The organism is Amycolatopsis sp. NPDC048633, assembly GCF_040650695.1.
Classification (GTDB): Bacteria; Actinomycetota; Actinomycetes; order Mycobacteriales; family Pseudonocardiaceae; genus Amycolatopsis.
The window spans coordinates 1-108,664 of record NZ_JBEZHS010000013.1 but is presented as its reverse complement, the minus strand read 5'-3'; the positions used below and the strand labels follow the sequence as shown (position 1 = coordinate 108,664).

Here is a 108,664-nt window from a genome sequence, read left to right as displayed (position 1 = left end):
CGAGGCGGCAGCGATGGTGGTCCTGGCCTGCCTGCCTCGCCGTAGTCCCTGCAGGCCCTTCTGGCGCATCAGCCGCTCGACCGTGCAGCGAGCCACGCGGATTCCCGCACGGTTGAGTTGCGCATGCACTTTCCGCGCTCCGTAAACACCGTAATTCTCGCGGAACACACGCTCGATCTCAGCGAGCAGTTCGGCGTCCCGCACGGCACGTTTCGACGGCGTGCGCTTCTTGGCCGCCCAGAAGGTTCTCGGGGCGATCCGCACATCCGCATCGTTCAAGACTGCGCAGATCGACTCGACCCCGAGCTTCTTCCCCTCGACAACCCGCTCGCGGCGGCGAAAAACGCCGAGGCCGTCTTCAGGATCTCATTTGCCCGCCGCAACTCACGCACCTCGCGTTCCAGCTCGGCGATCCGTGCCGCATCATCGCTGGTGCGGCCGGGTGCCGTGCCGGCGTCGATCTCGGCCCGCTTGACCCACGTCCACAACGCCTCCGGGTGCACGTCCAACTGGCCCGCGACCCGGCGGATCGCCGCCATCCGCTGACCCTCGGCCGCGGTCGCGTCCAACGCCATCCGGGTCGCCCGCTCATGCAGCTCGTCGCTGCACTTCTTCGGTGCCGGCATGCTCTGCATCCTCCCTGAGATCAGAGCCTGCACAGAACCCGGGGCGCATCAACATTCAGTGGTTGTCCCTTTTGACTGAATGATCGGTTTGGCAAGCGGGTCGCGCCGGTGGGAAAATTACCCGCGACCAAAAGGTGGATCGGCCGTTCGGCGCAGTGACCGAAACATCACGCCCGGTCGGCGAGCCGATCTATTCCTTCTTTGGACTCTCACCCTTGCGGTGAAGACTTCGCATTTACGGAGATGCCCGCTCGCTCCTCACGACAGAGTATCGCTGGAGGGAGAAGCGCCGGAATCCGGTGCCGAAACAAACAGTGAGCTCCGAGGAGCGGTGATGTTGAACCGAAGAAAACTACTGGGGTGGGCGACGGCCGGAGGCGTGGTCGGTGGGGCGGCGCTGCTGCCCTCGGCCCTGACCCGGGAACCGATCGCCGCAGAACACGCCGGGCATGCCCCGGCCGCGGGCTCCGCGGCGGGCGGGGGCCGTCCGGCGGCGGGGCTGGGGGTTTGGTTCTCCCAGCGGCTGCCGATACCGCAGCAGCTGACGCCGATGCGGCGCGGCGACGGCGTCGACGTTTACAAGATCCCGATCAAGGCGGCGCAGCACGCCTTCCTGCCCGGCAAGCCGGGGCCGGTGCGCTCGTTCGGCGGCCAGTTCGTCGGGCCCACGATCCGCGCCAGGACCGGCACGCCGGTGGAGGTGACGTTCACCAACCAGCTGGACGTCCCGTCCAACGTGCACCTGCACGGCGGGCACAACGCCCAGGCCGACGACGGCTACCCGATGGACCTGCTCGACCCGGGGCAGAGCCGGACCTACCACTACCCGAACCGCCAGCAGGGCGCGACCCTCTGGTACCACGACCACGCCCACCACCTCGAGGCCGAGAACGTCTACCGGGGACTCCACGGCTTCTACATCCTCGACGACGAGGCGGAGCGCGGCCTGAACCTGCCTTCGGGGCAGTACGACGTGCCGATCATGCTCCGCGACATCCAGCTCGACGCCAACGGGGCCATGGTCTACCCGAACTTCCCCCCGGACCGCACCACCATCCTCGCCAACGGTGTGGTGAACCCGTACTTCCAGGTCGCGGCCCGCAAGTACCGGTTCCGGCTGCTCAACACCTCCAACGAGCGGCAGTTCCGCCTCACCCTGGGCGGCGTCCAGATGACGCAGATCGCCTCCGACGGCGGGCTCCTGCCTGCGCCGGTGCCGCGGTCGGAAGTCCTGCTCGGATCCGCGGAGCGGGTCGACATCGTGGTCGACTTCTCGCAGGTGCCCCTGGGTTCGCACCTGGTGCTCAAGGACATCTCGGGACCGCTGCTCCGGTTCGACGTGACGCGCCTCGCGCTCGACAGCAGCCGCGTGCCCGCCACGTTGCGGCCGTTGCCCGCGCCGGGGACGGCGACCGTCCAGCGGGAAATCACCATGCGGTTCGACGAGACGAACTTCACCGGCCTGGTCAACGAGCAGGTCTACGACCCCAACCGGGTGGACATCAAGGTCAAGCGCGGCGCCACCGAGATCTGGACCGTCCGCAACACCGACACCGTCTTCGGTGCGCCCCACTCGTTCCACCTGCACCTCGAGCAATTCCGCGTGCTCGACCGCAACGGCGGCCCGCCGGGACCGGACGACGTGGGCCGCAAGGACACGGTCTTCCTCGGTCCGGGTGAGTGGGTCCGGCTGCAGACCACCTTCACCGACTACGTCGGCCGGTACGTGTACCACTGTCACTTCCTCGACCACTCGACCCTCGGCATGATGGCGCAGATGGAGATCGTTCCCTGACGGGTGGGCACGTGGGGCAGGCGGGCGCGTCCGCCTGCCCCGGCTCCCGGCGGTTCGGCACTCGTTGGCCGCCACGCTCGGCACTCCGTAGGTTCGTCCCTGAACGAAGGAGGTCCGGATGAGCCATCCGGTGCGGTTCGCCGACGGAACCGGCGCGGTCCGCGTCGGCCTGCTCACCGGTGAGCAGCTGCGACCGCTCGCGGTGGCGTCGATGAGTGACCTGCTGCGGCGCCCCGTAGCCGAGATCCGCGAGCTGGCCGAGGCCGCCGGCGAGCCCGTGTCCACGGCCGGAACGCGGCTGCTACCGCCGCTGGACGGGCGGACGCATCTAGAAGAACGCAGCCGCCCGAGACTCATCGAGATCATCGCCAACCTGCGTGACCGCGTCGAAGAGGCGCGGATGAACGGCTGGCTAGGAGAAGTTCAAGGACTTCAGGTCAGCCTCGACGCGGCCACCCGCAAGCTCGTAAGCATGGACCGCACCCGTGACCGCCACACAAAGAGTTCGGTCGATCTGCCGATGCCAACAGTTACCGTCCGCGCCAATTCGTGAGCACCGTGCGCAGTGATCCCGGCGGCGAACTGGTCCATCGCGGTGCTGACGCCATTGCCTCAGCTGGGAGTGGAGCTGTGATTCTGCTACTGCTCCAGGAGAGCGTCGAGGTCGTCAGGACCGAACCCGGCGTCGAGGAGCACTTGGCGGTCGTCTTCGTCAAGCCAGCCCCCAACTGCGCGTTGACCGCAACCTCAGATGGGAGATACATGGCCAGCGAGTGTCGGTGAGTCAAGGGAACGTAGATGACCGGCGCGTTCTCGATTCCCGTCCCCCTACCCGTCTGCGTCAGGTCCTCGTTCGGGACGACGTGGACTGGGTGGTCGCATGTCGCAAGCGTCTTGCGCTCGAACACCGTCAGCAACCACGAACGATCGAGGAGAGATTGTGCGACTCGAGGCAGCATGTTGGCGAGGTGCTGCATGTGATGGTTTGCTCTGACCTCCGCCCGAATTGGATTCTTGAAGAAGCCAATCCACTCGCGGTTCACCGCTTCTTCGCCAACGGGCTCTCCCGCCGCGCTGAGCACTTCGCGCAGCCTTGTCCGCCCGCCGAGGATCACCTCCAGCAGCAGGGCATGTGACGCCATCTCATTCATCCTGTTGCGTACGCTGGTTCCGCGCAGGAGTTGCAGCGCGATCCACGCAGCCATTGGCTTTGGAGGTCTCCACCAGCACCCTTTGCAGGTCAGTGCTGACACCACCCGGACCAGGAGGGCACCCTAGTATTGGTGGGAGTTGACACCACCCTGGCGGGCGCGCAAGCGGAGCGAGTCCGAGCAGATTGAGCGGAGGGGGCGCATGTCGGCGACGAAGCTCCTGGTGCTCGGTATCGTGCACCTCTCCGGCGGCGCGCATGGCTACCAGGTGCGGTCCGAACTGCAGAGCCCTTGGCTACCGCTCGCCTGTCGCGTCGTGGCGGCCGTGATCGCAAGGGCGCGGTGGTCGCGCACCGAGGCCGTCGTCGGCACGCTGCTCAGGCGCTGAGACAAACCTCTCGAACGGAGAATGTGAGATGAACGAGATGGACTTTCGCGTGACATCAAACGATGGCACCACCATCGCCTACGACCGGAAGGGAAGCGGCCCGGCTGTCGTCCTGGTAGGCGGCGCGCTGGACGACGGAGCCGAGAACGCTCCCTTGGTACCTGCTCTCGCCGAGCACTTCACGGTCTACAACTATGCCCGTCGGGGACGCGGCGCGAGCGGCTTCACCAAGCCCTACGCCGTGGAAAGAGAGATCGAGGACCTGGATGCGTTGATCGCGGAGGCGGGTGGCTCGGCACACCTGTTCGGGGCGTCCTCTGGTGGCGCGCTGGCGCTGGAAGCCGCCGCGGCCGGGTCAGCCATCGACACGATCGCCGTGTGGGAGGTGCCCTACGCGGTCGGGGACGACATACGCCCGCGATTCGAGGAGTACGTCGCGGACACCCGACGCGCCTTCGACGCCGGGCGAGACGAGGAGGTTCTCGAACTGTTCATGCGCCTGTCCGGCGCTTCCGACGACAACATCGCGGCCAGGAAAGCGGCAGGCAAGCAGACGTCGCATTGGGCGGATTCGGTCGCCCTGGCGCCCACGCTGGTCCACGACAGCGTCTTCCACAACCGCTACCAATTGCCGACCGATCGACTGGCAACGGTCACCCAACCGGTCCTGGTCACCACCGGAGGACCGATCACGGTCCCCTACATGGCAGGCCTGCCCTCGGACTTCTTCGACCGCGTAGCCGACGAGCTCGCAGACCTACTACCCCACGCTCAACGGGAGACCCTCGACGGGCCGGATCACGTCGTCGACCCACAGACCATCGGCCCACTGTTGCTGCGGTTCTTCAGCAGCGAACACTGAGAGGCCCGCGAGGTGGTGCGGGAAGACCGATTAGGCACCGCGCAAGCAGATCTTCGTCGCGCCAGGGACACGGGGCGGACAGGTGGTGCCGAGGTTGATGTCGTCGGCGGCATCACAGGCCTGATCCTGGGCGTGCTCGTCACCAACGTCTTCGTCGCCACGCAAGGCCGGGCCGTCGTACTGACCTGGGCTTCAGTCCTGCGCGAGTTAGTCCAGAAAAAATTGTTGTGACTGAAGCCGAAGCGGTACAGCCGCGGCGGCTCCAGCCCGGCGTTGCGACACCAGCCCAGCAGATCGTCTTTGGTCAGAAGGGGATGCTGCATCAGCGGGTACTCGACCCGCCACGGCCGCCACCCGGCAGTGATCGCCGGAGCCCGGCGCTGCTCGCCGGGCTCAAGCTCGACGTAGAGGACGGTGTCGGCGGGCTCGGTATGCTCGGTCAGCCACCGCCGACAGGGCTTCTGCTTGAGCAGCTGCGAGCACGGAGCAATCCGGGCGTTGCCGAGATAGCTGCGCTGCACGAACAGCTCGAATGGTGTCCGGCCGTCGCAGACCCGGGTGATCGGGATCCCCAGCCGTATGGAGGCAGCGGCGTTGAACCGGTAGAGATCGCTGTCCTCGATTTTCGTGTCGGCAAACAGCAGAGTGATCGGGTCGTCGGGGTGATCCCGGCGGACGAGTTCGGTGACGGCCCAGGAGCCGATGCCGCCAGACCACTGGACCACGTGGCGCATGACAGGACCTCCTGCAGAGGAAGGGTCGCGGCGCCCCGGAGCGGTGCAACGACGCCCGGGACACCGCGGACCAGCTGAATGTCAGGGACGTCGGCTACCAGCGCGTCGCGCCGACCCGGCCGGCGATCTCGTCCAACTCGTGCTCAACGACGTCGGCGCTGGCGTGCTGCTGGAACAGCAGCCCGACGGTGGATGCGCCCGGCGCGCCGTGGGCGTGCACCAGAGCACAGGCGGTGAGGTGGTGGTCGCCGCGGCGCACGGCGCTGGCGGCGATCAACGTCGCCAGCCGAGCCCGAGCGTTGTGATCGGTGCTGCCGCGGAAGAGGGCCATCCACAGTTGCTCCATTCGCTGCGGGTCAAGATCGGCCGGCGGCAGCGACCCGCACCCGGGTCGACCGGGGCAGGAGCCGGACCATGCGGCGAACATACCGGCGAAGAAGGCAACCGAAGAGATCCGGGACGGGCCACCGGCGCCTTACCATCGAAGCCATGACGATCCAGCCTGCGCAGTGGGATGCGGTGCGAGCGGCCTTCGCGGAGGCCGGTGACCGGTTCGCGGACGCCGTGGAGAACGCGCCGGACCCGCACGCGAAGGCCGTCGGGGACTGGTCGGTGGTCGAAACCGCCGCGCACGTCGGCTGGATCGCGCTCGTCTACACGGCCATGGTGAAGGGCGACGGCGGCCCGCTGCCGCTGCCGGAGCTGGAAGAGCCGATGGCGTCGGCGAACATCGAGACCGTGTCGGCGATGAACGCCGTCGCGATGACCGCCTACCCCGAACGCGACCCGCACCGCCTGGCCGAACGGCTGCGCGCGGACATCGCGGAAGTGTTGCAGGTGAGCCGCGACTACGACCCGGAGAAGCCGATCTGGTGGCTCGGCGGCAGCCGCATCCCGGTCGCGGGCATGCTCGCGCACCTGGTCAACGAGCTCGAAATCCACGGCAGCGACATCGCCCGCGCGAGCGGGCAGCCGTGGCGGATCGACCCGGCGAACGAGGGCCGGTTCCTGGAGCTGTTCTTCGTCGGCATGGTCCGCAACGACGTCGGCAAGCTGCTCGACTACGCGACGCCGTCGCCGCGCCGGATCGCGGTGGAGTTCCGCTCGGACTACACCGCCCCGGTGGTGATGGTCCTGCAGCACGGCGGCGTGCGGGTGGAGGAACCCGACGGCACGGCCGACGCCCGGCTGACGTTCGACCCGGCCGTGCTGGTGCCGATGATGTTCGGCCGGATCTCCCCGCTGAAGGCGGTGGCGAGCGGCAAGGTCCGCGTCGGCGGCCGCCGGCCGTGGCGGCTGGCGGCGTTCCTGCGCACGGTGCACATGCCCTAAGACAGCACCCGGAAGGTCAGGTGCGTCGCGATCGGCGTCTCCTGGACGCCGGTGCGCTCCAGCCGCACGTGTTCGCCGACGGCCCCGTCGAACAGCCGCACCCCGGCGCCGAACAGCAGTGCGGACGACCGCGGTCACCCAGGTCCCGCCGTGGCGCCGGTCAAGGCCCCGTGCCTGCGGCCGGACGTCGATGTGTCGAGGTGTGGCCTTGACCGGTGTCGCGGGACCTGGTCGCGTGGTTGAGGCCGCACGACACCGCGAGGTCACGCGTGGCCGGGAGCCACGGCATCGGGTGCGGGTTCGCGATCGGCGGTCCATGCGAGGGCGGGGACCGGAGCGCGCTCAGACGGCGGCGAGGACCTTGTGCAGGGTCGCGGTGCGGTCGTGCTTGCCCAGCTCACCGGTCATCACCCGGGTCATGTTCCGTTCGGCGTGGCTGGCACCGCGGATGACGGCCTCGTGGTTGAGGTGGGTGTTGACGGCCTGCATCACACCCCACCCGGTGTTCTTCCACGGGCTGACCCGGCTGTCGCTGGTCCACAGCCAGGTCAGCGCCGAGCGCTTATTGACGGCGTTGGTCCGCCCCCGGCCCGGCTGCTCGGGGATGGGCGTGTGGGCGTCGAGGAAGGCATTCCAGGCCCGGTCGGTGACCGTGGTCTGGCACAGTTTCTTGACTTCGGCGGCGAAGTCGTCGGCGACGGTGTGCACGATCTGCAGGGCTTCGCGGGCGTTGAGGAGTTGCAGGTTGCTGTTGCGCTTGTGGACGACGGCGACTTCTTGGCCGTCTTCGCGCAGGCCCAGGTTCATGGTGTTGTCGCAGACGACGTTGGTGACGACCCGCTTGTAGCGGGACTTGAGGCTGCCGTGTGGCTGGAGCAGGCGAGCAGGTTGGGCCGGAACTCCACCCCTTCGGGGTGGAGATGTTGTCGGGGACTTCGACGCTGACCCAGGCTTGCTTGCGGTCGCGCAGCAGCCCGGCGGAGCCGATGGCGAGGCCGTCGTCGAACAGGGCGGCGACGTTGTCCAGCAGCCAGGTGCCGTACTGGTGGATGCCGTACTCGTCGGTGTGGATGGCGAGGATGTCGCCGGTTCGGAGGTGGTGACACCCAGGTGGGCCCAGCAGCTCGGCGTCAGCGTGCACGACGAATACGTGGACGCGGGCGAGTCGGCCCGGTCCGCGGATCGCGAGCAGCTCCAGAAGCTCCTCAAAGACATCAAGACCGTTCGGCCGGAGTGCGTGATCGTGCACAAGATCGACCGGCTGGCGCGCAACCGCGAAGACGACATCGCGATCAACCTCATGCTCCGCAAGCACGGCGTCAAGCTGATCTCCTGTACCGAGAACATCGACGACACGCCGAGCGGCCGGCTGTTGTATGGCCTCATGGCCGAGATCGCCCAGTTCTACTCGGGCAACCTCGCCCAGGAAGTCATGAAGGGCCTCGTACGCAAGGCTCAGGAGGGCGGCACACCGTTCCGTGCACCGCTCGGCTACCTGAACCGGCGCGAGACGCAGGGAAGCGTGGAGTTCTCGTGGGTACAGCTAGATCCCGAACGTGCCGAGATCATCCGTTGGTGCCTTGAGGAGTACTCAAAGGGCCAGTGGAGCGCCATCGACTTGACGCTCGCTGCCCAGGGCTAACCCGTACTACATGGGCGTGGTCAGCTACCAGGGCATTCACTATGAGGGCAAGCACAAGCCGCTCATCGAACCTGACACCTGGCTCGCCAACCAAGCGATCTTGGCTGCCCACAACCACGCTGGAGACAAGGAACGCGTGCACAACCACTATCTACGGTCCACTATCTACTGTTCAGCCTGCGGTGGACGGCTCATCTTCTCCCGCAACCGAGGCAAGAGCGGTGAAGCATACGACTACTTCATGTGCGTCAAGAAGAAGACCAAGTCCAACAACTGCGTTCGCCGGGCCATCCGAGCCGAACGCGTGGAAGATGCCGTGTCCCGCTTCTACGGCACGTTCCACATCGCGCCGCAGCACGCCGAGCAGATTCGCGCAGCGGTTCACGAGGAGCTGGCGGCGCAGCAAGCTGAGGCATCCCGCAGCCTGGAGCACGCGACCTCCCGCAAGCGCCAAGTTCAAGACGAGCGAGAGAAGCTTCTCCAGGCTCACTACGCCGGAGCAATCCCGCAAGACCTTCTTGCCACCGAGATGAGGCGCCTTACCCGCGAGCTTGCTGAGGCAGAGTCTGCAATCCAAGCTGCGCGAGTCAGTACGGCAGACATCGCCGAGACACTGCGTCGGGCCCTCGTGGCCGCCAGCCACTGCGAGCGGGCTTATCTCATTGCACCTGACCACGTGAAGCGGCAGATCAACCAAGGGTTCTTCGAGAAGCTGTACATCAACGAGGACGGCTCCGTTGAACACTCCGAACTGACGGAACCGTTCGCCGCCCTCGCCGACGTTGCTGCCACGACTATCACCACCCGGCTGGTCGACTTTGGCGATGCCGCCCAGACCGGGCGCGCCACTACGTCGGTGACACCACGTACACAAAACAACACGCCCGGCACGCGTATCGCGTCCGGGCGGTGTTTGAATAAAGACCTTCTGGTGGAGCTGAGGGGAATCGAACCCCTGACCTTCTCGATGCGAACGAGACGCGCTACCAACTGCGCTACAGCCCCTTGGTTGTGCTCGTAGAGCTTAGCAGTGCCCTACGAGCACACCGTGCAGGGGGGTCACTCTCCGACAGCCCGCCGATAAGGCCCGGTCCCGGGCTCGTCGAGCTCCTCGAAAGCCGGGTCTTCGTCGTCCAGATCCACGACCACCGCGCTCCGGCGAACCCGCGAAGTCGGCGACGGACGGCGCTCGACCACCTCGCGGCGGGCCGGCTCGACGACGTCCACGTCCTCGGCGTCCTCGACCGGCTCCTCTTCCTCGAAGGAGTCGATCTCCTCGCGCGGCGGCGCCGGGCGGCGAGGCGCGCGAGTGCTGTTGAAGCGAGCCAGGCGACGCTGCCGGATCTCCTCCTCGATCCGCACCTGGCGGCGCAGGTACACGAGGTAGCCGACGAGCACGACGTCGACCGCCGCGTGGCCCCACCAGACCAGCGGCATGACGAAGCCGGCGACGGCGGCCGTGATCACCGCGATCGCGAGCAGGATGACGACGATGCGCTGCCGGAAGCTGTACTTCGCGCGCGCCGCGATCTCCGCCGCTTCGGGGTCGAAGCCGCCGCGGCCCGGGCGGTAGCCGGCGCGCTCGCGCTCGGCCCGTTCCGCCCGCTCGGCGCGGGACGGCTGTGGGAGCGGCTCGGGCTCCTCGTCCTCGAAGTCGTCTTCGAGTTCGAGGTCTGCTTCCAGCTCCGCGAGGTCGTCCTCGACCGAAGGCCGGGACTTGACGGTTTCCTCGGACATGGCGAATTCCTCCCGGTCTTCGTTGCGTCCACTGCGCACGACCCTGGCCGCCAGCGCGGAGTCGGCCGTACGGGCCACCTGCTGCCGCCGACGCGCGACCATGGGCACGAGAACGACGAGCCATGCCGCCGCGAGCGCGACGATGATCACGGAGCTGGGCATCTCCCGTCACCTCCCCCGATCCTTCACCTGAAATCACGCTAGTCACAGGAGTAACAGATCGGACGGAGGCTCGCCGGGTTGGATCACGGAAATGCCTCACCGGATTAGGTGAATCTCACAGCATGTGGTAACGCGCTCACGGACCCGGGTGGGTAATGACCGTCAGGCGTAGTCGGCGCGGCCCGACGCGACCAGCCGTGACACCAGCCCGGCCCCGGTCTCCTCGCGCGTGACGGCGAAGCAGTAGTGGTCCCGCCAGGCGCCCGCGACGTCGAGGTAGCGCTCGAACAGGCCCTCCTGCCGGTAGCCCGCCTTGGTGAGAACCCGCAGGCTGGCGACGTTTTCCGGCCGCACGGTGGCCTCCAGCCGGTGCAGCCCGGCCAGCCCGAACGCGTGGTCGGTGACCAGGGCGACGGCCGCCGTCGCGACCCCGCCGCGGACCACGTCGGACGACACCCAGTAGCCGATCCAGGCCGACCGCAGCGACGCCCGGATGACGTTACCCACAGTGATCTGCCCCGCGAGCCGACCATCGAGGGTGATCGTGAACGGCAGGCACTGACCACGCCGCGCGAGCGAGCGCAACGCCGCCCACTGCGACGGCCATGACCAGAAGGCGTTGCGTTCGGGCCACGGGCCGACGCCGGTCGGCTCCCACATCTCGAGGTGCGCCCGGTCCCGGAGCCGGATCCGGCTCCACTCGCCGGCGTCGCGCAGCCGCACCGGCCGGATCGCGACCTCCCCGGCGGGCACCCGCAGCGGGCCGAGCCGGGCCGGCCAGCCCGGGTGCCGGCTTTCGACCGGGTAGGACACGCCCGACACGGAGTTCATCAGGCCCGTTGTGCCAGGAAGGTGACCTGGACCTGCTCGCCCGCGGGGACGTCGGTCAGCTCCTCCGGCACGTTGATCAGGCAGTTCGCCTCGGCCAGCGACGCGAGCAGGTGCGCCCCCGACTGGCCGAGCGGCTGGACCAGGTACTCACCGTTTGACTCGTCGCGCAGGAGCTGGCCGCGGAGGTAGCCGCGCCGGCCCTCGGTCGACGTGATCGGCGACAGCAGCCGCGCCCCGACGATCCGCCGGTGCGGGTTGCGCGTCCCGCGCGCCGCCCGGATCAGCGGCCGCACCAGCACCTCGAACACGACCAGCGCGCTCATCGGGTTGCCCGGGATGAGGAACGTCGGCACCGAGTCCGGCCCGAGCCTGCCGAACCCCTGCACCGAGCCCGGGTGCATCGCGACCCGCGTCATGTCGATCCGGCCGAGGTCGGACAGCGCCGCGTGGACCTCGTCGCCGCTGGAGCCCCCGGCGCCGCCCGCGACCACGACGATCTCCGACATCAGCAGCCGGGCCTCGACGATCTCCCGCAGCCGCTTCGGCTCGCTCGCCACGATGCCGACCCGGCTGACCTCGGCGCCCGCGTCCCGCGCGGCCGCGGCCAGCGCGTAGGAGTTGACGTCGTAGACCTGCCCGACCGACGGCGTCCGGTCGATGTCGACCAGCTCGTCGCCCACCGACACGATCGAGACCCGCGGCCGCGGGTAGACGAGGACCTTCGCCCGGCCGACCGCGGCGAGCAGGCCGACCTGCGCCGAGCCGATCGTGTCGCCGTTGCGCACCGCGACGTCGCCGATCTGAACGTCTTCACCGGCACGGCGCACGTATCCCGCCGACGGCACCGAGCGGTGCACGGTGACCCGGGCCTGGTGCCCGTCGGTGTAGGCCACGGGCACGACGGCGTCGGCCAGCGTCGGCAGCGGCGCGCCGGTGTCGACGCGCACCGCCTGGCCGGGCTGCAGCCGCCGCGGCTGGCGCGAGCCCGCCGCGATCTCGCCGACCACCGGCAGCTGCACCGGCTCCTGCCCGGCCGTGCGCACGTCGACGCTGCGCACCGCGTACCCGTCGACCGCCGCCTGGTCGAACCCGGGCAGCGCGTGCTCGGCGACCACCTCCTCGGCGCAGAGCAGCCCCTGGGCCTCGGAGATCGCCACGCGCACCGGCTGAGGCCGGACGGCGGCGTCCAAGGTCATCGAGATCTGCGCGTCGACCGAGCGCAGCTCGGTCTCGTCCCCGGCCACTTCGGGCGGTGCCGCGTCGAGGGATTCCGTCATGGGCGTTCTGTCCCGATCCGTTCCGTCAGCCACGCCCGTAAAGATGGACCGTACTCGGGCGTTTCAAGCGCGAAATCGACCGCGGCGCGCAGGAAACCACCCGGATTCCCCAGGTCGTGACGTCCGCCACGGTGCACGACGACGTGAACCGGGTGTCCTTCGGTGATCAGCAGCGCGACCGCGTCGGTCAGCTGCAGCTCGCCACCGCTGCCCGGGGTGATCCGCTTCAGCGCGTCGAAGATCGCCCGATCGAGCAGGTAGCGCCCGGCCGCGGCGTAGGTCGACGGCGCGTCCTCCGGCTTCGGCTTCTCGACCATCCCGTGCACGCGCTTGACGTCTTCGTCGTCGGTGTCGGTGACGTCGAAGACGCCGTACGGCGAGATCTCGGCCTTGGGGATGTCGAACGCGCAGAGCACGCTGCCGCCGTACTGCGCCCGTACCGCGCTCATCCGCTCGAGCACGCCGGTGGGCAGCACGAGGTCGTCCGGGAGCAGCACCGCGACGGCCTCGTCGTCCGGGTTCAGGTTCGGCTCGGCCTGGGCGACGGCGTGGCCGAGGCCGAGCGCCTGCTCCTGGATCGCGGTCTCGACGGCGAGCAGGGCGGGCCCGCGCCGGACCTTGTCGAGCAGCTCCGTCTTGCCCTTGTCCTCGAGGTTCCGCTCCAGCTCAGGCTGGGTTTCGAAGTACTTGACGACCGCTTCCTTGCCCGGCGAGGTGACGATGATCAGGCGTTCCGCCCCCGCGGCGGCGGCCTCGGCCGCGACCAGCTCGATCCCCGGTGTGTCCACAACCGGCAGCAGTTCCTTCGGCACGGCCTTCGTCGCCGGCAGGAAGCGCGTCCCGAGGCCGGCAGCCGGCACGATGGCGGTTCTGAACGTCTGGGTGGTTGCGGCGCCCGTCATGGGCGCAGAGCCTAACGTGAGGTCATGCACGCGCTGGGCAATGAGCACCTGAGCAAGGCGGAGTGGCGCACCCGGCTGACGCGCGCGCGAGCGGACCAGACCGCCGAATCGCATGCCCAGGAGGCGTCGGCGCTGGTCAGCGCGGTGTCGAAGGTCACATCCCGCACGGTGTGCGCGTACCTGCCGTTCGGCACCGAACCGGGCACGACGGCGCTCGTCGACGCGCTCGCGGCCGGCGGCGCGCGGGTGCTGCTGCCGGTCATCCTGCCGGAGCCGGGTCCTCTCGACTGGGCCGAGTACACCGGCGAGGCCGATCTCGTGCCCAGCCGGTTCCGCGGGATCCGCGAACCCGGCGGAAAACGCCTGGGTACCGACGCCGTGGGGGCGGCCGGGCTGGTCCTGGTGCCCGCGCTGGCCGTCGACCACCGGGGCGTCCGGCTCGGTAGGGGTGCCGGCCACTACGATCGCTCGCTGGTGTTCGCCGCGGCCGGTGTGACGCTGCTGGCCGTCGTCCGGGACGAAGAGCTGGTCGAACGGCTGCCCGGGGAGCCCCACGACGTGCGCATGAGCGGGGTCCTGACCCCTGCTCGCGGTGTGCTCGACCTGCCGCTGTGAGCAAGCAGGAATTGCTTTCGGGGAATGTTTTCCAGCACAATCGAGTTGGCACTCTGGTCGGATGAGTGCCAGCAAAGGAGCCCTCAGTGCCTACGTACCAGTACGCCTGCAAAGAATGCGACCACCGGTTCGAAGCCGTGCAGTCGTTCTCGGACCCCAGCCTGACCGTGTGCCCGCAGTGCTCCGGCACGTTGCGCAAGGTGTTCAGCTCGGTCGGCGTGGTCTTCAAGGGCAGCGGGTTCTACCGCACCGACTCGCGGGAGTCGAGCAAGTCGAGCACCACCGCGACGCCGGCGAAGACCGAGACCAAGACCGAGTCGAAGTCGGAGTCCAAGTCCGAAACGAGCTCGACATCCTCCTCCTCGGGTACGACGAAAACGACCGCCGCGGCCTCCTGACGCCCGGAGTTGTCCACAACACCCCGGTTGTCCACAGATGCCGGACGCGGCCCTTCCGGCGGCCCGCCCGGCTTCCCTAACGTCGATCTCGTGCGGCACACCGCCGCACCGGATCCGACCGAGGGGGCACCGTGGACGTGGCGGCGAAGTTCCGCACTCCTGATCTGACCCGGCTGCAGGGCCGGCGGACGCGGCTCATCCGCCGCTGGCTCGCCGCCGGCCTGCTGCTGGCCGGCGCGCTGCTGTTCGCACATCCCGGCTCCGCGCGGGGAGCGCCGACGACTCCGACCGTCGTCGCGGCGCACGACCTTCCTTCCGGCACGGCTTTGCGCGCTCTCGACGTCCGGCTGGCCGACCTCCCTGATTCCGCGCGTCCCGCGGGTGTGCTGAGCACGCTGGACGGCGTCGACGGCCGCCTGCTGGCGGGCGCCGTCCGTGCCGGCGAACCCCTGACCGACGTCCGCTTGGCGACGACCCTCCCCGGCTCGGGTGATCCCGCGACGGCGACGGTGCCGGTGCGCCTGGCCGACGCCGGCGTCGCCGAGTTGCTGGAGCCCGGCCGGCGCGTCGACGTCGTCGCGGCGCCGGAACCGGGCGTGCCCGCGTCCGTGCTGGCCGGCGGGGCGACGGTGGTGGCGGTCGGGCACAAGGAGGCGTCCGCGGCGAAGGGACCGTTGGTGCTGCTCCGGCTCCCGGACGCGATCGCGACGAGGGTGGCGGCGATTTCACTGGAGCGTCCGGTAACGGTTACTCTCCGCTAGCCCACCCCCTGTTCGTGAGGAGAGCAAGTTGTTCAAGGGTTTCAAGGACTTCCTGATGCGCGGCAACGTCGTCGACCTCGCCGTCGCGGTGGTCATCGGCGCGGCGTTCACGTCGATCGTCACGGCGTTCACCACCGGCCTCATCAAGCCGCTGATCAGCACGATCGGCGGCACGGACGCCGCGAAGGGCCTCGGCTACCAGATCTTCGACAACAACGAGGCCACGTTCCTGGACTTCGGCGGCGTGATCAACGCGGCGATCAACTTCGTGCTGGTCGCGGCGGTGGTCTACTTCGTGATCGTGCTGCCGGTGAAGCACGTGCAGGAGCGCCGCAAGCGTGGCCAGGAGCCCGGCCCGTCGGAGCCGACCGACGTCGAGCTGCTGATCGAGATCCGCGACCTGCTGCGCGCCCAGGCCCAGCGCGACAACGGCCGCGGCTGAGTGGCGTCAGCGATCGTGGTGCGGCGGCCGGTTCTCCCGGTACCAGTCATCCGGGAGCCCGGTACGCCGCTCGGGGTCGCGCTCGTCGGAGGTCGTCTCGGGCAGGACGTCCCCGAAGATCTCATCGACCCGGCGGCGTTGCTCGCTGCTGGCCTTGGGATCGCGCTGCTGACCGGACATGCCCCCAGTCTCCCACGTGCTGATTGACAACTTCAGAGTGAACGTCGAAGGCGGCGGCGCGCCCGCACCTCGTCGCGCCATCCGCGGATCTGGTCGTCGTCGTGCAGGAACCCGGTGTCCGGCCAACCGGGGAGGTCGATGCCCCCGAGCAGCTCGAGCGCCCACAACTGATCCGCGCCGAGATCGACCCGACCGGCGAAGTCGTCCGCGAGCCACCGCATGGCCCAGCGATCGGCCGCGTCGCGGCTGACCCGTCCGGAGAGAACACCGTCGAACCAGGCCTCGATCTCGCCGAGGTCCGGTCCGTTCACGACGTCCCGCCCTCGACGAGGGCGTCGAGCCGCTCCCCCTGCTCCCGGCTCAGCCGGACCTCGGCCGCGGCGACGTTCTCCTCCAGGTGCGCGATCCGGCCCGTCCCCGGAATCGGCAGGATCACCGGCGAACGCGCCAGCAGCCAGGCGAGGGCGACCTGCGCGGCGGTGGCACCCAGCTCGGCGGCAACACCGGCGAGTTCACGACTGGCCGTCGCCGGAGCCACCGGCCGCCAGGGCAGGAACGCGATACCCGCCTCGGCACAAACCCGCAGCACCGGCTCGTGCTCCCGGTCGAGCACGCTGTACCGGTTCTGCACGCTGACGATCTCGGCGAGCTCCCGGGCGCGGGTCAGCTCGTCGACGGTCACCTCGGACAGCCCGATCCGCCCGACCTTCCCGGCGACCTGGAGCTCCCGCAGCGTGCCGAGCTGGTCGGCGAGCGGCGTCTCCGGGTCGATGCGGTGCAGCTGGAGCAGTTCGATCCGCTCCACCCGAAGCCGGCGCAGCGCTTGCTCCACCTGCTCGCGCAAGATCGAGGGCCGGGCGTCGAGCCGCCACTCACCGCCGGGTCCGGTGCGCGCGACCCCCACCTTCGTGGTGATCACCAGCTCGTCCGGGTAGGGGTACAACGCCGAGGCGAGCAGCTCCTCGTTGGCTCCGCCACCGTAGAGGTGGGCGGTGTCGATCAGCGTGACGCCCAGCTCGACGGCCCGCCGCGCGACCGCGATCGCCTGGTCTCGCGCGGAGTCCACCGGCAGGTGCATCGCCCCGAAGCCGAGGCGGCGCACCTCCAGGTCTCCGCCGATCCGGAAGTTCGAAGGGATCAGACCTCTTCGAGGCCCGAAAGCTCGTCGATCACGTGCGGCACGAGCGAGGTCAGCGTCGCCATCCCGTCGCGCACCGCGGAGCGCGACCCGGCGAGGTTGACGACCAGCGTGCTCCCCGACACCCCGGCGAGCCCGCGCGAGATCCCGGCGTCCACCGCCCCGGCCGCCAATCCGGAGGCCCGGATGGCCTCGCTGATGCCCGGAATCGGCCGGTCGAGCACTCCGGCGGTGGCGTCCGGCGTGCGGTCACGCGGCAGCACGCCGGTGCCGCCGACCGTGATCACCAGGTCGGCGCCGCCGATCACGGCGGTGTTGAGCGCGTTGCGAATACCCGCGGTCTCGGCCTCGACGACCACGACACCGTCGACGATGAAACCCGCTTCTTCGAGCAGTTCCGTGACCAGCGGGCCAGTGGTGTCCTCGTGCTCGCCGTGCGCCACGCGATCGTCCACGATGACCACGAGGGCCCGGCCCAGCCGTTGTGCACTCCGTTCCATGGCGCCCACCGTAGTCGGTTTCGGCCACCCGGCGGCGGGAGGTGCCGGGTGAGTTCTGACGATTCCGTGACGTGCCCGCGCACGGCCGGGCACGCCGGTCCACGGCCCCCTAGCGTGACCGGTGTGCGCGTACTGGTCACCGGCGGAGCCGGGTTCATCGGGTCTCACATCGCCGATCTGCTGGCGGACGGGGGCGACGAGGTCGTCGTGCTCGACAACCTCCTCCCCACGGCCCACGGCTCCCGCACGCCACCGGCGTACACCGGCCGGCACCGGTTCCTGCGCGGCGACGTCACCGACGCCGAGATCGTCGCCGAACTGCTGGACGGCGTCGACGCGGTCTGCCACCAGGCGGCGGTGGTCGGGCACGGCGTCGACCCGTCGGACGCGCCGTCGTACGCCCTGCACAACGACTACGGCACGGCGGTCCTGCTGGCCGGGATGCACGCGGCCGGCGTGCGGAAGCTGGTGCTGGCGTCGTCGATGGTCGTCTACGGCGAAGGCCGGTACGCGTGCCCGGACCACGACGTCGTCCCGCCGTCGCCGCGGCGCGCGTCCGATGTGGACGCCGGCCGGTTCGAGCCGCGGTGCCCGGCCTGCGGCACCGGGCTCAGCTGGCGGCTGGTGCCCGAGGACGCGCCGCTGAACCCCCGCAGCACGTACGCGGCGACGAAGCTCGCGCAGGAGCACCTGGCCGGCGCGTGGGCGCGCCAGACGGGCGGCAGCGTGTGGGCGATGCGCTACCACAACGTCTACGGCCCGCGGATGCCGCAGAACACGCCGTACGCCGGGGTGGCGTCGCTGTTCCGCTCGGCGCTGGTGCGCGGCGAAGCACCGCTGGTGCTGGAGGACGGTCGCCAGCAGCGCGACTTCGTACACGTCCACGACGTCGCCAGGGCGAACGTCCTGGCTCTTCGGACAGCCGGCCCAGAGGGCGGCATCACGCCGCTCAACGTCTGCTCCGGCACCCCGCACACGGTCGGCGAACTGGCGGCGGAACTGGCGCGCGCCTGCGCCGGGCCCGCGCCGAAGGTGGCCGGCGGCGCCCGCCCGGCCGACGTCCGCCACGTCGTCGCCGACCCGGCCCGCGCCCGCGACCTGCTGGGCTTCACCGCGGAGATCGGCTTCGAAAAGGGAATCGCCGACTTCGCGACGGCGGAACTGCGCGCCCCGGTCTGACGTCAGCCCGTGAACGCCTGCGCGACGGCGAGGCTGTCTTCGTAGACGTGGTAGCGGGTGATCACCCCGCCGTCGACGGTCAGGTGGAGTGCGCAGCGGGCGGTGTACGGCCGCCCGGTGGCCTTCACCGGCTGACGGATGTCCCCGAGCACCACCGCGTCCCGGCCGTCGACCAGGACCCTCGGCGTCATCCCGCCGCGCGCCCCGGGGACGTGGAAGTCGTTCAGCGCGCGGAAGTGGTCGGCGACGTCGGCACGCGTAGACCGCGGCCGGATCCACGGCACCGCGGGGTGTCCCTCCGCGGGCCAGTCGAGCTGCCAGTCGACGACGTCGGCGAACAGTTCGGCGAGCCGGGCCGGATCCCCTCCGGCCAGCCGGCCGAGGAACTCGGTCACCACCGCCCGGGTGCCCGCCTCCGCACCGGTGAACTGGTAGTCGTGCCGGATCCGGCCGTCCGGGCCGAGAACGACGAAGACGGTGCCGCTCCACACCGGTACGCCGCCCGTCGCGGGAACCATGTGGGTGGTGAACGTGACCGCGTCGTGGTGGGCCACGACGTCGTCCGCCGCGACGAAGACGAACGCTCCCGTCGCCACGAACTGGTTGTGAGCGCCGGTGATCCGGGCTTGGAGGGCGGCTTGCCCTCGATGTTCGGCGGTTTCGGTGTACTCCACCCCGTCCTCGGCCCACAGCTCGGTGACGGCCTGGCGCCGGGCCGCCGGGTCCGGCTCGTTCCACACGGACACGTAGCGGCTGATCAGGGTGCCGGTGTCGGTTGTGATCGTCATGGCCGGACGCTAACCCGGGTTCCCTGACACCTTCTGTCAGTGGATCCCGGCAGACTCGCGAGCATGCGCGCGACCCGGCTCGTGTCCCTGCTGTTGCTGCTGCAGTCGAGGGACCGGATGACCGCCCAGGAACTGGCGGACGCCCTGGAGGTGTCGGTCCGGACGATCTACCGCGACGTCGACTCGCTCGGCGCCGCGGGCGTGCCGGTGTACGGGGAGCCCGGTCACGACGGTGGCTACCGGCTGCTCGACGGCTACCGGACCCGGCTGACCGGGCTCACCGCGGGCGAAGCCGAAGCGCTGTTCCTGACCGGGCTCCCGGCGGCGGCCGCCCAGCTGGGCCTGACCGCCGCGACGACCACCGCGCAGCTCAAGCTCATGGCCGCGCTGCCCGCCGAACTGCGCGACCGCGCCGGCCGCGCCGCCGGGCGGTTCCACCTCGACCTGCCACCGTGGTACCTCGGCACCGAGCGGACGCCGCACCTGGCGCCGATCGCGGACGCCACCTGGAACCAGCACGCCGTGAAGATCCGCTACCTGCGCTGGGCGGAGCCGCACGAGATCACGCGCACCGTGCAGCCGCACGGGCTGGTCCTGAAGGCGGGCAACTGGTACCTCGTGGCCCGCGGCGAGGGACGGTTCCGCACCTACCGGATCTCGCGGATCCTCGAGGTGGACGTCCTCCCCCAGCCGTTCGACCGCGCCGAAGGGTTCGACCTGGCCGGCCACTGGGAGACCTACCTCGACCACTTCGACCGGCGTCGGCACCGGGACACCGCGGTCCTCCGGGTCACCCGTCGCGGTCTCGACCGCCTGCCGCAGCTGCTGGAACCGGCGGCCGTCGCCGCCCGGAAGATCACGGCCGGGCCGGACGCGGCGGGCCGGACCGAGATCGAGATCCCCATCGAATCGATCGAGGCAGCCGTGCCCGAACTCCTCAAGTTCGGCGCCGACGTCGAAGTCGTCGCACCGGAGGCGCTCCGGGCGGAGGTCGTCCGGACGCTGCGCGCGATGAACCGCGCCTACGGCGTCTAGGCGCTGTCCTGTGAGTCTGCTCGAAGACCGCGAGCGAGACTTGCAGGACAGTGCCTAGGACATCGCCAGCGGCAACCGGACCTCGAACCGGCACCCGGGCCCGTGGTTGTGGACGCCGATCTTCCCGCGGTGGGCCTCCACGAGCCCCTTGGTGATGGCCAGGCCGAGCCCGCCCCCGCTGGTCGTCCCGCCGCGCTCGGGCGTGCGGGCCTGCGTCCCGCGGAAGGCGACGTCGAAGACCCGGCTGATCTCGTCGTCGGGGATGCCGCCGCAGGAGTCGTCGACGGCGAGAAGGGCTTCGTCGCCGTCGACGCCGATCTGCACCGCGACCGTCCCGTCGGGCGGGGTGTGCCGGATGGCGTTGGACACCAGGTTGCGCACGATCCGGGCCAGTTCCGGGTCGCTCCCGGTGACGACCGGCCAGGTCGACGCGTTGGCGAGCACGCGGACGCGCTTGCGCTCGGCGACCGGCGACTGGGCGGCGACGGCGTCGCTGACGACGTCGCGCAGCGGCACCGCGGACATCGTGAGGTCGAGGGCGCCGGCGGTGATGCGCGAGAGCTCGAACAGGTCGCCGACCATCGCGGACAGCCGTCTGGTCTCGCCGCCGATCCGCTGGGCGTAGTCGGCGACCTCGTCGCGTTCGGACACCACGCCGTCGGCCAGTGCCTCGGCCATCGCCTGGATGCCGGCCAAGGGGCTGCGCAGGTCGTGGCTGATCCACGCGACCAGCTCGCGCCGCGACGCCTCGGCCGCGCGCTCGCGATTGCGTGCCTCGCGCTCCCACACGCTGCGCCGCGCGATGGCCCGGCCGAGGATGATCGCCGCCGGCACGGTGACCACGGCGACGAGCAGGCAGACCAGCAGCATCGTGGTCAGCGCCGGGGTGAACATGAACCCGCTGACGCCCAGGACGCCGACCAGCGTCGAGAGCACCGGGATCAGCACCAGCACGGTCAGCGTGGTGGCCAAGGAGCCGCGACGGAGGAAGTAGAGCACGACTCCGCCGAGCGCGGCGATCGGCAAGGAGAAGAGCAACGCCAACGGCAGGATGTGCCAGAGGTGCGTCAGCGTCTCCGCGAAGGACTCGCCGGGTTCGATCATGGCTGCTCCCGGTCATAGCGATAGCCGACACCCCACACCGTCGCCACCCGAGTCGGCTTGGCCGGGTCACGTTCGATCTTCTCGCGCAACCGTCGCACATGGACGGTCACGGTCGACTGGTCGCCGAAGTCCCAGCCCCACACCTTCTCGAGCAGGTCCGCGCGCGAGTAGGCGAATCCCGGGTGGGCCAGGAAAAACGCGAGCAGGTCGAACTCCCGGGAAGTCAACGGCAGTTCGCGGCCGGCGAGCGTCGCGGTGCGCGCGGTCATCTGCAGGCGCAGGTCGCCGTCCGCCAGCTCGGCGGCGGCCGGTTGCGGACGCGGCATCCGCGCGCGGCGCAGCACCGAGGCGACGCGGAGGGCGAGTTCCTTGGGGCTGAAGGGTTTCGTGACGTAGTCGTCGGCGCCGAGCTGGAGCCCGGCGATCCGGTTCTCCTCCTCGCCGAGGGCGGTGAGCATGACGATCGGCACCTGGCTGACCTGGCGCAGCCGCTTGCACACCTCGAGCCCGTTGATCCCCGGCATCATGACGTCGAGGACGACCAGATCCGGCTCGTGGGCGGCGAACTGGGCCAGCCCCTCGGCGCCGTCACCGGCCTGGTCGACGGTGAACCCGGCCACCTCGAGGTAGCGGCGCACGACATCGCGGACCGTCTCGTCGTCGTCGACCACGAGCACGCGCCCGGCCTGATCGTTCATCACGTCTCCCTCACCAGCCGGTCAGCAGCAGATGGTTGACCACCAGCGCCGTCACGGCTTGAGCGGCGAGCCACCAGCGTCGCCCGGGCCGCGGCAGCAGGGCCGTCATCGGCAGCAACCACACCCCGAACGGTAGCCAGATCCGTTCGGTCTCGGCCTTCGACAGGCCCGAGACGTCGGCGAACACGATGGTGACCAGGGCGGCGACGCCGAGGAGCAGCACCGGGTCGGAAAGCAGGCCACGACCCGCTCCGGCGAGCCCCCGCCGGACGGCGGCCACCACGGCGGGACCGAGCGCGACGACCACCGCCGCCAGGTCGGCCCAGACCCAGTACGAGTAGGGCCGGACCAGCGCGACGCCCTGGTAGTAACGCTCGACGACCAGGTGGTAGCCGTCGAGCCACCAGAAGCCCGCCCACGCGAAGACGCCGACGACCGCCAGCGCCGCCGCGACGGCCAGGGCGGCGGCCCGCCACTGCCGGCCGAGGACGGCCACGGCCAGCGCGAGCAGGCCCAGCAGCACCAGGCCGTACGAAAGGAAGATCCCGAAGCCGAGCAGCACGCCGGCCGCCAGCCCGGCCGGGACGGCGTACCGGCGGCCGTGGGTGAATCCCTTGGCGGACAACGCGAGCAGCGCCAGCCCGGTGGCGGTCGCCCCGGCGAACAGGCCGTCCGCCGACACGCCGATCCACACCGCGCCGGGCGTCAGGACGGCGAAGGGCAGCACCGCGCGAGCCGCGTCAGGCCGGCCGAGCAGGGCGACCGTGGCGGGCACGGCCACCGCGACCAGGCTGCCGACGAGCACGACGGCCGTCGCGGCCCACGCGCCGCCGTGCAGGCCGAGGCGGTCCAGCCAGACGAAGACGAGCGTCGCGCCCGGCGGGTGCCCGGACACGTGCGTCGTCCACGAGTCCGGCCGGAAGTCGAGGATGCGGGAGGAGAACTCGCGCAGCATCCGCGGGATGTCGGCGATGCCGGGCACCTCGTGGAGGTACTCCTGCGGGATGGTCAGCCGGCCGGCGAACCCGCGCGCCCAGCCGTCGACCATGGCCAGCGAGAAGATCCAGGCGAGAGAAGCCGAATAGCCGACGGCGAGCGCCCGGCGCCACGGCAGCCGGGCGGCCAGCGTGGGGCCGTGGAGCACCACCGCGACGGCGATGAGCACGGCGAACACCGAGCCGGGGCCGACGTGCGGCAGCCAGTCGGCGAACAACGGCGGCGACGACACGAAGATGACGACGCCGGAATGCGGCCGGTTGTAGTACGAGCCGACCGCGGCGGCCGCGGCCACGAGCACCGCGGCCGCCGCGACGGCGAGGAGATCGGCCCGGTGGGCGCGGCGCCCGGGCCGATCAGGCGCCGAGAGTTCGGGTTCGCGGGCAGGCGGCTCGGCGAGCCGCGCTGCCGGGTTCGGCTCGCTCATCGCTGTCCACCTTAAGTCCGCGTGCCCGGATCCGCGTGGCGGCGGAGGCAGCCGTAACGACCCGGTAAGAACTCGTCACTCGTCATGATTCAGTAAGGAGCACAAGGGTTCTCCACAGTCCATCCTGGACTTACGGTCGGCGCCGTGACTGACTCAGGAGTGGACGTCGTCCTCCCTTGCCTCGATGAAGCGGGCGCCCTGCCCGGCGTACTGGCCGGGCTGCCCCCGGGCTACCGCGCGATCGTGGTCGACAACGGTTCGGCCGACGGCTCGCCCGAAGTGGCGGCCTCGCTCGGCGCGAAGGTCGTCCACGAGCCGCGCCGCGGGTACGGCGCGGCCGTGCACACGGGACTGGAGGCCGCCACCGCGGACATCGTGTGCTTCGCCGACGCCGACGGGTCCCTGGACCTCGGCGACCTGCCGCGGCTGGTGACCGCCGTCGAAGGCGGCGCCGACCTGGCCGTGGGGCGGCGGGTGCCGACCGGACCCGGGGTGTGGCCGTGGCACGCGCGAGCCGGCAACGTCGTGCTGGCGCACCTGCTCCGCCGCCGCAGGCTGCCGGTGCGGGACATCGCGCCGCTGCGGGCCGCGGACCGGCGGGCGCTGCTCGGCCTCGGCGTCACCGACCGCGCGTTCGGCTACCCGCTCGAGCTGCTGATCAAGGCCCAGCGCGCCGGGTGGCGGGTGCGCGAGTTCGACGTCCGTTACGGCGAGCGCGCCAAGGGAACGAAGTCGAAGGTGTCCGGCTCGGTGCGGGGCACGCTGCGCGCGGTCCGCGACTTCGGGCGGGTGCTGGCGCGATGACAGCCCGGTTCGTCCTGCTGGTCGTGGCCAAAGCGCCGGTGCCGGGGCTCGCCAAGACCCGGCTCAGCCCGCCGGCGACGCCGGCGCAGGCGGCGCAGATCGCCGCGGCCGCGCTGCTCGACACGCTCGACGTCGTGTGCGCGGTGCCCGGTGCCGCGCCCGTCGTCGCGATGACCGGCGACCTCGGCGCCGCCGCCCTGGCCACCGAAATCGGCCTGGCGCTGCGCCGCGTCACCATGATCTCGCAGCGGGGCTGGGACTTCGGCGCCCGGCTGGCGAACGCCCACGCGGACGCCGCCGCGGTGCACGCGGGCCTCCCGATCCTGCAGATCGGCATGGACACCCCGCAGGTCACGCCGGAGTCGCTCGCCGCGGCGGCCGCGCCGGTCGTGCACGACGGGCACGACTCGGTGCTCGGCCCGGCCGAGGACGGCGGCTGGTGGGCGCTGGGCCTGGCCGACCCGCGGCACGCGCAGGTCTTGGCTGGTGTCCCGATGTCGCGCGACGACACGGGCGAACGCACGGCGCGTGCGCTCGCCGCGTGCGGACTGCGGCCCCGGCCGGCCGCGCGACTGTCCGATGTGGACACCATGGCGGACGCTCGCGCGGTGGCGGCGGCGTGCCCGGACGGCCGGTTCGCCCGCGCCGTCGCAGCGGTCCGGGGGCGGGCGGTCGCATGAGGACGGCACTCATCGGCAACGAGTTCGACCGCGGCCTGCTGGGCCACCAGTGCTGGCTCGAACTGGCCGACGGCGAGCGGGTCGAGCTGCCGGTCGAGCGGTGGACCGCGCCGTCCGAGGGCGACGAGGTTCTGCTCGACGCCTGCGCCGGCCCGACCCTCGACATCGGCTGCGGTCCGGGCCGGTTCACCGCGGCCCTGGCCGGGCGCGGAGTCGTCGCGCTGGGCGTGGACAGCTCTCGCACGGCCGTCCGGCTGACGCGCCGTCGCGGCGGGAGTGCGTTGCACCGCAACGTGTTCGACCACGTGCCCGGCGGAGGACGATGGCGGCACGCCCTGCTCGCCGACGGCAACATCGGTATCGGCGGCGACCCGGTGGTCCTGCTGCGGCGCGCGGCGCAGCTGATCGCCGGCGACGGTGACGTCCTCGTCGAGCTGGAGCCGCCCGGCCGCGGGCTGCGGCACGAGCGCGTCCGGCTGCGGCCCGGGCACGCCGACAGTGCCTGGTTCACCTGGGCGTGGGTCGGCGTGGACGCGATCGCCGAAGTGGCCGTGCGCGCCGGGTTGCGCGTCGGCTGGACCACCCGCCACGGCCACCGCTGGTTCGCGCGATTGGAGCGGGCGTGAAACTGCCGATCCCGAAGGAAGAACACTTCAAGGCGCCGGCGCACGACGAGCGCGTGACGTCGAAGATCGGCCTGGCGCTGGCGGTCACGTTCACGACCTGCTTCGTGACCGGCCTGATCAGCCACCTGATCCAGCACCCGCCGGAGTGGTTCTTCTGGCCCAGCCGTCCGGTCGGGCTCTACCGCGTCACGCAGGGGTTGCACGTGATCTCCGGCGTGGCGTCGATCCCGCTGCTGCTGGCGAAGCTGTGGAGCGTCTACCCGAAGCTGTTCGGCCGGCCGCTCGTCCGCTCGCTGCCGCACGCCCTGGAACGCCTCTCGATCCTGGTCCTCTCGGGTGCGGCGTTCTTCGAGCTGACGACCGGGCTGCTGAACGTCGCGCAGAACTACCCGTGGGGCTTCTACTTCCCGCAGGTGCACTACGCGGTCGCGTGGCTGGCGATCGGGTCGATCCTGGTGCACGTCGCGGTGAAGCTGCCGGTCATCCGGCGGGCGCTGAGCCGCGGAACACCCGCTGAGGAGCCGCCGGCCGCCGGGCTGTCCCGGCGCGGGTTCCTGCGCACCACCGGGCTCGCGACGGGCGTCGCCGTCGTCGCCACCGCCGGCGCGACGGTCCCGTTCCTGCGCGGCGTTTCGGGCCTCGCCTGGAAGACGAGCAAAGGCACGCAGAACCTCCCGGTGAACCGGACGGCGGCGGCCGCGGGCATCACGTGGTCGACGGCGTGGCGGCTCTCGGTGGTGACCCCGCGCGGCACGACGAAGTTCTCGCTCGACGAGCTGCGCGCACTGCCGCAGACGACGGCCGAGCTGCCGATCGCGTGCGTCGAGGGCTGGAGCCAGTCGGCGACCTGGCGCGGGATTTCCCTGCCGGCGCTGCTGAAAGCCGTCGGCGCGGCACCGGGCACGGCCGTGCGAGTGTCCTCTTCGGAGCGTTCCGGGCTGTACGGCGTCAGCGTCCTGCCCGGCGAGCACACGGCCGACGAGCTGACGCTGCTCGCGCTGGAGCTGAACGGCGAGGTGCTCGACCTCGACCACGGCTTCCCGTGCCGGATCATCGCCCCGAACCGGCCCGGCGTGCTGCAGACGAAGTGGGTCACGAAGCTGGAGGCGCTGTGAAGACCGCTCGCGCTCTGCTCGCCCTGCCGGGCCTCGCGGCGCTGGCGTGGGGCGTGGTGCTGTTCGTCGAATACGCGTTCCCGCTGCGGCCGGACGTGATCGGCACGGTGAGCTGGATCGTCGCGGGCCCACTCCTCAACGACGGCGTCGTCGTCCCGCTGACAGCGGTGCTCGGCATCATCCTGGCCCGCGTCCTCCCGCACCCGTGGCGGGTTCCGGTGGTCACGGGCACGGTCATCACCGGAGTCCTGCTGATCCTGGCGTTCCCGCTGCTCTGGCGCCCGTACGGAACCCCGCCGATGCCCGGCCTCCACGACGGAAACCCGGCCCTGGGCCTGGCCCTGACGCTGGCCGCGGTCTGGCTCCTGGTGGTCCTGACCGCCCTGCTCCGCCGTGTCGTCCCGCCAAACACACGTGATGCCCCTCCAATCACGCGAGAAGCCCGCCCAATCACGCGAGATGCCCCTCCGGACACGCGAACCGACCCTCCAGGAACGCCAGCCGACCCTCCAGGTACGCGAACCGACCGTCCCGGTACCTGAACCTGAACCGGCCACGAATACGGCCACGCGCGACCGGCATGGAGTGCCCGGTCGCGCGTGGCCTTGCGGGTCCGGCCCCGAGATGCGGGGGTCGAGCCAGTGCTGGTCTCGGCCGCACCACGGCGGCCGAGCGTCGGATGCGGATCAGTTGGCCGGGACGGGCTGGCCGCCGAGCGTCACCTCGACCGTGCGGCCGTCGGAGAGGGTGAACGTCGCCTTCTCCTCCGGGGCGCGGGTGCGGATCGCGGCGACCAGCGTGTCGGACTTGTCGATGTTCCGGTCGTCGATCTTCGTCACGATGTCGCCCGCCTTGAGACCGGCCTTCTCCGCCGGGCTGCCCGCGGTGATGGCGCCGAGCTTCGCGCCGCCCTGCGGGGCGTCCGTGACCTGCGCGCCGATGTAGGTCTGCACGGCCTGGCCGGTCTTGATGATCGTGTCCGCGGTGCGGCGGGCCTGGTCGATCGGGATGGCGAACCCGATGCCGACGTTACCGCTCTCGGAGCCCCCCTGGCCCTGGCCGGACGCCGACTGCGGGCTGTAGATCGCCGAGTTGATGCCGATGACCTGGCCGGACATGTTGGACAGCGGACCACCCGAGTTGCCCGGGTTGATCGCCGCGTCGGTCTGGACGGCGTCCATCACCGTCTCCTGGCCGCCCTGCCCGCCGCCGGCGCGCACCGGCCGGTGCAGCGAGCTGACGATGCCCGAGGTGACCGTGCCGGCCAGCTCGAACGGCGAGCCGATGGCGACGACCGACTGGCCGACCTTCAGGTCGTCGGACCGGCCGATCTCCACCGGCGTCAGGTTGTTGACGCCGTCGACCTTGACCACCGCGATGTCGGTGGTCGGGTCGCGGCCGACGACCTTGGCGACGGACTTCCTGCCGTCCTGGAACACCGCCTGGATCTGACCGCCGTTCGCGGCGACCTCGACGACGTGGTTGTTGGTCAGGATGTAGCCGTCGGTGCTGATGACGAACCCGGAGCCCTCGCCGGCCCCCTGCTGCCCGCTCACCTGCAGCTCGACGACGCTCGGCGACAGCTTCTGCGCGACCGCCTCGACCGAGCCGGCGGGCGCGTTGCCGGTCTGCTGGGCCGGCTTCGGCGCGTCGAGCGCGTTGCTCGCCGGACCGTTGGACGTGCCGCCGGTGAAGTACCCGACCGCCCCGCCCGCGATGCCGCCGACGAGCAGCGCGACCAGCGCGACGCCGGCGAGCAGCTTCCCGCCGGAGCGCTTCGGCTGCGCGGGCGGCGCCGGCGGCACGCCGTAGACGGACGTGCCGGGCTGCGCGTACGGGTTGGGGTTCGGCGGCGGGTAGACGCTCTGCTGGGTCTGGCCGGACGCGGTCCCCTGCGCGGACCAGGGGTTCGAGCTCGGCGCCCCGTAGGACGGGTCGGCCCCGGTCACCGCGTGGTAGGACGGCTCCGGCGTCGGGTACTGCGGCGTACCACCGGACTCGGGCGTGGCGGCCTGGTCGCCGTACGGGCTCCCCGCCCAACCGCCCTGAGCGGCCTGCTGGCCGGTCTCGGGGTGCCGCGGCGCCGCGGGGTCGTGCGCGCTGGAGTCGTTCTCGGTCATGCCCTCACCTTGCGCGATGGTCCTGAGAGGTTCCTGAGTCGAACCTGTGCATCGGAGATGAGTATGGCCGGATCAGCCCGCCGCGCGGAGCCGTTCGGCGATTTGCTCCGGCGTCGCGTCGTTGACCCACACCGCCATGCCCGATTCGGACCCCGCCAGGTACTTCAGCTTGTCCTTGGCGCGCAACACGGAGAACAGTTCCAGGTGGAGCCAGCCGAGCTCGCGGTCGCGGCGCACCGGCGCCTGGTGCCACGCCGCGATGTAGGGCAGCGGCCGGTCGTACAGCGCGTCGCACCGGCGCAGGACGTCCAGGTAGACGTCGGCGAAGTCGTCGCGCTCGGCGTCGGTCAGGGCGGGGATGTCCGGCACCTGCCGGTGCGGCACGACGTGGACCTCGATCGGCCACCGGGCCGCCGGCGGCACGTACGCCGTCCAGTGCTCGCCGGACGCCACCACGCGCGCACCGGACTTCTGCTCGGCGGCCAGCACGTCGCCGAGCACCGGGCGGCCGTGTTCGGCCTGGTAGGCGCGGGCGACGTCGAGCATCCGCTCGGTCTTCGGCGTGACGAACGGGTAGCCGTAGATCTGCCCGTGCGGGTGCGACAGCGTGACGCCGATTTCCTCGCCACGGTTCTCGAACGGGAAGACCTGCTCCACACCGGGCACTTCGGACAGCGCGGCGGTGCGGTCGGACCACGCGTCGACGACGGCGCGCACCTGCTTCGCGCTCAGCCGCGAGAAGGCGCCGTCATGGTCGCTCGTGAAGCAGACGACCTCACAGCGCCCGCGGCCGGGCCGCACGGGCACCAGACCAAGACCATCCACAGTGGACGGCTCGCCGATGACGTCCTCGGCGAAGGAGGGAAACCGGTTCTCGAAGACGACGACGTCGTAGTCGCTTTCGGGGATTTCGCTCGGCTTGCCGGGCTTGCTCGGACACAGCGGACAGAGGTCCGCGGGCGGCTTGTAGGTCCGCGTCTGCCGGTGCGCGGCCATCGCGACCCACTCGCCGGTCAGCGGGTCCAGCCGGATCTCCGACGCGGCCGCGACCGGCGGCAGGTCGCGGGTGTCCTCGGCGACGCGGTCGGGGGCGCCGGGCTGGTCGAAGTAGATGATCTCCCGGCCGTCGGCCAGGTGTCGTACGGTGCGCTTCACGCTTCTTCGGCCTCGACTGTCTCCGCCGTCTCGGCGATCATGAGTTCCGTTGCCCTTTCGGCGAGTATTTCCTTGGCCTCGTTGGTGATTCCGTCATCCGTGACGACGACGTCGGCCTCGTCCAGGTCGGCGATCGTGGAGATCCCGACGGTGCCCCACTTGGTGTGGTCGGCGAGCACGACGAGCTTGCGCCCGGCCTCGACCAGCGCACGGTCGGTCTCGCTCTCGGTGAGGTTCGGCGTCGTGAACCCGGGCCCGTCGGCCATCCCGTGCACGCCGAGGAAGACGACGTCCAGATGCAGCGACCGCAGGCTGTGCACGGCGACCGGCCCGACCAGCGCGTCCGACGGCGTCCGCACCCCGCCGGTGAGCACGACGGTGCGCTCCGGCTGCGTCGACCCGCGAAGCACGTCGGCGACCTGGATCGAGTTGGTCACGATGGTGAGCCCCGGGATGGCGTCGAGCGCGCGGGCGAGCGTCCAGGTGGTCGTGCCGGCGGAGATGCCGATCGCGGTGCCGGGCCGCACGAGTGTCGCGGCGAGCTCGGCGATGGCCTCCTTCTGCGCGCGCTGGCGCACGGACTTCGCCTCGAAGCCGGGTTCGTCGGTGCTCTTGCCGACGATCGAAGTGGCGCCGCCGTAGACCTTCTCGACGAGCCCACGCCCGGCGAGGACGTCGAGATCGCGACGCACCGTCATGTCGGAGACACCCAGCCTGGTCACGAGATCACTGACCCGGACCGCCCCGGTCCGGCGTGCCTCTTCCAGGATCACCGCCTGTCGCTGACGCGCCAGCACCCGCTCAACTCCGTCCCCGTCACACCCCAACCACACAAAATCCTACACGATTCAACACGGTATCCGCAGGGGCGACGTGGGTGAACTTTCGAAAGACCAGGTCACAGCAGGATCGGCCGAACCACGCCCCAGGCGAACAACACCACCGCGGGCGATCCGAGCGCAACCCGCCACGCGCGCGGCAGCTCATCCGCGGTGACGAGCGAAGCCAGCGCGTAAGAAGCGGCGACCACGGCGGCGAACGGCGGGAACGGCCACGTCCCCGCGTCGATCACCGTGGTGATCAGCGCCAGGACCACGAAAGGCCCGGCCAGGGCGACGGGCCAGGCCGGGCGGAGGCGAGCCAGCGCCATGAGCACATACGCCAGCAGCGCCCCGCCGACCAGCACGAGGGGTACGACGAGCAGCCCGACGAGAAAGCACGCCGAGCCGGTGCACAGGTCCAGGTCCGGCAGCGCCCTCAGGGCCAGCGTCGCGAGCAGCCCGCTCGCCGCCGCGACGAGGCAACGACGGACGAGCGACATGCGTCGATCCTGGCCGACTTCGCCGGCGGCGTCTCGCGAACGGCTCAGCCGGGCGCCCCCGGCAACCGGATCGTCATCAACGCGCCGCCCTCGGGCGCCTGCGAGGCGTACACCGCGCCGCCGTGCCGCTCGGCCGCGTGCTTCACGATCGCCAGGCCGAGGCCGGAACCGGGCAGCGTCCGGGCCTCCGGCGAGCGGTAGAAGCGGTCGAACACCTTGGGCAGATCCTCCTCGGCGATGCCCGGGCCGGCGTCGGCCACCTCGACCACGGCGGTGCCGTCGCCGAGCGGGTACAGCCGCACCCAGACCGTCGCGTCCGGCGGCGAGAACTTCACCGCGTTGTCCAGCAGGTTCAGCACCGCGCGTTCGATCGAGCTGTTGTCGCCGGTGAGCACCCACGGCTGCAGCGAGACGTCGAAGTTGATCTCGCCCGCGCGCCGCCGCGCCCGGTCGAGCGCCCGCTCGACGACGTCCAGCAGGTCGACGCGCTCGAAGCGCTCGCGCGGCTCGTCCTGGCGCGCGAGCTCGACGAGGTCGCCGATGAGCTGCGTCAGCTCGTCGAGCTGGCCGCTGATGTCCGCGACGATGTCGATCCGGTCCTCGTTCGGCAGCGGCGGCGCGCCCGGCTTGCTCGCGGCAAGCAGCAGCTCGAGGTTGGTGCGCAGCGACGTCAGCGGCGTCCGCAGCTCGTGTCCCGCGTCCGCGACCAGCTGGCGCTGGCGTTCCTGCGAGTCCGCGACGGTGCCGAGCATGGTGTTGAAGGTCTGGGTGAGGCGCGCCAGCTCGTCGTCACCGCTGACCGGGATGGGCCGCAGGTCGCCTGTCTTGGCGACGCGCTCCGCGGCCGAGGTCAGCCGGTCGACGGGCCGCAGACCGGTCCGCGCGACGGCGGTGCCCGCGGCCGCGGCGACCAGGATGCCGGCGCCGCCGATGAGGAACAGCACCAGCGCGAGCTCGTTCAGCGTGCGTTTCGTCGGGCTCATCGACTGGGCGAGCACGATGGCCTCGCCGTGGCCGGACGGCAGGGCGACCACGCGGCTGTCGGTGCGCAGGTCCGTCCGCATCGACTCCGGCGAATCGCCGTTGGCGACGTCCAGCTCCCGCTGGTCGAACGGCGGCGGCGAGCTCGACAGCGGGTAGGTCATCACGGCGTGCTGGATGTCGGGCGCGGCGGCGAGCTGCCCGATCTGCAGGTCGGCACTGGCGAGGAACGCGCCCGGCACCTGCCGCAGCTCGGTCCCCACCTGCGGGGAGTCGACCGCGGCCTGTGCCCGCGCCATCAGGCCGTCGTCCAGCTGCTGGTAGAGGTTGCTGCGCACGACCATGAACGCGCCGATCGACACCAGCGCGACGGCGCCGGCGACACAGGCCGCGGCGAGCAGCGTCACTCGGCCGCGGAGCGAGAACCGGCGCGTCCCCCAGCGCGTGCCGCGGGGGTCGCCGGGTTCGGTCACGGCGGGGTTTCCCTCAGGACGTACCCCACCCCCCGCACCGTGTGGATCAGCCTCGGCTCCCCCTCGGCCTCCGTCTTGCGGCGCAAGTAGCCGACGTAGACCTCCAGCGCGTTGCCGGACGTCGGGAAGTCGTAACCCCATACTTCCTCCAGGATCCGGCCCCGCGTGAGGACGTGCTTCGGGTAGGAAAGGAACAGTTCCAGCAGTGCGAACTCGGTCCGGGTCAGGCTGATCTCGCGGCCGCCGCGGCGAACCTCGCGCGTGCCAGGGTCGAGTGTCAGGTCCGCGAAGGACAGCATCTCCGAGGCCTGGCCGTTCTGGGCCTCCGGGCTGGCGCGGCGCAGCAGCGCCCGGAGCCGGGCGAGCAGCTCTTCCAGTGCGAACGGCTTCGGCAGGTAGTCGTCGGCGCCGGCGTCCAGCCCGGACACCCGGTCGGAGACGGTGTCGCGCGCGGTGAGCACGAGGATCGGCAGGTCGTCGCCGGTGCTGCGCAGGCGGCGGGCCACCTCGAGGCCGTCGAGCCGGGGCATCATGACGTCCAGGACCATGGCGTCCGGCCGGTCGGCGATGATCGCTTCCAGGGCCTGCGCACCGTCGCTGGCCAGCTGGACCTGGTAGCCGTTGAACTCCAGGGACCGCCGAAGCGACTCACGGACGGCGCGGTCGTCGTCCACCACAAGGATGCGCATGGCGATAGTTTTACTCAGCGTGCTGAGACTCGCCTAAGAACACACACAGAACTGACAAAGAGAATCTCTCACTCCGGCGCTCGCACGACCGGCGCGTTCCAGTGCCGCCAGAGCGCGACCATCCTGATCGTGACCACGCCGGCGGCCGCGACCACGGTGACCGGCCCCTCCGGCAGTCGCACAGCGTGACCGACGACGACGAGCACCGAGCCGGCCAGCGCGGCCACGGCGTAGATCTCCTTCCGCAGGACCATGGGGATTTCCCGGAGCAGGAGATCGCGCACGGCACCGCCGCCGATGCCGGTGGTCATGCCGATCAGGCACGCGGCGTAGACGGTCGCGCCGGCGTTCAGCGCGATGGTCGTCCCGGCGGTGGCGAAGACGCCGAGCCCGAGCGCGTCGGCGAGCAGCACGCCCCGCCGCAGCCGCGCGACCTGCGGGTGGAAGGCGAAGACGACCAGGGCGGTCACCGCGCAGACGGCGAGGTAGGGCCAGTTCCGCAGCGTCGTGGGCGGGTGGATGCCGAGCAGGACGTCCCGGATGACGCCGCCCCCGAGCGCGGTGGTGAGCCCGACGACGACCACACCGAAGACGTCGAGCCGGGCCCGCACGGCGGCGAGCGCCCCGGACGCCGCGAAGGCGACGAGCCCGAGGAACTCCAGCGCCGTGAGCAGCATCTACTGGTCGAGCAGGCCACCGCGGTAGGCCAGCAGGGCGGCCTGCACGCGGTTCGCCGCCCCGATCTTGGAGAGCACGGCGGAGACGTACCCCTTGACGGTGGCCTCGGACAGGTGAAGCCGCCCGCCGATCTCGGCGTTGGAGAGGCCCTGCCCGATGAGCGCGACGACCTCACGTTCGCGTTCGGACAGTGAGGCGAGCAGCTTCCGGGCGGGCTGAGCAGCGCGTTGTTCGTCCCGGTGGGACTGAACCATCCGCGCGGCGACGCCCGGGTCGAGGACCGCCCCACCTCGCGCCAGGTCCCGAACCGCCCGCAGCAGGGCCGCGGGGTCGATGTCCTTGAGGAGGAAGCCGTTGGCGCCGAGCCGCAGCGCGAGGCTGACGTACTCGTCGATGTCGAAGGTGGTCAGCATGGCCACAGTGGGCGGATCGGGGAGCGCGAGGATGGCCCGCAGCGCCCGGATGCCATCGTCGGGAGCCCGCATCTTGATGTCGAGCAGGGCAACGTCGGGGTGGTACCGCCGGGCGACTTCCACTGCGGATCTGCCGTCGGAGGCCTCGCCCACGATCTCGATGTCCTGAGCCCCGGACATCATCGCGCGCAACCCCGAGCGCACCAGTTCCTCGTCGTCGGCGAACATGAGCTTGATCAACGAAGCCCTCCGCAACAGCCAGTAGGAGGCGGCTCCCCGCGTCCCGTTAACGAAGGTTACCTACTGTTGTTCAGCAGTTCGAAACCAGACACGACCAGGTGACCGACTGGTCCGTCCAGGTCAGGTGCGGTGGGCCGTCCGGCTGGGTGTATCCAGACGGTCGGCTGCGGGTAAGAACCACTCACCTGGGTGACGACGTAGGTCGGGCTACGCCATCCGTGCCCCTGCTGCTGAGTCGTGCTTCGGCAGGCTAAGCTTGCGTCGGCAGTAGCAGGCCCTCGTAGCTCAGGGGATAGAGCACCGCTCTCCTAAAGCGGGTGTCGCAGGTTCGAATCCTGCCGGGGGCACAAAGCCCCTGGTCGGTGAGATGACCAGGGGCTTCGGACTAGGCCAACCCTTGCTTAACCCTCATCTTTGGGAAGCTCGATCTTCGGGCGCTCAGCCAGCGCCGGACCGACGTCCTCGCCCACAACGCCCCGTTCCATGTAGTCCTCTTGCGTTGTACTGATGCGCTCGTGGCCGAGGTAGTCGGCGATCTCGCGAGCGGTCAGCCCAGCGTCATCGAGAACGCCGGCGACGTAGTGCCGGAAGTCGTGCGGGTGCAGGCCCTTGTACGGCGTCTTCTCAACGACCATCCGGAACCGAGCCCGGGTGTTGTCCGGATCCCGCAAGGTGCCGGTCGCCGACGGGAACACCCACGGCGTCTCAGCCTCCGCCCGACGACGTTTGAGGATGTCCATCACCCAGCCAGGCGGCCGGATCGTGCGCATGCCGGCACGGCTCTTGGTGTGGTCCTGCACGAACAGGCCGCGCCCGGTCACCCGAATCGCGGTCCCGTGGAACCGGATCGTCCCGGCGTCGAAGTTGACCGAGGTATCCCAGTCGAGCGCGAGCAGTTCGCCGATGCGGCAGCCGAGCCCGGAAAGCACGTCGACCATGTCAACCAGGTCCCACCGCTTCGAGTCCTCGCCCGCGTGGAACACACCGAGAATCGGGCCGATGGTCTTCGCGTTGACCATGCGTTCCTTCTTGCGTTTCTTGGCGCCCAAACTCTCGATCTCACGGACCGGGTTCTTGTCGAGCGCGTCGTGCCGGACGACCAGAGCGAAGATGCCGGACAGCACGACTTTGACATGCGACGCAGCACCACGGCCGTTGCGATCCCGCGTCTCAGTGATCAGGCGATTCACTGTCGAGACACGGATGTCTCGGACCCGAAGATGTCCCATAGGCGTTGCCAGGTATCGGTTCCACGTGTCGCGATATTCCCGCTTGGTACGCGCGGCCTTGCTTGATTCATCGATCGACTTCAACCACATGTCCGCCGCGACGGCCACCTTGGTCTCAGCCTTGATCTCGCCATCACCGGACCGTCGCGCCCGGTCACGCAGGGCTTCAAGCAGGTTATTGATCGCCTTGGCCTTCGTCGTGCCGACCCGTTCCACCGGACGCGTGACGCCGTCGTAGTCCTTGTAATTCGCCACAGCTCGCGATCCGCCGTGTGGCAGTTCGTACGTGCGGATCTTGCCCCAGGTTCCCAGCGGGAGCGATGGCCTGCCCATCAGACCACCCCCTGCTGTTCGACCCACGAGTCGACGTCCTCGGAGCGGTAGCGGACGTACTTGCCGATGCGGCGGCCGGCCGGACCGTAGCCCTTGGTACGCCATTGGTAGAGGGTGTTCTTCGGAATGCCGAGGTAGTCGGCGACGTCTTCGACGCTGAGCAGCTTGCTATTCATGGTCGTTTTCCTTGCTGTATTTGAGTTTTCGGTCGTCTCGGATGCGTTCGGCGATGCCTGCGGCGAGTTCGCGTTCGGCGTCGTCGCGGTAACCAGCGCCGTCGAAGCACCAGTCGTTGACCACGGCGATGGTGTCGGCGCGGTCGTCGAGGCCCAGGCGTTCGAGGGTTTCGGCGAGCCGGAACGCCTGGCGGTCCCCTCGGATGGCCTTGAACGTCGTGGAGTAGGCCAGCGACTTGGTGAGGAAGTGGCCCCGGAAGGCGAGCATGTGCGCCCACCGGCGGAGCTTCAGGTCCTCATAGGCGAACAGGTCCCCGAGGTCCCAGGCGGTTTGGATGATCCGGCGGTGGTGCGGGGTCACCTGCAGGTGGTCGATGTCGAGCTGGGAGCGGATCGGCCGGTCGGCGGCTTCGCTCTTGCCGGTCCCTTTGGTGGCGTACTTCGCGATGTACGCGGCGAGCCGGGCCTCGGAGATCTGGCCGGCATCGTCTTCCAGCTCAGCCGACGCGGCCGGTTCGATGCGGCGGACGTCGACCTGAGTCCCCCAGGTGAGCGGCAGCTCCGTGCCGTCCGGGTAGCAGGTGCGCACGAGCACAGCTCCAGCAGCCGCGTAGACGGCGTCTTCGAGCAAGTCCGGGTGCGCCCACCGGGGAGCCGGTGACACCGCCCCATCGGGACCGTCGAGGCGGACCACGGCGTGGAAGTGCACGAGCCCGCGCCGCTGGTATTCGGCGACCTTGCCGTAGGAGAGCCGGGCTTGTTCGGCGAACTCGCGGGCCTTGAGCCCGGCCCGTTTGGCGAGCTCCCGCCGCAGGCGCATCGTGAACCGCTGCCACAGGACCCCGGCGTGGGCCTGCCAGAGCACCGACCCGACGTAGTCGTAGGTCTCGGGGTCGAGCGGGGCACCGAGGCGGGTGTCGTCGTCGTGGTGGTACTCCCCGCAGCCGCACGGCCGCCGCTTCCCGTTACGGGTGATGTGGGCGGTGTGGACGGGCCCGAAGGACGGGGCGGTAAGGGTGACGAACGCGCGCGGCCGGTCGCCCACGGAGGTCGGGATGCCTTTGTGACCGCCGATGAGTCCGGCGCGGATGAGGTGGAAGGCATCGGCGGCGTAGCGGTCGGAGCAGGCCGGGCAGACCCCGGAGCGCCGGTTGCCGCACGGGGCGAAGATGTCCCCGCCGTGGTGATGCAGCACGGCGCCGGTGGCGGCGTCCTGGAGCTGGTGTGCGCCGGAGAGGCGGATGGGGCGGGCGCAGCCGTTGACGGCGCGGACCTTGGCGCGCCAGTCCTGGTAGTCGCGGGCCTTCACGCGGGCGGCGAGGCGGTCTTCCAACGTCAGCATGTTGGAGCCTTTCGGTTGGCGGGCATGAAAAACGGCGCGGGAGCCGGTTGGTGGCCGGGCTCCCGCGCCGTGGGCGTGTGTGTGGGGAGTGATTCAGGCGGTCGTGAGGTCTTGCAGGATCTGCGCGGCCATCGGCTCCGGGACGCGGACGACACGGCGGATCTCCTCGATGGTCAGCTCCCGCCCTTCGTTGCGGGCGGTTTCGGCGGCGGTGTTGATCCGGCTGGTCAGCTCGGCGGGGAGCTTGAGCCGAGGTCGGTCAGCAGTGGCCACCGCGACCGGTGCCGGTTTTGCGACAACGTCGGTCCGGGACGCGGTCACGGTGACCGAGCCGGACTCGGTGGCGGGTTCCGGGTCCTCGGGGGCCGGGGTGCGGCGCATGAGGAGCTTGACGACCACGAGGAACCCGAGTGCCGGCATCGCGGCCACGAGCCACCCGGCCGGGGTCGGTTCGGCGAGCGCGACTTGGGCGGCCATCTGCACCCCGAACCCGGCCACGAGCACCGCCACCGGGAACGTGAGCTTGCGGGACCCTCCGGTGCGGTGGTCGCGCTGGATCTCGAACCCGGCGACGATGACGATGCCCTCGATCACCACCGCGTCGGCCCAGGCGATCCAGCCGAGCTGCCCGTGGTGCACAGCCCAGTCGTGAGTGTGGGTGAACCCGGCCGCCGCGCCGATCGTGCCGAGGACGACGGCGACCAGTGTTCGGATGACGTCCACCAGCCGACGAGTCCTGTTCGTACTGTCCGCAGTGGACATGATGTTCTCCTCTCAGAACGGAGTGAGGTTGGACCAGCGTTGGAGCATGTCCCGGCCGCGTCGAGTCAGTCGCAGCGGTAGGACGGGTTTGCGGACCACGCCGTGCAGGCACGAGATCGCTTCCCTGGCCGGGCTGCGGTCGACGTAGCCGATGGACACCAGGTGCATGACGACGTCGTCCTCTTGCGCGGCCCGGCAGTGGCCCTCGCCGTCGAGGACCATCACGCGGTCGGTGTCGTCCAGGAGCCCGAACTTGCCGTCCCGGACGTCCGTGAGCACGTCTTTGGCCACCAGCGGGTTGCCGGGCGAGCCGAGCGGCTTGCGGCGTCCCCGAGCCGGAGGACACGCGCGACCGGCCGCCGGTGCGGGGGCCGAAGTGGGACTGCCGAACAGACCGAGCTGTCCAGAGTCGGCGCGGCGGCTCATCGGACGCGCTCCCGCCCGACGTCGCCGAACTCCCGGTTGCGGAACTCGGTGATCCCGAGCACCAGGCCGAGCCCGACGCAGGCGAACACGGCGGCCACGATCCAGAACAGCACCGAGGCGCCCTGTCCGAGGTAGATCAGCCACAGCACGAGCGCGGCCGGGACGCCGTACTTGGCGTAGAGCCAGACTCGCCACACATAGAAGCCGAGACGCCACATGGTCAGTCCTCCTTGGTCGGTCGGTGGGTCGGGCAGAACACGAGCTGTTCGGACGTCCAGCGCCAGCCGGGCTCGTGGGTGAGGTACTGGCCCAGCTCGTGCCAGTCGCCGAAGCACATCCGGTCGTCGTTGGGGTACTCGCCGCAGACGACGCAGCGGGCGTAGTAGGCGACGCTGTACTCCGCGATGAGGACCTTGTCGCCCGGTCCCCGCAGCACGCTCGCCCACGTTTCGGCGTCCTCGCGGGAGGAATACAGGCGATCGCTGAGCCGCTGCAGCCCGGTCTCGAAGGTAACCTTCTCGATCGCGAAGTGCGGCGCGTGGACCACGGCCGGGTAGTTGACCGTGGTCATCACGCCACCACCGACAGCCCCGGCATCGGCCGGCCGGAGCGGATGAAGGCGATCAGTTCGTCGATCTCCCGGTCATCGACGTAGGCGGCGCGGACGCGTTGCGGGACGCGGGTGCGTTGCCGGATCACGTAGCCGATACCGGCAGTGTCCGGGACATTCGGGATCTCGTCCGCCAGCGCGCCCCGCAGCCGGGCACCGTCCCCGAGGACCATGTCCACGTGCGACTGAGCCGTGACCCGCAAGCACACCCGAGTCGGGAACAGCTCCCGCACCGGCACCGTGTCCTTGGTCGGTTCCTGCACCAACGCCGTCATGAAATGCCCCGTGGCACGGCCCTGCGAGCCGACGATGGCGAGCTGCTTGCGCAACGTGCGGGCGATCGAGCCGTCGCCGTAGGCCAGCAGCGCCCCGATCTCGTCGATGATCAGCAGGTTCAGCGGCGTCTCGGCCGAGACCTCGATCTTGCGGCGGCCCGTGGCGGCGAAGGACTGCTGCACTGTGCGTAGGTCCGCGATGTACTCGTCGACCAGTGCCGCGCAGGTCTCCTCGGTGTCGGCGTAGCGGTAGGCGGCGTGGGCGTCGCCGAACTTGCGGAACTCCAGTTGCTTCGGGTCGCAGATCCACAACCGGACCAGCCCGTCGCGGATCAGCGGAGCCAGCCCGCGCAGCTCGGAGAGGACGATCGAGTTCTTGCCTGCGCCGGTCGCGCCCGCGATGAACAGGTGCGAACGCAGCCGCAGCCGCCAGTCCGTGCCGTACTCGGTGTCCCCGACATAGATGTCATCCAGGTCGACCGACTCGGCCGTGTCCGGCATCTCCGGAGCCGGGATGGTCTCGGTGAACGGCTCCGAGCGTTCGATGATCAGCGCGACGAAGCCGGGCTTCGGGTGCTCGAACGCGATCCGCTGCACCCTCAGCGTGTCCGCCAGTCGTTCGAGGTTCTCCTCGATCGAGCGGCGAGCCTGCCCACGCGCCAACGCCAGCGTGACCACGTCCACGGACGGGGAGTAGGACCGCAGCCGGGTGATGCGCGGGAAGAGGTCCTCGCCGGTCTTGCGGTCGGTGACGTACATGTCGCAGGCCCGCAGCGCGCGGGTGAAGCGCGGCCCGACGTAGACCGACCAGCGGCGGCGCCAGGCTCGAAGCCGCGGGGCGGCGTAGTGGTCGAAGGTGTCCGGGTGCGCTCGGTACCAGCAGAGCAAGGCGCCGGCCGTTCCGCCCGTGATGCCGCCGGTGGCGGTCCAGCCGAGCTCGAGACCGGCCCCGAGGATGGCGCCCGGTCCGGCGGTGGCGCCGGGGTGGCGGACGAGCCACTTGAGCGCCTTGACTTCGGTCCCGGTCTGGCGGGACGACTTGGGGGTGTTCATGGCTTGGTGGTCCTCTCGAACAGCACGAGACCGGCCCCGCGTCCCGTGGTGGGAGGTGGCGGGGCCGGTCTCGTGCGAAACGGATCATGTGTGGTTGGTCAGAGGGTGATGGCCGCGCGGGCGTCGGTCAGCTCGGTGGTGAGCGTGCCCATCGCGCGGGCCGCGCGGGCGTGTGCGGCCTTGAAGCCGTTGCGGTTCAACGGCATGCCCTTCATCGACTCGCGAAGCTGCAGGAGCGCTGTGTCGAGGTCGTCGACGACCCGGTCGACCTGGTGCGCCATGATCAGAACCTCCAGTCCCGCGAGACCAGCTCGGCCTCGTGCTTCTTGCCGAGCGTCCGTAGGCGGTCGAGTTCGTCGAACGCCTTGGTGCGGAACGCTTTCAGTTCGTCTTGGCTGGCGATGGTCCAGGACTCGGACATGGCCTTGTCGTCGTAGCGGTCGATGAGCTTGTCGACCTCGCCGAGGACTTCGGCCACCATGTCCAAGGTGTTCACGAACGTGGCGTAACGCTGCTGCGCACGCCGGTTCAGCGTCTTGAGCTGCATCTCAGCTCCACCTCTCCGGGTTGTGCTCCAGCGACCACGCCAAGCCGGACAGGTCACCGACCAGCGCGCGGATCGACCGACCGGCCTGCACCTTCGCCTCATCCGGCACGTCAGCGCTCCGGAACTTGTGGAATGCGATGGTCAAGCCGTCGATCATGTCTCGGATGTCGTGCTGCATTTGCCGCTTACCCTTCGCGTGTCGTGGCGACCAGTTCGGCCGCCGAGGTGAGGTCTGCCGTGAGGAAGCGCACCGCGTTTCCGACCGCGACCTTGATGTCCTTGTCCGGTTCGGTGGCGGCGAACGCGCGGTACGCCTCGTGTGCCGCCGTGATGATCGCCAGGATTTCCGGCATGTCAGCCCCCGTTCCGGATCACGTGTCGAGCGTGTTCGATGCCTTCGCAGAACCCCGCCTGCCAGGACAGGTCATCGGTCGTCTCCGCCAGCGCGGCGGCCCGTTCCTGCTCCAGCCGAGCCGCAAGCATCCGGATCACCACGCCGACCTTCACCGGGCGGCTCACCGGTGATCCCACCCGTCGAGGCCCAGTTCCCGTTCCCAGGACCGGGCGTGCACCCACAGATCCGAATCCGCCGGCGGATCCTGTGCGTAGACCTCCGCGAGCGTCAAGGCGGTGATCGCGTCGTTTCGGTCCAGGAACCGGCCCGGCAACAACGTCACCGTCCAACCGTCCGGCGTGACCTCCGCCTGGTGGTCGGTCACATCCGAGGTCATCCACTTCTCCGCCGTGATCCAGATGCCCATCACCGGCCCGCCTTCCACGCCAGCGCCAGCCCGGAGACCAACGCCAGCACCCCGAACACCGGGGCCGCCACGATCAGCAGCCCGACCAGCACGAGCCACACCAAGTACGTGAACACCGCTTTCTCCTCCCTTACATGTGCCACTGGCGGCCGCACACGGTGCACGTGGCAACTCGTGTCGGTGACAGCCAGAAACTTGCCGAACAGACGTGGTTGGTCTCAGGAACCCCGCTTCGGGCCGTGCGGGTCGTACGACGACAACCCACCCCGAACCGCGTTCAATGCGCCACCCATCCGCCTACTCCTTCCGCTCGAAACTCCGTGGTAGAACCCCAGGACCCCCGGACGAACAGTCCGGCCGGGAATCGAGGCGCGCCACCACAAACAGCGCGGTTTTAGGCATGGATCGGCCCACTCTGTATTTGTCAAAGAACGAGAAGTGCCCTTGCCCGACTCGAAACGGGCCGCCAACCGACTTGGGAAGGGCTCCAGGGTGGTGATCACGCGACGGCCGGGGAGGTAGCCGCGCGAACCGGTCACCCACCGGTCATGAGGTCAGGCTCAGGCGGCGCGCTGCGCAGCACCCGACCCGACAGGCTTCAAACCGAGAGCCTTGAACCACAGACCCGAACCAGAGATCCGGCCGTCATCGCCGGTCGTCTGCCACGTGTTCAACACCGGGTTGATCAACTCGACGTAGGAGCCCTCCTCGAACCCCTCCCCCGGGTCCGACGCGAGCGTCACCTTGATTTCCTCGCCCTTGCCCGGCCGTCGCCCCTCCACCGGACGCGGCTTCGCGAACAGCATGACCACGAACGCCTGGTTGCCCTCGCGGTCCACCGCCGGGGTCAGCTCCCCCTTAACCTCGCGCATCTTCATGGTCGGCGCTTCGGTGACCATGAATCGGTAGCCCGAGCTGACGAACGGGATGTCCTGCATGTCTGCCTCCCAAGGTCTCCAATAGAACTATCTCTATAAAACCACCGGCGACGCCATGTGTCAATAGAACTATCTCTATCAGGTCGCCGTAGCGGTAGACTGGCGGTAGAGATAGCGTTATCGACCTGCGAAGGGACGTCGTGTGACCATCGGATACAGAGACCTCGCCGCCGTCCTACGGGAGGCGATCAAGGGCGGGGAGTACGCGCCAGAGACCACGCTGCCGAAGCAGAACGAACTCGCGACGCAGTACGACGTCAACGTCAACACGGTGCGCAAGGCGATCGGTGTTCTTGAGGCCGAGGGCCTGGTAACTCCGGTGCGGCGCAAGGGCACCGTCGTCCGCAGTCGGCCCGCCCTCAAGCGACTTGGCATGGAGAGGTACGCCAAGAGCAAGTGGAAGTTCGGGCTCGTGGCGTTCGCGGCGGACCGTGAAGCGTCCGGGGCAACCTGGAACCGCTCGGACCAGACCAACCGCGTCACGCTGGTCGAGGCCGACACGGAGATCGCCCAGGCCCTCGGCGTCGAGGTGGGGAGCCCGGTCTACGAGCGGGCCCGACTGGTCAAGCAGGATGGCCGGCCGACTCACAACCTGGCGAGCTACTACCGGCCGGACGACGTCGAGAACACGCCGATCGTCGATCCGAAGCCCGGCAACGCCTCACCTGGAGGCGGGTTCGCGGTCCTCACCATGCAGGGACTCGAACCCGACACCATGACGGAGACGATCTCAGCTCGGATGCCGACGCCTGAGGAAATCGACGAACTGGAGCTCCCCGCTGGCGAGCCGGTGATGATCCTCCATCGGACCACCAGGACCGCCGACGGGACCGCCGTCGAGTTCGCCCGTGGCGTCCATGCCGCGTCGCGGTTCGCCTGGACCTACACGTTCAAGATCCCCGAGTAGCCCCAACCCGAGGAGACGCCCGTGCCGACGTCGACCATCCCCGACGACCTTCGCGAAGACGTCGAGACGCTGTGGAACTTCCATCGCATCGACGACCCGCTCAGGCCTGTCGACGTCGCGATCGGACTCGGGAGCCACGATCCGAGTGTTGCCGTCTATGCAGCTCAGCTCTACACCAAGGGCCTGTTCCCCTTGGTCGCGTTCACAGGAGCCAATGCGCCGACGACCGTCGAGCGGTTTCCCCGAGGCGAGGCCGTGCACTACCGCGAGATCGCGATCGATGCAGGCGTCCCTGACAGCGCAATCCTGGTCGAACCGAAGGCGACGAACACCGCCGAGAACTTCGAGTTCACACGCGAGCTGCTCCAGGAGCATGGCACGCCGGTTGCTACGGCCTTGATCTTGAGTCGCCCCTATCAGCAGCGCAGGGCGTACGCCACGGCCAAGAAGCTATGGCCCGAGGTCGACTTCCTTTGCTCCGCGATCCAGCAGCCTCTAACTGACTACGTCGAGAGCATCGGCGACCACAAGCGCGTGATCGACATGCTCGTTGGAGACACCCAGCGGCTGACCGTCTACGCAGATGCCGGGTACGCCATCCCGCAGGAGATCCCTGCCGACGTTACAGGCGCCTACGACCGGCTGATCACCGCTGGCTACGACAGCCGCCTGATCCCCACCGCTTAGTACGTGTTCAGAGTTTCTTTTCTTGTTCAAGGCGGCCCCTCCGGGGCCGCGCCGCTATCGGCCGGCACGCGCGGGGCCCGCCTCCGGCACCCACGCGACCGGCCGGCGGCTGCACCGGGGACCGCAGCTCAAGAAGAAGAGAATGTCCTCGCCGGACGGGCAGGTCTCCGAGATGGCCGAGTCGAGCGCGACGGTTGCGTCCGTGTGCGGCCGAACGGCATCTCGACGACCTCCCGGAGGGCTATCACGCCGCGTCAAGGGGGCAGCCGAGCAGGTCGGCGGCGGTCAGACGGTAAGCGCCCCCTTGACACAGCGTGATCGGGCTGAGCCAGGTCGACGAGATGCCGAAAGGCCACCCACTTGCATAGATGGCAGGAATTAACTTCCTATTGGGGCTTTTCCACCGATCTTTCGCCAGTGCTCAAGCACCTCTTCCTTAATCGGCAACGCCAGCAACTCGGCTCGTTCCTGCTCCGCCCTCGCAATCGCAGACTCTGCGCTTTCGGCAACAAGCTCATCAAGGCGAGCGGTATCGGCTGTCCATCCAGGCATGATGTTCTCCATCATCGCACCCGTTGACACACGAAGCTTCTCCTGAGCGGCAGCGGAGGCCGCGTGAGCACGCCTGATGTCGCCTGGATGATCCAGAACACTGACTTCTCCCGCATCCAGGATCACCCCAATCGAACAGGGCAGGCCACTCCGCAACGCCAACCCCACGATGGCGTCATCTGCGCGGCGTTCGCTCAGCTCCCAGTTCAGTCCACCTAAGTCCAACTTCCTCTTCCGCGCGCCCTCAAGCACCATCCGCGCAGGCAGATCAATCCACTTCATCCCGAGATCGGGCAACAGTAAGTACAGCATCTGATCAACTTAGTAGCATCCTCTACCGAAGGGGAAGCGGACGCGCGGACCAACCACCAGGAGATCACGGTAAGTAATCATCCCAGGAGTGCGCGCTAGCCGCCCCTGAACCAGTAGGCGACGGACCACACTCGGCACATCACACCAGCAGACGACGGCCACCGTCCATAATCAAGAGCTGCGATTTCCCACACGCCAAATAAGACAAGTTCGCAGATCTGAAAGCACCAAGAAAGCTCAGGGAGTCGAGAATTCACGCCCCACTGAGCCTGACGGACGAGCCGCGCCCGCATAGGTCGACAAGGAATTCATATTATCATGATTCTCTAAAAAGGCGGCTCATCCGCAAAACCTACTTCTTCGGACGCATCGCTTTCCTCGTCAGGTTCCACGTTCAAGTTTCCAGGAAGCCACTCAAGGGTTTTCGCACTTGCAGAGCCCGCCCAGATTCGCGCTCCAACCTCAGGAAGCCTCAGGACAAGCAGCTTTCCACCAGGAAGAGCGGTAATAAGCTTTAGTCGGTCTCGCCAAACCAGCACATCATCATCCGTGATCACTATCCATGCATCTAAGAATTCATGCCACCACTTCTTGGCATGATCTTTTATAGCCTGCTGCACCAGGGCGCGCTGAGTACCGTCGAGCCCTTCAGTCAATACAATTAGAGCCCTACTTGCCATCTTCGCTCCCCCCTGAGTCCAGTTCGGCAGCTGCAGCCTGCTCAACATCCAACCGCGCCGCAGGTTCCGAAACCGAAATGTTCACCCCGCGTTCAATTACGCCCTCAACCTGAACAACCCTCTCGCCAGACTGGTCATCACCAAGGGTTACCCGGCTTATCTCCGCATACTCCCGACCAGATATCTGACCAAGCATTAGGTTTGCAGGCTTTTTGATATTGATGAATGCAACCACTCCTATAACGCTGATAACAATCATGAATCCTACCCCTAAAATCCATGGAATCAGCCAGGTGGCGACATCATTTATCGCAAGCGTTGTAACCGACGCCAAAACTCCGGCAAACACAACCGATATAATCGTTGCATAAAACCCCAGAACAGTGCGCGGATTTACCGTATGCCGCTGCGCAACCATCCTTGTCAACTCGTTCTTCAACGAGCCCCACCTCCCCGCGCACAGCCACCCTCCGGAAATCTTGCATCATACCCCGCCCAACCGACCGATAACGAGCAACCCTCCCCGCCTAAAGTCAACCTGCTTAACACTCTCATCGGACACCGACCAACAACACCAAGGACGGCCATCAACGCCCATTTGCTAACGTTAAGACCGCAGGCGCAGGGGTATAATGATCATCGGCCGCCGACATCAACCAAGATCTAATTCTACTATCAAGCCAAGAGACCCAGAGACGCATCCATGCCACACCACACCAGCACGGGACGACCAATGCGAACCGATGGCAGCACACATCGCCCGGGCCGGCTACTGCTACCAGCAGATCGCCAGGCGGCGGACAATGTTGATCTCTGTCGGCGATCAGTGGAGGGCATATTCACAAGAGTGGGTGTTGCAACCCAGCCCTCGAGGGGCGAGCTCCACCCGTGTCACATCCATGCCACACCGCACTACCGAGGAACACCCAACGATGGCCAACGACGCCCCGGACTTGCCCTGGTCAACGGACATCTCGACGCCCAGCCCGCAGGTCTGATGACCACCGAATCAGAGCAAGGGGCCATCGGGTCAGGTGTTCGGCGTTCTGTCGTGACCGAACACCCCGCCCGTCGCCCACGCTTTACCCTCGCCAATGGTTGCGAGATAACCACAAATGACCACAGGTACAGGCTCGCCGTAGCCGAAAGATCGCCAGGTGGCGGACCATGTCGATCACTATCGACGATCAACGGCAGGCATGATCCACAAAAGCGGGTGTCGCAGGTTCGAATCCTGCCGGGGGCACATTCAAGCTCTGGCGAGGCGAAGCGCCACGCCGAGCATTACCCCGGACCCCACGACGAACACCAGGGTCACCGCACCGAGCAGCACCGTTTCGCCCCGGCGATCTGCGTTGCGCAGGCGGTGGTTCGCGGCCAGTGCGACCACGGCCGCGACGATGGGCAGCGTCCACGACCAATGGGGATAGCGGAACACACCCCAAATAGCGAAACCAGCGAAGGCCAGGCCGAGGAGCCAAACGCCGAAATACGCCTTACGGAGGATGGCGTCGGTATCGAACAACGGGTCAGCCATCGAGCCAGTCCACCTCGGAGAAGTCCTCGTCGTCGACGGAGTCTTGGCGCCCTCGGTGGGACGGAGCGGGCTTCTCGTCGGATGCCAGCTGTGACAACGCATTCCGCCCGGCTTCCGCCTGCGCGTCCTTCTCGGACTCCGACAAATTGCCGTACCACTCGGCGAAACCGGCTGTGCTTCCGCCGAGCACGTCGGCGTATAGGGACGAGCGCAGTACCCCGCGCGGCGTTACGTTGCCGGCCAAGAGCTCTCGTGCCAGTTCGGCCGCCGCCGGGTTGGTCGTGTTGGCCGCCAGCTTGGTCAAGAGCACCTGACGGGCGCGATTCTTCACCGGGTCCGGGGAGAATTCCTGGGACATGCTCAAGCCCCCGGGTGGTTGTAGCCGGCGGGCAGGGGGTGGGCTTCGAAGCTTCCGCCGGAGCCGATGACGTCGAGGACGCCGCCGTGGATGACGCGGACCGTGTTCTGCACGTTCATCAGCAGGTTGGTCATCTGTTTCCAGCCGTCGACCACGTTCTTGCACTCCAGCGCGGCCAGGCTCCAGAGAACGGCCGGGCCGACGACCGTTTCGGCGAGAACACCGCCCGCGGCCAACTCGACAGCGCCCCAGAAGATGCTGTCGAAGATGTCCTGGATGATGTCGTTGATCGTTTCCGAGAACTCCCACACTCCCTGAGCCGCTTCACGGTACTTGTCGCGCAAAGCTCCGAGGCCCGCCGCGTAGCCGTTCACCGTGTCGGCCAGCCCGCTGAAGTACTGGAAGGCTTCGTTGGCAGCGTTGCCGGTCCAGCTCGTCAAGAGGGTGGTGATGTTCGTCTTCAGGTCCTGGGCGAGATCCGCGCAGAAGAAGGACAAGGAGTTCAGGGCATCCGACGCCTTCGCGAACTGCTCCCAATCGCCTGCCACCCAGTTCGAGAACTCCTCGACGGGGTTCACTTGGATCGTCGCGTCCAGGAACTGCTGCGTCCAATAGCCCGCGCTGATCAGGTTTCCCAGGTCGTTGACGAGCTGGATGGGATTGGTGAAGTCGGCGGCCTGCGGAGGCTTCAGCCGTTCTGCCGGAAAAGCGATCTGCTGGACGGCCTGGGTGCTGGTATCCGCGGGCAGCCCCGGCACCGACGGCATCTGCGGCGGGCGTCCGGGGTCGGGATATGTCTGATCCAGCCGCTCGGCCGAGCGTCCGTCGACGCGGTCGTACATCTGCCAGGTGCGATCGAGTTCGGCGCTGCTCGCCTCACACACCTCTGTCAGCGCCGTCAGCGCGTTGACGATTTCGCCCTTGGCCTGTTCGTGGCTGCCGACCAGTTCGGCGATCAACCCGGGTTGCGCACCGATCTGCAGGTTCGCCTGCACGAAGCCCTCCGCGGTCTTCGCGTCGTCGTGGTGGTTCCGCAGGATGCCGCCGTACAGGCCGATCTGGAAGGTGTCCACTGTGAACGCCATCGACAACTCCCCTCCGTAGTCGTTCGAATGCAGGCAGTATGACATTCAAACGGCGCGGCGGCTCCTCACCGAGGAGGTGCACCAGACCTGGTGGCCGCGCCGACCAGCAGCGCATCGGTCGCACCAGGGTCAGCGGATCAGTACAGCTACCCTTTCCGCATGCTCGGCCTGGACAAGTTCGACCTCGAAGAAATCGGGACGGCCCTGCAGGACCAGACCGACTTCGAGTACTTCCACCTGGTCGACCCTCGGACCGGTGAGATGGGGTTTTGGACCACGGACGGCGGGATCGACGGCGAGCACCCGGTCGACCTGGACGAGCTGGATCTGATCGCGATTGAGCCACTGCCGTCCTACGTCTGGTACCGGGACATGGCGGACTTCGCCGAAGGTATCGGTGACGAGCGGGCCCGCCGGCGGCTGGCGAGGGCCATCCAAGGCAAGGGCGCCTTTCGCCGCTTCAAGGACGAGTTGTACGAGGAACACCCGAAGCTTCTTCCCGCCTGGCACGCGTTCAGCGATGTCCGGGCCCGACGCCGTGCAGTCGAATGGCTTGCCGACAAGGCACTCGTCGACCGCGACGCCGCCGCCGGGTTCGCCGCCGAACTTCCCGATCCCGACTTGCCATGAGTGCACCGATCAGAGGCCGGACCGCTCGAATCGCTCCAGCAGGCTCGGCTTGCGACGGTGTTCGGCACGTAGGCCGGCGAAGCGCTCGGCGAATGTCGCGCTTTCACTGGTTCGAGCGCTGACGGCCTTGAGGTCTGCGAGCAGCACGACCGCGTCGTCATAGCCGGCGGGCCGCTTGGACTCGATCAAAGCGGCGACCTCGCGCCACGCGTTCTCCTCGTCCGCGGCCAGTGCTTCGAGTCGCAGCTCCCGCGCCTCGGCACGCGCCCGTTCCTTCAGCAACGCTTCCGCCGCGGCACGAGCGGTGGCCACTCCCTCCCGCTCGGTCCGCTTGGTCGTCGCTGCCTGCAGCAGTTCGCCCACCGTGCGGGTACCAGCGGCGGGGATGTCGGCGAACTGGCGGCGAAAGCGCCGGCGCACCTCCGCCGCCACGTGTGGGTCACCGGTCACCGACCGCACGAGCAGCGCGTCTTTTCCCCGCTGCGGCAACCCCTTGACGAACTCGGCGAGCTCGCCGACATCGCCCGGCCGGCCACTGGCTTGGGCGGCGATGGCCAGCAGGTCGTCGTCGATCCGGAGAAACTCTGCCAGCGCGCGCAGCGTGTCGGTCAGGCGGTTCAGTCCCGGCGGCACGGGTGGTTCGAGTTCTTCTTCGTCGAGTTCGGTTTGAGCGGCGAGCAGCCAGCAAAGATAGAGCGCACGGTGGTCGCCGGCGGCGAGATCCACGCGGACCGGGATCAGCTCGCCGAGGCGAGTCTCGTCGGACTCGTCCCAATCTCCGCCGTCCTCGTCGTCGGAGTAGAGGCTGAGGATGACGTGCGCGCCGTGCTGCCAAGCGCTCGCCGAGTCGGCGGGGCAGTAGCGCTGGGCTGTTTCGAGGTCGAGAAGCTGTTCCGGAAGCTTGATCATGAGGCTGCGAATGCCCCAGTTGGCGACATACAGATGGGCGTCGAAGTAGCGCTCCATCATGGTCATCGGGTTACCGCCGAAACTGCCCCAGTGGTACTCGTTCGTGAACCTCGTCGCGGTGATGTCCGCGCGCGTCGACAGAGCCCGCAGTTCCGCCTGCTGGTCGTCGTCGAGTTCGTGGTCGACGGCCAGGAACTCGTAGTACTGGTACTCGCTCACTGTCCCGACTTTGCCAGATGATCTGACGACTCCCACCGCGCTCCGTATGCCAGGCCGGGCATGAGGCCGCGGAATCGCAGGTGCACCTCCCCTGACGAATCCATCTGCGATGGACGGCCGCGGTAGCCCGGGTCCGACACGTCCCGCTGGAACGCGCCGTTCAACACCCAGACTTCCGGAGGGGGCACCCGGCCGAACCGGACCCGCAGGTCGAACTCGTCGCACGGCTGGCGAGGCACCGTCACCATGTACGGCCGCAGCGACGGCGGCTGGAACAGGATCCCCACCTCCCACGACTCGCCACGGGACATCGGACGAGGTAGCTCCAGCCCATATCCCCAGCGCGAGGACGTCTCCATCCCCCGGTCCACCAAAGTCCCTCCATAGAGAACCGTGGCCGAGGGGCGTCCCGCCGGGAGGGACACCGCCAGCTCGAGCGACTGAAGACCCTCCTGATCGGCCACGATCCGACGCCGCTCGAGGATCAAAGGCGGGTCCACTACACAAGCGATAGCCAGCGACGACGTGTGCCACTGGTCCCCAGAAGCAGCCGGCGACGACGAAGGCGATGAAGCCAGCTCCGCCAGCAGGTCGATCGCCTCGTCCACGCGGCGGCGGACCGTCCGGGGGTCGCGGTCCAAACGGTGAGCTGCCCAGCGGACCCGGTCCTGGTAGAGCGGCTGGCGGGCCTCCGCGCAAATCGCGAAGGCCGCCAGCGCCGCCACCCGCAGGTCCTCAGGGAGGTCCGCCGCCAGGCCGGTCAAGCGGTCCGACACCTTCTCCCGGATCGCCACCATCCCGTCGCCGTCGGCCACCGAACAGGCCGATCTCAGAAGAGGGCCGATCCGATCCTCGACTCGGCCCGCCAACCCTCGGCCCTTGCGCAGCGTCTTCAACTCCCGGACCAGCTCGGAACGCTCCACGGTCCTTCTCCTTCAGTGCGTTTCCATGGTCAGCACCCCCTTCAGGACAGAGTGCGGCCGGGCGGTGGACCGGAAGTGGACAGAACGTGCATCACCGAGGCGATCAGCGCCGTCCCCAGGCGGACGCCGTCGCGGCTCAGGTACGTGCGGAACGTGCCGATGCGGCCCAGTGCCTCTTCGTCCGCGTCGCCGACTCCGAAGGCCACGACCCGTGGGCGGCGCACCCAAGCCGGATCGCACAGGGACGAGAACGCCGCCGGCCAGGTCACCGGGTCCGTCGGCTGGCCGTCGGACAGGAAGAACACCAGGGGCCGGTGGACCCGCACCCGGTGCGCATCCAAAAGTCGGAAGTCCTCCTCGATGGCCGAGCGCAGGCAGGTGAACACCGGCCCGAAGTTGGTGCCCGCGCACGGCCCCGGCGGAGGCAGCTCCGCGACCTCCCCCGCGAGGTAGAGCCCGTGCATCACCTTCGGCTCCTCCCCGAAGCCGATCACGCTGCACAGCACCCGGTCGGCGATCGACGCGTCCGCGTGCACCGCCCCGCGGAACTCGCGTAGTCCCTTGTTCAACTCCCCTATGTGGTCGGCCATCGAAAGCGATACGTCGCATGCCACGTAACACGGCAACACGTCGGACCCCATACCGGTTTCTCCTTCACCCCTGATACGACCGGCGGAGTCTGGCAACCCGGCGTGTATCGAACGTGCAAGAAATGCGGATTACCGAAACTCCAACGGCCGATTGCGCGACACCAATCGGGGACAGCAAGCTGACGCCGGGGAGGCCGCGTGGAGTTTCGGATGCTCGGCCCGCTGGAGGCGTGGCACAACGGCGCCCCGGTGCAGCTGGGTGACCAGCAGCAACGGTTCGTCCTCGTCGTGCTGCTCCTGAACGCGAACAAGCCGGTCTCGAGCCCCCGGCTCGCCGAGATCGTCTGGGCCGACCGCGAAGCCAAGCCCACCCTGATCCGCGGTTACATCAAGCGGCTGCGCGACGTCGGCGTCGGCATCGAGACGACCCCGACCGGCTACCTCCTGCGGCTCGGCGACGACCAGCTGGACACCATCCGGTTCGGCCGGCTGCGCGCCGAGGCCGGCCGGACCGACGACGCGCGTCGGAAGATCGAGCTGCTGCGGGAGGCCGTCGGCCTGTGGCGCGGGCGGTTCCTCGAGGACATCGACATCGACCGCGTCGGCGGGCCCGAGGTCGTACTCCCGGAGGAGAGCCTGCCCGACGCCGTCGGCGACCTCGCCGAACTGGAGCTGGACACCGGCGACCACCGCTCGGCGCGCGACCGGCTGCGCCCGTTCGTCCGGTCCGACCCGGCCGGCCAGAAGCACGCCGAACTCCTGATGCGCGCCCTGATCGCCGGCGGCGACCGGGTCGGCGCGCTGCGCGTCTTCAACAGCACCCGCGACGCCCTCGCCGAGCTGCGCATGGAACCGGGGCCGGTGCTGCGCAACCTCGCCGCGCGCGCCGAACACGGGGAACCGCCCAGCTCACTGCCGTCGCGGCCCGGTGGGTTCACCGGCCGCGCCACCGAAATCGCCACGATCGAGACGGCCGCCGCGAAGGGACGTCGTGCCGTCTGGGTGAGCGGCGCGCCGGGCGTCGGCAAGACCGGCCTGGCCGTCGAAGCGGCGCACCGCCTGCGTGACCGCTTCCCCGACGGCCAGCTCCTCGCCCGCCTGAACGGGTTCACCCCCGGCGTCTCCGAGACCAGCGTCGGCGACGCGCTCACCGAGCTGCTGGTCGAGCTCGGCGTGCCGGCCGAACAGATCCCGGCCACCGTGGGCCGGAAGGCCACGCTCTACCAGACGACGTTGTGGGGCACGCGCACGCTGGTCGTGCTGGACAACGCCGCGTCGCCGGAGCAGATCCGGCCGCTGCTGCCCGAGGCCGACGGCTGCCTCGCCGTCGTCACCAGCCGGCGGATGGGCGACGCGGACACCGGGGAGAACCTCCGGCTTTCGCCGTTGGCGCCGGAAGAAGCGGCCGAGCTGTTCCACGCGCTGACCGACCCGCCGCGGGTGCGCGGCCGGGCGGCCGAGGTGGCGCTGATCGTCAAGCGGTGCGGCTTCCTGCCGATGCCGGTCCGGGTGGCGGCCGCGCTCTTCCGGCGGCACGACCGGTGGCCGCTGGAGCACCTGCTGCACCTGCTCGAAGAGAACGGGCCGTGGGGCACGGACGACGCCGACGGCACCGCCGCCGTCCGCGTGTCCTACCAGCAGCTCGGCGCGGCGCAGCGCGCAATGTTCCGGCTGCTCGGCAGCCTTCCCGGGCCGGACGTCGACGTCGTGGGCGGCGCCGCGCTGGCCGGCTGTGACGTCGCCGAGGCCCGGCTGCTGCTCGACGACCTGCACGAAGTCAGCCTGCTGGAGGAGGCCGCGCCGGAGCGGTACCAGATGCTGGACCCGCTCAAGGAGTTCGCCGCCGCCGATCCGGCGCCCGGCCGCGCGCTGGTGCGGCTGCTCGACTTCTACCTCGTCACGCTGGCGGCCGCGGTCGGCGCCGCATACCCCTTCGACCGGGCGCAGCTGCCCGCCTCCGACCGGTCCTGCGCGGTGACTCCGGACTTCGCCGACGCCGGCGCGGGACTGCGGTGGATCGCCGCCGAGCGCGACAACCTCGTCGCCGCGATCCACTACGCCGCCCGGCACGACCTGCCCGAGCACACGTGGCGGCTGGCCGTGCTGCTGTGGCGGTACTTCAACACGACCAACCAGTTCGAGGACTGGATCGGCACCCTCGAGCTGGCGTGGAAGACCGTGTCCGCCACCCCGGGCAACGACTACGGCCAGGCGCACGTGCTGCTGCGGCTGGCCACCGCGCACGACCGGCGCGGGCAGCTCGCGGAGGCGCTGGAGCTGGCCGCCCAGGCGCTGCCGAAATGGCGTCGCCTCGGTGACACGCGGGGCGAAGCGGCGACGTTGTGCGCGCTCGCGATCCCGACGATGGAGCTGGGCAAGCACGAGCAGGCGATCGCCCACCTCGAAGTCGCGCTGGCGAAGTACGAGCAGAGCGAGGACCGGCGAGGCGAGGCCCACGCGCTGAGCATGCTCGGCTACCTCAACGAGCTGCACGGCAACCTCGACGTCGCGCTCGGCCAGCACTCGGCGGCCGCGCGGATGCTGCGCGAAATCGGTCACGTCCAGGGTGTGGCGCACGCGCTCAACAACCTCGGGTCCGTGCAGGAGAACCTGGGACTGCTTCCGGAGGCGCTGACCAGTTACACGGAGGCGCACGCGCACGCCGCCGAGATCGGGGACCACTGCGTCGAGGCTTACGCGCTGAACAACATCGGCAACGTGCACCGGCAACAGGGCCGGTACCCCCAGGCCGTGCGCTACCACGACAAGGCTCGTGAGGTGGCGGCGAACGTACCGGATGCCGACCTGCGCACCCAGCTCTACCTCGACCGCGGCGCGACCGCGCTCGCCCAAGGCGCGCGGCGGGACGCTTTGACGGCGTGCAAAGCAGCTTTGGACCTGGCTGACGGCAGCGGAAACCGCGCCTACCGGGCCCGCGCTCATCGCGGTGTCGCCGAAACGCTGCACGCGATGGGCGAGCACTCCGGGGCGGTGACGCACTGGGACGCCGCCGAAGCCGAATTCGACGCGCTCGATTTACCGGAAGCCGGTGAAGTGCGTGACGAACGGGCTTCCTGGGAATGCGCCTGCGCGTCGCGATGACGCATTCCGGGCCGGCCGGGGCACGGCCGGCCCGGCGCACATCAACCGTGCCAGGGGTTGCCGTCGGTGCCCGCGGGCGGCGGGCTGGTGGTCGTGACCGGCGGCGGCGGGGTACCACCGTCACCGTCGGCGAACGCCGTGGTGGAACCGATCAGCGGCGCCGCCGCGACGATGCAGAGCGCGAGCACGGGCCCACCAAATTTGGCCAGCTTCTTGGGCATGGACATGACGAATCCTCCAAGGGAATGGTGGTTTTTCAGGGATTCCGGAGGATTTCCGGGCCCTGCAACCAGGATTCGTCACGCGGGATCGGACAACAAGGCGTTTCCTGTTGCCTGAGCGAATAGGAAACAGTCAACTCTTGGGAAACAGAAATGCGCCGGCGAGCAGCACCACGCCGGCCACGACGAGCGCGGTGGACGTCGTCGTCGCGCTCAGCAGGGCACCCAGGATCGCGACGCCGAGGACGGCGCCCGTCTGGCGGGATGCGTTCAATGCTCCGCCCGCGATGCCCGCCAGCTCGGGTGGGGCTGAGCCGACCACCGACGTCAGCAGTGAGGGGATTGCCAAGGACACTCCGAAACCCAGCAGTGCCAACGCCACCACCGACAACGCCGGTGCCGACGACAACGCCTGGAGGAGCGTTCCCGATGCCATCAGCACGAAGCCCGATACCGCCGGGATGCGCGGGCCGATGCGGGCCACCAAACGGCCCGTGAAGATCGGGTTGAACGCCGTCGGGATCGTCAGTGGCAGGAAGGCCAGGCCCGTAGATGACGGCGAATAACCTCGCGTCTCCTGGAAGTACAGCGACAGCACGAACAACACGCCCGACAAGCCGAAGTTCACGATCGCGCCCGCCAGGAGGCCGCGGGACAGCAGGCGTCGCGGGAGCATTGCGTCCGGGCGACGCTGCGACACGACGAACACCGCGGCCGCGACCACAGACACCAGCAGGAGCCAAAAAGCACTCTCGACCAGCGCGTACGTCAATGTCGACAAAGCGACTACCGCCGAGATCTGGCCGACCAGATCGACCCGGCCCGGCTTGGGCGGCGTCGCCGGGGCCGAGCGGGACAGTGCCAGGGCCACCGCCGCCACCGGAACGTTCACCAAGAAGATCGCGCGCCAGCCGAAGGTCTGCGTCAGGAGGCCGCCCAGGAGCGGGCCGGCCACCAGGCCCGTTCCGCTCACCGCCGCCCACACCCCCATCGCCTTCGCGCGGGCGGCCGCCGACGGGTAGGCCGTCGCGATCAGGGATAGCGATGACGGCACCAGCAGCGCGCCCGCCACTCCGAGCAGTGCGCGGAACGTGATCAGCACAGCCGGGGAGAACGCGAAAGCCGACAACAAGGACAACACCGCGAACGAAGTCAGCCCCGCGAAGAACACCCGGCGGGCGCCGAAGCGGTCCGACCAGGCGCCGGCCGTCAAGAGGAAGGCCGCGAACGTCAGCGTGTAGCCGTTCGAAATCCATTGCTGGTCGGACAAAGAAGAGGAAAGGGACGGGAGCGCGACAGTCACGATCGTCGTGTCCAGCATGACCAGGAAGTAGCCCAGCGAGAGGCCGGTGAGGAGTCTTGCCACACCGGCAACTCTGGACGCTCCGTGACATCGACGGAAGCAGGGAGTTACGATGGCAGGTATCGGGAACGCCGATGGGGGCCTTCATGGAACTGCGTCACCTGCGCACCTTCCGCGTCGTCGCGCGGACGCTCAACTTCACCCATGCCGCCGCCGAGCTGCACTACGCGCAGTCCAGTGTCACCGAACAGATCCAGGCCCTGGAAGCCGAACTCGGGTCGCAGCTCTTCGACCGCGCCACCCGGAAGCTCACCGCCGCCGGGGAACGGCTCGTCGGCTACGCGGATCAGGTGCTCGAACTCGTCGAGGAAGCCAAGGCCGCCGTCGACGAAGAACGCGGCGAACCCGAGGGCGAACTCACCATCGGCGCCCTCGAAACCCTGTGCACCCACTGGGTTCCGCCGATCCTCGGCGCTTACCGGACGCGGTGGCCGCGCGTGCGGATGTCCTTGCAAGAAGGGGGCCGCGGCGAGCTGTACCGCGGCGTCCGGGAGTCCGAAATGGACGTTTGCTTCACCTTCGGCACGCCGCCGGACGATCCCGCGTTCGCCAGCCGGACACTGAAAGCCGAGCCGCTCGTCGTCATCGCGCCGCCCGGGCATCCGTTGGCGCACAAGGAAGAAATCCGGACTGACGACCTCCGCGGCGTCGGGTTCCTCGCCACCCCCAAGGGCTGCGGCTTCCGCGAGATGCTGGACCGGATCGACGGACCCGTCGTCGACACCGAGGTCGGCAGCCTCGCCGCCCTCGGGCGGTGCGTGGCCGCCGGGATGGGGTGCGGGATCGTGCCCGCGATGGTCGACCACCCCGGCGCGGTCGCCGTCCCCCTCGCCGGGCAGACGACCGAGGTCACCATGACCTGGCGGCGGCGCGACGAGCACAAGCCGAGCGTCGCCGCGCTGCTCGCCACCGCCAGGGGAGACGTCAGGGTTTGAGCACCGCGAGCCCGTCGGCCACCACGACACCGTCGTGCAGGACAGTGCGGTCGCGGCCGCGGTCCATCACCGCGCTCGTCGGCGTTTCGCCGTCCACCAGGACCAGGTCCGCGCGGTCGCCCACGGCCAGGCCCGGCCGGTCGTCGAGCCCGGCCAGCCGGGGGACGTCGTGGCTCATGATCGACGCGCCGCCCATCGTCGCGACCGCCAGCGCGAGCTCCACGTGCGAGTCACGGCGGAACCCGCGGGTGAAGGCCAGCTGCCACGTCCGGTCCAGCAGGTCGCAGTTGCCGTACGGGCTCCAGTAATCGCGCTGCCCGTCCTCGCCCAGACCGATCCGGACGCCGGCGGAAACCAGGTCCAACAAGGACAACTGACCGGCGGCGGACGGCGCCACCGTGGTCATCGCGATGTCCAGCTCGGCGAAGTCGTCGATCACCCGGCGGCTCACCGACTCGGAGATCGAGCCCAGGTCGTACGCGTGGGACATCGTCACCTTGCCCCGCATGTCCAGCGCGCGGACGCGCTCGAGCACCAGGTCCGTGGAGAACAGGCCGAGGTGCCCCGGCTCGTGCAGGTGGATGTCGATCTCCGCCTGGTGCTTCTCCGCCAGGCCGAACACCGCGTCCAGGTGCCCCTTGGGGTCCTTGTCCAGCGTGCACGGATCGATGCCGCCGATCACCGTCGCGCCGGAGCGCATCGCCGCGTCGAGGACGTCCAGTGTGCCCGGTTCCCGCAGGATGCCGGCCTGGGCGAACGCCATGACATGCACCTCGGCCTGCGCCGCGAACTTCTCGCGCGCGGCCAGCACGGCGTCGAGCTTCTCCAGCCCGCAGTCGACGTCGACCTGCGCGTAGCTGCGGACTCGCGTGGTGCCGTGGGCGATCATCCGCTCGAGGGTCCCCGCGACCCGCGAAGGCAGCGGGACCTCGGCCGTGCGCCAGTTCTCCCGGTCGTTCGTCATCATCGCCACCACCCCGGGACCGCCCGTGTGCGGCCGGAACGGCAGCCCGATCCGCGTTGAATCGAGGTGCACGTGGACGTCGCTGAAGGCCGGGAACAGCAGCCGGCCACGGCCCTCGACCGTGGCAACCGAGGCAGCCGGATCGTGCGGGCGGACCGCCGCGATCCGGTCGCCGGCCAGCTCGACGTCGCTGCGCTCGCCGCCCCAGGGGCGGACGTCTCGGATCACCACAGGAGCCACGGTAGTCACTTGCCGAGCGCTTCCACGCCGGCCTGCGCGAACGACTCGTCCTGCGCACCGGACGGCGCGCCGGCGACCCCGACCGCGGCGATCGGGGCGGTCCCCGCGGTCACCGGGACCGCGCCGGCCAGGAACAGGGTGCCGTCGATGTCCTTCAACGTCGGGGCCTGCTGCAGGCGGCCGACCAGCTCGGACGTCTTCGCGTTCCAGGACACCGCCGTGAACGCCTTCTGCTGGGCCGAGCTGTAGGACTGCGGGCCCGCGCCGTCGCCGCGCAGGGTCAGCATCGTGTTCCCGTCGCGGTCCACGACGGCGACCGACACGCGCTGGCCGGCCTTGCCGGCGGCGTCCAGCGCGGCCTGGGCGGCCTTCTGCGCGGCGGCGATCGACAGGTGCGACGTCTGGATGACGCCCCTGGGCGGGGCCGGGGCCGCGGTGGCCGACACGGCGCCGACGGTCGTGGCGCCGACAGCGGCGAGGCCGGCGACGGCGGCGGCGATCCGGGTACGGGTCGAGATCATGGTGTGCTCCTCGGGTTCGGAAGTGCGATGACTCCAGCTTCAGCCCGCCGCGAGGTCGATCCGGTCGTCGTCCCGGCTGACAACCTGGTCATCCGATCGGCTGATGCGCGGCCGTTCAGCCGGGCTGACGCTGGTGTCGGACCGGAAGGGAGCGAGCATGGAGACCATGACGGCCGATTCCGACGCGCGGTGGCTCGCCGCGGTCATGCACTCGGCGTTCGTCCTGCTGGTGCTCGCTTCGGCGGTCCGGTTCCTGACGCGGCACGACGGCAACCCGCTGCAACCCTGGGTGATCGTGTTCACCGCGGCGCTCGTCCTCGCGTACGGCGTGGGCCTGGTCTTCCGGCCGGGCAACCTGCTCTGGCTGACCGTCGTCCTGGCGCTCTGGATCGTCCTGGTGGTGCTCGCCCCCAGCTTCGCCTGGTCGGCCATCCCCCTGCTGGTCATCGGCCTGCGGACGCTGCCGACCGGGCAGGCTCTCGCCCTGGTCGGCGTGATCACGGCGCTGGTGGTCGTCTCGCAGAACCGGCTGGCCGACGGCTTCGACCCGAACCTCACCATCGTGCCGATCGCGATCGCGGCGGTCACGGCCGCGGTCATCACCTTCATGCGGCGGCAAGCCGAACGGCTGCGGGAGTCCGAGCGCCGCGCGGGCGTGCTGGCCGAGCGGCACCGCGTGTCCCGGGAGCTCCACGACGCCCTCGCGCAGGGCCTGTCCAGCCAGGCGATGCTGCTGCAGGCCGCCGACCAGGCCTGGGAGCAGCCCGAACTGGCCCGCGAACACCTCCGCGCCGCGCAGCGCGTCGGCGCCGGGAACCTGTCGGAGGCACGCCGGCTCGTGCAGGACCTCGCCCCCGCCGACCTTGCCGACGCGACGCTCGAAGAGGCGTTGCGCGCCGTGGCCGGCCGGGCCGGGCTACCGGTCGACGTCCGCATCGACGGCGACGAGCGGCCGCTGCCGGAGCGCGTCCAGTCCGCTGTGGTCCGGATCGCCCAGGGCGCGCTGGCCAACGCTCGTGAGCACGCCGAGGCGGGCAACGTCGTGCTCACGCTCACCTACCTTGACGACCAGGTCGTGCTGGACGTCGCCGACGACGGGCGAGGCTTTCTCGAATCGGCTCCCGAGGGCGAACGCGGTCACGGGCTACCCGCCATGCGGGTCCGCGCCCAGCAGCTCGGTGGCAGGCTGACCGTGGAGTCCGCCCCTGGCCAAGGCACCGTGATTTCGGCCGCGATCCCCCTGGAGGCCTTGTGAGCATCGGTGACAACCAGGGCTCCGCCCTGGGCCGGGGGCTCCGCCACCCGGAACCCCCGAAGAGCATTCGCGTCTTGGTTTGTGACGACCACGCCGTCGTCCGCGCCGGACTGCACGCCCTCCTGTCCGGCGCGGACGGCATCGAGGTCGTCGCCGAGGCGGCGACCGGGGAGGAAGCTGTCGCGACCGCCACCGCCGTGCACCCGGACGTCGTCCTGATGGACATCCAGCTCGGCGCCGGCATCGACGGGATCGAAGCCACCCGACGGATCCGGAGCACCCCCAGCGCGCCCCGGATCCTCGTCCTGACGACCTACGACACCGACGCGGACATCAGCCGCGCGATCGCCGCCGGTGCCACCGGCTACCTGCTGAAAGCCGGCTCCGCCACCGAGCTGTACGCGGCGATCGAGGCCGCCGCGGACGGGCGCACCGCGGTGTCCCCGCCGGTCGCCGACCGGATGATGGCGCAGCTGCGCGCCCCGCGGCCCACGCTGACCGGCCGCGAACGCGACATCCTCCGCCAGCTCGCCCAGGGGCTGGGCAACAAGGAGATCGCCCGCGCGCTGTTCATCAGCGAAGCGACGGTCAAGACCCACCTGAGCCGGATCTACGCGAAGCTCGAGGTGGACACCCGGGCCGGCGCGGTCGCGGTGGCCAAGGAGCAGCGGCTGCTCGACTAGACATTGTCCAATGTGGACATATGTTCGTCCGAGAGCTCCGAGGTGAACGCCGGTGCGATCGACTCGTAGCGCTCTTACGTGCGCGGGCCGATCAGGGGGATCACTCCCTTCGTCCCGCACCTCGATCGGGACGCGAAAGACGTCGTCCGGCAGGCGTGGGAACGCGACGTCAAGGTGGTCGACCTCGCCGACAACGCTGCCCGGTTACTGCGCGAAGCGGCCGGTTGAGGTCTTCTCAAACGCCCATCGAGGTGGAAAGCTGCTCACCGAACCGAGGGCCTGACCGAAGGTCCGCTTTTGACAACGTTGTCATCTCCTGGGAGGTGCGCCCATGTGGTCGCAGAGCAGACGGTTGGCCGCCGCGGTGGCCGCGGGGGTGGTGGTCGTCGGCCTGGCGCCCGCCGCGGCGCAGGCCGCGCCGGCCCCAGCGGATCCGGTGAGCCTGGTCAACCCCTTCGTCGGCACGCAGAACTTCGGCAACACGTTCCCCGGCGCGAGCGCACCCTTCGGAATGGTGCAGGTCAGCCCGGACACCGGCGGCCAGGGCGGCTACGACTACCTGCAGAACGCGATCTACGGCTTCAGCCAGACGCACCTGTCCGGCGTCGGCTGCGGCGTGATGGGCGAGCTGCCGATCATGCCGACCACCGGCGCTGTCGACAACGTTGACAAAGACGCCTACAAGTCCGAGTACAGCCACGACGACGAGCACGCCGAGCCGGGCTACTACCGCGTCGGCCTCAAGAAGTACGACATCAACGCCGAGCTGACGGCGACGGCGCGCACCGGCTGGCAGCGCTACGCGTTCCCCTCGACCGGCCAGGCGAACGTCCTGTTCAACACCGGCCAGGCCAACCAGTCCGTCAAGGACTCCGAGATCCACGTCGTCGGCGACCGGACGCTCGAAGGCCGCGTCCGCGCCGGCGGGTTCTGCGCCGGGCACGACGAGCACACCGTCTACTTCACGGCCACCTTCGACCGGCCGTTCAGCTCCTACGGCACCTGGCGCGGCTCGACGCGCACCGACGGCAGCCGCGACGCCGCGGGCACCGGCGGCAACGGCGCCTGGGCGAGCTTCGACGCGAGCACCGACCGCGACGTCGTGCTCAAGGTCGGCCTGTCCTACACCGGGCTCGACGGCGCGCGGAAGAACCTCACCGCCGAGACGAACGACAGCTACGACTTCGACGCCACCCGCGCCGCGCTGCACCAGCAGTGGGCCGACCGGCTCGGCGCCGTGAAGATCGCCGGCGGCACGACCGAGCGGCAGACGGCGTTCTACACCGCTCTCTACCACTCGCAGTTGCACCCGAACCTGGCCGGCGACACCGACGGCGCGTACACCGGCTTCGACGCCAAGGTGCACACGGCGAGCGGTTACACGCCGTACCAGAACTTCTCGCTCTGGGACACCTACCGGCCGCAGAACCAGCTGCTCGAAATGCTCGAACCGCAGGTCGCGCGAGACGTCGCGTTGTCGGTCGTCGCCATCGGCCGGGACGGCGGGTGGCTGCCACGCTGGGCGTTGGCCGAGAGTGAAACGAACATCATGACCGGCGACCCGGTGACGCCGTTCCTCGTCGAAGCGTGGTCGAAGGGGCTGCTCGCCGAGCACGAAGAAGAGGCGTACGCGCTGCTCAAGAAGAACGCGACGAGCACGCCGCCCGCCGATTCGCCGTACAACGGACGTTCCGGCGTCAACTACTACAACGACCGCGGGTACATCCCGAGCGGACTGGAGCTCGGCAAGGACTGCGCGGCCAAGGGCGGCGACAACGACTGCGAGCACCCCGCGTCCGCGACGATGGAGTACTCGGCGGCCGACGCGGCACTCGCGATGATGGCGAAGGGGTTGAACCACCAGGCCGACGCGCGGATGTTCGCCGATCGCGGCCAGCGGTACAAGAACCTCTGGGACTCCTCGACGCAGCAGTTCCGGCCGCGCACCACCGAGGGCACCTTCCTCACGCCGTACAACCCGGTCGACGCCGACCACCAGTTCCACGAAGGCGGCGCCTACCAGTACCAGTGGCTCGTGCCGCAGGACCCGGCCGGGCTCGTCTCGCTGATGGGCGGCAAGCCCGCGACGCAGAAGCGGCTCGACTCCTTCTTCGCCTACGACAAGCTGCTCACCGACCCGGCGGGGACCGCGCGCAACGACTGGATCGCCAGCCCGTACGACTACTACGGCAAGCCGACGTACAACCCGAACAACGAGCCCGACCTGCTCGCGCCGTACATGTACAACTGGGTCGGCGCGCCGGCGAAGACCGCGACCGTCGTCCGCGCGGCGATGACGCTGTTCACCACCGGCCCGGACGGCATGACCGGCAACGACGACCTCGGCACGATGTCAGCCTGGTACGTCTTCTCCTCGCTCGGGCTGTACCCGACGATGAGCGGCGCGAACTTCCTCGCGCTGTCGAGCCCGCAGTTCGAGTCGGCGACCGTCCGGATCGGACAGTACGGCCGTTCGCAGGGCGGCACGCTGACCGTGAACGCGCCGGGGGCGAGCGACACCAACCGGTACGTCCAGAGCGTGTCGCTCAACGGCCGGGACGTCCGGCAGACGTCCCTGGACTGGTCCGCGATCGCGCACGGCGGGACGCTTTCGCACAAACTCGGGTCGAAGCCCTCTTCGTGGGGCACCTCGGCCGCCGCGGAGCCGCCGTCGGTGAACAACGCTGTCGGTGACCTGCGGCGGCACGTCGACGCGTCGCTGCGGCAGACGTCCGTCGTGATTCCGGCGGGCGCGGCGCAGCAGGTGCACCTCGACCTGAACGTCGTCGCGCAGAACCCGCTGCTGCAGCCGGTGACGATCTCCGCGACCGCGCCGGCCGGGTGGAAGACCAAGGTCCAGCCGGTCGACCTGATCTGGTCCGGACGGCTGCCGGTGCAGAAGACCGTGCCGATCACGGTGACCGTGCCTGCTGGGACTGCCGCCGGGACGTACCCGGTGCAGGTCAAGGTGGCCGGGCTGGGCGCGAACACGGTGACCCGGTCGGTGTCGATCGAGGTGCGGACGCCGTCGGCGTGCGTTTCGTCCGGGACGCAGTGCGCGGTCGACCTCGGCCGCGACTACAACCACGACGGCACGGCGACGGTCGCGGCGTCGACGGAGGGCAACTTCGACGGCGGCGGCTGGAGCTACGACGCTTCGCTGCTGCCGGCCGCCGGGCCGGTGACCTGGGACGGCGTCACGTACGCGGCACCGGACGCTTCGGGGACCGCGGCGAACTTCGTCGAGGCGCGAGGGCAGTCGCTGCTGCTCCCGGCGGGTGCGCACGGTTCGCTGAGGCTCGTCGGGTCGTCGCACAACGGACCGGTGACAACGACGCTGACGGCGCACTACACGGACGGCACGAGCGCCGACCTCGCCGCAACGTTCGGCGACTGGGCCGGCTCGGGTTCGCCGATCGTGCTCGACATGCCGCACCGCATCAAGGCGGGCAGCGGCGTCGACGGTCCTTCGGTGCGGTTGTTCGGAGTCTCGGCCGCGCTGGACGGCGGTAAGACGCTGCAGTCGGTGAGCCTGCCGAACGACCCGCGGGTCGAGATCTACGCGCTCACCCTGGCGTGATGGTCCGGTTCGCCGGGTCCGTCCCGGCGAACCGCTCCACCAGGTCAGGGAAGCCGAACACCGTGATCCGCGCGATGCCGCCCTTGCCGGGGGTCAGCACCGCCAGGCCGAACGGCTCGCCGCGGAAGTGGGTCACCGCCGCGGGCTGGCCGTTCGCTCGGGTCGGCGTCATGGACCACTCGCCCGGCTCGCCCATTACGTGTCGCAGGAATGCGACACAAGTCCGCTTTCCGGCGAACCACGTCCGCGACGGGACCGGCTCGATCACCGCGTCGTCGCGCAGGACGCTCTCGAGCGCCGCCAAGTCCGAGTTCATGAACGCGCTCATGTAGCGGTCGAGGAGTTCGCGCTGCTCGGGCTCGGTGACGAGGTCGGCCTCCGGAGCGTCGTGGAGGGTCGCGCGGGCGCGCTGGAGGGTGCTCTTCACCGCCGCGACGCTCGTGCCCAGCATCTCCGCGACCTCGGCCGCCGGGAGGGCCAGCACCTCCCGCAGGATCAGCACCGCGCGTTGCCGCGGTGGCAGCAGCTGCAGCCCGGCGATCAACGCGAGCCGGACGCCGTCGCGGGCCACGGCGATCGCCGCCGGGTCGTCCTCGTCGGACGTGACCAGGGCGTCCGGGATCGGCCGCGGCCACAGGTCGGCGGGGTCGGCCTGGACCGGCGGGGCGTCCGGATCGGTCGCGGGCGCGCCGAGCCCGGACGGCAGCGGCCGCCGTCCCCGTTGCTCCAGGGCGGTGAGGCAGGCGTTCGTCGCGATCCGGTAGAGCCAGGAGCGAAGGGACGCGCGGCCTTCGAAGCGGTCGTACGCCCGCCACGCGCGCAGGTACGTCTCCTGGACGACGTCCTCGGCCTCGTCGGGCGTGCCGAGCATGCGGTAGCAGTGGGCCAGCAGCTCACGCCGGTAGGCCTCGAAATCCATGGTCACCCTCTTGCTGACCGGCGAAAGCGGCGAAAGGAATCGGTCAGGACGGCCGGACTTCCGGTTGCGGCGCCCGGTCGTGTTTCCGGAACTCGACCCACCGGCGGCTGACGTCGGCCCACAGCTCCTGTTGCTCGGAGTAGAAGCGATCGAGCTCGTCCCGCCGCAGCTCCGCGGCAGGGGTGGTGACCAGGTAGTAGTCCATGTCGTCCCGCAGCCGATTCATGCGGTACTGCGTTTCCTCCATGAGCAGCCAGCGCGAGCGCCAGGTGAAGAAGGTTTCCAGCCCGGCCAGCAGCGTGACCGCCGCGACCAGCGGCAGGGCGATCGACGCCCTCGCCGGAATCTCCGGGATGCCGAGCACGACGGTCGACAACGCGGTGAGCACCAGCGTGGCAACCCGCACCCGCGAAGCGGGCCTCTTGAACCGCTTCTTCCGGGAGTCGATCCAGTCGATGTCCGCGGAGACCAGATCGCGAAAACCGAGGAAGGCATCCCGGAGCGAGAGATCGGGCTGCCGCCCGACCAGCTCCAGGTAGCCTCGCTCGGACGTGAGTTCGGTCTGCGACGAGGTCCGGCGTCGGGGCCACATCGGGCCAGGTTGGCGGAGTCCCGCCCCCCGCGGCAAGCGTCAGGCGACGATGCGGGGCTCGGAAGCCAGCCTCGACAGCGCGTGCGTGAGCCGGCGCGCCGCGACCGCCCACTCCTCCAGCGCACTACCCCGGCCCAGCGCCGCCGTCCTCAACGACCGGCGCAACTCCGGGTCCGCATACCAGCGGTGCAGCGCGTCAGCCAGGGAAAACGGGTTGTTCGGCTCGACCAGCAGCCCCGGCATCTCGCCGTCCGCGTCGACGCCCAGTGCTTCGTAGACCCCGCCGACCTCGGTGGCCAGTACCGGGATGCCGCGGGCCAGCGCCTGCGCCACGAACATGCCGGACGTCGCCGCGCGGGCCGGGATGACCAGCAGATCCGTCGCGTTGTACGCGGCTCCCAGGTCGACCGCGTCGCCCGCGAGCGTGATGCGGCCGCCGAGGCCGAGGCGCTCGATCGACCAGCCGAGCTCGTCGACGTACCCCGGGTCCACGTCCAGCGAGCCCGTCATGACGCAGGACAGCGCCAAGTGGTCGACCTCGCCGAGGGCCTGGACCAGCAGGTCCTGGCCGTTGCGGCGGGTCACGTCGCCGACGCACAGCAGTCGGGAGACGCCGTCGGCTCCCGCCGCGAGCGGGGCCGCGTCGGTGCCGGGCTTGGCGACGTAGACGCGGCCGGGGTCCAGGTCGTGGCGGTCGATCAGCAGCCGGGCCAGCCACGGGCTGGTCGCGACGACCATGCCGGCCATCCGCAGCGTCTCGCGCTCACACGCGTCCAGCTCCGCCGCGTGCGCCGGGTCGAGGCCCGGCTCGTCGGCGAGGGCCTGGTGGACCAGCACCGCCAGCCGCAGCCGACGCGAGTGCGGGACGACGATCTCGGGTACGCCCGAGGCGATCACGCCGTCGAGCAGCACCACCGTCCGGTCCGGCAGCGCGGCCAGGGATCTGGCCAGGCGACGGCGAGCCGTCGCGTCGGGCTCCGGCCAGTCGCCGGCGACCGGCAGCTCCAGCACCGGCTGGCCGACGGCGGGCAGGTTCTGGCACATCCGCTTGTCGTACGTGTCACTTCCCGGCGGCGCGGCCGGGAGGATGAACACCATCGGGTCGGCGGGCCTCATCGCGAGCGCCGGAGCAGGGCGGCGGAAAGGGACACGGCTACCTCCAGCGCGGTCGACGACGGTGACGCCTCATCTGTCACACGCGGCTGGTGGCGAGTCGGTTCAGCTCTGTGTGTCGATCATCCAGACGCCGCCCACCTGGACCATCGTGAAGGTGTCGTTTTCGGCGTTCCCGCCGTCGTAGGTGACGTGCGCCGTGACCTTGTTCGGCCCGGCCTCCTTGACGTTGCTCACCTGCACCGCCTTGTACCGCGACCAGAAGCTCCGGTACGTCTCGTACGTCTGGCCGCGCGACGACTTGAAGTGGTCGGTCAGGAGCGTCCACGCCTTCGCCGGGTTGCCCGGCAACAGCCCGTAGTAGCCCTCGACCGCCTGGGCTGCGGTCGTCGTGGCCGACACCGGCGAAACCGGCGGCGAGCTGGGCGGCGCCGAGGTCGCCGGGGTCGTCGAGGGCGCCGGGGTAGGTGACGCCGAGGGTGAAGGTGTCACGGACGCCGAGGCCGACGTCTGGGGCGCGGCCGGCGGGGCGGCGTTGTCCTGCGGCGCCTTCTGCCGCACGACCAGCAGGATCGCGACGACGACCGCGACGCACAGCAGCGCCGCGCCCGCCCCGACGGCGATCATGCCCTTGCGCGCGCCCGGTGACACGGTGGCGACCTCACCGGGCGGCGGGACGGCGACCGTGGCCGGCATGGTCGGCACGGCCGCCACCGCGGCGGCCTCGGCATCCGGCAGCGTCGCCGCGAGGACCGACTCACCCGGCTCCGCGTCCGGCAGCAACGCCCGCAGCTCCCGCTCGACCTCGTCCATCGACGGCCGCTCGGCCGGGTCGCTCGCGAGCATCCGCAGCAGCAGCGGGGTCAGCCGCTCCGCCTTGGTGGGCGGTTCGATCTCTCCGCTGGACGCCTTGTAGAGCAAGGCGATCGGGTTGTCCGCCTTGCCGTACGGCGGCTGGCCCTCGACGGCGGCGTACAGCGTGGCGCCGAGCGAGAAGACGTCGGCGGCGAAGTCCGCGTCCTCGCCGCGGGCCACCTCGGGCGCCAGGTACGCGGGCGTGCCGGCGATCTCCCCGGTGGCCGTCAGCTTGACGTCACCGATCGCGCGGGAGATGCCGAAGTCGGTGATCTTCGCCGTGCCGTCGTCGGAGACCAGGATGTTCGCCGGCTTCACGTCGCGGTGCACGATCCCGGCGCGGTGCGCGCCGGCCAGCGCCGAGCTGATCTGCGCGCCGATGCGGATGGCGTCGTCGACCGAGGTCGGTTCCTCACCGATCAGGACGGCGAAGCTCTTCGACGCCAGGTACTCCATGACCAGCCACGGCCGGTCCTCTTCTTCGAGGACGGCGAACACGGTGATCGCGTGGGAATGCTGCAACCGGGCGGCGATCCGCGCCTCGCGCATCGCGCGGTTCTTCGCTTCCTCGGTGCGGGTCTCGTCGTGGTCGTGCGGCAGCAGGAGTTCCTTGATCGCCACCGTGCGGTCGAGCCGTTCGTCCTGCGCGCGCCACACCGTGCCCATCGCGCCGCCGCCGATCGGCTCGATCAGCCGGTACCGATCGCGGATCCGGCGACTTTCCACGAGCATCCACCATTCTCCGTACGTGCTGACGAGATCCGGCCAGCATGCCAGGATCATCCGCCGGCCGGTACCAACGTAACCGAAAACCTCGGACGGGCAGCGCAATCGCGCGCTGTGGCGCTGCCCACCGGGTACCCGGAATCCTAACGAACAACCCCGTGGGCCCGATCAAGTGCGTCCAGAATCTCTTTGCGCAGCCCGGCACCGACGGCGATCGTCGACGACGAACCGACCGTGTGCTCGCTGCCGTCGCGGTCCAGGACGGCCCCGCCCGCCTCGCGCACGAGCAGCACACCGGCCATGGTGTCCCACGGGTTGTTGGACAGGATCAGTGCGGCGTCGAGCTTTCCGTCCGCCACCCACGCGAGGTCGATCGCCGCGGTGCCGAGCATCCGGATCTTCTGCGCCCGCGCGCCGAGGTCCGACAGCAGCCGCAGGCGCGTCTCGTTCTTCTCCTCGGCGAGCCGGCCGATCGCGAAGTCGCCGACGGCGATCATGGCGTCCGACATCTCCGTTGCGGCAGATGCGCTGACGCGCTCTCCGTTCGCGAAGGTGCCTTCGCCGCGCGCGGCGGTGTACGTGACGCCCAGGTACGGCAAGGCGATCGCCGCGACCGTGCTGTGCTCGCCGTCGACCAGCGCCAGGGAAATCCCGCAGAGCGGAATCCCGCGGGCGAAGTTCGCGGTGCCGTCGATCGGGTCGAGGGCCCACCAGCGGCCGCCGCCGTCGCCGCTGCGGCCACGCTCCTCGCCGAGGACGCCGATCTCCGGCGTCTCGGCCGTGAGGAACTCCCGCAGCGCGTCCTCGACCGCCGTGTCGACGTCGGTCACCAGGTCGCGATCACCTTTCGCCGAAACGGAAAAAGTCGGGCGCGACCGGACGATCTCCGTCGCCTTCGCCACGGCTTCGCGCGCGACGTCGAGTAGTGCGGCATGCTCGCTCATGACTTCCAACCTAGTGAAGGGACGTGCTCATGACCGACCTCTTCCCGCTCGCCACCAGTGTCGACGAGCAGCAGCGGGGCGCGGAGGTCGCGGTGCTGCCGATCGGCAGCTTCGAGCAGCACGGCGCGCACCTGCCCCTGGCGACCGACACGATCATCGCGGCGACCCTCGCTCGCGCGATCGCCGACGCTCACCCCGTACTCCATCTGCCACCGATCACGATCTCCTGCTCCCACGAGCACGCGGCGTGGGCCGGTACGGTGAGCATCTCGGCCCGCACGCTCCACGCCGTGGTCACCGACGTCGCCGCCTCGCTGAGCGCGTCCGGCGTCGGCCGGCTGGTGCTGGTCAACGGGCACGGCGGCAACTACGTACTGTCCAATGTGGTCCAGGAAGCCGCCGGCGCGATGGCGCTGTTCCCCGGCGTCGCGGACTGGCAGGCGGCGCACACGGCGGCCGGCCTGCGCACGTCGCTGGACGACGACATGCACGCCGGCGAGCTGGAGACGTCGGTCCTCCTGCACGCGCACCCGCACCTGGTGCGGCCCGGCCACGAGACGGCCGACCACGTCACCGACCGGGACCACCTGCTGACGCTGGGCCTGCGGGCGTACACGGAGTCGGGGGTGGTCGGCCAGCCTTCGCTGGCGAGCGCCGCGAAGGGGCACGTCGTGCTGGACACGCTGGTCCAGCGCTTCGCCGGCGTTCTCGAGGTCTTAGGCGCCTGAGAACGCCTGTCCCAGGTGCGGGAGCAGGTGGTCCATCCGCTCGGCCTTCGTCCGGAGGTACCGCAGGCTCTCCGGATTCGGCGGAACCAGCAGTGGAACCTGTTCGCTGATCCGGATTCCGTAGCGGGTGAGCTGTTCGACCTTCTGCGGGTTGTTCGACAGCAGCCGCACCGACCGGACCCCCAGGTCCTGCAGGATGGCGGCCGCCGCGTGGTAGTCGCGGGCGTCGACCGGCAGGCCGAGCGCCACGTTCGCGTCGACCGTGTCGAGGCCCTCGTCCTGCAGCCGCATCGCCTTGAGCTTCGCGAGCAGGCCGATGCCGCGGCCCTCGTGGCCCTGGACGTAGACCAGCACGCCGGAGCCCTCTTCGACGATCCGATCGAGGGCCGCCGCCAGCTGTTCGCCGCACTCGCAGTGCGTCGAGGCGAAGACGTCGCCGGTGAGGCATTCGCTGTGCACGCGGGTCAGGGTCCCCAGCTCGGCGATCTCGCCGTAGACCAGCGCGACCTGCTCGGTGCCGCTGCGGTCGAGGTAGCCGACCGCGCGGAAGAGGCCGTGCCGGGTCGGCAGCCGGGTCTCGACCACCCGCTCGACCACGGGCCGGTGCGGCAGGTCTCCGACGACTTCGCTTGCGGTCATGATCTGATCCCCATCTCCGATTCGATCCCGGTGCCCGCCGCCGTGCGCGGAGCGGACCGGACACCGGTGTGCGGAGCGCGGGTCACGCGGAACCCGGCGACGCTCCGGACGAGCAGGACACCGGCGCCGGGCAGGCTCGCGACCAGCGTGAGCACGCCGTAGACGACGGCGACGGTGACACCTTGGGCGGCTCCCAGACCGGCCGCGCCGAAGAGCAGGGCGCAGACGCCCTCGCGCGGGCCGAAGCCGCCGACGTTGAGCGGGAGGCCCATCGCGAGCAGCGCGAGGACCATCAGCGGCACGAGCTGCCCGACCGGCGCGTCGACCCCGGCGACGCGGGCGGCGACGACGAACAGCGCCAGGTGCCCGGCCAGCGTCGCGACCGACAGGAAGCCCACGCCGGGCCAGGTCTCGCGGGTGAACAGGCCGAGCCGCAGGTCGGCGAGGGTGACGGCGAAGCCGCGCCGCACCTTCGACGGGCTGTGGATCCAGCGTCCGCCGAACCGCCGGCCGGCGACGAGCCCGGCGACGGCGGCCAGCACGACGACCACTCCCGTGATCGTCACGACCTCGCGGAACGCGCCGGGCACGACGTCCGGTGACACCAGCACGACGGTGACCGCGGACGCGATCAGCACGAGCTGGCCGGCGGTGCGCTCCAGGACGACGGCGCGCACGCCGCGCGGCACGTCGCCGGAGTCGCGGCCGTGCTGCACCGCGCGGTGGACGTCGCCGAGGACGCCCGCGGGCAGCACGCCGTTGAGGAACAGCGCGCGGTAGTAGTCGGCGACCGCGGTGCGCAGGGAAAGCCGCAGGCCGAGCCGAGTGGCGACGATCTGCCAGCGGCCCGCGCTGAACAGCGTCGTCGCGAAGCCGATGACCAGGGCGGCGAGCACGCCGGGCGCGCTGATCCGGCCGAGGCCGTCGAGGAACGCGTCGCTGCCGAGCTGCCAGACGAGGACGCCGAGGATGGCGAAGGCGCCGAGGATCCGCAGCCAGGCCAGTGCGCGCTTCACGCCGCCACCTCCCGGCTCGGCGGCAGGACCAGCAGGTCGCCGTGGTGGATCACCGCGTGCAGCTCGCCGGCCTGGGCCATCTCGATCCGCCGCTGCAGGTAGACGTCGGCGGCCGGGCGCAGCTCGGGCAGCTGCTCGACGGCGGCGCCGACCCACCCCTCCAGCCACTGCCGCTGCAGTTCGGCCTGATCGGGTCCGAGCCGCCAGGCGCTCTCGGCGCGGACGACCGAGGCGCCGAGCCGGCCGAACGCGGTCGCGGCGACGTCCACCGCGGTGGGGCCGAGGAGCCGCCGGCCGCCGGTGAGCCGGCGCTGGTGGGCGTTGAACGAAGAGGAGAGGCTGGAGTCGAGCGGGTCGGCGGGCGAGAGCTCCACCCGGCCGGTGACCGAGAGCATCAGCAGCGCCGCGCAGCCCGCTTCGACGATGGCCGTGGCGAGCGCCGCGACCTCGTCCTTGGTCAGCAGGTCGAGCAGCGCGGACGCGGTGACCAGCGACGTCCCGGCGAGGTCGGCGGCGCGCAGCGCGGTGACGTCCCGCTGCTCGGCGACGACGTCGACGGGGCTGCCGTCCAGCGCGGTGGCCGGCAGCGAGGCGCGGGCGTGGGTGAGCAGCTCGGCGTCCTCGTCGTGCAGGATCCAGCGCTGCGTGCCGGGCAGGCGCGCGGCCAGCCAGCGGCCGAGCGAGCCGGTGCCGCAGCCGAGGTCGCGGATGACCAGGTCGCCTTCCGGCAGGTTCTCGCGCAGCGTGTCGACGAGTTCGGTGGCGCGGGCCGCGGCGTCGGCGGGTTCCCGCAGGTACAGCCAGTCCGGCGCGAACGCGGTCATGCCGCCGCCTCCTGCCGCTGCAGGACTTCGGCGATCCGGCGGGCGGTGTCGTCCCAGCCGGTCAGGGCTTCGCGGCGCAGCTGGGCCGAGGCGCGCAGCCGCGTCCGCAGGTCGGACTCGGTGAGCCAGCGGCGCAGGGCGGCGCCGAGCGCTTCGACGTCGTCGCCGGGCACGAGCATCCCCGGGACCGAGCCGTCCGGCGCGACGCCGACGGTGTCGGGCAGCGCGTCGACGTCGGTGGTCAGCACCGGCACGCCGCGGGCGAGGGCCTCGGTGACGACCATGCCGAAGGTCTCGGCGCGCGAGGGCAGCACGAGGAGGTCGGCGGAGTGGTAGGTCGCGGCCAGCGCCGCACCCGTGCGGGGGCCGGTGAGCGTGAAGCGGGCGCCGAGCCGGTGCTCGCGCAGCCGCTCGACGTACTTCGTCTCGCGCCGGATCCCGCCGACGCACTCGCAGGTCCAGCGCAGGTCGGCGACGGTTTCCAGGGCCTGGGCGAGCACGCCCTGGCCCTTGCGCGGGGTCACGTTGGCCACGCAGACCAGGCGGGACATGCCGTCGGTGCCGATGGCGGGCGGCGCCGGGTCGACGCCGGGCGGCACGGCGTGCACGCGGTGCGGGGCGAGACCGTGGTGGCTCACCAGCCGGCGCGCGGCCCACTCGCTGGTCGCGACGACCGAGCTCGCGGCCCGCAGCGTCTCGCGCTCGAGCGCGTCGAGCTCGGCGGCCAGCGCGGGCGGCAGGCCGGTCTCGTCGGCCAGCGGCAGGTGCACGAGCACCGAGAGCGACAGCCGGCGCGCCTGCGGGACGATCACCTCGGGCACGCCGCACGCGACCAGGCCGTCGAGCAGTACCGCGGACCCGGTGGGCAGCGCGGAGAGGAGGTGGCCCAGGACCGCGCGGGCCTCGGTGTCCGGGCGCGGCCAGGTGCCGGAGACGGCGATCTCGTGGACGTCGAGGCCGGTCTCGGCGAGCCGATCGCACATCCGGCGGTCGTAGGTGTTGCCGCCGGAGGGGACGGACGCGTCGTCGACGTCCCCGGGCAGCACGACGTAAAGGCTGTTCACAGCGCACGCTCGTAACTCGCCCAGGCGACGTGCGATTCCTTCAGCGAGACGGCGATGCCTTCGAGGCCACGCGCGCCTTCGCCGAGACGTCCGGCGTGGACGGCGTCGGCGAGGCGGTCGGCGATGACCTTCGCGAGGTACTCGGTGGAGGTGTTGATGCCCTTGAACACCGGCTCGTCGTCGAGGTTGCGGTAGTTCAGGTCGCTCAGCACCGCCCCGAGCTCTTCCGTGGCCTTGCCGATGTCGACGACGATGTTGTCCTCGTCGAGGTCGGTCCGGCGGAAGGTGGCATCCACCACGAAGGTCGCGCCGTGCAGGCGTTGCGCGGGTCCGAAGACTTCTCCGCGGAAGCTGTGGGCGACCATCACGTGGTCACGGACGGTGATGCTGAACACCAAGACCTCCGATGCGTTCGGGTGGACGTGGTCACTGCGGCTGATACATGACACGGAGGCAGAGGGCGGAAAGTTCATTCGCGGAGAGCCGGGGTAGCACGGACGGAAGATCTTCAAACATGCACTCGCCGCTGACCAGCGCTTCGAAGGCCGGATCGGCCAGCAGCTCGAGGGCGAGGCCGAGCCGCTGGGCGTAGTCGCGGTCGGGCCGCGCGACCGTCCCGACCTGGCTGCTGCGGATCGTGAGCCGTCGCGAATGGAAGTTTTCGCCGAGCGGCACGCTCACCCGGCGGTCGCCGTACCAGGACAGCTCGACGACCTCGCCTTCCGGCGCGAGGAGCTCGAGGGCTTTCGCGAGTCCTTGTTCGGACGCGCTGGCGTGCACGACGAGGTCGCAGTCGGGGTTTGCTTCCTCGGGAGTCGAGAAGTCGACGCCGAGGGCTTTCGCGATGTCGGCCTTGCCGGGATCGACGTCGATCAGCTGAACCCGAGTGGCCGGGAAACCCTGGAGCAGTTTCGCGACGCTGCAGCCGACCATGCCGGCGCCGATCACCGCGATCCGGTCGCCGAGCTTCGGCTTCGCGTCCCAGACGGCGTTGACCGCGGTCTCGACGGTGCCGGCGAGGATCGCGCGGCCGGGCGGGACGTCGTCCGGCACCGGCGTCACGGCGCTCGCGGGGACGACGTACGCGGTCTGGTGCGGGTAGAGGCAGAAGACGGTCCGGCCGTTGAGGTCGGCCGGGCCCTGCTCGACGACGCCGACGTTGAGGTAGCCGTACTTGACCGGGCCGGGGAACTCGCCCTCCTGGAACGGCGCGCGCATGACGTCGTGCTGGCTCGCCGGGACACCGCCGCGGAAGACCAGGGTTTCGGTGCCGCGGGAGACGCCGGAGAAGAGCGTGCGGACGAGGACTTCGCCGTGTTCCGGCTCACGAAGTGTCACAGACCGGAGCGCGCCCTCGTCGGGGCTTTGAACCCAGAAAGCCTGTTCCACGTGTTCTCCTCTGCAGGCGACCGGAGGCTGGTGTCGCCGCCACCCTATGAGCACCCGTGCCGATTCGCGGAGTAAACGATGATCAAGAACGGACTCTTCCTACGCTCGGCGGTCCCGGCGTGGGCACTCGCCGCAGGGGCCGGTTTCCTTTCCCCGATCGCCTGGACGACCGGGGCTGTGTACGGCCTCGCGCTGGTGCTGCTGACGGGCTGGGGCCTGCGGCAGAGCGGCCGCGGGAAGTTCGGCCCGGCGGACTGGATCACGTTCGCCCGGGCGGTGCTGGTGGGCTGCGCGGCCGAGCTGATCGCCGACGGCGGCCACCCGCTCTGGCTGCTGGTCGGGCTGGTCGCGGTGGCACTGGCCATGGACGGTTTCGACGGCCAGGTCGCCCGCCGCACGGGCACGGCGTCCGAGTTCGGCGCGCGGTTCGACATGGAGGTCGACGCGTTCCTGATCCTGCTGCTGTGCATCCAGGTGTCCCGCACGCTGGGGCTGTGGGTGCTGGCGATCGGCCTGATGCGGTACGCGTTCGTGGCGGCTTCGTGGGCACTGCCCTGGTTGACGGCGCCGCTGTACCCGAGCATGGCCCGCAAGACCGTGGCCGCGGTGCAGGGCGTGGTGCTGGTGGTGGCCGTTTCCGGGCTGCTGCCGTGGACGGTTTCGTTCGGTTTCGTGGTGGCCGCGCTGGCGTCGCTGGTGTGGTCGTTCGGCCGCGACACGGTGTGGCTGGCCCGCCACCGCGTGGCGACGTCGGAGCCGGGCCGGATCGTGGAGATCACCCGCGCGACGCTGCGGCGCCCGCACGGCACGGTCTTGCGCGGCCACAACCAGGCGGCTTAGCCCCGGCCCAAGCTAGCTGGACTCGCGAGCCGCCCGGGCTCGGCGTTTGCCCTCGTGCATCGCCACCACCCGGGCGATCGGGATCGTGTGCCCCTCCGCCACCAGGTCCGCCGGCAGCACGAACGGCGAGGGCATCTCCTCGGTCCACGCGTCGGCGCCGTCGCCCAGCAGACCGGGTGCCGTGTGCACCGTGAAGTCGCCCGGCTTGACGCCGTCCAGGTCGGCCCAGCGGACCGGGAACGACACCGGCGCGCCCGGGCGGTGGCGGGGGCTGTACACCGACACCACCGTCGCGCCGCCCGCCCGGGTCGAATCCAGGAACACCTTGCCCTCGCGGCGGTCCTTGACGAACTCCGTCGTCCCCAGCGACGGGTCGATGCGCTCGGCGCGGGCCGCGACCGCCCGCGTCGCCGCCGCGATGTCCTCCGTCGACTGGCCCGGCGCCAGCGGCACGAAGACGTGGACGCCCTTGGAGCCGCTCGTCTTCACCGCGCCGTCGAGCCCGTCCGCGCGCAGCGCTTCGCGAACCAGCTTCGCGGCCCCGATGGCCAAGGTGAACGGCCCGTCGGCGGGCGGGTCGAGGTCGAGGATCAGATGGGTCGGGCCTTGCGACGGGTCGCCGCGGTAGAGCGACGTGTGGAACTCGATCGCCCGCTGGTTGCCGAACCAGATCAGCGTGCGGAGGTCGTTGCACAGCGCGTACGAGACGTCCCGCTTGGACGTCTCGGCCCACACCGAGACCCGCTCGACCCACTCCGGGGTGTACTTCGGCAGGTTCTTCTGCATGAACGGGCCCTGCCCGCGCAGCACCCGCAGCACCGTCAGCAGCCGGTCGCGCAGCTCCGGGAGCATCCGGTCGGCGACGGCTTCGAGGTAGTCCAGCCACTCCCGCTTGGTCACCCCGGCTTCGGGGAAGACCTCCTGGTCGAGACTGCTCAGCTTGACGCCGTGCCGTACCTCGTCGCTGCTCATCGGCCCACCTTCGCGCCCGCGCGCGACGCGGTCAACTCTCAGAAGGGCAGCTGGCCGCGGAGCCGGTCGAGCCAGCGGTCGACGGTGTCCTCGGTCCGCGCCGGGTCGTTGACCTGCCGGGCGGCGTCGGCGCGCTGCCGGACGTGCTCGCCGATCGTCGACGCGTACTGCGGCAGCGCGTAGACGTCCTGCCAGTACCCGGCCCGCATCTCGACCGCCGCCACCTTCTCGTAGCCCGCCGTCGCCTGGGCGAAGTCGAAGCCGTACCGCTTGCCGGCCGGCTCGGGGCCGTTCGCGGTCACGACGATCACCGTCGGCCGCGCCCGCATGACCACCTGGGTCGGGTCGGCGCCGCGGGCGATCGCCGCGTCGTTGAGGCCGATGTAGTCGATCGACGTCCAGCCGCTGTAGTACGGCATCGCGCCGGCGTCGGTGACGGCGAGGCTGCGGGCCGGCACCGGGACGTCGGCCTCGGCGAGGCCCTGGCCGATCGCGACGTGCGCGCGCTGCAGGTCGGGCCCGTAGTTCGCGATCACGCCGAGGTCGGGTGCGGTGGCGCCGGCGACGGCCGACCAGCCGACGGCGACCAGCCCGAGCACGGCACCGACGACACGCTGGGTCAGCGTCCCGACCGCGAGCCCGGCGCCGAGGCAGAGGACGGGGAACGCGTGGTCGGCGAAGCGGTCGAGGTAGTCCATGGTCGGGCCGGACACCGCGTACGTCAGGTACGTGACCCCGACGGTGACCACCAGGAGCGCGCCCATCGCCCGCGTCGCCCTGCGGACCACGAGCGAAAGCGTCAGCAGCAGGAGCGGGAGGAGCAGCAGCGTCGTGTGCTTCGTCCAGATCCAGCCGGAGTCGAGGTTGCCGAACTTGACGTAGAAGGTGTTCGGCAACAGCTGGCCGTAGAAGCGCCATCGCCACACGAAATACGCGGCACCGACGACCACGGCAGCGACCGTCCACCAGCGAGCCGAGACGCGGCCGCGTTCGCGCCAGAACCACAGAGCGACCACCGGCAGCGCGGCCAGCACGCCTTCCGGCCGGAGCATGCCGAGCAGGAGCAGCAGCACCGGCGGCTCCCACGTCCGCACCCGCTCGTTCGCGAGCACGCGCAGCCCCAGCACGACGATCCGCAGCAGCACCGCGGCGAACGCGGCCGTCTCGAGCCCGGCGGTGATGTGGAAGTACGTCGGCAGGAACACGACGTACGCGCCGGCGCCGGCCAGGACGCCGGTGAGCCCGGCGCGGCGGTGGCCTTCGCGGATCAGCAGGTACAGCGTCCCCAGGCCGAGCAGCAGCGACGTCACCTTGGTGAACAGCGGCAGCGCCAGCCCGAGCCACGCGCCGAGCCCCGACCAGACGACCCACGCGAAGTTCGTGAAGCCTTCGACGCGCGGCCCGTCGACGTTCCACACCGGGCCGTGCCCGGCCGCGAGGTTCGCCGAGTAGCGGAAGCTGATGAACGCGTCGTCGATGGTGAGGAACCAGGCGGCCCAGGCGCCGGTGAGGAAGACGGCCAGGAGGACCACGGACACCACGATCAGCGGTGCGCGGCGGGTGGTCCGGACCGGCGCGGTCTCTGCGGGCTCGACGTCGGCCTCGATCGCCGTCATGGGATCCCCTCGGGTCGGCTCGACCCGACACTCTAACGGGGTGCGTCAGACCAGCGGACGTCCGGTGCGCAGCCGGCGGCGCAGGTCCCAGAGGCAGAAGTTGAAGGGGAACCGCCGCACCGCGGCGGGCAGCACGCGGGTGACCCGGCCGAGCGCGGCGAGGAGCGCGGCGAACCGGCGCTGGTCGGCGGCGGTCCACGGCAGGCGCATCTCGTCGCGGAAGCGCTGCGGGAGGAAGCCCGTCGTGACGAAGCGGTGGAACCGCCGTCCGGGCGCGGCGACGACCGGGTGCAGGAAGCGCAGGTCGACGATATCGGTGAGGTAGCGGCGGACGGTGTCGTCGATGCCGACCTCGGCGAGCCCGGCCGCCCAGTACGTCTCGAAGGCTTCCCGGTCCGCCGGCCACATCTCGGGATGGACCTGCAGCGTCGTGCCGAGCGCCGCGGCCTCGCCGTAGAAGTCGGCCGGCTCGCCGCCGACGAACGCGAGGTAGACGTCCTCGAAGCCTTTGTAGAGGCAGGCCGCGACCCACAGCTGGAGATCGGTGTCGAAGGCGTTGTAGGCGACGGGACTTTCGGTGCGCGAGTGCACCTGGGCGTGAGCTCGGTTGACGCCGCGCCGGTAGGCGGCGCGCTCGGCGTCGGTCCCCATCGTGGCGACGGCGAGGTAGGTCAACGTGGTCCGCGTCCGCTTCGCCGGGTGCCGGAAGAGGTTGCCGCTGTCGACCTTGCTCTCGAGCACGCCGTACCCGACGGGCGCGCGGGAGAGCTGCATGATCACGTTCGCGCTGCCGGCGAGCAGCCCGGCGCCGACGACGGCGTCCTGGAGGGCGGTATCGGTCATCTTTGACGCCTCCTCGCCTTCCAGGGAACGACACTGTTGACGAGGTGTCAAGAGCGGTAGCTCGCCCGGGCGAACGCGATCAGGGCCCGCGCGGCCGGGCTCAACGGCCCGTCGGTGCGCCACGCCAGCGCCAGCACGCCCCGCAGCCCCGGCCCGGCGATGGTGCTGACCCGCAGCTCCGCCTCGTGGTAGCGGGCCAGCGACTCCGGCACCACCGCCACCCCGAGCCCGCGCGTCGCGAGCTGCACCAGGACGTTCGGGTCGGCCGCCTCGAACGCGATCCGCGGCGTCAGCCCCTCTCGCGCGAAGGCGGCGTCCAACGCCGTGCGCAGGCCCGTGCCCTTCGGCAGCGCCATCAGCGGGAGCCCGGCCAGGTCCGCGATCACGATCTCCGCGCGATCGGCCAGGAGCCCCGAAGACCCCGCAGTCACCGCCACGAACGGCTCGTCGATCAGCACCTGCGTCGCGATGCCGGGCGGCGGGTCCGTCGAGAGGCCGACCACCGCCACGTCGAGCCGGCCTTCGCGCAGCGCCGCCAGCATCGCGTCCGAGTTGGCTTCGGACAGCGTGATCTCGACGGCCGGGTAGCGCTCGTGGAAGCGGGCGAGCAGGTCCGGCAGCTTCACCGGGCCCGCCGACGTCACCGCGCCGATCGCGACCTGGCCGCGGACCAGCCCGGCCAGCTCGTCGACGGCTTCGCGCACGCCCTTGACCGCCGCGAGCGCGGCCCGGGCGTGGGGCAGCGCGGCGGCGCCGACGTCGGTGAGCCGGACCGTGCGGCCCGACCGGTCCAGCAACTCCTGCCCCAGCTCGCGCTCCAGCCGCCGGACCTGCGCGCTCACCCCGGGCTGGGCGACGTGCAGCCGCTCCGCCGCGCGCGTGAAGTTGCCCTCCTCGGCCACCGCGACGAAGTACGCGAGCTGATGCAGTTCCATAAGCACTGATTCTAGTAGGTAGACAAACCAGATCTTGGACTTCTGATCGTTGCGGCCCGAAGCTGGAAGCAACGAAAGGAGTCAGGAATGAACACCCTTCGCCCTGGTCAGGACGGGTACGCCGAAGAGGTCGCGGGCTTCCAGACGTCGATCGCCACCCAGCCCGCGGTGGTCGTCGCCGCCGAGACCGCCGAGGACGTCGTCGCCGCGGTGAAGTACGCCGCCGAGCACGACCTGCCCGTCTCCGTCCAGTCCACCGGGCACGGCCTGACCACCGGCACCGACGGCCTGCTGATCAGCACGCGCCGGCTGACCGATGTCGAGATCGACGGAGACACCGCGCGCGTCGGCGCCGGCGTCCGCTGGGGCGCGGTGATCGAAGCCGCGGCGAAGCACGGGCTGGCCCCGCTGAGCGGCTCGTCGCCCGACGTCGGCGTCGTCGGCTACACGCTCAGCGGCGGCTTCGGGCTGATGGCCCGGCGGTTCGGCCGCGCGGCCGACCACGTGCGCGCGATCGACGTCGTCACCCCCGGCGGCGAGCTCCGCACGGTGACGCCGGGGTCCGAGCTGTTCTGGGCCTTGCTCGGCGGCCGCGCCGGCTTCGGCATCGTGACGGCGCTCGAGTTCGGCCTGGTCCCGGTGACCGAGCTGTACGGCGGCGGGCTGTACTTCGACGCCGGGGACCTGCCGGCGGTGCTGCGCGCGTGGCGGACGTGGGCGATGACCGCGCCCGACGAGCTGACGACGTCGATCGCCGTCGTCCCGCTGCCCGACCTGCCGTTCCTGCCGGAGCCGATCCGCGGGAAGCACGTCGCGAACATCCGGATCGCCTACCTCGGCGAGGACGGCGACTCGGTGGTGGCGCCGCTGCGGGCCGCCGCGCCGGTGCTGCTGGACACGCTGAAGCGGTTGCCGTACACGGATTCGGGGTCGATCGCGAGCGACCCGCCGCACCCGCACCCCTACCACGGGACGAACGCGACGGTGGAGGTGCTGAACGACGGGATGCTGACGTCGATCCTCGAGCACGCGGGCCCGGGCGCGCCGGTCGAAACGGTGCTGATCATCGACCGCCTCGGCGGCGAGCTCGCGCGCCGGGAAGGGAACGGCGTCGGCTGGGACGCGAAGGCGGAGTTCGTGGTGCGGGCGCTGTCGGTGGTCGAGGACGGCGTCGAGACGATCCGCCGTGCGCACGCGAAGCTGTTCGACGCGCTGGCGCCGTGGTCGACGGGCCGGCTGCTGCCGTTCCTCTACGGCGAGCACTCACCCGCGGAGCTGGCGGCGGCCTTCCCGGCCGCGGACGTCACCCGGCTGAAGCAGCTGAAGACGAAGTACGACCCGGCGGGACGGTTCGGCTGACCCGCCTCCCGCCGGCCGCTTCTCGCGCGGCCGGCGGGACGGGACGTCAGCGCTCGAGGACGACGATCGGGATGAGCCGCGTGGTCTTCGTCTCGTAGTCGGCGAAGCCCTCGGCGTGCGCGATCATGCCGGCGTAGAGGCGGTCACGCTCGGCGCGGTCGGCGATCACGGTGGCCGTGGCCTCGAACTTCTCGGTGCCGACCTCGACGGTGACCTTCGGGTTGGCGACGAGGTTGTGGAACCAGGCCGGGTTCTTCGGCGCGCCGCCCATGGACGCGGCGATGACGAGGTTGTCGCCGTCGCGCGTGTAGACCAGCGGCGACAGGCGCTCTTGCCCGCTCTTCGCGCCGATCGTGGTGAGCAGGAGCACGTTCTTGCCCTCGAACATGCCCCCGACCACGCCGTCCTTGGTCCGGAACTCGTCGACGACCTGGTTGTTGAATGCGTTCATGTCGGCTGGCGCTGTCATGGAATCCCCTGTTCTGGCCGGTACGCTCATTCGTGGCCCGAGGTACGCTCGGGAACCAGAGAAGCGTTTGCTTTGCAAACAAAACTACCGACGGGAGGCAGGCGGTGTCAATTGAGGCCGGTTTGAGTCTCGAAGACGGCGTGCGCCGGCTCCTGCTGCTGATGCCGCGCCTGGTCGGCCGCGCGAAGCGGACACCGGTCCCCGACGAGCTGGACGGCTGCGCGCTCGCGCCGCGGCACCTGTCGCTGCTGTCGATCCTGCTGTTCGACGGCCCGATGACGGTCACCGAGCTGGCGGGGCGCCTGGAGGTCGCCCCGACGACGGCGAGCCTGATGGTCGGCGACCTGAGCCGCCAGGGCGTGCTGAACCGCGACGAGGACCCGGCGGACCGCCGCCGCACGATCGTGAGCATCACGCCGGAGCGGCGCCCGGCAGTGGACGCGTGGCTGGCACGCGGCGCGCAGGCGTGGAGCAACGCGCTGGCACCGCTGACACCGGCCGAGCGCCGGCTGGTGATCTCGACGCTGGAGGCCTACGAACACGGGACCTGCGAAGGCCCCACCTGCTAGCGCCCCAATGTGGCCTTGGGGTCAGGCCTCGGGGTTCTTGTCCCGGGCCAGCTTCCGCTGCGCCTCCGCGCGTTCGCGGCACTTGCGCAGGAACTCGTCGTCGTCGTCCGCGCTGCCGGCCGCGAACCGGCCCGGGCGGTCGTACTCCGGGTACGCCGGCGCGTTCCGCTCGTACGGGCCGCGCGCCCGCATCGTCTGCTGCGGCCGCCCCGCGGCCAGCCAGATGATCGACCCCACCAGCGGCACCACCAGCACGACAAGCAGCCACAGCCCCTTCGGCAGGTTGCGGCAGGACGACTCGTCCGTCGTGATCACGTCGACCAGGCAGAAGATCCACAACCCGAGCGTGACGATGCCGACCAGACCATCGAAATACAGCACTATCCGCGCCTTCCCCCAAGAAGATGAACGCGGTAAGTCTTAGCAGAACCCGATCAAGGTTCAGCCGCGGGTCACCCGCAGCGCCGCGAGCACGCCGGTCGCGAGCGCGATCGCGTGCGCCGGCCCCGGGCACTCGCGCGGGCCCGCGCCGAACGGCGTCCCGGCCAGCGGCACCAGGACGTCCTCGCCGCCCACCCGGCGCCGGGTGTGCGACACCGGCGGCTTCGCGCGCAGCACTTCCGCCACCGCCTCCTCGGGCGGCTTTCCCGCCCGCACCAACGGAACCGCCGTGCCGATCAGCCCGGCGGTGGCTTCGCAGGCCTGGATCAGCAGGCCGATCCGCGCGGCCGTGAGCTCGGTCGGTCCGCCGCAGGCCGCGACCAGCCGTCCGAGCGCGGCCTCGGCTTCGGCGGACGGCGTCACGTGCGGGTGGTACGCGGCCGCGGCCGCCACGACGTCCGCCGCCACCACCGGCAGGCCCAGCTCCCCCGCCAACACCCCGACGACGACCAGGCGAGGGTCGTCGCCGGCCGCCTCGAAAGCCTTGCGCCGCAACACTTCCGGCTCGACCTCCGCGAGGAGGTCCACGGCCAGCGACCGCCGTCGGGCGTGGTCGGCGCCATTGCTGAAGCGGCCCACGGAAGCCCGCAGCCAGGCGACGCTGCCCAAGGGGACGTCAGTCGGCACGGGTGGAACCGGAGAAGCGAGCGAAGTCATGGCGTGAAGGTAGCCACGGGAAACGTCGGCGTCGGCCGAAGCTTCTACAGCAGCGACGCCGGGAACCAGGTCGCCTGCGGACCGCCGCAGCGCGTGGTCCGCGGGACGGCGTGCTGGAACCACCACGCCTCGGTGACGCGGCCGTCCGGCAGCCGGTACGTCGGCGGCCCGGCGACGCGGGCGAGACCGGCGGCCTGCAGCGACCGCGCGCTCGCGACGTTGCCGACCTCGGCGCCGGCCCGCACCCGTGGCAGGCCGAGGTGCTCGTGCGCCAGCGTCAGCCCGGCCGCGAAGAGCACCCGGCCGTTGCCGCGGCCGCGGTAGTCCGGCGCGAGGTAGCCGCCGGTCTCCGGGCCGCCGTCCTCGCCGGTGTGCACGCTCACCAGCCCGACGCACCGGTTGGCCTCGACGTCGATCATCACCAGGTCGATCGACTGCGGATCGGGCGACACCCAGTCCGGGCCGGTCCCGGGCACGACGCGCAGCGCGTCCGCCCGCGCCGACCTGGCCACGATCGAGTCCGGCTGCCAGCCGAGCCAGCGCTGGGCGGCCGGATCGCTGCCACAGGCGACTGCGGCGGCGTACTCCCACGCCGTCGGCGTCCGGAAGAGGAAACGCCCGTCGCGCAGCACGTGGCCCTGCCGGTCGCAGGTCCGCTTGGTCATCAGGCGGCCGCGGCGGGTGAGCCGGTCGAAGATCCCCTTGGTGGCTGGTGGCATCGCGGCGAAATCGTAGCGGAGCGATCGGCACGGGAGTCGTCATCACGGTCGCGGCCCGGCCGATTCGCGAACCCGGCCGCGTAACGCTGCTCGCACGACCGCCCCCGGAAGGGCACCCACCGAGGCGCCCCGGCCCCCTTCACGACCGCCCGTCCCGAAACATGCTCTCCCCGGTGGCCGACACAGCCGTTATTGTGGCCCGATGACGGCCGTACCCGAGGCAACCGAACTGGACGGCTCCGGCCGTGTGGCCCAGCCTCGCCAGCTCATCGTGACGGTGTACGGCCTCTACTCACGCACCGAAGGCGGCTGGCTCTCGGTCGCTTCCCTGATCGACCTGCTGGCCGCCGTCGGGGTCGACGAGCCCGCCGTGCGCTCGTCGATCTCCCGGCTCAAGCGGCGCGGGATCCTCGAAGCGGTGCGCCGCGGCGCGACGGCCGGCTACGAGCTGTCCGACGACGCGCGCGAGATCCTGCGCGAGGGCGACGAGCGGATCTTCCGCCGCGGGCGCGCGACCGCAGCGGACGGCTGGCTCCTCGCGGTGTTCTCGGTGCCGGAGACCGAGCGGCACAAGCGCCACCTCCTGCGCACCCAGCTCGCCCGGATGGGCTTCGGCACCGCCGCCTCCGGCGTCTGGATCGCCCCGGCGCACCTGCACGCGGCGACCGCCGAGGCCCTGACCCGGCTCGGCCTGGCCGGGTACGCCGACCTGTTCCGCGCCGACCACCTGGCCTTCGGCGACGTCCGGGCCAAGGTCCGCGACTGGTGGGACCTCGACCGGCTGGACGAGCTGTACACGACGTTCCTCGACGAGCACGGCCCCGCGCTGCGCCGCTGGCAGCGTCGCAAGTCCGTGGCCGGCGAAGAGGCCTTCGCCGACTACGTCCGCGTGCTGACCGGCTGGCGGCGGATGCCCTACCTCGACCCGGGCCTGCCCGCGGAGTTCCTCCCCCGCGACTGGTCGGGGATCCGCGCGGCCGACCTGTTCTTCGAGCTGCACGCGCAGCTGGAGGACCCGGCCCGGGCGTTCGTCTCGAGGTCGATCAGCTTCGGCTGACGACCGCGAAGCCCTGCACCTCGACGAGGGCCTCTTCGTCCCAGAGCCGGTCGACGCCGATGCCGGCCATCGCCGGGTACTCCGTGCCGGCGAGCCGCCGCCAGACCGCGCCGATCTCGCGCGCGTGGGTCCGGTAGTCGGCCATGTCGACGATGTAGATCGTCACGCTGCACAGGTCTTCCGGGGCACCGCCCGCCGCGCGCAGCGACGTCAGCAGGTTGCCGAGCGCGCGCTCGAACTGCTCGACGACGCCGTCGCCGACGATCTTGTTCGACGCGTCCAGCGCGGTCTGCCCGGCGAGGAAGACGACCCGGCCTTCGGCCACCACCGCATGCGAGAACCCGGACGGCTTGCCCAGCTCCGGCGGGTTGATGCGTTCCATGCCGGACACCGTACGCCATCTTTCGCCTTATTGACGGTCGTACCGGTGACGACATACCCTGGACGACGTGCGTATCGCGGTCATCGGTGGCGGCCCGGCGGGTCTGTACTTCGCCGCGCTGGCCAAACAGCTCGGTCCCGGACACGAAATCACCGTCTGGGAGCGCAACGCGCCGGACGACACGTTCGGCTTCGGCGTCGTGTTCTCCGACGAGACGCTCGGCGGCATCGAGCACGCCGACGCGGCGGTGCACGACGCGATGCGCGCCGAGTTCGCGCGCTGGGACGACATCGACGTCCACTACCGCGGCACGGTCACCACCTCGGGCGGCCACGGCTTCGCCGCGATGAGCCGCAAGCGCCTGCTCGGCATCCTCCAGAGCCGCTGCGCCGAGCTGGGTGTCGGCCTCCACTTCCGCGAAGAGGCGCCGGCCGACCTGTCGGGCTACGACCTGGTCATCGCCGCCGACGGCGTCAACTCCGCGGTGCGGGCCCGCCACGCCGAGACGTTCCGGCCGAGCGTCGAGACCCGCCGGTGCCACTACATCTGGCTCGGCACGGACCTGGTGTTCGACGCGTTCAAGTTCTACGTCCTCGAAACGCCGGCCGGGATCATGCAGGTCCACGGCTACCCCTACGGCCGCGAGGGCAGCACGTTCATCCTCGAGGTGCACGACGAGGTCTGGCAGCGCGCGTTCGGCCCGATCGCGGCGACGTCGCTGCCACCGGGCGAGAGCGACGAGAAGTCCATCGCGATGATCCGCGAACTGTGCGCCGACGTCCTCGGCGGGCACAAGATCATGGCGAACAACTCGAAGTGGGTCTCGTTCGGCACCGTGCGCTGCGAGACGTGGGTGCACGACAACGTCGTCCTCCTCGGCGACGCCGCGCACACCGCGCACTTCTCGATCGGCTCCGGCACGAAGCTGGCGATGGAGGACGCGCTCGCGCTGGCCGCGTGCCTGCACGAAAACGACGGCGTCGCGGAGGCGCTCAAGGCGTACGAGCTGGAACGGCGTCCGGTCGTCCAGTCGACGCAGCGCGCGGCGCAGGCGAGCCTGGAGTGGTTCGAGAACATCGCGCAGTACGCCCACCAGGAGCCACCGCAGTTCGCGTTCAACATCCTGACGCGCAGCCGCCGGGTCACCTACGACAACCTCCGCCTGCGCGACCCGGAGTTCGCGACCGAGCTCGACCACTGGTTCGCGCGGTCGCTCGGCACGACGTCGCGGCCGCCGATGTTCCAGCCGTTCTGGCTCGGCGGCCTGGAGTTGGCCAACCGGATCGTGGTGTCCCCGATGGACATGTACTCGGCGGTCGACGGCGTGCCCGGCGACTTCCACCTGGTGCACCTGGGCAGCAAGGCCCTCGGCGGGGCCGGGCTGGTGATGACCGAGATGGTCTGCGTCTCCCCCGAAGGCCGGATCACGCCCGGCTGCGGCGGGTTGTACACGGCGGAGCAGGAAACGGCCTGGAAACGGGTCGTCGACTTCGTGCACGCGCAGTCCCCGGCGCGCATCGGCGTCCAGTTGGGACACTCGGGGCGCAAGGGCTCGACGAAGCTCATGTGGGACGGCATCGACGAGCCGCTCCCGTCGGACAACTGGGAAGTCTGCGCTCCGTCCGCGCTGGCGTACTCCGACCGGAACCAGATCCCGCGCGAACTGTCCACTTCGGACCTGGCCGGGCTCCGCGAGCAGTTCGTCGCCTGCGCCGAGGCCGCCGCCCGCGCCGGGTTCGACGTCCTCGAACTGCACTGCGCGCACGGGTACCTGCTCTCGTCGTTCCTCTCGCCACTGACCAACCAGCGGAGTGACGACTACGGCGGCTCACTGGCGAACCGGCTGCGGTTCCCGCTCGAAGTCTTCGACGCGGTGCGTGCCGTCTGGCCCGCCGAGCGGCCGATGACCGTCCGGATCTCGGCGACCGACTGGGCGGACGGCGGCATCGACGCGGACGACTCCGTCGAGATCGCCCGCGCCTTCGCCGAACACGGCGCGGCGGGCATCGACGTCTCGACCGGGCAGGTCGTCTGCGACGAGAAACCGCAGTACGGGCGCAGCTACCAGACGCCGTACGCGGACCGGATCCGCAACGAGATCGGCGAGGAGTACGGCATCGCCGTGATCGCGGTCGGCGCGATCTCCTCGTACGACGACGTCAACTCGCTGATCCTGGCCGGCCGCGCGGACCTCTGCGCCCTGGGCCGAACGCACCTTTACGATCCACAGTGGACTCTGCACGCGGCGGCCGAGCAGGGCTACGCGATGCCGTGGCCCAAGCCGTTCGCGGCGGGCAGCCGGAAGCCGCAGGGCGGCCGCACCGACGGCCCCGAGCCGCGGCTCGACCTCGTCCGGTCGGGCCCGACCGGCACTGCCCATGCCCGCTGGCGACCGGGAGCTTCGTCATGACCTTCGCCCTCGATCCCGGCCAGCAGGCCTTCGCCGCCGACGTCCGGCGGCTGGCCGAAGACCGGCTGCGCCCACTCGCCGAGTCCGGTGTGGAGGGTGCGGTGAACCGCCCGCTGCTCAAGGAGATGGGCGCGCTCGGCCTGCTCGCGCGCCTCTTCCCCGGCGTCGCCGAGGGAAAGCCGTCGCGCCAGGCGGCCGCGACGGACCTGTGCATCCTGCGGGAGAACCTCGCCACGGTGAACACCGAGGCCGAGACGGCGCTGGCGTTGCAGGGCCTGGGAAGCTACCCGATCCTCCAGTCCGGACAGGACGATCAGGTCGCGAAGTGGCTGCCCGCCGTGGCGGCCGGGGACGCGGTGGCGGCGTTCGCGCTCACCGAGCCGGACGCCGGTTCGGACGCGGCGGCGCTGTCGCTGGCCGCGGAGCCCGATGGCGACGGCTGGCGCCTGACGGGCGAGAAGATGTGGATCTCGAACGCGCCGGAAGCCGACTTCTACACGGTGTTCGCGCGCACCACCCCCGGCGCGGGCGCCCGCGGGGTCAGCGCGTTCGTCGTCCCCGCCGACCGGCCAGGGCTGGGCGGTGAGCACCTGGACCTGGTGAGCCCGCACCCGATCGGCACGCTCACGTTCGACGGCGTCGAGGTCCGCCGTGAGGAGCTGCTCGGTGAGGAAAACCGCGGCTTCGCGGTGGCGATGCGGACGCTCGACCTGTTCCGCCCGAGCGTCGGCGCGTTCGCCGTCGGCATGGCCCAGGCGGCGCTCGACGCCACTGTGGACTACACCGGAGCACGGGAAGCCTTCGGTGGACCGCTGATCAAGCAGCAGGCAGTGGCGCACGCGCTCGCCGAGATGGCCACGCGCACCGAAGCCGCGCGGCTCCTGGTCTACGCGGCCGCGGGCGCGTACGACGCGGGCGAGCAGAACCTCGGCGGCCGCGCGGCGATGGCGAAGCTGTTCGCCACCGAAGCCGCACAGTTCGTCGTCGACGCGGCCGTGCAGCTGCACGGTGCCCGCGCACTCCGGCGCGGGCACCTGCTGGAACACCTCTACCGCGAAGTCCGGGCGCCCCGCATCTACGAAGGCGCCTCGGAAATCCAGCGGACGATCATCGCGCGATGGCTGGCTTCGGCTTCCGGTCGAGCCACCACTGGCTGAGCAGCAGCAGGCTGAGCAGGCTCATCGTGCCCGACAGCGTCGACGCGGCCTGGATGAGCGAGGCCTGGTCCGGGTAGAACGGGCGGAGGCCCAGGAACGCGAGCGGCGCGTAGACCCGGCTGAGCAAGGTGTTCATGGTCATCGCGAAGCTGCGGATCATCCACTTGCGATGGTCGGCGTACCGGCGCTGCCGGGTCGCGCGGAAGCCGGCGATGGTGAACCCGAGCCACAGCAGCGCACCGGCGACGTTGAAGACGCCCGCGGCCGGCCCGAACGTGTTGAACGGTGCGACGATCAGTGCCATCAGCGCGGACGGGATCGCCCCGCCGAAGACGTAGACGCGGCCGACCCGGCGGTGCACGATCGGGTGCGTGCGCCGCAACCACGGCCAGACCTGCAGGATGACGCCGATGATGGCGATGCTGCCGAAGAGGATGTGCCCCACGAGGAACCAGTAGTGCGCGGCGAACCCCGGCGGCGCGGGGACGCGGGACTGCGCGGGATCCAGCGTGAGGTAGGGCGGCACCGAGAAGGCGAGGAAGGCGGCGACCAGCAGGGCCAGCGGCGCCAGCCACGGCCGCCGCCACCACGTCTTGCCCGGTCTCGCTTCGGGCAGGGTGGCCGTCATCGCACACCTGCCGTCTTGCGCGCGGGACGGCGCTCCAGGATCAGCTGGCTGACGACCAGCGCGAACGCCAGCCCGCCCCAGGCGGAGATGGCCCCGACGCTCTGGCTGTAGGCGAGTTCGCTGCCGCCGAAGGTGGTCGGGATCTGCGGTTCCAGCACGACCATCGCGATCGGGGAGATCAGCCGGTTGACGATGATCGAGAAGGTCAGCGTCACGCTGCGGATCATCCACTTGCGATGGTCGCCGAAGCGCCGCTCGCGCACCGCCCGCCAGCCGGCGATGGTGCACCCGATCCACAGCACCGCGGCGAGCACGTCGCTGACGCGGGTCGTCGGGCCGAACGGGCTCTGCGACCCGATCGTCAGGGCCATCAGCCCGGAGGGCAGCACACCGGCGAAGACGTACGCGCGGCCGGCGTAGCGGTGGACCACGGGGTGGGTCCGGCGCAGCCACGGCCAGATCTGCAGGACGGCACCGATCATCGCGACCGAGCCGAAGATGACGTGCCCGACCAGGAACCAGTAGTGCGCGGGGAACCCGTCGGGCTGCGGCACCCGCGACTGCGCCGGGTCGAAGGCCAGGTACGGCGGCAGCGAGAAGGAGAGGAAGGCGAGCACGAGCAGCGCCAGCGGACCGATCCACGGCCGTCGCCACCAGGCCTTCCCGGCCGTCGTCGTCGTGCTGGGTATCGGCCTGACCTCTGTCCGGACCGCCATGGTTCCCCCTGTCAGTCGTCTCGGGATCTTGCCCGTCCGACGTTAGGGGTGTTCAGGGGTGGCGAACCATGGTGCGCACCACCGGCGCGGGGGTGGGGTGTACCCCACCCCCACACGGGTGACGTGGTGCGTCAGCTGCCGCGGACCCGCCTGACCGTGTCGCGGTAGAAGTAGCCGCTCTGCTTGATCGTGCGCTCCTGCGTCTCGTAGTCCACCCGGATCAGGCCGAACCGCTTCGCGTACCCGTACGCCCACTCGAAGTTGTCCAAAAGGGACCACGCGAAGTACCCGCGGACGTCCGCACCCGCGTTGCGCGCCGCCGCCACCGCCGCGATGTGCGAGGCCAGGTACGCCGTGCGCTGCTCGTCGCGGACGAAACCGTCGGAGTCCGGGTCGTCGTCGAACGCCGAGCCGTTCTCCGTGATGTACATCGGCAGGCCCGGGTAGTCGCGACCCAGCCGGGTCAGCAGCTCGGTGAACTTGTCCGGCAGGATCTCCCAGCCCATCGCCGTCGTCGGCTCGCCGAACGGGACCGTCCGGGACGTCGGGACGCCGTCCGAGTCCACCGCGCTGCCCTGCTCGTCGACGCCGGAGAACTGCTGGCCGAAGTAGTAGTTGACGCCCAGGAAGTCCAGCGGCGTCGAAATCACCGAAAGGTCGCCGTCCTGCACCGGCAGCTTGACGCCGCGGGCCGCGAGGTCGTCGACCACGTCCGCCGGGTATTCCCCGCGCACCAGCGGGTCCAGGTAGATCCGGACGCCGAGGCCGTCCGCCTGACGCGCCGCGCGGACGTCCTCCGGGGAGTCCGTCGCCGGGTCGGCCGTGCACATGTTGAGCGTGATGCCGAACTCCGTGTCCGGCGGCGCGGCCTCACGCATCCGCTGCGTCGCCAGGCCGTGGCCCAGCAGCAGGTGGTGCACCGCGTGCAACCCGGCCGCGTAGTCACGCCGGCCCGGCGCCATCACGCCGTGCACGTAGCCGTGCATCGCCGAGCACCACGGCTCGTTCAGCGTCGTCCAGTGGCGGACGCGGTCCTTGAGCCGGTCGAACACCAGCATCGAGTAGTCCGCGAAGCGGTACGCCGTGTCACGCGCCGGCCAGCCGCCCGCGTCCTCGAGCTCCTGCGGCAGGTCCCAGTGGTACAGCGTCAGCCACGGCGCGATGCCCTTGCCGAGCGTCTCGTCGACCAGCCGGTCGTAGAACCCGATCCCCGCTTCGTTGACGGTGCCGCGGCCGCGCGGCTGGACCCGGGGCCACGCCACGGAAAACCGGTAGGTGTCCGCGCCCAGCTCGTCCACGAGCCCGATGTCCGCGGGCATCCGGTGGTAGTGGTCGCACGCGATGTCACCGTTGTCATTGTTGTCGATCGCCCACGGGACCTGGCAGAAAGTGTCCCAGATGGACGGTGTGCGCCCGTCTTCGGAGACCGCACCTTCGATCTGGTACGCGGCGGTGGCCACGCCCCAGCGGAAGTCCGGCGGCAGGCTGTCGATCAACGCCTGCTGCTGCGCGGTCGCGGCTGTGGTCTCGGTCAAGGCAGGTCTCCTCCAGTGGTACCGGACAGGACGGACGGCGTTCAGGGAGTTGCGGCGCTGGTACCGACGGGGTGCAGGAAACACGCCACTTCGCGCGACGGGTCGCCGCCCGGCAGACCCAGCTCGGGCACCTTCGAGTCGCACGGCTCGAAGGCCTTGGGGCACCGCGGGTGGAACGCGCAGCCGGCCGGCATCCCGCGCGTGTCCGGCGGGGAACCCGGGATGCCGCTGAGCTCTCGGCGCGGCCCCCGCAGGGCAGGGAACGAGTTCAGCAGGCCGTGGCTGTACGGGTGCAGCGCGTCCCGGTAGAGCTCGGCCGCCGGCGCCTGCTCGACGATCCGGCCGCCGTACATGATCGCGATCCGGTCCGAGAACTCCACCAGCAGCGAAAGGTCGTGCGTGATGAACAGGACCGAGAAGCCCAGCCGCTCCCGCAGTTCCACGAGCTGGCCGAGGATCTGGCGCTGCATCACGACGTCGAGCGCGGTGGTCGGCTCGTCCATGATGACCACGCGCGGCTCCAGCGCGAGCGCCATCGCGATCATCACGCGCTGGCGCATGCCGCCGGAGAGCTGGTGCGGGTAGGCCTCCAGCCGGTCGGCCGAAATCCCGACCAGCTTGAGCAGGTCGCGAGCGCGGGCCACCCGCCCCGACCGCGTCGACCGCGGTTCGTGCGCCTTGATGACGTCGACGAGCTGGGTGACGACCTTGTGCACCGGGTTCAGCGAGTTCATCGCGCCCTGGAACACGATGGACGTCTCCGCCCAGCGGAAGTCGCGCAGCTGCTTGTCCGTCAGCTTCAGGACGTCGTAGGGCTCGCCGTCGGCGGGGTGGTAGAGCACCTGGCCGCCGCGGATCACGCCCGGCGGCGCCAGCAGCCGCGTCAGCCCGTAGGCCAAAGTGGACTTCCCGCTGCCGCTTTCCCCGGCCAGACCGAGGACTTCGCCGCGGTGCAGCGTCAGGTGCACGTCCCGGACCGCGCGCACGGCCTCGTCGCCGACGCCGTAGTCGACGTCCAGGCCCTTGATCTCCAGGACCGGGTCCATCATGACTGTTCCTCCCGCCCGAGCACGGGCGTGAAGCCCACGCGCATGCGATGCGTCCGTCCGTCGGCGCCCTTGACGCGCGCCTTGCCGCTGCCGCGCAGCCGCGGGCTGACGAACTCGTCGATGCCGAAGTTGAGCAGGGACAGCGCGGTGCCGAGGATCGCGATCGCCAGCCCGGCCGGCACGAACCACCACCACGCGCCCTGCGCGAGGGCCTGCTGGCTCTGCGCCCAGAACAGGATCGTGCCCCAGTTCCAGTTGGACAGTCCGGAGACGCCGACGAACGCGAGCGTGATCTCCGACATCACGGCGAAGATCACCGTGCCGACGAAGCTGGACGCGATCACCGCGGTCAGGTTGGGCAGGATCTCGAAGAAGATGATCCGCCACGTCGACTCGCCGGTCGCCCGGGCCGCTTCGACGTATTCCCGGCCTCTCAACGAAAGTGTCTGTGCGCGCAGGACTCGCGCGCCCCACGCCCACGACGTGAACCCGATGATCACCGCCACCAGGTAGTCGCCGCCGGTGGGCACCGCGCTGCCGATGATGATGATCAGCGGCAGCGCCGGGATCACGAGGAACACATTGGACAGTGCGGACAGTCCTTCGCCCGGTGTCCCGCCGAGGTAGCCGGACGTCACGCCGACGATCACGGCGAGGATCGTCGCCACGATCCCGGCGGTCAGCCCGACGAGCATGACGCTGCGCGTGCCGACCAGCACCTGGCTGAAGATGTCCTGGCCGAGGTGGGTGGTGCCGAACCAGTGCCGCCCCGACGGCCCCTCCAGCAGGTCGTTGCTGCGCGCCGACGGGTCGTACGGCGCGATCCACTCCCCGATGACCGCGATCACCACGAAGAAGACGATGACGGCGAGCCCGGTGACGGTCTTGCCACCGGTCAGGAACCGGAACCGGCGGCGCTTCGCCCGGCCGGCGATCGCGTCGACGGGGAGAGCTTGGGCGGCTTTGACGTCCGCCGCGGGTACGGCCATGTCAGCTCTCCTTCCGGGTGCGGGGGTCGAGCGCGAGGTAGGCGACGTCGGCGAACAGGTTCGCCACCAGCACCGACAGCGTGATGATCAGGAAGATGCCCTGCATCAGCGGGTAGTCCTGCGAGCCGACCGCCTGGAACAGCTGGTAGCCGACGCCGGGGTAGGAGAAGACGATCTCCACCAGCAGCGTGCCGCCGACGATGAACCCGAGCGCCAGCGCGAAGCCGGACACACTCGGCAGCAGCGCGTTGCGCGCGGCGTACCCGACCATCACCCGGCGCTCGGGCAGGCCCTTGGCGTGCGCGACGGTGACGTAGTCCTCCGACGCGACGGTGACCATCATGTTGCGCATGCCCAGGATCCAGCTGCCCATCGAGCTGATCAGGATGGTGATCGCGGGCAGCAGGCTGTGCTGGATCGCGCTGCCGATGAACCCGCCGTCCCAGCCGGGCACCACACCCGGGTCGTAGCCGCCGGACGACGGGAAGAAGCTGCCCGGACCGGCCAGCAGCGCCAGCGCGATCAGGCCGAGCCAGAAGTACGGGATCGACGAGAGGAACGTCGTCACCGGCAGCAGGCCGTCGACCCACGAGCCGCGCTTCCAGCCGGCCACCACGCCGAGCCCGGTGCCGAGCGCGAAGCCGACGATCGTGGTGATGCCGACCAGGATGATCGTCCACGGCAGGCTGTCGCCGATCAGCTCCGAGACCGGCGACGGGAAGAACGTGAACGAGATCCCGAGGTCACCGCGGAAGAGCTGGCCCCAGTAGTCGAAGTACTGGGAGATCAGGCTTTCGTTCTTGTCCAGCCCGAAGAGCGTGTACAGCGACTGCATCGCTTCCGCGCTGATCATGCCCTGGTTCTTGGCGATCAGCGACTGCACCGGGTCGCCGGGGATCAGCCGCGGGATGAAGAAGTTGATGGTGACGGCGGCCCACGCGGTGAAGACGTAGAAGGCCAGCCGCTGCAGCAGGAACCTCATCGGGCGGCTCCGTCGTACAGCCAGCACGCGGCCCAGTGGCCGGGCGCGTCGTCGACCTCGAACCGCGGCGGCAGGTCGGTCTTGCACCGCTCCATCGCGACCGGGCAGCGCGGGTGGAACCGGCAGCCCGGCGGCGGGTCGATCAGGCTCGGCGGCTCGCCGGCCCCGCGCTCGGCGGGCACCTCGCCGGGGTCGAGCTCGTCGCTCCCGCCGGCCAGCCGGTCGGGGTCGGGCGCGGAGTCGATGAGCAGCCGCGTGTACGGGTGCGCCGGGTTCTGCGTGATGGTCTCGCTGTCGCCGCCCTCGACCATCCGGCCCGCGTACATCACCATCGTCTCGTCGGCGAAGTAGCGCGCCGACGCGATGTCGTGCGTGATGTACAGGATCGCCAGCTCCAGGCGCTCCTTGAGGTCCCGCAACAGGTTCAGCACGCCGAGCCGGATGGAGACGTCCAACATGGACACCGGCTCGTCGGCCAGCAGCGCCTCCGGGTCGGCGCCCAGCGCCCGCGCGATCGCGACGCGCTGGCGCTGCCCGCCGGACAGCTCGTGCGGGAACTTGTCGATGTACCGCTCCGGCGGCGTCATCTGCACGCGGGAAAGCAGTTCGTGCAACGACTTCTCGAGGTCGTCGCCCGCCCGGCCGTGGATCTTCAGAGCCCGCGTCAGGTGGTAGCGCACGGTGTGCACCGGGTTCAGCGACGCGAACGGGTCCTGGAAGATCATCTGCACCCGCCGGGCGTAGGCGCGGAACGCCCGGCCACGGCGGATGTTCACGGTCTCGCCGTGCAGCCGGATGTCCCCGCCGGTGCGCGGGTAGAGCCCCGCGAGCAGGCGGGCGACCGTCGACTTGCCCGAGCCGGACTCGCCGACCAGCGCGGTGACCCGGCCCCGCCGGAGCATCAGGGTCACGTCGTCGACGGCCTGGACGGCCCGCCGCGGGCCGGCCAGCGCGGCGCGGCCCTTCCGCCGGACCGGGAAGTGCTTGGTGAGCCCGGCCGCCTCGAGCACCACCTCGCTCGAGGTGGGGAGGCCCCCCTCCGACCCGACGGCGATGGGGTCGGAGGGGGCGGGGGCGGCCGCGTCGCCGCGGCCGTCCCCGTGTTCAGTCGTCACAACCGAGTCCGCCATAGGTCAGGCCGCGGGCTTCAGGTGCAGGACGATGTCGAGCGCGTTGCGCAGCGTGGGCTGCGCCGGGCCGTACGGGTTGGCCTCGTCCGGCCAACCGACCCAGTTCTTCGTGCTGTACTCGCCGCCCGAGTTCGCCGCCGACGTCGGGATCATCGGCTGCTGGTCGATCATGATCTTCTGCAGCGTCGCCATGGCGGCGGTGCGGGCGGCGTCGTCCTCGGCGTTGGCGTAGGTCGCGAGCGCCTGGGTCGCCTCGTCGTTCTTGTAGCGGCCGTAGTTGCCGTTGATGCCACCCTGGCCGGTCGGCTTGTAGCGGCTGCCGTCCATGACGTCGCGGTACATGTCGTACGGCGTCGCACCGTCGTTGGTCCAGTGCATCAGACCCTCGAAGTCACCGGTGTCGACCGACTTGATCCACGCGTCCTGGTTCATCTTCTCGACCGTCGCGGTGATGCCGATCTGCGACAGGTTGTCCTTGATGATCTCCAGGTCGGTGATGTAGTCCGACCAGCCCGACGGCACGGTGAGCTTGAGGGTGACCGGCTTGCCGCCCGGGTCCGTCAGCTTGTCGCCAGTGAACTTGTAGCCCGCGCCGGTGAGCTGCGCCTTGGCGGCCGGGACGTCGACCTTGACCGTCTGGCCCTTGTACTGCGGCGCGATGAACGGGTCGCCCGCCGGCGTCGGGATGCCGGTGACCTGGTCGTTCTTCGGGTAGAAGTAGCCGGCCTCACCCTGGTTGAAGATGTCGTCGCGGTTGATCACCTTGCTGACCGCCTGACGCAGCTTCGCGTCGTTCCACGGGGCCTTCTCGGTGTTGAACCACAGGCCGTGGACGGCCAGCTGCGCGGGGAACCACAGCTTGTAGTGCTGCGGGTCCTTGTTCGTGTAGACGGCCTTGTAGTTCGGGATGAAGACGAAGCTCCACTCCGACGCCCCGCTGACCAGCGCCGCGACCTGCGCGTTGTTGTCGGTGTAGGAGGTGTAGCGGATCTCCTTGACCTTCGGCGCTTCCTGCCAGTAGCCGGTGTCGCGCCGGGTGACGATCATCGTCTGCGGCGTGGCCGACTTGAGCGTGTACGGCCCGGTGCCGATCGGGTTCTTCACGGTGTCGAGCGCCGGGTCCTTGATGCCCTGCCAGGCGTGCTTCGGCACGACGAGCGTCTGCAGGATCTTGACCTGGTTGACGAACTGCGAGCTGTCGAAGCCCAGCGTGACCTGGTTGCCGGCCGCGGTGATGTCCTTGAACGGGACCGCGTCGACGTTCAGCGCCTTGTTGTCGCGCAGGAGCTGGAACGTGTAGGCGACGTCCTCGGCGGTCATCGGCTGGTTGTCGGAGAACTTGACGCCGTCACGGACGGTCAGGACGAGCTTCTTGTAGTTGTCCGACCAGTCCCACTTCGTCGCCAGCCACGGCTTGCCGGGCTCCTGCGGCTTGACGCGGTTGAGCATGACCAGGGGTTCGTAGATCATCCACCGGTAGCCCATGTTCGACAGGGCGGACGTCTCGAGGAACGGGTTGTTGTTCTCCGACTGCGGGCCGTCCGGCTTCCCGACGTTGAGCACGGCGTTCGGGTTGCTCTGACCTGCGTCGGAGCTGCTGCTCCCGCACGCGGTCAGGCCACCCAGGGCCATTACTGCCACTAGCGCTGCGACTACTGCGCGCTTGGCTCGCATCGGTTCCTCCTACTGTCATCGACGACGTGCGTGGTGTCGACTGGTAGCGAGCCCCGACCGCCGGCGACCGAACGACGCCCAGAAGTCAACCCGGGTGACTCGGGTCACGTCAATAACACGGCGGTAACGTTTTGTACCTAAGTTTAAGTAATAAAAGAACTGGCGGTCTGGACCTGTCGGTAGCACTACTCCTTGCGACGCAAGGGTTTCAGCCGGTCCGGCCACCCGTGGCGAGCAGCTGCGCGACCGGCAGGGTGGCCGCGCCGAGCGCGACCGCCTCGGGCCCGAGCCTGCCGAGGACGACCTCGGTGCGTCCGGCCAGGTAGTCGAGGGCGTGCCGGCTCACCGCGTCGCGCACGGCGGGCAGGATCGCCGGACCCATGATCGCCCCCGCGGCGCCGGAAAGCACCACCCGATCCGGGCTGAGCAGGTTGATCAGGTTCGCGATGCCGATCCCGAGGTATTCGGCGGCCTCGGCGAGCACGTCGGCGGCCGGGCCCTCGACAGCCGCCTCGGCGACGATGCGGGCCAGCTCGGCGTCGCTTTCGTCCCCGATGACCGGTTCCTTACCGACCCGGTCGGCGTAGTGGCGGACGACCGCCTCGGTACCGACGTAGGCCTCCAGGCAGCCGTACGAGCCGCAGCGGCAGGCCGCCCCGCCCGCCCTGACGACGGTGTGGCCCCACTCGCTGGTCGTGATGTCCGGGTGCGAGCGCCCGGCCGTCGCGACGGCGGCCCCCACGCCCACGCCGAGCAGGGCGACGATGGCGCGTTCGGCGCCCCGGCCGGCGCCGCGCCAGGTTTCGACCTGACCGAGGGTGCGGGCGCGGTTGTCCAGGTGCAGCGGCGCCTCGATGTGCGGGCGGATCAGGTCGGCGAAGGCCACGCCGCGCCAGCCGAGGGTGGGCGCGTGCACGATCCCGCCGTCGCGGACCGCGCCGGGCACGCCGATGCCGACGCCGAACACCGCGTCCGGTTCGCCGCCTTCGAGCACTTCCGCGATGCCGGTTCGCACCAAACCGGCCACTTCGTCCGGATCCAGCCGGGTGCCGACGAGCGGGTGACGCACCGTGCCGAGCGTCCCGAGCGCGCAGTCGAACAGGCCGACTTCGACGTGCGTCTCGCTGACGTCGACACCCACGACGTGGCCGAAGTCGGGCCGCACGGCCAGCAGCGTCCGGGGCCGCCCGCCGTCGGATTCGACCGAGCCGGCCTCCGCGACGACGCCGTCCGCGATGAGCTCGGAGACGACGTTGGTAACGGTGGCGGCCGAAAGTCCCGATTCAGCTACTAGCTCCAGCCTGCTGACGGGGCCTCGGAGGTACAGGGAGGAGAGGAGTGCCGCGCGGTTGTGCCGCCGGAGGTCTCTGGTCGTCTGGCGTACCACCTGGGTCACCGTGGGGATTGTGCCAGACCACCCCCGCTTTTCGGGGGGTCCGGGGGGCGGAGCCCTCCGGCGGGGGGTACGGGGGTTCGACCCCCGGGCACCACAGTGCGACCATCAGTTCGGGACTTAGTTCACTACTTAATACATAGCCATAACTTACGGCGATCGGGCATCCTGTCAGGAGCCGGTAAGAGTTCAGATGGGTTGCCCATGGCGAGCAAGCGCACCACCGTCCGTGATCTGCGGAGGCACAACCGTTCCCTCCTGCTGTCGAAACTGTACTTCGACGGCCCGCTGTCGCGGCACGAACTCAGCCAGCTCACCGGATTGAGTGCGGCGACGGTCAGCAACGTGACCGCCGAACTGGGCGAAGAACGGCTCATCACGGAGGCGGGGCAGGTCGAGTCCGACGGCGGCCGGCCGCGCGTGCTGCTGCGCGTCGACCCGGCGTACGGGCACGTCGCGGGCGTCGACATCGGGGAAACGGGCGTCAAGGTCGAGCTGTTCGACCTGGCGATGAACCGCCTCGCGACGGTCGAGCACCCCCTGCCGAAGGCACCGGACCCGGCGACGGCGGTCGAGCAGGTGACGTCCGGGCTGCGGGAGGTGTTCGCGAGCGCGGGCATCGACGACTCGGCGGTATTGGGCGTCGGCATCGGCGTGCCGGGCACGGTCGAGCAGGGCGCGCGGGTCCTGGTCCACGCGCCGACGGTCGGCTGGGACGCGGTGCCGTTCGTCGCGCTGCTGCAGGACGCCGGCGTCACGCTCCCGCTGTTCATCGACAACGGCGCGAAGACGCAGGGCCAGGCGGAGATGTGGTTCGGCGCCGGCCGCGGGGCGAAGCACGCGGTGATAGCGCTGATCGGCTCGGGCGTCGGCGCGGCGGTGGTGACGGACGGAACGACGTACCGGGGGTCGACGAGCAGCGCGGGCGAGTGGGGCCACACGACGATCGCGTACGGCGGGCAGGACTGCCGCTGTGGAGCGCGCGGGTGCCTGGAGGCGTACATCGGCGCGGGCGGGGTGCTGGCCCGGTACCGGCGGGTGCGCGGCAAGGACGTCCCGGGCGAGGACGAGCAGGCCCAGTTCGCGGCCCTGCTGGAGGCGGCCCCGAAGTCCAAGGCGGCGGCGCGGGTGCTCGACGAAACGGCGGGGTACCTCGGCGCGGGGATCGCGAACTTGATCAACCTGTTCAACCCGGAGCGCATCGTGATCGGCGGGTGGGCCGGGCTGGCGCTGGGCGAGCAGCTGCTGCCGCGAATCCGCGAAGCGGCGAGCGAGCACGCATTGCGGCACCCGTTCAGCCAGACGTCGATCCAGCTGGGATCGCTGGGGCTGGACGCGGTGGCCACAGGAGCGGCGACGTTGCCGGTGGCGGACCTGCTCGACCAGGGCGCGACGTCGAGGATCGCGAAGCCGGGAGCCCCGAGCTCCGACGCGGCCTGAGGCGGCTCCACAGGCGAGCCACCTCGAGAACAAGCACCGACGAGAACCCAGACCCCCGCGCACCCCGATCCGAAGCCACAACACGGCCGGCAGCGCCGGGTCAAGGCATCTTTCCCGCCTTGACCCGGTGTTGCCGACCGTAGTCACAATGACAGCTTCGGGGTGCCGGAAGGCACACCACGGAGTACACCCCAGCCAACCGTGCCCCGCTGATCGGGAACCTCTTCCGCCACCAACCCACCCTTAATTCGGGTTGAAAAAAAATGACCGGCCGACGGTTGCCCGGCTTGTCTGGACCATGCATACTTTGTTGCCAGGCACAACAAAGGTCTGAACCACCTCACGCCCCACCCCCGCCCCCGGGTCGTGAAGCCGGTCGAGCCTGCCGCCGCCCCGGCATGCGAGGCCACCTCCCCCCTCCCCGCGTTCCGTGCTGCGCGCGGAACGCCGGTCCCCCCGGTGAGAGAGGCGACAACGATGTCCACCTCGTTCCGAAAGTTCCGAAGAGCAGCGGCACTCTTCGCCGCTGCCTCGCTGCTGTTCGTCGGACAGCAAGCGCTGAGCGCACCCGCCGCCGAAGCCGCGGCCACCTTCACCGACGACTTCAACGGCCCCGCGGGCGCCGCCGTCGACGGGTCGAAGTGGCAGCTCGAAACCGGCGACAACGTCAACAACCACGAGCGGCAGTACTACACGTCGGGCACCAACAACGCCCAGCTCGACGGCCAGGGCCACCTCGTCATCACCGCCAAGAAGGAAAACCCCGGCAACTACAACTGCTGGTACGGCCGCTGCGAGTACACCTCCGCGCGGCTCAACACGGCCGGCAAGTTCACCCAGGCCTACGGCCACTTCGAGACGCGCATGAAGCTCCCGCGCGGGCAGGGCATGTGGCCGGCGTTCTGGATGCTCGGCGGCGGCAACTGGCCGACCGACGGCGAGATCGACATCATGGAGAACGTCGGGTTCGAGCCGAACACCGTGCACGGCACCATCCACGGCCCCGGCTACTCCGGCGCCGGCGGCATCGGCGCGGGCTACAGCGGCCCCAACTTCTCCGACGACTTCCACACCTACGCCATCGACTGGGCCCCCAACCAGATCAAGTGGTACGTCGACGGCAACCTCTACCAGACGCGCACGCCGTCCGACCTGAACGGCAACCGCTGGGTCTACGACCACGGCTTCTTCCTCATCATGAACCTCGCCGTCGGCGGGTACTGGCCGGGCGACCCCAACAGCAGCACGCAGTTCCCGCAGCAGCTGGTCGTCGACTACGTCCACGTCACCAACGACGTCGGCGGCGGCACCCCGCCGAGCGGGCGCACCGGGCGGATCACCGGCATCGGCGGCAAGTGCGTCGACGTCGCGGGCGCCAGCAGCGCGAACCTCACGCCGATCCAGATCACCGACTGCAACGGCAACGCCGCGCAGAACTGGACCATCGGCACCGACGGCACGATCCGCGCCCTCGGCAAGTGCATGGACGTCAACGCCGCCGGCACCGCCGACGGGACAGCGGTGCAGCTCTACGACTGCAATGGAACCGCCGCCCAGCAATGGGCGATCAGCGGGGCCAAGGACATCGTGAACCCCAACGCGAACAAGTGCCTCGACGCCACCGGCAACAGCTCGGCGAACGGCACCCGTCTGCAGATCTGGACCTGCGGCGGCGGCGCCAACCAGAAGTGGACCACTCCCTAGTCGGCTCACCGGGATAGGCGGGCCCCGCCCGGCTCGCCTATCCCTTCACAATTCCCTTCCCCCACAAGGAGAATTCAAGTGCGGCGATTTCTCGTCGCGCTAATGGGGTGTGCCCTGTTAGCGCTTTCCTTCCTCACCACCGGCTCCGCCCAAGCCGCCGTCGAGGCCGGACCGTCCGCGAGCCAGCTGCTCGCGAAGACGACTTCCTGCCAGCAGATCTCGAACGGCAAGTACTCCTTCGACGAAGGCGGCGCGGCGACCGTGCCCGTCTGCCAGGCCAACGGCGCGGTGTTCTTCAAGGCCGACATGGACATCGACTGCGACGGTGTCCGAACCACACAGTGCAACGAGAACACCGACTGCTGCTTCTACCCCGACACCGCGTTCCACACCTCGACCGACCAGCCGCTCAACGCGGCGCAGCTGCCCTACATCGTGCTGCCGCAGCCGACGTCCACTTGGGACTATCGCAACTACGGCATCGACGGCGGCTCGGTCGTGGCGGTGATCTACAACAACCAGGTCACCTACGCCGTGGTCGGCGACACCGGCCCGACGAGCATCATCGGTGAGGCGTCCTACGCGACCGCGGTCAACCTCGGCATCAACCCCGACCCGAGCAACGGCGGCACCGAGGGCCCGGTGACGTACATCGTGTTCCCGAACACGCACGTCAACCCGATCGAGAACCACACCAACGCCACCAGCCTCGGCGAGCAGGTCGCCACGCAGTTCGCCGGCGGCACCACCACGCCGCCCACCGGCGGCGGCGGGCAGATCACCGGTATCGGCGGCAAGTGCGTCGACGTGAACGCGGCCAGCAGCACCAACGGCACCGCCGTCCAGCTCTACGACTGCAACGGCTCGAACGCTCAACAGTGGACGGTCGGCACCGACGGCACGATCCGCGCGCTCGGCAAGTGCCTCGACGTCACCAGCGCGGGCACCACGAACGGCACCACGGTCCAGTTGTGGGACTGTAACGGATCCAACGCCCAGAAGTGGTCGGCCAACGGCTCGCAGAACCTCGTGAACGCCGGTTCCGGCAAGTGCCTCGACGCCACCGGCAACACCTCCGCCAACGGGACCCGGCTCCAGATCTGGACCTGCGGGTCCGGCGCGAACCAGAAGTGGACGCTCCCATGAGGAAACGCTCTCTCGCAGCCCTCTTAGGCGTGACCGCGCTCGCCGCGGCCACCTTCGCCGTGCCCGCGCAGGCCGCGGGCGAAACCGTGAACGTCTGGCTCACCACCACAGACGACGCCAAGGGTGTCAACGTCACCCGCGGCCTGCAGCAGCAGACGCCGATCAGCTTCACCGCGGGCACCGGCACCGGCGGCCAGACCATCAACGTCAACGAAAACACGACGTACCAGCAGTTCGAAGGCGCCGGCGCGTCGTTCACCGACTCCGCCGCGTGGCTGCTCAACTCGAGCAACCTGCTCAGCGCCAGCACCCGCAACTCGGTCATGCAGAAGCTGTTCGACCCCAATGCGGGCATCGGCATCAGCTTCCTGCGCAACCCGATCGGCGCGTCGGACATCGCACGCTACAGCTACACGTTCGACGACGTGCCCGCCGGGCAGACCGACCCGAACCTGACGAAGTTCTCCATCGCGCACGACCAGACCGACGTCCTGCCACTGACCAAGCAGGCGCTGCAGCTCAACCCGCAGATCAAGGTCATGGCGTCGCCGTGGAGCGCGCCGCCGTGGATGAAGGACAACGACAGCTACCTGCTCGGCTGGGTCGAGTCGCAGTTCTACCCGGCGTACGCGCAGTACTTCGTCAAGTACGTCCAGGCCTACCAGGCCGCCGGCGTGCCGATCAACTACCTGTCGGTGCAGAACGAGCCGACGTGCTGCGCGAGCTACCCGTCGACCAACTGGAACGGCGCGGGGCTGGCGTACTTCACCAAGACCAACCTGCTGCCCGCGCTGCAGAACGCCGGTCTGTCCACAAAGGTCCTCGCACTCGACTGGAACTGGGACCAGTACCAGTCCTTCGCGGCGCCCACAATGGACGACGCGGCGATCCGCAGCCACCCGAACTTCGGCGGCATGGCGTGGCACGGCTACGGCGGCAACGTCTCGCAGCAGACGACCGTGCACAACCAGTACCCGAGCGTGAACGCGTACTCGACCGAGCACTCGGGCGGCACCTGGGTGTCGAACCAGCAGGCCGAGGACATGACGAACATCGTCGACTACACGCGCAACTGGAGCCGCTCCGTCACCAAGTGGAGCCTGGCGATGGACCAGGCGCACAACCCGCACAACGGCGGCTGTGACACCTGCACCGGCCTGGTGACCGTCCACAATGGAGACGGACGCAACGGCCAGGTCGACTACACCGTCGAGTACTACACGATGGGTCACCTGACGAAGTTCGTGAAGCCGGGCGCGTACCGGATCGACTCGAACGACAACTCGACCGTCCGCAACGTCGCCTGGAAGAACCCGGACGGCTCGAAGGCGCTCGTCGCGTACAACACCAGCACGGGCAACCAGAGCGTGCGCGTGAACTGGGGCAACTCCTCGTTCACCTACACCCTGCCGGGCCACACGTCGGCGACGTTCACCTGGGCGGGCAACCAGGGCACCGGCGGCGGGGGTGGCACCGGCAAGACCGGCCCGATCACCGGCCTCGGCGGCAAGTGCCTGGACGTCGCGAACGCCAGCGGCGCGAACGGTGCGGCCGTGCAGTTGTACGACTGCAACGGCTCGGGCGCACAGCAGTGGACGGTCGGCACCGACGGCACGCTCCGCGCGCTGGGCAAGTGCCTCGACGTGACCGGACAGTCCACAGCGGACGGTGCCCAGCTGCAGCTGTGGGACTGCGGCGGGACAGCCAACCAGAGATGGGCGGCAACGGCGGCCAAGGACATCGTCGGGGCGGCGTCGAGCAAGTGCCTCGACGCGACCGGAAACACGAGTGCGAACGGCACCCGGCTGCAGATCTGGACCTGCACCGGCGCCGCCAACCAGAAGTGGAACGTGCCCGCATGAAGAAACGAGTATTGGCAGCGGTGGGCGGCCTGATCGCCGCGTCCGCCGTGGTCCTCCTCCCCGGCGCCGCGCAGGCGGCGACCGGGCCGATCACCGGCATCGCCGGCAAGTGCGTCGACGTCAACGCGGCCAGCAGCGCCAACGGCACCGCGATCCAGCTCTACGACTGCAACGGCTCGAACGCGCAAGCGTGGACGACCGGCAGCGACGGATCGCTGCAGGCTCTGGGCAAGTGCCTCGACGTCACCAGCGCGGGCACGGCGAACGGCGCCCTGATCCAGCTCTGGGACTGCAACGGCTCCAACGCCCAGAAGTGGACGGCCAACGCGGCGAAGAACCTCGTCAACACCGGGTCGGGCAAGTGCCTCGACGCGACCGGGAACTCGTCCGCGAACGGCACCCGGCTGCAGATCTGGACGTGTGCGAGCACGGCCAACCAGCAGTGGACGCTCCCGTCCGGCGGCACGACCCCGCCGCCGACCGGGCCGGGCGTGATGGCCGTCGCGCCGTACCTCTACAACGGCTGGGGCAACCCGCCGAGCCCGCAGACGATCCAGAACGCCACCGGCGTCAAGTGGTTCACGCTGGCGTTCGTCCTGTCCAACGGCTACTGCAACCCGCAGTGGGACGGTGGCCGGGCGCTCACCGGCGGCGTCGACCAGAACACGGTCAACGCGGTGCGCGCGGGCGGTGGCGACGTCATCCCGTCGTTCGGCGGCTACTCCGGCAACAAGCTGGAGTCGTCGTGCGGCAGCGCGGGTGAGCTGGCGTCGGCGTACCAGAAGGTGATCAACGCCTACGGCCTCAAGGCGATCGACATCGACATCGAGGCCGACGCCTACAGCAACCCGACGGTGCAGCAGCGCACGGTCGACGCGCTGAAGACGATCCGGGCGAACAACGCGGGCATCAAGCTGTACGTCACGTTCGGCACCGGGCAGTCCGGTCCGGACAACAGCCTGGTCAACCGGGCGGCGCAGTCCGGGCTCACGGTCGACGGCTGGACGATCATGCCGTTCGACTTCGGCGGCGCCGGCCAGAACATGGGCACGCTCACCCAGCGCGCGGCCGAGGGCCTCAAGAACGTCGTCAAGTCGGCTTACGGCTACGACGACGACACGGCCTACCGGCACATGGGCATTTCGTCGATGAACGGCATCACGGACAACAGCGAGACAGTCACGTTGAACGACTTCACCACCATCCTGGCCTACGCGAACCAGCACCACCTGGCCCGGTTGACGTTCTGGTCGGCCAACCGCGACCGCCCCTGCCCCGGGGCGTACCCGAACGACGACACGTGTTCGGGCGTTTCCCAGCAGGCGTGGGACTTCACGAGGATCTTCGCCCGCTACGCCGGCTGACGCTCCACCCAAAGCCGTGAAGGCCTCCTTACCGGCCATAAGAGCCGGTAAGGAGAGCCGCGTGAGCTCGCAGCCGACGCCCCGGACGGTCTGCGGCGCTTCGACTCCCTCTTCGGC

121 protein-coding genes, 2 tRNA genes and 2 pseudogenes (1 of these 125 cut by a window edge) are annotated in these 108,664 nt (G+C 70.1%); 40 read left to right on the top strand and 85 right to left on the bottom strand.

Annotation, left to right across the window (positions count from 1 at the left end):
* Positions 1 to 264 carry the start of an IS3 family transposase gene (locus tag AB0C38_RS23820; protein WP_360677010.1) on the bottom strand. The gene continues 378 nt to the left of window position 1, outside the view, so only the first 264 of its 642 coding nucleotides appear in the window; its start codon is at positions 262 to 264; the stop codon falls past the left edge of the window.
* 11 nt (positions 265 to 275) lie between these two features.
* Positions 276 to 626, bottom strand: coding sequence for a transposase (locus tag AB0C38_RS23815; protein ID WP_360677008.1), 351 nt, complete (start codon positions 624 to 626; stop codon positions 276 to 278).
* Between the two features lie 334 nt (positions 627 to 960).
* Here AB0C38_RS23815 and AB0C38_RS23810 point away from each other — a divergent pair, with 334 nt between their 5' ends.
* Positions 961 to 2,421 (top strand): multicopper oxidase family protein, encoded by a 1,461-nt coding sequence (locus AB0C38_RS23810; RefSeq protein ID WP_360677006.1) that lies wholly within the window; start codon positions 961 to 963, stop codon positions 2,419 to 2,421.
* A gap of 118 nt (positions 2,422 to 2,539) precedes the next feature.
* On the top strand, positions 2,540 to 2,974 hold the full coding sequence (locus AB0C38_RS23805) for a hypothetical protein (RefSeq protein WP_360677004.1): 435 nt from the start codon (positions 2,540 to 2,542) through the stop codon (positions 2,972 to 2,974).
* Here AB0C38_RS23805 and AB0C38_RS23800 read toward each other — a convergent pair.
* Positions 2,952 to 3,626, bottom strand: coding sequence for a DUF4238 domain-containing protein (locus AB0C38_RS23800; RefSeq protein ID WP_360677002.1), 675 nt, complete (start codon positions 3,624 to 3,626; stop codon positions 2,952 to 2,954). The two genes, AB0C38_RS23805 and AB0C38_RS23800, sit on opposite strands and share 23 nt — an antisense overlap.
* 148 nt (positions 3,627 to 3,774) lie before the next feature.
* Here AB0C38_RS23800 and AB0C38_RS23795 point away from each other — a divergent pair.
* Both AB0C38_RS23795 and AB0C38_RS23790 read left to right on the top strand, forming a co-directional pair.
* Positions 3,775 to 3,867, top strand: a pseudogene (locus AB0C38_RS23795) (PadR family transcriptional regulator); the annotation flags it as partial.
* Between the two features lie 121 nt (positions 3,868 to 3,988).
* Entirely contained in the window at positions 3,989 to 4,822 is an 834-nt protein-coding gene (locus AB0C38_RS23790) for an alpha/beta fold hydrolase (RefSeq protein ID WP_360677000.1), read from the top strand.
* Here AB0C38_RS23790 and AB0C38_RS23785 read toward each other — a convergent pair.
* Positions 4,759 to 5,556 (bottom strand): phosphoadenosine phosphosulfate reductase family protein, encoded by a 798-nt coding sequence (locus AB0C38_RS23785; protein WP_360676998.1) that lies wholly within the window; start codon positions 5,554 to 5,556, stop codon positions 4,759 to 4,761. The two genes, AB0C38_RS23790 and AB0C38_RS23785, sit on opposite strands and share 64 nt — an antisense overlap.
* A 94-nt stretch (positions 5,557 to 5,650) precedes the next feature.
* Complete coding sequence (locus tag AB0C38_RS23780) at positions 5,651 to 5,902, bottom strand: hypothetical protein (protein ID WP_360676996.1); 252 nt, start codon at positions 5,900 to 5,902, stop codon at positions 5,651 to 5,653.
* Positions 5,903 to 6,045: 143 nt separating this feature from the next.
* Between AB0C38_RS23780 and AB0C38_RS23775 the strand changes: the two genes are divergently transcribed.
* A complete protein-coding gene (locus AB0C38_RS23775) occupies positions 6,046 to 6,888 on the top strand; it encodes a maleylpyruvate isomerase N-terminal domain-containing protein (protein WP_360676994.1) in 843 nt (280 codons plus the stop codon).
* 342 nt (positions 6,889 to 7,230) lie between these two features.
* Here the strand turns inward: AB0C38_RS23775 and AB0C38_RS23770 are convergent, their stop codons facing one another.
* Positions 7,231 to 7,695: a DUF932 domain-containing protein gene (locus tag AB0C38_RS23770; protein WP_360676992.1), complete on the bottom strand. Its 465-nt coding sequence runs from the start codon at positions 7,693 to 7,695 to the stop codon at positions 7,231 to 7,233.
* Positions 7,696 to 7,840: 145 nt separating this feature from the next.
* Here AB0C38_RS23770 and AB0C38_RS23765 point away from each other — a divergent pair, with 145 nt between their 5' ends.
* Both AB0C38_RS23765 and AB0C38_RS23760 read left to right on the top strand, forming a co-directional pair.
* Entirely contained in the window at positions 7,841 to 8,530 is a 690-nt protein-coding gene (locus AB0C38_RS23765; protein ID WP_360676990.1) for a recombinase family protein, read from the top strand.
* 10 nt (positions 8,531 to 8,540) lie between these two features.
* Positions 8,541 to 8,792 (top strand): annotated as a pseudogene (locus AB0C38_RS23760) (recombinase family protein); the annotation flags it as partial.
* On the opposite strand, the gene AB0C38_RS23755 reads toward AB0C38_RS23760, so the two are convergent.
* The 6 genes from AB0C38_RS23755 to AB0C38_RS23730 all read right to left on the bottom strand — a co-directional run bounded on the left by AB0C38_RS23755 (position 8,703) and on the right by AB0C38_RS23730 (position 13,439).
* Complete coding sequence (locus AB0C38_RS23755; RefSeq protein ID WP_360676988.1) at positions 8,703 to 9,020, bottom strand: hypothetical protein; 318 nt, start codon at positions 9,018 to 9,020, stop codon at positions 8,703 to 8,705. The pseudogene AB0C38_RS23760 and the gene AB0C38_RS23755 sit on opposite strands and share 90 nt — an antisense overlap.
* Positions 9,021 to 9,459: 439 nt before the next feature.
* Positions 9,460 to 9,535, bottom strand: a tRNA-Ala gene (locus tag AB0C38_RS23750).
* A gap of 54 nt (positions 9,536 to 9,589) precedes the next feature.
* Positions 9,590 to 10,429: a gephyrin-like molybdotransferase receptor GlpR gene (gene glpR / locus AB0C38_RS23745; protein ID WP_360676986.1), complete on the bottom strand. Its 840-nt coding sequence runs from the start codon at positions 10,427 to 10,429 to the stop codon at positions 9,590 to 9,592.
* A gap of 162 nt (positions 10,430 to 10,591) precedes the next feature.
* A complete protein-coding gene (locus tag AB0C38_RS23740; protein ID WP_360676984.1) occupies positions 10,592 to 11,260 on the bottom strand; it encodes a GNAT family protein in 669 nt (222 codons plus the stop codon).
* Positions 11,260 to 12,537 carry a gephyrin-like molybdotransferase Glp gene (gene glp, locus AB0C38_RS23735; protein WP_360676982.1) on the bottom strand — a complete coding sequence of 426 codons (1,278 nt, stop codon included), beginning with the start codon at positions 12,535 to 12,537 and terminating at the stop codon, positions 11,260 to 11,262. The genes AB0C38_RS23740 and glp overlap by 1 nt, the downstream gene beginning before the upstream one ends.
* A complete protein-coding gene (locus tag AB0C38_RS23730) occupies positions 12,534 to 13,439 on the bottom strand; it encodes a UTP--glucose-1-phosphate uridylyltransferase (RefSeq protein ID WP_360676980.1) in 906 nt (301 codons plus the stop codon). Before AB0C38_RS23730 ends, glp begins: the two co-directional genes overlap by 4 nt.
* Positions 13,440 to 13,463: 24 nt before the next feature.
* Here AB0C38_RS23730 and AB0C38_RS23725 point away from each other — a divergent pair, with 24 nt between their 5' ends.
* The 4 genes from AB0C38_RS23725 to mscL all read left to right on the top strand — a co-directional run bounded on the left by AB0C38_RS23725 (position 13,464) and on the right by mscL (position 15,655).
* Positions 13,464 to 14,054 carry a 5-formyltetrahydrofolate cyclo-ligase gene (locus tag AB0C38_RS23725; RefSeq protein WP_360676978.1) on the top strand — a complete coding sequence of 197 codons (591 nt, stop codon included), beginning with the start codon at positions 13,464 to 13,466 and terminating at the stop codon, positions 14,052 to 14,054.
* 86 nt (positions 14,055 to 14,140) lie between these two features.
* Positions 14,141 to 14,452 (top strand): FmdB family zinc ribbon protein, encoded by a 312-nt coding sequence (locus tag AB0C38_RS23720; protein ID WP_360676976.1) that lies wholly within the window; start codon positions 14,141 to 14,143, stop codon positions 14,450 to 14,452.
* Positions 14,453 to 14,583: 131 nt separating this feature from the next.
* On the top strand, positions 14,584 to 15,213 hold the full coding sequence (locus tag AB0C38_RS23715) for an SAF domain-containing protein (RefSeq protein WP_360676974.1): 630 nt from the start codon (positions 14,584 to 14,586) through the stop codon (positions 15,211 to 15,213).
* Positions 15,214 to 15,241: 28 nt separating this feature from the next.
* Positions 15,242 to 15,655, top strand: coding sequence for a large conductance mechanosensitive channel protein MscL (gene mscL / locus AB0C38_RS23710; RefSeq protein WP_360676972.1), 414 nt, complete (start codon positions 15,242 to 15,244; stop codon positions 15,653 to 15,655).
* Positions 15,656 to 15,661: 6 nt separating this feature from the next.
* Here mscL and AB0C38_RS23705 read toward each other — a convergent pair whose 3' ends face one another.
* The 4 genes from AB0C38_RS23705 to AB0C38_RS23690 are packed head-to-tail and all read right to left on the bottom strand — an operon-like array spanning position 15,662 to position 17,473.
* Entirely contained in the window at positions 15,662 to 15,835 is a 174-nt protein-coding gene (locus tag AB0C38_RS23705; protein WP_360676970.1) for a hypothetical protein, read from the bottom strand.
* 32 nt (positions 15,836 to 15,867) lie between these two features.
* Positions 15,868 to 16,146 (bottom strand): hypothetical protein, encoded by a 279-nt coding sequence (locus AB0C38_RS23700; RefSeq protein ID WP_360676968.1) that lies wholly within the window; start codon positions 16,144 to 16,146, stop codon positions 15,868 to 15,870.
* Positions 16,143 to 16,937: an aldo/keto reductase gene (locus tag AB0C38_RS23695; RefSeq protein ID WP_360676966.1), complete on the bottom strand. Its 795-nt coding sequence runs from the start codon at positions 16,935 to 16,937 to the stop codon at positions 16,143 to 16,145. The genes AB0C38_RS23700 and AB0C38_RS23695 overlap by 4 nt, the downstream gene beginning before the upstream one ends.
* Before the next feature lie 35 nt (positions 16,938 to 16,972).
* Positions 16,973 to 17,473, bottom strand: a complete 501-nt coding sequence (locus AB0C38_RS23690; RefSeq protein ID WP_013230045.1) for a molybdenum cofactor biosynthesis protein B — start codon at positions 17,471 to 17,473, stop codon at positions 16,973 to 16,975.
* A 123-nt stretch (positions 17,474 to 17,596) separates the two neighbouring features.
* Here AB0C38_RS23690 and AB0C38_RS23685 point away from each other — a divergent pair, with 123 nt between their 5' ends.
* Complete coding sequence (locus AB0C38_RS23685; protein WP_360676964.1) at positions 17,597 to 18,652, top strand: NAD-dependent epimerase/dehydratase family protein; 1,056 nt, start codon at positions 17,597 to 17,599, stop codon at positions 18,650 to 18,652.
* Positions 18,653 to 18,654: 2 nt separating this feature from the next.
* Here AB0C38_RS23685 and AB0C38_RS23680 read toward each other — a convergent pair whose 3' ends face one another.
* Positions 18,655 to 19,440, bottom strand: a complete 786-nt coding sequence (locus AB0C38_RS23680) for a nuclear transport factor 2 family protein (protein WP_360676962.1) — start codon at positions 19,438 to 19,440, stop codon at positions 18,655 to 18,657.
* 63 nt (positions 19,441 to 19,503) lie between these two features.
* On the opposite strand from AB0C38_RS23680, the gene AB0C38_RS23675 reads away from it, so the two are divergent.
* Positions 19,504 to 20,475 (top strand): YafY family protein, encoded by a 972-nt coding sequence (locus AB0C38_RS23675; RefSeq protein WP_360676960.1) that lies wholly within the window; start codon positions 19,504 to 19,506, stop codon positions 20,473 to 20,475.
* A gap of 54 nt (positions 20,476 to 20,529) precedes the next feature.
* Here the strand turns inward: AB0C38_RS23675 and AB0C38_RS23670 are convergent, their stop codons facing one another.
* Genes AB0C38_RS23670 through AB0C38_RS23660 form a run of 3 tightly spaced genes read right to left on the bottom strand, consistent with a single transcriptional unit; the run spans position 20,530 to position 23,700 of the window.
* On the bottom strand, positions 20,530 to 21,579 hold the full coding sequence (locus AB0C38_RS23670) for a HAMP domain-containing sensor histidine kinase (protein WP_360676959.1): 1,050 nt from the start codon (positions 21,577 to 21,579) through the stop codon (positions 20,530 to 20,532).
* The gene (locus AB0C38_RS23665; RefSeq protein WP_360676957.1) at positions 21,576 to 22,277 is read right to left on the bottom strand and encodes a response regulator transcription factor; all 702 of its coding nucleotides are present in this window, start codon (positions 22,275 to 22,277) and stop codon (positions 21,576 to 21,578) included. The genes AB0C38_RS23670 and AB0C38_RS23665 overlap by 4 nt, the downstream gene beginning before the upstream one ends.
* 10 nt (positions 22,278 to 22,287) lie before the next feature.
* Positions 22,288 to 23,700, bottom strand: a complete 1,413-nt coding sequence (locus AB0C38_RS23660) for a hypothetical protein (RefSeq protein ID WP_360676955.1) — start codon at positions 23,698 to 23,700, stop codon at positions 22,288 to 22,290.
* A 159-nt stretch (positions 23,701 to 23,859) separates the two neighbouring features.
* Between AB0C38_RS23660 and AB0C38_RS23655 the strand changes: the two genes are divergently transcribed.
* Genes AB0C38_RS23655 through AB0C38_RS23635 form a run of 5 tightly spaced genes read left to right on the top strand, consistent with a single transcriptional unit; the run spans position 23,860 to position 27,467 of the window.
* Positions 23,860 to 24,504, top strand: coding sequence for a glycosyltransferase family 2 protein (locus AB0C38_RS23655; RefSeq protein ID WP_360677198.1), 645 nt, complete (start codon positions 23,860 to 23,862; stop codon positions 24,502 to 24,504).
* Positions 24,501 to 25,184: a DUF2064 domain-containing protein gene (locus tag AB0C38_RS23650; protein WP_360676953.1), complete on the top strand. Its 684-nt coding sequence runs from the start codon at positions 24,501 to 24,503 to the stop codon at positions 25,182 to 25,184. Before AB0C38_RS23655 ends, AB0C38_RS23650 begins: the two co-directional genes overlap by 4 nt.
* Positions 25,181 to 25,810: a class I SAM-dependent methyltransferase gene (locus AB0C38_RS23645; RefSeq protein WP_360676951.1), complete on the top strand. Its 630-nt coding sequence runs from the start codon at positions 25,181 to 25,183 to the stop codon at positions 25,808 to 25,810. Before AB0C38_RS23650 ends, AB0C38_RS23645 begins: the two co-directional genes overlap by 4 nt.
* On the top strand, positions 25,807 to 26,925 hold the full coding sequence (locus tag AB0C38_RS23640; protein WP_360676949.1) for a molybdopterin-dependent oxidoreductase: 1,119 nt from the start codon (positions 25,807 to 25,809) through the stop codon (positions 26,923 to 26,925). The genes AB0C38_RS23645 and AB0C38_RS23640 overlap by 4 nt, the downstream gene beginning before the upstream one ends.
* Positions 26,922 to 27,467, top strand: a complete 546-nt coding sequence (locus tag AB0C38_RS23635) for a hypothetical protein (RefSeq protein WP_360676947.1) — start codon at positions 26,922 to 26,924, stop codon at positions 27,465 to 27,467. Before AB0C38_RS23640 ends, AB0C38_RS23635 begins: the two co-directional genes overlap by 4 nt.
* A gap of 144 nt (positions 27,468 to 27,611) precedes the next feature.
* Here the strand turns inward: AB0C38_RS23635 and AB0C38_RS23630 are convergent, their stop codons facing one another.
* From AB0C38_RS23630 to AB0C38_RS23595, 8 genes are all read right to left on the bottom strand, one after another.
* Positions 27,612 to 29,045, bottom strand: a complete 1,434-nt coding sequence (locus AB0C38_RS23630) for a trypsin-like peptidase domain-containing protein (protein ID WP_360676945.1) — start codon at positions 29,043 to 29,045, stop codon at positions 27,612 to 27,614.
* 72 nt (positions 29,046 to 29,117) lie between these two features.
* Positions 29,118 to 30,200, bottom strand: a complete 1,083-nt coding sequence (gene galT / locus AB0C38_RS23625; RefSeq protein WP_360676943.1) for a galactose-1-phosphate uridylyltransferase — start codon at positions 30,198 to 30,200, stop codon at positions 29,118 to 29,120.
* Positions 30,197 to 30,997 carry a DeoR/GlpR family DNA-binding transcription regulator gene (locus AB0C38_RS23620; protein ID WP_360676941.1) on the bottom strand — a complete coding sequence of 267 codons (801 nt, stop codon included), beginning with the start codon at positions 30,995 to 30,997 and terminating at the stop codon, positions 30,197 to 30,199. Before AB0C38_RS23620 ends, galT begins: the two co-directional genes overlap by 4 nt.
* 101 nt (positions 30,998 to 31,098) lie before the next feature.
* On the bottom strand, positions 31,099 to 31,521 hold the full coding sequence (locus AB0C38_RS23615) for a hypothetical protein (RefSeq protein WP_360676939.1): 423 nt from the start codon (positions 31,519 to 31,521) through the stop codon (positions 31,099 to 31,101).
* A gap of 44 nt (positions 31,522 to 31,565) precedes the next feature.
* Positions 31,566 to 32,975: a HAMP domain-containing sensor histidine kinase gene (locus AB0C38_RS23610; RefSeq protein ID WP_360676938.1), complete on the bottom strand. Its 1,410-nt coding sequence runs from the start codon at positions 32,973 to 32,975 to the stop codon at positions 31,566 to 31,568.
* The gene (locus AB0C38_RS23605) at positions 32,972 to 33,664 is read right to left on the bottom strand and encodes a response regulator transcription factor (protein WP_360676936.1); all 693 of its coding nucleotides are present in this window, start codon (positions 33,662 to 33,664) and stop codon (positions 32,972 to 32,974) included. The genes AB0C38_RS23610 and AB0C38_RS23605 overlap by 4 nt, the downstream gene beginning before the upstream one ends.
* Positions 33,665 to 33,732: 68 nt before the next feature.
* Positions 33,733 to 34,341, bottom strand: a complete 609-nt coding sequence (locus AB0C38_RS23600) for a TRIC cation channel family protein (RefSeq protein ID WP_360676934.1) — start codon at positions 34,339 to 34,341, stop codon at positions 33,733 to 33,735.
* Positions 34,342 to 34,995, bottom strand: a complete 654-nt coding sequence (locus tag AB0C38_RS23595) for a response regulator transcription factor (protein WP_003087851.1) — start codon at positions 34,993 to 34,995, stop codon at positions 34,342 to 34,344.
* Between the two features lie 274 nt (positions 34,996 to 35,269).
* Here AB0C38_RS23595 and AB0C38_RS23590 point away from each other — a divergent pair.
* Positions 35,270 to 35,342, top strand: a tRNA-Arg gene (locus AB0C38_RS23590).
* 54 nt (positions 35,343 to 35,396) lie between these two features.
* Here the strand turns inward: AB0C38_RS23590 and AB0C38_RS23585 are convergent.
* The 15 genes from AB0C38_RS23585 to AB0C38_RS23515 form a co-directional block, all read right to left on the bottom strand.
* Positions 35,397 to 36,557 (bottom strand): site-specific integrase, encoded by a 1,161-nt coding sequence (locus AB0C38_RS23585; RefSeq protein WP_360676932.1) that lies wholly within the window; start codon positions 36,555 to 36,557, stop codon positions 35,397 to 35,399.
* Entirely contained in the window at positions 36,557 to 36,733 is a 177-nt protein-coding gene (locus tag AB0C38_RS23580; RefSeq protein ID WP_360676930.1) for a helix-turn-helix domain-containing protein, read from the bottom strand. Before AB0C38_RS23580 ends, AB0C38_RS23585 begins: the two co-directional genes overlap by 1 nt.
* On the bottom strand, positions 36,726 to 38,075 hold the full coding sequence (locus AB0C38_RS23575) for a replication initiator (RefSeq protein WP_360676929.1): 1,350 nt from the start codon (positions 38,073 to 38,075) through the stop codon (positions 36,726 to 36,728). Before AB0C38_RS23575 ends, AB0C38_RS23580 begins: the two co-directional genes overlap by 8 nt.
* Positions 38,076 to 38,168: 93 nt before the next feature.
* Positions 38,169 to 38,837 carry a DUF2637 domain-containing protein gene (locus AB0C38_RS23570; RefSeq protein ID WP_360676927.1) on the bottom strand — a complete coding sequence of 223 codons (669 nt, stop codon included), beginning with the start codon at positions 38,835 to 38,837 and terminating at the stop codon, positions 38,169 to 38,171.
* Between the two features lie 12 nt (positions 38,838 to 38,849).
* Entirely contained in the window at positions 38,850 to 39,263 is a 414-nt protein-coding gene (locus AB0C38_RS23565; protein ID WP_360676925.1) for a hypothetical protein, read from the bottom strand.
* Positions 39,260 to 39,481 (bottom strand): hypothetical protein, encoded by a 222-nt coding sequence (locus tag AB0C38_RS23560; protein WP_360676923.1) that lies wholly within the window; start codon positions 39,479 to 39,481, stop codon positions 39,260 to 39,262. Before AB0C38_RS23560 ends, AB0C38_RS23565 begins: the two co-directional genes overlap by 4 nt.
* Positions 39,482 to 39,483: 2 nt before the next feature.
* A complete protein-coding gene (locus AB0C38_RS23555) occupies positions 39,484 to 39,834 on the bottom strand; it encodes a hypothetical protein (RefSeq protein WP_360676921.1) in 351 nt (116 codons plus the stop codon).
* Positions 39,834 to 41,201, bottom strand: coding sequence for an FtsK/SpoIIIE domain-containing protein (locus AB0C38_RS23550; protein WP_360676919.1), 1,368 nt, complete (start codon positions 41,199 to 41,201; stop codon positions 39,834 to 39,836). The genes AB0C38_RS23555 and AB0C38_RS23550 overlap by 1 nt, the downstream gene beginning before the upstream one ends.
* Positions 41,202 to 41,299: 98 nt before the next feature.
* Positions 41,300 to 41,482 (bottom strand): hypothetical protein, encoded by a 183-nt coding sequence (locus AB0C38_RS23545; RefSeq protein WP_360676917.1) that lies wholly within the window; start codon positions 41,480 to 41,482, stop codon positions 41,300 to 41,302.
* A gap of 2 nt (positions 41,483 to 41,484) precedes the next feature.
* Positions 41,485 to 41,748, bottom strand: a complete 264-nt coding sequence (locus AB0C38_RS23540; RefSeq protein ID WP_360676915.1) for a hypothetical protein — start codon at positions 41,746 to 41,748, stop codon at positions 41,485 to 41,487.
* Position 41,749: 1 nt separating this feature from the next.
* Positions 41,750 to 41,893 (bottom strand): hypothetical protein, encoded by a 144-nt coding sequence (locus AB0C38_RS23535; RefSeq protein WP_360676913.1) that lies wholly within the window; start codon positions 41,891 to 41,893, stop codon positions 41,750 to 41,752.
* Positions 41,894 to 41,933: 40 nt separating this feature from the next.
* Positions 41,934 to 42,101: a hypothetical protein gene (locus tag AB0C38_RS23530; protein ID WP_360676911.1), complete on the bottom strand. Its 168-nt coding sequence runs from the start codon at positions 42,099 to 42,101 to the stop codon at positions 41,934 to 41,936.
* Between the two features lies 1 nt (position 42,102).
* Entirely contained in the window at positions 42,103 to 42,267 is a 165-nt protein-coding gene (locus AB0C38_RS23525) for a hypothetical protein (RefSeq protein ID WP_360676909.1), read from the bottom strand.
* Positions 42,264 to 42,479 (bottom strand): hypothetical protein, encoded by a 216-nt coding sequence (locus tag AB0C38_RS23520; RefSeq protein WP_360676907.1) that lies wholly within the window; start codon positions 42,477 to 42,479, stop codon positions 42,264 to 42,266. Before AB0C38_RS23520 ends, AB0C38_RS23525 begins: the two co-directional genes overlap by 4 nt.
* Positions 42,480 to 43,069: 590 nt before the next feature.
* Positions 43,070 to 43,447, bottom strand: a complete 378-nt coding sequence (locus tag AB0C38_RS23515; protein WP_360676905.1) for a hypothetical protein — start codon at positions 43,445 to 43,447, stop codon at positions 43,070 to 43,072.
* 142 nt (positions 43,448 to 43,589) lie between these two features.
* Between AB0C38_RS23515 and AB0C38_RS23510 the strand changes: the two genes are divergently transcribed.
* Positions 43,590 to 44,354 (top strand): GntR family transcriptional regulator, encoded by a 765-nt coding sequence (locus tag AB0C38_RS23510; RefSeq protein ID WP_360676903.1) that lies wholly within the window; start codon positions 43,590 to 43,592, stop codon positions 44,352 to 44,354.
* Positions 44,355 to 44,375: 21 nt separating this feature from the next.
* Entirely contained in the window at positions 44,376 to 45,041 is a 666-nt protein-coding gene (locus tag AB0C38_RS23505) for a YdcF family protein (protein WP_360676901.1), read from the top strand.
* Positions 45,042 to 45,419: 378 nt separating this feature from the next.
* Here AB0C38_RS23505 and AB0C38_RS23500 read toward each other — a convergent pair whose 3' ends face one another.
* From AB0C38_RS23500 to AB0C38_RS23475, 6 genes are all read right to left on the bottom strand, one after another.
* Positions 45,420 to 45,905: a hypothetical protein gene (locus AB0C38_RS23500; protein WP_360676899.1), complete on the bottom strand. Its 486-nt coding sequence runs from the start codon at positions 45,903 to 45,905 to the stop codon at positions 45,420 to 45,422.
* A gap of 326 nt (positions 45,906 to 46,231) precedes the next feature.
* A complete protein-coding gene (locus AB0C38_RS23495) occupies positions 46,232 to 46,585 on the bottom strand; it encodes a hypothetical protein (protein ID WP_360676897.1) in 354 nt (117 codons plus the stop codon).
* Complete coding sequence (locus tag AB0C38_RS23490) at positions 46,575 to 47,024, bottom strand: hypothetical protein (RefSeq protein ID WP_360676895.1); 450 nt, start codon at positions 47,022 to 47,024, stop codon at positions 46,575 to 46,577. The genes AB0C38_RS23495 and AB0C38_RS23490 overlap by 11 nt, the downstream gene beginning before the upstream one ends.
* 810 nt (positions 47,025 to 47,834) lie before the next feature.
* The gene (locus tag AB0C38_RS23485) at positions 47,835 to 48,122 is read right to left on the bottom strand and encodes a hypothetical protein (RefSeq protein WP_360676893.1); all 288 of its coding nucleotides are present in this window, start codon (positions 48,120 to 48,122) and stop codon (positions 47,835 to 47,837) included.
* Complete coding sequence (locus AB0C38_RS23480; protein ID WP_360676891.1) at positions 48,115 to 48,480, bottom strand: hypothetical protein; 366 nt, start codon at positions 48,478 to 48,480, stop codon at positions 48,115 to 48,117. Before AB0C38_RS23480 ends, AB0C38_RS23485 begins: the two co-directional genes overlap by 8 nt.
* Before the next feature lie 2 nt (positions 48,481 to 48,482).
* Positions 48,483 to 49,565 (bottom strand): hypothetical protein, encoded by a 1,083-nt coding sequence (locus AB0C38_RS23475; RefSeq protein ID WP_360676889.1) that lies wholly within the window; start codon positions 49,563 to 49,565, stop codon positions 48,483 to 48,485.
* A 159-nt stretch (positions 49,566 to 49,724) separates the two neighbouring features.
* Here AB0C38_RS23475 and AB0C38_RS23470 point away from each other — a divergent pair, with 159 nt between their 5' ends.
* The gene (locus AB0C38_RS23470; protein ID WP_360676887.1) at positions 49,725 to 50,195 is read left to right on the top strand and encodes a UPF0158 family protein; all 471 of its coding nucleotides are present in this window, start codon (positions 49,725 to 49,727) and stop codon (positions 50,193 to 50,195) included.
* Positions 50,196 to 50,204: 9 nt separating this feature from the next.
* Here AB0C38_RS23470 and AB0C38_RS23465 read toward each other — a convergent pair whose 3' ends face one another.
* From AB0C38_RS23465 to AB0C38_RS23455, 3 genes are read right to left on the bottom strand one after another with little or no spacing between them, the layout of a single operon-like run.
* The gene (locus AB0C38_RS23465) at positions 50,205 to 51,323 is read right to left on the bottom strand and encodes a hypothetical protein (RefSeq protein ID WP_360676885.1); all 1,119 of its coding nucleotides are present in this window, start codon (positions 51,321 to 51,323) and stop codon (positions 50,205 to 50,207) included.
* Positions 51,320 to 52,246 (bottom strand): hypothetical protein, encoded by a 927-nt coding sequence (locus AB0C38_RS23460; RefSeq protein WP_360676883.1) that lies wholly within the window; start codon positions 52,244 to 52,246, stop codon positions 51,320 to 51,322. Before AB0C38_RS23460 ends, AB0C38_RS23465 begins: the two co-directional genes overlap by 4 nt.
* Before the next feature lie 41 nt (positions 52,247 to 52,287).
* Positions 52,288 to 52,815 carry a hypothetical protein gene (locus tag AB0C38_RS23455; RefSeq protein ID WP_360676881.1) on the bottom strand — a complete coding sequence of 176 codons (528 nt, stop codon included), beginning with the start codon at positions 52,813 to 52,815 and terminating at the stop codon, positions 52,288 to 52,290.
* Positions 52,816 to 53,034: 219 nt separating this feature from the next.
* Between AB0C38_RS23455 and AB0C38_RS23450 the strand changes: the two genes are divergently transcribed.
* Complete coding sequence (locus AB0C38_RS23450) at positions 53,035 to 55,938, top strand: tetratricopeptide repeat protein (protein WP_360676879.1); 2,904 nt, start codon at positions 53,035 to 53,037, stop codon at positions 55,936 to 55,938.
* 41 nt (positions 55,939 to 55,979) lie between these two features.
* On the opposite strand, the gene AB0C38_RS23445 is transcribed toward AB0C38_RS23450, so the two are convergent.
* On the bottom strand, positions 55,980 to 56,165 hold the full coding sequence (locus AB0C38_RS23445; RefSeq protein ID WP_360676877.1) for a hypothetical protein: 186 nt from the start codon (positions 56,163 to 56,165) through the stop codon (positions 55,980 to 55,982).
* Between the two features lie 127 nt (positions 56,166 to 56,292).
* Complete coding sequence (locus tag AB0C38_RS23440) at positions 56,293 to 57,525, bottom strand: MFS transporter (RefSeq protein ID WP_360676875.1); 1,233 nt, start codon at positions 57,523 to 57,525, stop codon at positions 56,293 to 56,295.
* Between the two features lie 83 nt (positions 57,526 to 57,608).
* Between AB0C38_RS23440 and AB0C38_RS23435 the strand changes: the two genes are divergently transcribed.
* Positions 57,609 to 58,457 (top strand): LysR family transcriptional regulator, encoded by an 849-nt coding sequence (locus AB0C38_RS23435; RefSeq protein ID WP_360676873.1) that lies wholly within the window; start codon positions 57,609 to 57,611, stop codon positions 58,455 to 58,457.
* Here AB0C38_RS23435 and AB0C38_RS23430 read toward each other — a convergent pair.
* Both AB0C38_RS23430 and AB0C38_RS23425 read right to left on the bottom strand, forming a co-directional pair.
* The gene (locus AB0C38_RS23430) at positions 58,447 to 59,652 is read right to left on the bottom strand and encodes an amidohydrolase family protein (RefSeq protein ID WP_360676871.1); all 1,206 of its coding nucleotides are present in this window, start codon (positions 59,650 to 59,652) and stop codon (positions 58,447 to 58,449) included. The genes AB0C38_RS23435 and AB0C38_RS23430 overlap by 11 nt on opposite strands.
* 14 nt (positions 59,653 to 59,666) lie before the next feature.
* On the bottom strand, positions 59,667 to 60,182 hold the full coding sequence (locus AB0C38_RS23425; protein ID WP_360676869.1) for a heme-binding protein: 516 nt from the start codon (positions 60,180 to 60,182) through the stop codon (positions 59,667 to 59,669).
* Positions 60,183 to 60,339: 157 nt separating this feature from the next.
* On the opposite strand from AB0C38_RS23425, the gene AB0C38_RS23420 reads away from it, so the two are divergent.
* The 4 genes from AB0C38_RS23420 (at position 60,340) to AB0C38_RS23405 (ending at position 65,700) form a co-directional block, all read left to right on the top strand.
* Positions 60,340 to 61,437 (top strand): sensor histidine kinase, encoded by a 1,098-nt coding sequence (locus AB0C38_RS23420; protein ID WP_360676867.1) that lies wholly within the window; start codon positions 60,340 to 60,342, stop codon positions 61,435 to 61,437.
* 2 nt (positions 61,438 to 61,439) lie between these two features.
* Positions 61,440 to 62,120, top strand: a complete 681-nt coding sequence (locus AB0C38_RS23415; RefSeq protein ID WP_360677196.1) for a response regulator transcription factor — start codon at positions 61,440 to 61,442, stop codon at positions 62,118 to 62,120.
* 78 nt (positions 62,121 to 62,198) lie between these two features.
* Positions 62,199 to 62,348: a hypothetical protein gene (locus AB0C38_RS23410; RefSeq protein ID WP_360676865.1), complete on the top strand. Its 150-nt coding sequence runs from the start codon at positions 62,199 to 62,201 to the stop codon at positions 62,346 to 62,348.
* A 103-nt stretch (positions 62,349 to 62,451) separates the two neighbouring features.
* On the top strand, positions 62,452 to 65,700 hold the full coding sequence (locus AB0C38_RS23405) for a GH92 family glycosyl hydrolase (protein WP_360676863.1): 3,249 nt from the start codon (positions 62,452 to 62,454) through the stop codon (positions 65,698 to 65,700).
* Here AB0C38_RS23405 and AB0C38_RS23400 read toward each other — a convergent pair.
* The 5 genes from AB0C38_RS23400 to AB0C38_RS23380 form a co-directional block, all read right to left on the bottom strand.
* Positions 65,687 to 66,619 carry an RNA polymerase subunit sigma-70 gene (locus AB0C38_RS23400; RefSeq protein WP_360676861.1) on the bottom strand — a complete coding sequence of 311 codons (933 nt, stop codon included), beginning with the start codon at positions 66,617 to 66,619 and terminating at the stop codon, positions 65,687 to 65,689. The two genes, AB0C38_RS23405 and AB0C38_RS23400, sit on opposite strands and share 14 nt — an antisense overlap.
* 43 nt (positions 66,620 to 66,662) lie before the next feature.
* Positions 66,663 to 67,211, bottom strand: a complete 549-nt coding sequence (locus tag AB0C38_RS23395; RefSeq protein ID WP_360676859.1) for a DUF4231 domain-containing protein — start codon at positions 67,209 to 67,211, stop codon at positions 66,663 to 66,665.
* A gap of 39 nt (positions 67,212 to 67,250) precedes the next feature.
* Positions 67,251 to 68,309 (bottom strand): glycosyltransferase, encoded by a 1,059-nt coding sequence (locus AB0C38_RS23390; protein WP_360677194.1) that lies wholly within the window; start codon positions 68,307 to 68,309, stop codon positions 67,251 to 67,253.
* Positions 68,310 to 68,429: 120 nt separating this feature from the next.
* Positions 68,430 to 69,911 (bottom strand): serine/threonine-protein kinase, encoded by a 1,482-nt coding sequence (locus AB0C38_RS23385; RefSeq protein ID WP_360676857.1) that lies wholly within the window; start codon positions 69,909 to 69,911, stop codon positions 68,430 to 68,432.
* Positions 69,912 to 70,048: 137 nt separating this feature from the next.
* Positions 70,049 to 70,849: an inositol monophosphatase family protein gene (locus tag AB0C38_RS23380; RefSeq protein ID WP_360676855.1), complete on the bottom strand. Its 801-nt coding sequence runs from the start codon at positions 70,847 to 70,849 to the stop codon at positions 70,049 to 70,051.
* 29 nt (positions 70,850 to 70,878) lie between these two features.
* On the opposite strand from AB0C38_RS23380, the gene AB0C38_RS23375 reads away from it, so the two are divergent.
* A complete protein-coding gene (locus tag AB0C38_RS23375; protein ID WP_360676853.1) occupies positions 70,879 to 71,577 on the top strand; it encodes a creatininase family protein in 699 nt (232 codons plus the stop codon).
* On the opposite strand, the gene ribA is transcribed toward AB0C38_RS23375, so the two are convergent.
* Genes ribA through AB0C38_RS23345 form a run of 6 tightly spaced genes read right to left on the bottom strand, consistent with a single transcriptional unit; the run spans position 71,566 to position 76,509 of the window.
* Positions 71,566 to 72,216, bottom strand: coding sequence for a GTP cyclohydrolase II (gene ribA, locus AB0C38_RS23370; protein ID WP_360676851.1), 651 nt, complete (start codon positions 72,214 to 72,216; stop codon positions 71,566 to 71,568). The genes AB0C38_RS23375 and ribA overlap by 12 nt on opposite strands.
* Positions 72,213 to 73,232: a lysylphosphatidylglycerol synthase transmembrane domain-containing protein gene (locus AB0C38_RS23365; protein WP_360676849.1), complete on the bottom strand. Its 1,020-nt coding sequence runs from the start codon at positions 73,230 to 73,232 to the stop codon at positions 72,213 to 72,215. The genes ribA and AB0C38_RS23365 overlap by 4 nt, the downstream gene beginning before the upstream one ends.
* Positions 73,229 to 74,056, bottom strand: a complete 828-nt coding sequence (locus AB0C38_RS23360) for a class I SAM-dependent methyltransferase (RefSeq protein ID WP_360676847.1) — start codon at positions 74,054 to 74,056, stop codon at positions 73,229 to 73,231. The genes AB0C38_RS23365 and AB0C38_RS23360 overlap by 4 nt, the downstream gene beginning before the upstream one ends.
* On the bottom strand, positions 74,053 to 75,120 hold the full coding sequence (locus tag AB0C38_RS23355) for a glycosyltransferase family 4 protein (protein ID WP_360676845.1): 1,068 nt from the start codon (positions 75,118 to 75,120) through the stop codon (positions 74,053 to 74,055). Before AB0C38_RS23355 ends, AB0C38_RS23360 begins: the two co-directional genes overlap by 4 nt.
* A complete protein-coding gene (locus AB0C38_RS23350) occupies positions 75,117 to 75,515 on the bottom strand; it encodes a 6-carboxytetrahydropterin synthase (RefSeq protein ID WP_284742883.1) in 399 nt (132 codons plus the stop codon). Before AB0C38_RS23350 ends, AB0C38_RS23355 begins: the two co-directional genes overlap by 4 nt.
* A 31-nt stretch (positions 75,516 to 75,546) precedes the next feature.
* Positions 75,547 to 76,509 (bottom strand): zinc-binding alcohol dehydrogenase, encoded by a 963-nt coding sequence (locus tag AB0C38_RS23345; RefSeq protein WP_360676843.1) that lies wholly within the window; start codon positions 76,507 to 76,509, stop codon positions 75,547 to 75,549.
* 78 nt (positions 76,510 to 76,587) lie between these two features.
* Here AB0C38_RS23345 and AB0C38_RS23340 point away from each other — a divergent pair, with 78 nt between their 5' ends.
* Positions 76,588 to 77,349, top strand: coding sequence for a CDP-alcohol phosphatidyltransferase family protein (locus AB0C38_RS23340; RefSeq protein ID WP_360676842.1), 762 nt, complete (start codon positions 76,588 to 76,590; stop codon positions 77,347 to 77,349).
* A gap of 12 nt (positions 77,350 to 77,361) precedes the next feature.
* On the opposite strand, the gene ligD is transcribed toward AB0C38_RS23340, so the two are convergent.
* Genes ligD through AB0C38_RS23320 form a run of 4 tightly spaced genes read right to left on the bottom strand, consistent with a single transcriptional unit; the run spans position 77,362 to position 81,715 of the window.
* Positions 77,362 to 78,321, bottom strand: coding sequence for a non-homologous end-joining DNA ligase (gene ligD, locus AB0C38_RS23335; RefSeq protein ID WP_360676840.1), 960 nt, complete (start codon positions 78,319 to 78,321; stop codon positions 77,362 to 77,364).
* A gap of 38 nt (positions 78,322 to 78,359) precedes the next feature.
* The gene (locus AB0C38_RS23330) at positions 78,360 to 79,937 is read right to left on the bottom strand and encodes a hypothetical protein (protein WP_360676838.1); all 1,578 of its coding nucleotides are present in this window, start codon (positions 79,935 to 79,937) and stop codon (positions 78,360 to 78,362) included.
* Positions 79,938 to 79,982: 45 nt separating this feature from the next.
* Positions 79,983 to 80,780: an oxygenase MpaB family protein gene (locus AB0C38_RS23325; RefSeq protein WP_360676836.1), complete on the bottom strand. Its 798-nt coding sequence runs from the start codon at positions 80,778 to 80,780 to the stop codon at positions 79,983 to 79,985.
* Between the two features lie 47 nt (positions 80,781 to 80,827).
* Complete coding sequence (locus tag AB0C38_RS23320; protein ID WP_360676834.1) at positions 80,828 to 81,715, bottom strand: LysR substrate-binding domain-containing protein; 888 nt, start codon at positions 81,713 to 81,715, stop codon at positions 80,828 to 80,830.
* An 87-nt stretch (positions 81,716 to 81,802) separates the two neighbouring features.
* On the opposite strand from AB0C38_RS23320, the gene AB0C38_RS23315 reads away from it, so the two are divergent.
* Positions 81,803 to 83,074, top strand: coding sequence for an FAD-binding oxidoreductase (locus tag AB0C38_RS23315; RefSeq protein ID WP_360676832.1), 1,272 nt, complete (start codon positions 81,803 to 81,805; stop codon positions 83,072 to 83,074).
* 46 nt (positions 83,075 to 83,120) lie between these two features.
* Here the strand turns inward: AB0C38_RS23315 and AB0C38_RS23310 are convergent, their stop codons facing one another.
* Entirely contained in the window at positions 83,121 to 83,543 is a 423-nt protein-coding gene (locus tag AB0C38_RS23310) for a nitroreductase family deazaflavin-dependent oxidoreductase (protein WP_360676830.1), read from the bottom strand.
* A gap of 104 nt (positions 83,544 to 83,647) precedes the next feature.
* Here AB0C38_RS23310 and AB0C38_RS23305 point away from each other — a divergent pair, with 104 nt between their 5' ends.
* Entirely contained in the window at positions 83,648 to 84,112 is a 465-nt protein-coding gene (locus AB0C38_RS23305) for a MarR family winged helix-turn-helix transcriptional regulator (protein ID WP_360676828.1), read from the top strand.
* Between the two features lie 21 nt (positions 84,113 to 84,133).
* On the opposite strand, the gene AB0C38_RS23300 is transcribed toward AB0C38_RS23305, so the two are convergent.
* From AB0C38_RS23300 to AB0C38_RS23290, 3 genes are all read right to left on the bottom strand, one after another.
* On the bottom strand, positions 84,134 to 84,493 hold the full coding sequence (locus tag AB0C38_RS23300) for a PLDc N-terminal domain-containing protein (protein WP_360676826.1): 360 nt from the start codon (positions 84,491 to 84,493) through the stop codon (positions 84,134 to 84,136).
* Between the two features lie 60 nt (positions 84,494 to 84,553).
* Positions 84,554 to 85,180, bottom strand: coding sequence for a hypothetical protein (locus AB0C38_RS23295; RefSeq protein ID WP_360676824.1), 627 nt, complete (start codon positions 85,178 to 85,180; stop codon positions 84,554 to 84,556).
* A gap of 74 nt (positions 85,181 to 85,254) precedes the next feature.
* A complete protein-coding gene (locus AB0C38_RS23290) occupies positions 85,255 to 85,929 on the bottom strand; it encodes a GNAT family N-acetyltransferase (RefSeq protein ID WP_360676822.1) in 675 nt (224 codons plus the stop codon).
* A gap of 202 nt (positions 85,930 to 86,131) precedes the next feature.
* On the opposite strand from AB0C38_RS23290, the gene AB0C38_RS23285 reads away from it, so the two are divergent.
* Complete coding sequence (locus AB0C38_RS23285) at positions 86,132 to 86,986, top strand: PaaX family transcriptional regulator C-terminal domain-containing protein (RefSeq protein WP_360676820.1); 855 nt, start codon at positions 86,132 to 86,134, stop codon at positions 86,984 to 86,986.
* Here AB0C38_RS23285 and AB0C38_RS23280 read toward each other — a convergent pair.
* Entirely contained in the window at positions 86,973 to 87,368 is a 396-nt protein-coding gene (locus AB0C38_RS23280) for a RidA family protein (protein WP_360676818.1), read from the bottom strand. The two genes, AB0C38_RS23285 and AB0C38_RS23280, sit on opposite strands and share 14 nt — an antisense overlap.
* Positions 87,369 to 87,435: 67 nt before the next feature.
* Here AB0C38_RS23280 and AB0C38_RS23275 point away from each other — a divergent pair, with 67 nt between their 5' ends.
* Positions 87,436 to 89,778, top strand: a complete 2,343-nt coding sequence (locus tag AB0C38_RS23275; RefSeq protein ID WP_360676816.1) for a bifunctional salicylyl-CoA 5-hydroxylase/oxidoreductase — start codon at positions 87,436 to 87,438, stop codon at positions 89,776 to 89,778.
* Complete coding sequence (locus tag AB0C38_RS23270; protein ID WP_360676814.1) at positions 89,775 to 90,935, top strand: acyl-CoA dehydrogenase family protein; 1,161 nt, start codon at positions 89,775 to 89,777, stop codon at positions 90,933 to 90,935. Before AB0C38_RS23275 ends, AB0C38_RS23270 begins: the two co-directional genes overlap by 4 nt.
* Here AB0C38_RS23270 and AB0C38_RS23265 read toward each other — a convergent pair.
* The 9 genes from AB0C38_RS23265 to AB0C38_RS23225 form a co-directional block, all read right to left on the bottom strand.
* Positions 90,886 to 91,563, bottom strand: a complete 678-nt coding sequence (locus AB0C38_RS23265; RefSeq protein WP_360676812.1) for a DUF2306 domain-containing protein — start codon at positions 91,561 to 91,563, stop codon at positions 90,886 to 90,888. The genes AB0C38_RS23270 and AB0C38_RS23265 overlap by 50 nt on opposite strands.
* Positions 91,560 to 92,279, bottom strand: a complete 720-nt coding sequence (locus tag AB0C38_RS23260) for a DUF2306 domain-containing protein (protein ID WP_360676811.1) — start codon at positions 92,277 to 92,279, stop codon at positions 91,560 to 91,562. The genes AB0C38_RS23265 and AB0C38_RS23260 overlap by 4 nt, the downstream gene beginning before the upstream one ends.
* A gap of 131 nt (positions 92,280 to 92,410) precedes the next feature.
* Positions 92,411 to 93,814 (bottom strand): GH1 family beta-glucosidase, encoded by a 1,404-nt coding sequence (locus AB0C38_RS23255; protein ID WP_360676809.1) that lies wholly within the window; start codon positions 93,812 to 93,814, stop codon positions 92,411 to 92,413.
* 41 nt (positions 93,815 to 93,855) lie between these two features.
* Positions 93,856 to 94,863 carry an ABC transporter ATP-binding protein gene (locus AB0C38_RS23250; protein ID WP_360676807.1) on the bottom strand — a complete coding sequence of 336 codons (1,008 nt, stop codon included), beginning with the start codon at positions 94,861 to 94,863 and terminating at the stop codon, positions 93,856 to 93,858.
* Positions 94,860 to 95,852 carry an ABC transporter permease gene (locus tag AB0C38_RS23245; protein ID WP_360676805.1) on the bottom strand — a complete coding sequence of 331 codons (993 nt, stop codon included), beginning with the start codon at positions 95,850 to 95,852 and terminating at the stop codon, positions 94,860 to 94,862. The genes AB0C38_RS23250 and AB0C38_RS23245 overlap by 4 nt, the downstream gene beginning before the upstream one ends.
* 1 nt (position 95,853) lies before the next feature.
* Positions 95,854 to 96,834 carry an ABC transporter permease gene (locus tag AB0C38_RS23240; RefSeq protein ID WP_360676803.1) on the bottom strand — a complete coding sequence of 327 codons (981 nt, stop codon included), beginning with the start codon at positions 96,832 to 96,834 and terminating at the stop codon, positions 95,854 to 95,856.
* On the bottom strand, positions 96,831 to 97,949 hold the full coding sequence (locus tag AB0C38_RS23235; protein WP_360676801.1) for an ABC transporter ATP-binding protein: 1,119 nt from the start codon (positions 97,947 to 97,949) through the stop codon (positions 96,831 to 96,833). Before AB0C38_RS23235 ends, AB0C38_RS23240 begins: the two co-directional genes overlap by 4 nt.
* An 18-nt stretch (positions 97,950 to 97,967) precedes the next feature.
* Entirely contained in the window at positions 97,968 to 99,596 is a 1,629-nt protein-coding gene (locus AB0C38_RS23230) for an ABC transporter substrate-binding protein (protein WP_360676799.1), read from the bottom strand.
* A gap of 250 nt (positions 99,597 to 99,846) precedes the next feature.
* Positions 99,847 to 101,034, bottom strand: a complete 1,188-nt coding sequence (locus AB0C38_RS23225; RefSeq protein WP_360676797.1) for an ROK family transcriptional regulator — start codon at positions 101,032 to 101,034, stop codon at positions 99,847 to 99,849.
* A gap of 201 nt (positions 101,035 to 101,235) precedes the next feature.
* Between AB0C38_RS23225 and AB0C38_RS23220 the strand changes: the two genes are divergently transcribed.
* The 5 genes from AB0C38_RS23220 to AB0C38_RS23200 all read left to right on the top strand — a co-directional run bounded on the left by AB0C38_RS23220 (position 101,236) and on the right by AB0C38_RS23200 (position 108,547).
* Complete coding sequence (locus AB0C38_RS23220; RefSeq protein WP_360676795.1) at positions 101,236 to 102,471, top strand: ROK family transcriptional regulator; 1,236 nt, start codon at positions 101,236 to 101,238, stop codon at positions 102,469 to 102,471.
* Positions 102,472 to 102,948: 477 nt separating this feature from the next.
* Positions 102,949 to 104,175 (top strand): family 16 glycosylhydrolase, encoded by a 1,227-nt coding sequence (locus AB0C38_RS23215; protein WP_360676793.1) that lies wholly within the window; start codon positions 102,949 to 102,951, stop codon positions 104,173 to 104,175.
* A 78-nt stretch (positions 104,176 to 104,253) separates the two neighbouring features.
* The gene (locus tag AB0C38_RS23210; protein WP_360676792.1) at positions 104,254 to 105,321 is read left to right on the top strand and encodes a ricin-type beta-trefoil lectin domain protein; all 1,068 of its coding nucleotides are present in this window, start codon (positions 104,254 to 104,256) and stop codon (positions 105,319 to 105,321) included.
* Between the two features lie 29 nt (positions 105,322 to 105,350).
* On the top strand, positions 105,351 to 107,183 hold the full coding sequence (locus AB0C38_RS23205) for a ricin-type beta-trefoil lectin domain protein (RefSeq protein WP_360676790.1): 1,833 nt from the start codon (positions 105,351 to 105,353) through the stop codon (positions 107,181 to 107,183).
* Positions 107,180 to 108,547, top strand: coding sequence for a ricin-type beta-trefoil lectin domain protein (locus AB0C38_RS23200; RefSeq protein ID WP_360676788.1), 1,368 nt, complete (start codon positions 107,180 to 107,182; stop codon positions 108,545 to 108,547). Before AB0C38_RS23205 ends, AB0C38_RS23200 begins: the two co-directional genes overlap by 4 nt.
* The last annotated feature ends 117 nt before the right edge of the window (positions 108,548 to 108,664 follow it).

Coding starts and splice junctions, on each gene's coding strand:
- AB0C38_RS23475 (WP_360676889.1), bottom strand. CDS start 49,565: ATGGCGTTCACAGTGGACACCTTCCAGATCGGCCTGTACGGCGGCATC.
- AB0C38_RS23815 (WP_360677008.1), bottom strand. CDS start 626: ATGCCGGCACCGAAGAAGTGCAGCGACGAGCTGCATGAGCGGGCGACC.
- AB0C38_RS23675 (WP_360676960.1), top strand. CDS start 19,504: ATGCGCGCGACCCGGCTCGTGTCCCTGCTGTTGCTGCTGCAGTCGAGG.
- AB0C38_RS23425 (WP_360676869.1), bottom strand. CDS start 60,182: ATGATCTCGACCCGTACCCGGATCGCCGCCGCCGTCGCCGGCCTCGCC.
- AB0C38_RS23500 (WP_360676899.1), bottom strand. CDS start 45,905: ATGCTGTACTTACTGTTGCCCGATCTCGGGATGAAGTGGATTGATCTG.
- AB0C38_RS23340 (WP_360676842.1), top strand. CDS start 76,588: ATGATCAAGAACGGACTCTTCCTACGCTCGGCGGTCCCGGCGTGGGCA.
- AB0C38_RS23665 (WP_360676957.1), bottom strand. CDS start 22,277: ATGAACGATCAGGCCGGGCGCGTGCTCGTGGTCGACGACGACGAGACG.
- AB0C38_RS23660 (WP_360676955.1), bottom strand. CDS start 23,700: ATGAGCGAGCCGAACCCGGCAGCGCGGCTCGCCGAGCCGCCTGCCCGC.
- AB0C38_RS23375 (WP_360676853.1), top strand. CDS start 70,879: ATGACCGACCTCTTCCCGCTCGCCACCAGTGTCGACGAGCAGCAGCGG.
- AB0C38_RS23550 (WP_360676919.1), bottom strand. CDS start 41,201: ATGAACACCCCCAAGTCGTCCCGCCAGACCGGGACCGAAGTCAAGGCG.
- AB0C38_RS23645 (WP_360676951.1), top strand. CDS start 25,181: ATGAGGACGGCACTCATCGGCAACGAGTTCGACCGCGGCCTGCTGGGC.
- AB0C38_RS23555 (WP_360676921.1), bottom strand. CDS start 39,834: ATGACCACGGTCAACTACCCGGCCGTGGTCCACGCGCCGCACTTCGCG.
- AB0C38_RS23290 (WP_360676822.1), bottom strand. CDS start 85,929: ATGCCACCAGCCACCAAGGGGATCTTCGACCGGCTCACCCGCCGCGGC.
- AB0C38_RS23230 (WP_360676799.1), bottom strand. CDS start 99,596: ATGGCCCTGGGTGGCCTGACCGCGTGCGGGAGCAGCAGCTCCGACGCA.
- AB0C38_RS23725 (WP_360676978.1), top strand. CDS start 13,464: ATGCACGCGCTGGGCAATGAGCACCTGAGCAAGGCGGAGTGGCGCACC.
- AB0C38_RS23270 (WP_360676814.1), top strand. CDS start 89,775: ATGACCTTCGCCCTCGATCCCGGCCAGCAGGCCTTCGCCGCCGACGTC.
- AB0C38_RS23320 (WP_360676834.1), bottom strand. CDS start 81,715: ATGGAACTGCATCAGCTCGCGTACTTCGTCGCGGTGGCCGAGGAGGGC.
- AB0C38_RS23240 (WP_360676803.1), bottom strand. CDS start 96,834: ATGAGGTTCCTGCTGCAGCGGCTGGCCTTCTACGTCTTCACCGCGTGG.
- ligD (WP_360676840.1), bottom strand. CDS start 78,321: ATGAGCAGCGACGAGGTACGGCACGGCGTCAAGCTGAGCAGTCTCGAC.
- AB0C38_RS23740 (WP_360676984.1), bottom strand. CDS start 11,260: ATGAACTCCGTGTCGGGCGTGTCCTACCCGGTCGAAAGCCGGCACCCG.
- AB0C38_RS23245 (WP_360676805.1), bottom strand. CDS start 95,852: ATGGCCGTACCCGCGGCGGACGTCAAAGCCGCCCAAGCTCTCCCCGTC.
- AB0C38_RS23380 (WP_360676855.1), bottom strand. CDS start 70,849: ATGAGCGAGCATGCCGCACTACTCGACGTCGCGCGCGAAGCCGTGGCG.
- AB0C38_RS23730 (WP_360676980.1), bottom strand. CDS start 13,439: ATGACGGGCGCCGCAACCACCCAGACGTTCAGAACCGCCATCGTGCCG.
- AB0C38_RS23630 (WP_360676945.1), bottom strand. CDS start 29,045: ATGACCGAGAACGACTCCAGCGCGCACGACCCCGCGGCGCCGCGGCAC.
- AB0C38_RS23775 (WP_360676994.1), top strand. CDS start 6,046: ATGACGATCCAGCCTGCGCAGTGGGATGCGGTGCGAGCGGCCTTCGCG.
- AB0C38_RS23585 (WP_360676932.1), bottom strand. CDS start 36,557: ATGGGCAGGCCATCGCTCCCGCTGGGAACCTGGGGCAAGATCCGCACG.
- AB0C38_RS23420 (WP_360676867.1), top strand. CDS start 60,340: ATGGAGACCATGACGGCCGATTCCGACGCGCGGTGGCTCGCCGCGGTC.
- AB0C38_RS23310 (WP_360676830.1), bottom strand. CDS start 83,543: ATGACAGCGCCAGCCGACATGAACGCATTCAACAACCAGGTCGTCGAC.
- AB0C38_RS23810 (WP_360677006.1), top strand. CDS start 961: ATGTTGAACCGAAGAAAACTACTGGGGTGGGCGACGGCCGGAGGCGTG.
- AB0C38_RS23325 (WP_360676836.1), bottom strand. CDS start 80,780: ATGACCGATACCGCCCTCCAGGACGCCGTCGTCGGCGCCGGGCTGCTC.
- AB0C38_RS23530 (WP_360676911.1), bottom strand. CDS start 42,101: ATGCCGGAAATCCTGGCGATCATCACGGCGGCACACGAGGCGTACCGC.
- AB0C38_RS23220 (WP_360676795.1), top strand. CDS start 101,236: ATGGCGAGCAAGCGCACCACCGTCCGTGATCTGCGGAGGCACAACCGT.
- AB0C38_RS23280 (WP_360676818.1), bottom strand. CDS start 87,368: ATGGAACGCATCAACCCGCCGGAGCTGGGCAAGCCGTCCGGGTTCTCG.
- AB0C38_RS23790 (WP_360677000.1), top strand. CDS start 3,989: ATGAACGAGATGGACTTTCGCGTGACATCAAACGATGGCACCACCATC.
- AB0C38_RS23580 (WP_360676930.1), bottom strand. CDS start 36,733: ATGAATAGCAAGCTGCTCAGCGTCGAAGACGTCGCCGACTACCTCGGC.
- AB0C38_RS23670 (WP_360676959.1), bottom strand. CDS start 21,579: ATGATCGAACCCGGCGAGTCCTTCGCGGAGACGCTGACGCACCTCTGG.
- AB0C38_RS23600 (WP_360676934.1), bottom strand. CDS start 34,341: ATGCTGCTCACGGCGCTGGAGTTCCTCGGGCTCGTCGCCTTCGCGGCG.
- AB0C38_RS23575 (WP_360676929.1), bottom strand. CDS start 38,075: ATGCTGACGTTGGAAGACCGCCTCGCCGCCCGCGTGAAGGCCCGCGAC.
- AB0C38_RS23650 (WP_360676953.1), top strand. CDS start 24,501: ATGACAGCCCGGTTCGTCCTGCTGGTCGTGGCCAAAGCGCCGGTGCCG.
- AB0C38_RS23570 (WP_360676927.1), bottom strand. CDS start 38,837: ATGTCCACTGCGGACAGTACGAACAGGACTCGTCGGCTGGTGGACGTC.
- AB0C38_RS23400 (WP_360676861.1), bottom strand. CDS start 66,619: ATGGATTTCGAGGCCTACCGGCGTGAGCTGCTGGCCCACTGCTACCGC.
- AB0C38_RS23540 (WP_360676915.1), bottom strand. CDS start 41,748: ATGCAGCTCAAGACGCTGAACCGGCGTGCGCAGCAGCGTTACGCCACG.
- AB0C38_RS23785 (WP_360676998.1), bottom strand. CDS start 5,556: ATGCGCCACGTGGTCCAGTGGTCTGGCGGCATCGGCTCCTGGGCCGTC.
- ribA (WP_360676851.1), bottom strand. CDS start 72,216: ATGACCGCAAGCGAAGTCGTCGGAGACCTGCCGCACCGGCCCGTGGTC.
- AB0C38_RS23565 (WP_360676925.1), bottom strand. CDS start 39,263: ATGAGCCGCCGCGCCGACTCTGGACAGCTCGGTCTGTTCGGCAGTCCC.
- AB0C38_RS23360 (WP_360676847.1), bottom strand. CDS start 74,056: ATGACCGCGTTCGCGCCGGACTGGCTGTACCTGCGGGAACCCGCCGAC.
- AB0C38_RS23480 (WP_360676891.1), bottom strand. CDS start 48,480: ATGTCCCAGGAATTCTCCCCGGACCCGGTGAAGAATCGCGCCCGTCAG.
- AB0C38_RS23520 (WP_360676907.1), bottom strand. CDS start 42,479: ATGACCTCGGATGTGACCGACCACCAGGCGGAGGTCACGCCGGACGGT.
- AB0C38_RS23800 (WP_360677002.1), bottom strand. CDS start 3,626: ATGGCTGCGTGGATCGCGCTGCAACTCCTGCGCGGAACCAGCGTACGC.
- AB0C38_RS23250 (WP_360676807.1), bottom strand. CDS start 94,863: ATGATGGACCCGGTCCTGGAGATCAAGGGCCTGGACGTCGACTACGGC.
- AB0C38_RS23315 (WP_360676832.1), top strand. CDS start 81,803: ATGAACACCCTTCGCCCTGGTCAGGACGGGTACGCCGAAGAGGTCGCG.
- AB0C38_RS23770 (WP_360676992.1), bottom strand. CDS start 7,695: ATGAACCTGGGCCTGCGCGAAGACGGCCAAGAAGTCGCCGTCGTCCAC.
- AB0C38_RS23705 (WP_360676970.1), bottom strand. CDS start 15,835: ATGTCCGGTCAGCAGCGCGATCCCAAGGCCAGCAGCGAGCAACGCCGC.
- AB0C38_RS23605 (WP_360676936.1), bottom strand. CDS start 33,664: ATGCGCATCCTTGTGGTGGACGACGACCGCGCCGTCCGTGAGTCGCTT.
- AB0C38_RS23405 (WP_360676863.1), top strand. CDS start 62,452: ATGTGGTCGCAGAGCAGACGGTTGGCCGCCGCGGTGGCCGCGGGGGTG.
- AB0C38_RS23260 (WP_360676811.1), bottom strand. CDS start 92,279: ATGGCGGTCCGGACAGAGGTCAGGCCGATACCCAGCACGACGACGACG.
- AB0C38_RS23680 (WP_360676962.1), bottom strand. CDS start 19,440: ATGACGATCACAACCGACACCGGCACCCTGATCAGCCGCTACGTGTCC.
- AB0C38_RS23780 (WP_360676996.1), bottom strand. CDS start 5,902: ATGGAGCAACTGTGGATGGCCCTCTTCCGCGGCAGCACCGATCACAAC.
- AB0C38_RS23215 (WP_360676793.1), top strand. CDS start 102,949: ATGTCCACCTCGTTCCGAAAGTTCCGAAGAGCAGCGGCACTCTTCGCC.
- AB0C38_RS23515 (WP_360676905.1), bottom strand. CDS start 43,447: ATGCAGGACATCCCGTTCGTCAGCTCGGGCTACCGATTCATGGTCACC.
- AB0C38_RS23690 (WP_013230045.1), bottom strand. CDS start 17,473: ATGGAACGGAGTGCACAACGGCTGGGCCGGGCCCTCGTGGTCATCGTG.
- AB0C38_RS23805 (WP_360677004.1), top strand. CDS start 2,540: ATGAGCCATCCGGTGCGGTTCGCCGACGGAACCGGCGCGGTCCGCGTC.
- AB0C38_RS23285 (WP_360676820.1), top strand. CDS start 86,132: ATGACGGCCGTACCCGAGGCAACCGAACTGGACGGCTCCGGCCGTGTG.
- AB0C38_RS23200 (WP_360676788.1), top strand. CDS start 107,180: ATGAAGAAACGAGTATTGGCAGCGGTGGGCGGCCTGATCGCCGCGTCC.
- AB0C38_RS23265 (WP_360676812.1), bottom strand. CDS start 91,563: ATGACGGCCACCCTGCCCGAAGCGAGACCGGGCAAGACGTGGTGGCGG.
- AB0C38_RS23495 (WP_360676897.1), bottom strand. CDS start 46,585: ATGGCAAGTAGGGCTCTAATTGTATTGACTGAAGGGCTCGACGGTACT.
- AB0C38_RS23395 (WP_360676859.1), bottom strand. CDS start 67,211: ATGTGGCCCCGACGCCGGACCTCGTCGCAGACCGAACTCACGTCCGAG.
- AB0C38_RS23615 (WP_360676939.1), bottom strand. CDS start 31,521: ATGTCGCTCGTCCGTCGTTGCCTCGTCGCGGCGGCGAGCGGGCTGCTC.
- AB0C38_RS23435 (WP_360676873.1), top strand. CDS start 57,609: ATGGAACTGCGTCACCTGCGCACCTTCCGCGTCGTCGCGCGGACGCTC.
- AB0C38_RS23485 (WP_360676893.1), bottom strand. CDS start 48,122: ATGGCTGACCCGTTGTTCGATACCGACGCCATCCTCCGTAAGGCGTAT.
- AB0C38_RS23330 (WP_360676838.1), bottom strand. CDS start 79,937: ATGACGGCGATCGAGGCCGACGTCGAGCCCGCAGAGACCGCGCCGGTC.
- AB0C38_RS23445 (WP_360676877.1), bottom strand. CDS start 56,165: ATGTCCATGCCCAAGAAGCTGGCCAAATTTGGTGGGCCCGTGCTCGCG.
- AB0C38_RS23560 (WP_360676923.1), bottom strand. CDS start 39,481: ATGTGGCGTCTCGGCTTCTATGTGTGGCGAGTCTGGCTCTACGCCAAG.
- AB0C38_RS23385 (WP_360676857.1), bottom strand. CDS start 69,911: ATGCTCGTGGAAAGTCGCCGGATCCGCGATCGGTACCGGCTGATCGAG.
- glp (WP_360676982.1), bottom strand. CDS start 12,537: ATGACGGAATCCCTCGACGCGGCACCGCCCGAAGTGGCCGGGGACGAG.
- AB0C38_RS23390 (WP_360677194.1), bottom strand. CDS start 68,309: ATGGTGTTCATCCTCCCGGCCGCGCCGCCGGGAAGTGACACGTACGAC.
- AB0C38_RS23470 (WP_360676887.1), top strand. CDS start 49,725: ATGCTCGGCCTGGACAAGTTCGACCTCGAAGAAATCGGGACGGCCCTG.
- AB0C38_RS23545 (WP_360676917.1), bottom strand. CDS start 41,482: ATGGCGCACCAGGTCGACCGGGTCGTCGACGACCTCGACACAGCGCTC.
- glpR (WP_360676986.1), bottom strand. CDS start 10,429: ATGCCCAGCTCCGTGATCATCGTCGCGCTCGCGGCGGCATGGCTCGTC.